Below are 114,016 nucleotides of genomic sequence, written 5' to 3'. Positions count from 1 at the left end.
GCCGAGTACATCGCGGCCTTCGCCTCCTCGGTGGGCTCGACCCGGATGTTGCGGTAGCGGGACAGGCCCGTACCGGCCGGGATGAGCTTACCGATGATGACGTTCTCCTTGAGGCCGATCAGGGAGTCCGACTTGGCGTTGATCGCCGCGTCGGTGAGCACCCGGGTCGTCTCCTGGAAGGACGCCGCCGACAGCCACGACTCGGTGGCGAGCGAGGCCTTGGTGATACCCATCAGCTGCGGACGGCCGGAGGCCGGGTGGCCGCCCTCCGTCACAACCCGACGGTTCTCGCCCTCGAAGCGCGAGCGCTCCACCAGCTCGCCCGGCAGCAGCTCCGCATCGCCGGACTCGATGATCGTCACCCGGCGGAGCATCTGCCGGATGATGATCTCGATGTGCTTGTCGTGGATCGACACACCCTGCGAGTTGTAGACCTTCTGGACCTCGCCGACCAGGTGCACCTGAACGGCGCGCTGGCCGAGGATGCGCAGCACGTCGTGCGGGTTGGTGGCACCCACCGTGAGCTTCTGGCCCACCTCGACGTGGTCGCCCTCGCCCACCAGCAGACGGGCTCGCTTGGAGATGCCGAAGGCGGTCTCGTCGGAGCCGTCGTCCGGGGTGACGACGATCTTCTTGGTCTTCTCGGTCTCCTCGATCCGGACCCGGCCGGCCGCCTCCGAGATCGGGGCGACACCCTTGGGCGTACGGGCCTCGAAGAGCTCGACGACACGGGGCAGACCCTGGGTGATGTCGTCACCGGCCACACCACCGGTGTGGAAGGTACGCATCGTCAGCTGGGTACCGGGCTCACCGATCGACTGGGCGGCGATGATGCCGACCGCCTCGCCGATGTCCACCAGCTTGCCGGTCGCCAGCGAGCGGCCGTAGCAGTAGGCACAGGTGCCGACCGCGGACTCGCAGGTGAGGACCGAGCGGGTCTTGACCGTCTCGACGCCATGGGCGACCAGCTGGTCGATGAGCACATCGCCGAGGTCGACATTGGCCGGGGCGATGACCTTGCCGTCGACGACCACGTCCTCGGCCAGCATCCGGGCGTAGACGCTGGTCTCGACGTCGTCGGCCTTGCGCAGCACGCCGTCCTCGCCCTTGGAGGCGATGCTCAGCTTGAGGCCGCGCTCGGTGCCGCAGTCCTCCTCGCGGATGATCACGTCCTGGGAGACGTCGACCAGACGACGGGTGAGGTAACCCGAGTCGGCGGTACGCAGGGCGGTGTCCGCGAGACCCTTACGGGCACCGTGGGTGGAGATGAAGTACTCCAGCACGGAGAGGCCCTCACGGAACGACGCCTTGATGGGCCGCGGGATGGTCTCGTTCTTCGCGTTCGACACCAGACCACGCATACCGGCGATCTGCCGCATCTGCATCATGTTTCCTCGGGCGCCCGAGTCAACCATCATGAAGATGGGGTTCGTCTTGGGGAAGTTCGCGTTCATCGCCTCGGCGACCTCGTTGGTCGCCTTGGTCCAGATCGCGATGAGCTCCTGGGTGCGCTCGTCCTTGGTGATCAGACCGCGCTCGTACTGCTTCTGGACCTTCTCGTCCTGCGCCTCGTAGCCCGCGACGATCGCCTTCTTGGCCTCGGGGACCACGACGTCGGAGATGGCCACGGTGACGCCGGAGCGGGTCGCCCAGTGGAAGCCGGCCGCCTTCAGGTTGTCGAGCGTCGCCGCCACGATGACCTTGGGGTAGCGCTCGGCGAGGTCGTTGACGATCTCGGAGAGCTGCTTCTTGCCCACCGAGTAGTCGACGAACGGGTAGTCCTCGGGCAGCAGCTCATTGAAGAGCGCGCGGCCCAGCGTGGTGCGCAGGCGGAACGAGTCGCCCGTCTGCCACTCCGGCTCCCCCTCCTCGGCGACCGGGGGAACCCAGCCGCGCGGCGGAACGGTGCCGATCGGGAAGCGGATGTCGACCTTCGCCTGGAGCGAGAGCTCCCGGGCGTCGAACGCCATGATCGCTTCGGCGACCGAGCCGAAGGACCGGCCCTCGCCGATGACCTTGCGCTCCTCCTCGTCGGTGGTGAGGAAGAACAGGCCGAGCACCATGTCCTGGGTCGGCATGGTGACCGGACGGCCGTCGGCCGGCTTGAGGATGTTGTTCGAGGACAGCATCAGGATGCGGGCCTCGGCCTGCGCCTCCGCGGAGAGCGGCAGGTGGACGGCCATCTGGTCACCGTCGAAGTCCGCGTTGAACGCGGTGCAGACGAGCGGGTGGATCTGGATGGCCTTGCCCTCGACCAGCTGCGGCTCGAAGGCCTGGATGCCGAGGCGGTGCAGGGTGGGCGCACGGTTCAGCAGCACCGGGTGCTCGGCGATGACCTCTTCGAGGACGTCGTACACCACGGTGCGGCCGCGCTCGACCATGCGCTTGGCGGACTTGATGTTCTGCGCGTGGTTCAGGTCGACCAGGCGCTTCATCACAAACGGCTTGAAGAGCTCCAGCGCCATGGCCTTGGGCAGACCGCACTGGTGCAGCTTGAGCTGCGGGCCGACGACGATGACCGAACGGGCCGAGTAGTCGACTCGCTTGCCGAGCAGGTTCTGGCGGAAGCGGCCCTGCTTGCCCTTGAGCATGTCGGACAGCGACTTCAGCGGACGGTTGCCGGGGCCCGTGACCGGGCGACCACGACGGCCGTTGTCGAAGAGCGCGTCCACGGCCTCCTGAAGCATGCGCTTCTCGTTGTTCACGATGATCTCGGGGGCACCGAGGTCAAGGAGTCGCTTGAGGCGGTTGTTGCGGTTGATGACGCGGCGGTACAGGTCGTTCAGGTCGGAGGTCGCGAAGCGGCCACCGTCCAGCTGCACCATCGGACGCAGGTCCGGCGGGATCACCGGGATGCAGTCCAGCACCATGCCGCTGGGGCTGTTACGGGTCTGCAGGAAGGCGGAGACGACCTTGAGGCGCTTGAGCGCACGGGTCTTCTTCTGGCCCTTGCCGGTCCGGATGATCTCGCGGAGGCGCTCGGCCTCCTCCTCCAGGTCGAAGGACTCCAGGCGCTTCTGCAGCGCGGCGGCGCCCATCGCACCCGAGAAGTAGGTGCCGAACCGGTCGCGCAGCTCGCGGTAGAGCAGCTCGTCGCCCTCGAGGTCCTGGACCTTGAGGTTCTTGAAGCGGTTCCAGACCTCGTCCAGGCGGTCGATCTCGCGCTGCGCGCGGTCGCGCAGCTGCTTCATCTCACGCTCGGCACCCTCGCGCACCTTGCGGCGCACATCGGCCTTGGCACCCTCGGCCTCGAGCTCGGCCAGGTCGGCCTCGAGCTTCTTGGCGCGGGCCTCCAGGTCGGCGTCGCGGCGCTGCTCGACCTGCTGGCGCTCGACGGAGACATGGGCCTCCAGCGAGGGCAGGTCGCGCGTGCGGCGCTCCTCGTCCACCCAGGTGATCATGTAGGCGGCGAAGTAGATGACCTTCTCGAGGTCCTTCGGGGCCAGGTCCAGCAGGTAGCCCAGGCGGGACGGAACGCCCTTGAAGTACCAGATGTGGGTGACGGGAGCGGCAAGCTCGATGTGGCCCATCCGCTCACGGCGCACCTTGGCGCGGGTGACCTCGACGCCACAGCGCTCACAGATGATGCCCTTGAAGCGGACACGCTTGTACTTGCCGCAGTAGCACTCCCAGTCCCGGGTGGGGCCGAAGATCTTCTCGCAGAAGAGCCCGTCCTTTTCCGGCTTCAGGGTGCGGTAGTTGATGGTCTCCGGCTTCTTGACCTCGCCGTGGGACCAGGTTCGGATGTCGTCCGCGGTCGCCAGGCCGATCCGCAGCTCGTCGAAGAAGTTGACGTCGAGCACTTGTCGTCAATCCCTCTTTCAGGGTTCGTGCCCTCTCGCGTGAGCGAGGTTATGGGCTCTACATCAGTGGTCTGAGGGTCCGGATGGGGGTCCCCCCATGCCCGTTCAGGGCTATGGGGGAGGTGGGGGGCTCTCTGGGGAAAGCCGCCCACCAGACCCGTCAGACCTCTTCGACGCTGCTCGGCTCGCGCCGGGACAGGTCGATACCGAGCTCCTCCGCCGCGCGGAAGACGTCCTCATCGGTGTCGCGCATCTCGATGGACATGCCGTCCGAGGACAGCACCTCCACGTTGAGGCACAGAGACTGCATCTCCTTGATGAGCACCTTGAAGGACTCGGGGATGCCGGGCTCGGGGATGTTCTCGCCCTTGACGATCGCCTCGTAGACCTTCACACGGCCGGTGACGTCGTCGGACTTGATGGTCAGCAGCTCCTGGAGGGCGTATGCGGCGCCATATGCCTCCAGCGCCCACACCTCCATCTCACCGAAGCGCTGGCCACCGAACTGAGCCTTACCACCCAGCGGCTGCTGGGTGATCATGGAGTACGGGCCGGTCGAGCGGGCGTGCAGCTTGTCGTCGACCAGGTGGTGCAGCTTGAGGATGTACATGTACCCGACCGAAATCGGGTCCGGGAACGGCTCGCCGGAGCGGCCGTCGAACATCCGGGCCTTGCCGGACGGGAGCACCATGCGCTCGCCGTCACGGTTGGGGATCGTGGACTCGAAGAGACCGGCGATCTCGTCCTCGCGGGCACCGTCGAAGACCGGGGTCGCGACATTGGTGCCCGGCGCGACCTCGTCGGCGCCGATCGCCTGCAGACGCTGCATCCACTCTTCGCTGCCCTCGACCTTCCAGCCACGGCTGGCCAGCCAGCCGAGGTGGATCTCGAGGACCTGGCCCGGGTTCATCCGGGACGGGACACCGAGCGGGTTGAGGATGATGTCGACCGGGGTGCCGTCCTCCAGGAACGGCATGTCCTCGACCGGCAGGATCTTGGAGATGACGCCCTTGTTGCCGTGCCGGCCGGCCAGCTTGTCACCGTCGGTGATCTTGCGCTTCTGGGCGACATAGACGCGGACCAGCTGGTTCACGCCCGGCGGCAGCTCGTCGCCCTCCTCGCGGTCGAACACGCGGACGCCGATGACCTTGCCGATCTCGCCGTGCGGGACCTTGAGCGAGGTGTCACGGACCTCACGGGCCTTCTCACCGAAGATCGCGCGGAGCAGGCGCTCCTCCGGGGTCAGCTCGGTCTCGCCCTTCGGGGTGACCTTGCCGACCAGGATGTCGCCGGCCACGACCTCGGCACCGATGCGGATGATGCCGCGCTCGTCGAGGTCGGCGAGGACCTCCTCGGAGACATTCGGGATGTCCCGGGTGATCTCCTCGGGGCCCAGCTTGGTGTCACGGGCGTCGACCTCGTGCTCCTCGATGTGGATCGAGGAGAGGACGTCGTCCTGGACGAGGCGCTGCGACAGGATGATCGCGTCCTCGTAGTTGTGGCCCTCCCACGGCATGAACGCCACGAGCAGGTTCTTGCCGAGCGCCATCTCGCCCTCGTCCGTGGACGGACCGTCGGCGAGCACCTGGCCGGTGACCACGCGGGCGCCCTCGTCCACGACGACCTTCTGGTTGAAGGAGGTGCCCTGGTTGGAGCGGGAGAACTTGGCGACCCGGTAGGTGTTGTACGTGCCGTCGTCGTTGGCGACGGTGACATAGTCCGCGGAGACCTCCTGGACCACACCGTCCTTCTCGGCCTTGATGACGTCACCGGCGTCGACCGCGCAGCGGTACTCCATGCCGGTGCCGACCAGCGGCGCCTCGGCCTTGATCAGCGGAACGGCCTGGCGCATCATGTTCGATCCCATGAGCGCGCGGTTGGCGTCGTCGTGCTCAAGGAACGGGATCATGGCGGTCGCGACCGACACCATCTGGCGCGGCGAGACGTCCATGTAGTCGACCTCGTCCGGGGCGACGTAGTCGATCTCGCCACCACGGCGGCGGACCAGCACCCGGGCCTCGGCGTACCGCAGGTCCTCGGTGAGCGGAGCGTTGGCCTGCGCGATGACGAAGCGGTCTTCCTCGTCGGCCGTCAGGTAGTTCACCTCGTCGGTGACCTGGCCGTCGACGACCTTGCGGTACGGGGTCTCGACGAAGCCGAAGGCGTTGACCCGGCCGTAGGAGGCGAGCGAGCCGATCAGACCGATGTTCGGGCCTTCCGGCGTCTCGATCGGGCACATGCGGCCGTAGTGCGACGGGTGAACGTCACGGACCTCGAAGCCGGCCCGCTCACGGGAGAGACCACCCGGGCCCAGCGCCGACAGCCGGCGCTTGTGGGTCAGACCCGACAGCGGGTTGGTCTGGTCCATGAACTGGGACAGCTGGCTGGTGCCGAAGAACTCCTTGATGGAGGCGACGACCGGCCGGATGTTGATCAGGGTCTGCGGCGTGATCGCCTCGACGTCCTGGGTGGTCATCCGCTCCCGGACGACGCGCTCCATACGGGCCAGACCGGTGCGGACCTGGTTCTGGATGAGCTCGCCGACATTGCGCAGACGACGGTTGCCGAAGTGGTCGATGTCATCGGTCTCGACGACGATCGAGGTGCCGTTCTCGCCGACCGTCTCGACCTCACCGGCGTGCAGCTTCACCAGGTACTTGATCGTCGCGATGACATCGTCGACGGTCAGCACACCGGCGTCGAGCGGGGCGTCCGCGCCCAGCTTCTTGTTGACCTTGTAGCGGCCGACCTTGGCCAGGTCGTAGCGCTTCGGGTTGAAGTAGAGGTTCTCCAACAGCGTCTGCGCGGCCTCACGGGTCGGCGGCTCGCCCGGACGCAGCTTGCGGTAGATGTCGAGCAGCGCGTCGTCCTGGCCCTGGGTGTGGTCCTTCTCCAGGGTGGCGCGCATCGACTCGTAGTCGCCGAACTCCTCGAGGATCTGCTCGGTCGTCCAACCGAGGGCCTTGAGCAGGACGGTCACGGACTGCTTGCGCTTGCGGTCGATGCGGACACCGACCATGTCGCGCTTGTCGACCTCCATCTCCAGCCAGGCACCCCGGGACGGGATGATCTTGGCGGTGAAGATGTCCTTGTCGGACGTCTTGTCGATGGAGGAATCGAAGTAGACACCGGGCGAGCGGACCAGCTGCGAGACCACGACACGCTCGGTGCCGTTGATGCAGAAGGTGCCCTTGGGCGTCATGAGCGGGAAGTCGCCCATGAAGACCGTCTGAGACTTGATCTCACCGGTCTCGTTGTTGGTGAACTCCGCGGTGACGAAGAGCGGAGCCGCGTATGTGAAGTCGCGCTCCTTGCACTCGTCGATGGAGTTCTTCGGCGGCTCGAAACGGTGGTCGCGGAAGGTCAGCGACATCGACCCGGAGAAGTCCTCGATCGGGGAGATCTCCTCGAAGATCTCCTCCAGACCGGACTTGGTGGGGACGTCCTGACCACTGTCCAGCGCAGCCTCGACGCGAGCCTTCCAGGCGGCATTGCCGAGCAGCCAGTCGAAGCTCTCGGTCTGCAGCGCAAGGAGGTTCGGAACCTCGAGGGGCTCCTTGATCTTCGCAAAAGAGATGCGCAGCGGGGCAGTGCTGGCGCCGTTGTTCGTATTGGCGGTCGAGGCGTTGCGCGAGGCGGCCAAGAGGGGGTCCTTCCGAGGGCTCGGACTCACTACGCGCGTACCGGCCCCACTCCGTGCGTACGGAGAGAAATCCCAGCTCAAGGGGGTTTCCATCAGTGTGCTCGGCAGTGGGCATGCCCCTGGTGACGGGCAGGGAGCAGCTAACAGGCAGCGCAAAGGGTCAGTGTAGCCACTTGGCCCACTGATGTCCAGAGCGGATTTCCCGAGACCGGTGCGATACCAATCTCTCCCTCCGGGATCCTGTTGTCCTCGCCGCCCAGCGCGCCCGGTGTCGTCCGGAAGCGCACGACGATACTTCCCTGTCTGTCGTCGATCCATGCCTCGGACGGTGGATCGAAGCGACTCCAGGAGTCACTGCGTCCTGAGAATTGCGCGCGGCGTGCCGTTCGTCAAGGCCCTCCGGCCGCCGGGCGGTGCCCGGAAGACCGTCTGGACCATCGCTGAACCCGCCGCTGGGGCGGGTGTGGCGGCCCGTCCGGACCACCCACCGCAGGGCAACGAAGATCACCATACTCGCCCCCGCCGACAGCGCCGCGCAGCCGTCCCGGGAACGCCCAAGGGCGACCACCCGCATGGGTGATCGCCCTTGAGTTGTCCGGCCGGGACCGCGGCGAACCGCGGCCCGGGCCGGCAGGTGTTACTTGACCTCGACGGAGGCGCCGGCGCCCTTGAGGGCCTCGGCGGCCTTCTCCGCGGCGTCCTTGGCGACCTTCTCGAGGACCGGCTTCGGGGTGCCGTCGACGAGGTCCTTGGCCTCCTTCAGACCCAGCGAGGTCAGCTCACGCACGACCTTGATGACCTGGATCTTCTTGTCACCGGCGGCGGTGAGGATGACGTCGAACTCGTCCTGCTCCTCGGCGGCCTCGGCGGCGGCGCCACCAGCGGCACCACCGGCGACGACGACCGGCGCGGCAGCGGCGGCGGTGACGTCGAACTTCTCCTCGAACTTCTTCACGAACTCGGAGAGCTCGATGAGGGTCATCTCTTCGAACTGCGCGAGCAGGTCATCCTGGCTGAGCTTCGCCATGATGGCGGTCCTTCCACTAAATCGGCTGGTGCCGGGTGTACATGTCGGCGGGCGTATGTTGGGCCCGCTGTGACCGGCGCCTCAGGCGGCGACGGTCAATGTGCGAGCCGAATTACTCGGCACCGCCCTGCTCGGCCTGCTTGGCGCGAAGCGCATCCACGGTGCGGACGAGCTTCGACGGCAGCGCCTGGAAGAGCGAGGCAGCCTGGGACTGCTTGCCCTTCATGGCACCGGCCAGCTTGCTGAGCAGAACCTCGCGGGACTCGAGGTCCGCAAGCTTCTTGATCTCATCGGCGGACAGCGCCTTGCCGTCAAGGACACCGCCCTTGATGATCAGGTTCGGGTTGTCCTTGGCGAAGTCGCGCAGACCCTTCGCCGACTCCACCGGGTCACCGGTGACGAAGGCGACCGCCGTCGGACCAGTGAACAGCTGGTCCTCGAGCGTGTCGATCCCGGCCTCACGAGCCGCGATCTTGGTCAGCGTGTTCTTCACCACGGCGTAGTCCGCGTTCTCACCGAGTGAACGGCGCAGCGTCTTGAGCTGCGCCACGGTGAGACCGCGGTACTCGGTCAGCACGGCGGCGTTGGAGCTGCGGAACTTGTCCGTCAGCTCGGCAACCGCGGCAGACTTGTCGGGCCTCGCCATGAGCCTCGGCCTCCTTCCGGGTGATTCGGACCGCTAGGGCGGAAGGGACCTGGGCAAAACGAAACGCCCCGGCGCGGGCGCTCGGGGCGTGACTCGACCTCATGGACTTGCCGTCCACCTGGGAGTTCAACCACAGTCACCTGCGCAGGTCGCCCGCAGCTAGCGGATCCTTCGGCCACCGCGCCTCCGAACGGAGACACGACAACGACCAGCGGTCTTTGGCTTCCCGGACACGATAGGCGAGCGACCTGCGGTCAGGCAAATCGGCCTCAGCCGGCCAGGCCGCTGTCGTCCGCTCCGGGGGTCTTCTTGTTCAGGCCCGCGCCCTTGAGCATCTTGAAGAGGTCCATGGTCTGGTCGGCAGGCGGGGCCTGCACATTGGCCTTGGCGCCGTAGTCGGTGTAGTCGACAGCCATCTTGAGCTTGCCCTTGGGGCTGTCAATACCCATGTTCATCTTCACCGGCAGGTCGTCGCTGTTGACCCAGAACTCGGTGTCATAGCCCTTGATGCCGCTCTTCTTGATGTTCTCGAGCAGCTTCTCGCGGTCCTTGGGGTCCATGACCTGGGCCGACTTATTGCCCTTGAGCATTTCGTCGACGGTCAGGGTGCCCTTGTAGTGCTGGGTCTGCACACCGTTGACCTTTTCCTCGCCCACCCGCTTGAGATTGGGCGAGTCCAGCAGCAGGGCCATCTGCTTGGCCGGGTCCTGGTTCATGTCGTCCATGCCCGGGGTCTTCATCTTCTGGAGCTCCGGATTACCGGATTCCTTGATGGCGGCCTGGGGGTCGAACTTCATCCACTTCTTGCCGCGCATCTCCTCGGGCATGTCCCCGGCGGACTTCTCCGGTATCTGCATATACACGATGCCGTCCACCATCAGCATGCGCGTCGCCCCGGGACCCCCCTTGCCGGAGAGCGCGGCGCCGCTCATCGTCAGATCCATGACCGACGGGCTCCAGCCCATGACGCCGTTCATCTCCATGTCGCCACCGGCCGCGGAGGCTTCGGCGGGCATGGACATCGTCATATGGACCTTGGCCGACTTCACATCGGCGGTCTTCTTGTAGGCGGCCTGAAGGGCCTGCGCCGGTGTGCGGTCGGCGGCGGCCTTGGAGTCGCTCTTGGACTCCTTCTTGTCGCCGCTGTCCGACGAACAGGCGGCGGCTCCCGCGAGAACCGCGACAGCCGAAAGTGCGATGCCGACGCGGCGGCTCGTGGACCTGGCCATGTCCCACCCCTTGGAGGTTTTCCGATATCGATCGTTCGCACGATAACCCAGAGGTCCGACAGTGACACCGGGGCACCCGGCAAGGGGAGCGTTAAAACGTTGAACACAGTCCGGCCCCGCACCCGGCAAGGGGTGCGGGGCCGGACTCACGCCCAGTGCGGGACCGGTCAGACGGCTGCCTGGTCTTCCTCGACCAGCAGGTTGCGGGTGCGGTTCGCGTCCAGCGCGATGCCGGGGCCCATCGTGGTGGTCAGGGTCGCCTTCTTGATGTAGCGGCCCTTCGCGGCGGACGGCTTGAGGCGGTTGATCTCCTCGAGCGCCGCGGCGTAGTTCTCCACCAGCTTGGTCTCGTCGAAGGAGACCTTGCCGATGATGAAGTGCAGGTTCGAGTGCTTGTCGACGCGGAACTCGATCTTGCCGCCCTTGATGTCCGTGACAGCCTTCGCCACGTCCGGGGTGACCGTGCCGGTCTTCGGGTTCGGCATCAGACCACGGGGACCGAGCACCCGGCCGAGGCGGCCGACCTTGCCCATGAGGTCCGGGGTGGCGACGACGGAGTCGAAGTCCAGACGGCCCTTGGCGACCTCGTCGATGAGCTCGTCGGCACCGACGATGTCGGCGCCCGCGGCACGCGCGGCCTCGGCACGGTCACCGGTCGCGAAGACCAGGACCCGGGCGGTCTTGCCGGTGCCGTGCGGAAGGTTCACGGTGCCACGGACCATCTGGTCGGCCTTGCGCGGGTCGACACCCAGGCGGAAGGCGACCTCGACGGTGCCGTCGAACTTGCTGGTGGAGGTCTCCTTGGCGAGACGGACGGCCTCGAGCGGCGCGTACAGCTTGTCCGCGACGATCTTGGCATCCGCAGCGCGGAGAGTCTTGCTGCGCTTCACTGCTGCTCCTCAGTAGCTATGGAGTCGTGGTGCGGGCCGGCGCCGGCCCTCCCACGGTGGTGCCTGACAGCGGGAACTCAGCCCGCCGCGTTGTCAGCCCTCGACCGTGATGCCCATGGAACGGGCGGTGCCAGCGATGATCTTGGACGCGGCGTCCAGGTCGTTGGCGTTCAGGTCGGGCATCTTGGTCGTGGCGATCTCGCGGACCTGCGCCTCGGTGATCTTGGCGACCTTGGTCTTGTGCGGCTCGCCGGAGCCCTTGTCCACACCGGCGGCCTTGAGGATCAGCTTCGCGGCCGGCGGGGTCTTGGTGACGAAGGTGAAGGAACGGTCCTCGTAGACCGTGATCTCCACCGGCACGACCATGCCACGCTGCGACTCGGTCGCGGCGTTGTAGGCCTTGCAGAACTCCATGATGTTGACGCCGTGCTGACCCAGCGCGGGGCCGACCGGCGGAGCCGGGTTGGCGGCACCGGCCTGGATCTGGAGCTTGATGAGCCCCGTGACCTTCTTCTTCTTGGGAGGCATTGCTCTCTCCGGGTCCTAGTGAGAGTTTTTTGCCCGCGACACACTGCGCGCAGGCATACCGCACCACGATAACGGGTAACGTGGCCGGGCCAAAAACCGAGAGGTCAGACCCGCCCATGGGGCGGATCTGACCTGGTCGGAAGCCGGGGGTCGTCCGGAAGATCAGTTCTTCTGGATCTGGTCGAAGCTCAGCTCGACCGGGGTCTCGCGACCGAAGATCTCGACGAGGCCCTTGACCTTCTTCGAGTCGGCGTTGATCTCGTTGATCGTGGCCTGCAGGGTGGCGAACGGGCCGTCGGTGACCGTGACCGAGTCGCCGACCTCGAAGTCCAGCACCTGGACCTCGACCTTGCGGCTGGGGGCGGGCTTGCCCTCGGCCTCGGCGGCCTCGCGGGCGGCCTTCTCCTCGGCCTCCGGGGCGAGCATCTTGACGATCTCGTCCAGGGTCAGCGGGTAGGGGTCGTAGGCGTTGCCGACGAAGCCGGTGACGCCCGGGGTGTTGCGGACGACGCCCCAGGACTCGTTCGTCAGGTCCATGCGCACCAGCACATAGCCGGGGAGCTTGTTCTGGCGGACGGTGCGGCGGTCGCCGTTCTTGATCTGGACGACCTCTTCCTGCGGCACCTCGGCCTGGAAGATGTAGTCCTCGACGTTCAGCGAGACGGCGCGCTGCTCGAGGTTGGTCTTCACACGGTTCTCGTAGCCCGCGTAGGTGTGGATGACGTACCACTCGCCGGGCAGCCCGCGCAGTTCCTCGCGGAGCGCCTCGACGGGATCGGCCGGCGCCTCGGCGGCAGCGGACTCCTCGGCCTCCGCCGCGGCGGCCTCCTCGTCGCTCTCGACGTGCAGTGCGGCCTCTTCGGCCGGCTCGCCGGCGGCGGCGTCCTCGGCATCGAGCTCATCGGCGCCGTCGGCGTTCTCGACGATCTCCTGCGAGGTGTCATCACCCTCGACCTCGGCCGAGGCAGCCGCGGCATCGACGTCGGCCGCCGCTGCCGACTCGACGGGCTCGGCGGCGTCGTTCAGGTTCGGGTCAGACACTGTGGCTGCTTCTTCCTGGCTTCAAGGGGTGGAACGTGCGAAAAAGACGGTCCTCCGGAAACCCTCCCGGGGGCGACCGCCTTGCTCGCGCGGGCGGGCTCAGCCGAAGACGTACTTGACGGCGTTGTTGAACCCATAGTCAATCACGGTCACCAGACCAATGACGATGACGACAAAAATGATCACCACGGTGGTGTACGTCGAGAGCTGGTTCCGAGTGGGCCAGACGACCTTGCGAAGCTCCGCGACAACCTGGCGGTAGAACAGCGCGAGACGGCCCAGCGGGCCCTTCTTGCCGCGCTTGCCACCGCGGCGGCCCTTCTTGACGGGCACCTCGTCCTCGGGACGACCGCTCTCAGGCGTCGCGGTGGAGCCAAGGGCTTCCGTCACTACGTCCTCACCTGAATCCGGGTCGTGGCCGTGCCGCGCCCGGTTGAGCCGCACGGCGGTGCATCAGTACGTACGCGCGCACGCACCCTGGTGATGATGCGTGTAGCAGGGCCGAAGGGACTTGAACCCCCAACCGCTGGTTTTGGAGACCAGTGCTCTACCAATTGAGCTACGACCCTTTGTGGTTCCCCCAACGTACCGCATCCGTCCGGACACATGTTGTGCTTGGAGCGGAGTCGCCTGTGAGGGGCCAACGACGCATGAGTGTACGTGCTTCGGAGCCCAGCGTCGAACAGACAAAGGCGCGGGCCCCCGCGAAGTCCCCGGAACCGGCTCCCGCTCAACTCGCGTGCCCCGTGCGTCCCGGGTCTGGGACCATGCCTGTATGACCGATGCCACTTCCCCCTTCCCCGCCGTCCAGGCTCCCACCGACCGCCGGGTCTCCGCCCGCATCGGGTCGATCTCCGAGTCCGCGACCCTCGCCGTGGATGCCAAGGCCAAGGCCCTCAAGGCCGCCGGGCGTCCGGTCATCGGCTTCGGCGCGGGTGAGCCGGACTTCCCCACCCCGGACTACATCGTCGAGGCCGCCGTCGACGCCTGCCGCGACCCCAGGAACCACCGCTACACCCCGGCCGGCGGCCTCCCCGAGCTCAAGGCCGCCATCGCCGCGAAGACGCTGCGCGACTCCGGCTACCAGGTCGAGGCCTCCCAGGTACTGGTCACCAACGGCGGCAAGCAGGCCATCTACGAGGCCTTCGCCGCGATCCTCGACCCGGGCGACGAGGTCATCGTCCCGGCCCCGTACTGGACCACCTACCCGGAGTCCATCCGCCTCGCCGGTGGCATCCCGGTGGAGGTCGTGGCGGACGAGACCACTGGCTACCGGGTCTCCGTCGAGCAGTTGGAGGCGGCCCGCACCGCGCGCACCAAGGTGCTGCTGTTCGTCTCGCCGTCCAACCCGACCGGCGCCGTCTATCCGCGCGCCCAGGTCGAGGAGATCGGCCGCTGGGCCGCCGAGCACGGGCTGTGGGTGCTGACGGACGAGATCTACGAGCATCTGGTGTACGGCGACGCACAGTTCAGCTCGATGCCGGTGGTGGTGCCGGAGCTGCGGGACCGGTGCATCGTGGTCAACGGCGTCGCCAAGACCTACGCCATGACCGGCTGGCGGGTGGGCTGGATCGTCGGCCCGCAGGACGTCGTCAAGGCCGCGACCAACCTCCAGTCGCACGCCACCTCCAACGTGAGCAACGTGGCCCAGCGCGCCGCGCTGGCCGCCGTCTCGGGTGATCTGAAGGCCGTCGAGGAGATGAAGGCCGCCTTCGACCGCCGCCGCCGCACGATCGTGCGCATGCTCAATGAGATCGACGGTGTGCTGTGTCCGGAGCCGGAGGGCGCGTTCTACGCCTACCCGTCCGTGAAGGCGCTCCTGGGCAAGGACATTCGCGGCAAGCGGCCCGCCTCCTCCGTGGAGCTGGCCGCGCTGATCCTGGAAGAGGTCGAGGTCGCGGTCGTCCCCGGGGAGGCGTTCGGCACGCCGGGCTATCTGCGGCTGTCCTATGCGCTGGGCGACGAGGACCTCGTCGAGGGCGTCTCCCGGATCCAGAAGCTGCTGGCCGAGGCGCGGGACTGATTCCCTGCCCGGTGGCGGGTCCCGGCCGTCGGCCGGGGCCCGTTTTTGCTTTCGGTCCACTCCCCGATCGTGGAAAGCGCCTTCCGCTTGTTACACCGGTGCGGCAGGATCTCGGGATGGAGAACGTTCGTGATGTCAGGGTCCTGCCGAAGGCTCATCTGCACCTGCACTTCACCGGGTCCATGCGCCCCTCGACCCTGCTCGAGCTGGCCGACAAGTACGGGGTGCACCTGCCCGAGGCCCTGAGCGGCGGTGAGCCGCCCCGGCTGCGGGCCACGGACGAGCGGGGCTGGTTCCGGTTCCAGCGGCTCTATGACATCGCGCGGTCGTGTCTGCGCTCTCCCGAGGACATCCAGCGGCTGGTGCGGGAAGCCGCCGAGGAGGACGTCCGGGACGGAGCCGGCTGGCTGGAGATCCAGGTCGACCCGACCTCGTACGCACCGCGGCTGGGCGGGCTGATTCCCGCGCTGGAGATCATCCTGGACGCGGTGGACCGCGCATCGCGGGACACCGGCCTCGGGATACGGGTGCTCGTCGCCGCCAACCGCATGAAGCATCCGCTGGACGCCCGCACCCTGGCCCGGCTCGCCGTGCGCTATGCCGACCGCGGGGTCATCGGCTTCGGGCTCTCCAACGACGAACGGCGCGGGCTCGCCCGCGACTTCGACCGCGCGTTCCAGATCGCGCGGGACGGGGGGCTGCTGGCCGCACCGCACGGTGGCGAGCTCGCGGGCCCGGGGAGCGTGCGGGACTGCCTGGACGACCTGCACGCCGGGCGGGTCGGGCATGGCGTACGGGCCGCCGAGGACCCGCGCCTGCTGCGCAAGCTCGCCGAGCGCGGGGTCGCCTGCGAGGTGTGCCCCGCGTCCAACGTGGCCCTCGGCGTCTACGAGAAGCCGGGCGACGTGCCGGTGCGGGTGCTGTACGAGGCCGGGGTGCCGATAGCGCTCGGTGCCGACGACCCGTTGCTCTTCGGCTCCCGCCTCGCCGCGCAGTACGAGCTGGTCCGCGAGCACCATGACTTCACGGACGGGGAGTTGGCGGAGCTGGCCAGGCAGTCGGTACGGGCGTCGCGGGCGCCGGAGGGGGTGCGGGGGCGGCTGCTGGCGGGCGTGGACGAGTGGCTCGCTACAGCGCCACGCCCACGGTGACCGGCTCGTTGACCAGGGTCACCCCGAAGGCCTCGCGCACCCCGTCGCGCACCTCGCGGGCGAGGGTGAGCAGGTCCTCGGTGGTGGCGCCGCCGCGGTTGGTGAGGGCGAGCGTGTGCTTGGTCGAGATGCGGGCCGCGCCGGGCCCGTAGCCCTTGGTGAAGCCCGCCTTGTCGATCAGCCAGGCGGCCGAGGTCTTCACCATGCCGTCGCCCGCGGGGAACGCGGGCGGCGTGACGTCCGGGCCGAGCCGGTCGGCCACCCGGGCCAGGAACGCGCCGTGCTCCGTCTTCGTGAGGACGGGGTTGGTGAAGAACGACCCGGCCGACCAGGTGTCGTGGTCCTCGGGGTCGAGGACCATGCCCTTGCCGGAACGCAGCTTGAGCACCGTCTCGCGGGCCGTCGCGGCCGGGACCCGGTCGCCCGCCTCGACGCCCAGGGCACGGGCCGTCTCCGGGTACTTGATGGGTGCGGAGAGGCCGCCGGCGTCCTCGAGGGCGAAGCGGACGCGCAGGACGACATGGCGGGTGGGGTCCTGCTTGAAGCGGCTGTGGCGGTAGGAGAAGGCGCAGTCGGCGTTGCGGATCGTCACGATCCGGTTGGTGCGACGGTCGTAGGCGACCACCTCGGTGATCGTCTGGGAGACGTCCTGGCCGTAGGCGCCGACGTTCTGGATCGGGGTGGCGCCGACGGAGCCGGGGATTCCGGCGAGGCACTCGATGCCGGCCAGTCCGGCCTCCGCCGTGCGGGCCACGGCGTCGGACCAGTTCTCGCCGGCGGCCAGTTCGAGGTGGGTGCCGGTCAGCTCGAAGCCGGTGGTGGCGATGCGCAGGGCGGTTCCCTCGAAGCCCTGGTCGGAGATGACCAGATTGCTGCCGCCGCCGATGATCAGCAGCGGAGTGCCGGCCGCGTCCGCTTCCCGTACGGCCGAGACCACCTCGTCGTCGGTGGTGGCCGTGATCAGGCGGGTTGCCGGGCCGCCGAGGCGGAAGGTGGTCAGGGGGGCGAGGGGGGCGTCGTGGAGTTCCTGCACGGGGCCCAGGGTACGGGGGGTGGTGAGCGGCCGTCGCGTTCGGTGGGTTTTCGACTCAGGCGATGGGGCCGGTGCGGTCCCAGCCCGGGGTGTGGACTTCCAGGGTCACCTCGGAGGCTTCGATCTCGCGGCCGCAGGTGCGGCAGCTCCAGGCGGCGGACAGCGGGTGGTCATCGCAGTGGTGGAAGGTGACGGGGGGCGTTTCCAGGAGCCACTTGTCACCCCAGACGACCAGGGCGCGGATGACCGGTGCCAGGTCCCGGCCGGCGTCGGTGAGGTGGTACTCGTGGCGTAGGGGGCGTTCGCTGTAGACACGGCGTTCCACCACGCCCGCCTCTTCCAGGGCGCGCAGGCGGGCGGTGAGGCGGTCCCGGGGGGCGCCGGTGTTGCGGGCGATGCGGTCGAAGCGGTGGTTGCCGTAGAAGAGCTCCCGCACGGCGAGCAGCGCCCATCTGTCGCCGACGACCTGCAGGGCGGCGGCGGCCGAACAGGGGCGACCGGGCAGTGGCTCCGGGGGGCGTGGCAGCGGTGTGGTCGAGGACACGGGGCCAGTTTCCCATAGAGGGTTGTGATTTCAAACTTACGGTCACTAGCCTCGCCGTTCGTGACCATAGTTGGAAAATCAAACCCTAGGGTGAGCAGTGGCAGCAAGGGCGTGCTGCCCGTTGTGTCCGCCGCGGTGTTCGTCTCCAATCTCGATCTCTTTATCGTCAATGTGGGCCTGCCCGCGATGAACCGGCACTTCCACGGCTCGACCCTGGCCTCGCTGTCCTGGGTCCTCAACGGGTACGCGATCGTCTTCGCGGCGCTGCTCGTGGTCGCCGGGCGGATCGCCGACCGCAGCGGGCACCGGCGGGTGTTCCTCCTCGGGCTCACCGTCTTCACGGTCGCCTCGGCCGGGTGCGCGATCGCGCCGGGGGTCGGTGTGCTGGTGGCGGCGCGCGCCGTGCAGGCGGTGGGGGCGGCGATGCTGATGCCGACCTCGCTGGCGCTGCTGCTCGCGGCGACACCGGCCGAGCGGCGGGGGAAGGCGGTGCGGGTATGGGCGTCCATCGGCGGCATCGCCGCCGGTCTGGGACCGGTGGTCGGCGGGCTGCTGGTGGAGGCGGACTGGCGGTGGATCTTCCTGGTCAATGTGCCGGTCGGGGTCGCGGGGGTGGCGGCCGGGCTGCGGATCCTGCCGCGGGTGCCCCGGAAGGAGACCGGGCCGCTGCCGGATCTGGTGGGCGCCGGCCTGCTGACGCTGGGCATAGCGGCGCTGGCCGTGGCGCTGGTGAAGGCCGATGCCTGGGGGTGGGGCTCGGTCCGGGTGATCGGTTTCCTGGTGGCGGCCGGGCTGCTGGTGGCGGGATTCCTCGTCCGGTCCGCCCGGCACCCGGCGCCGGTGGTCGAGCTCCCGCTGCTGCGGATCAGGACGTTCGCCGGGGCCAATGTGGCGGCGCTGCTCTTCACCGTCGGTTTCTCGGGCATGCTGCTGACGGCCGTGCTCTGGTGCCAGCAGGTCTGGCACTATTCGGCGCTGCGTACGGGGCTGGCGGTCGCGCCGGGCCCGCTGCTGGTGCCGCTGATCACCATGGGCAGCGGGCCGCTGGTGCGGCGGCTGGGAACCGGACGGCTGGCGGCTCTGGGCACCGTGGTGTTCGCCGCCGGGATCGCCTGGTGGCTCACGGCCGTTGACACCGCCCCCTCCTATGCGGCCGAGCTGCTGCCGGGCATGCTGCTCACCGGGGTCGGGGTGGGCCTGACCCTGCCGCCGCTGATCGGCGCCTCCGCCACCGCGCTGCCTCCCGAGCGCTTCGCGACCGGCTCGGCGGTCACCACGATGGCCCGGCAGGTCGGCGCGGTGCTGGGCGTCGCGGTGGTGGTGAGCGTGATGGGGACCCCGGGCAGCCCGCAGGCCACCCTGGACGCTTTCCGGCACACCTGGGGGGCAGTGATCGCCAGCACCCTGCTGACCACCCTCGCCACCGTCATGCTGCGGCGGCCCCGGCCCGTGGACGCTCCGCGCTGAGGTCCGCCACGGGCTCCTGGCGGACCGGGCGGCGGGGGATGAGCGCCGCGGCCACCGCGGCGGCGGCCACCGCGGCCGCGCCGATCCAGAGCGCGGGTGTTATTCCGTCCACGAAGGTCTTCGGTGAGCCGTATCCGCCCTGGGCCGAGAAGACCGAGCCGAGGATCGCCACGCCGAGGGAGCCGCCGACCTCGCGCAGTGCGCTGTTGGCGCCGGAGGCGATGCCCTGCTCGGCGGGGCGGACGCCGGCCATCACCAGGGCGGCGGCGGGCGCGAAGTAGAGCGCCATGCCGATGCCGCTGATGATCAGCGCGGGCAGTTGGGCCGGGTAGGAGACGTCCGGCGAGATCACCAGGGCATAGAGCGCCAGGCCGCAGGCCTGGAGGGTCAGGCCGGCGATCGCCACGACGCGGCCGCCGATCCGGTCGGAGAGATAGCCCGCGAGGGGGGCGACCAGCATCGGCATGCCCGTCCACGGGAGCATGCGCAGCCCCGCCTCGGTGGGCGAGTAGCCGAGGACCCACTGGAGGAACTGGCTGAGCAGGAAGATCGAGCCGAACATGCCGAGGAACATCAGGAGGCCGGCGGCATTGATGCCACTGAAGGCCCGGCTGCGGAAGAGCCTCATGGGGAGCATGGGGTTCTTGCCGCGGATGCCATGGTGGATGAAGCCGCCGATGAGGACGGCTCCGGCGATGAGGCCGGTGAGGACGCGGGCGCTGGTCCAGCCATGGGTGTTGACGTTCACCACGGCGAAGACGATGCCGAAGAGGCCGCCGCTGACCAGGAGGGTGCCGGGGACGTCCAGGCGGGCGCCGGGCATGGGGGCACCTCCCATGCCCTTAGGGCCATGGGGGAAGGACTCGGCCAGCCGGAAGCGGGCCAGCGGCAGCAGGAGCAGGCCGAGCGGGACGTTCAGCCAGAAGATCCAGTGCCAGGAGATGTGCTCGGTGAGGCTGCCGCCGATGAGCGGGCCGCTGGCGACGGCCAGGCCGTTGGCCGCGCCCCAGATGCCGAAGGCCATGCCGCGCCGGTGGGGCGGGGTGGCCGCGGTGAGCAGGGTGAGGCTCAGCGGTGTCATGATCGCGGCGCCCACGCCCTGGACGGCGCGGGCGGCGATGAGGCCGTCGATCCCGGTGGCCAGGGCAGCGGCGGCGGAGGATGCCGTGAAGATCGCGATGCCGATGGTGAAGAGCCTGCGGCGGCCGAAGCGGTCGCCCAGTGCGGCGCCGAACATCAGCAGGACGGCGAAGGTGAGGGTGTAGGCGCTGACGGTCCATTCGAGATCCTCGAGCGCTCCACCGAGGTCCTTGCGGATGGACGGACCGGCGGTGGTGACGACCAGGTTGTCGAGGGCCGCCATAAAGCCCGCGATGCTGCTGACTATCAGGGCCCAGACTGGCCTCTTGTGCACTGCTCCCCCTAGGTTTATTAGTTATTGATCACTAAGTTTGCTGGGCATGCGGAAGCCCGCTCACTTCGGCGGCTGGGACGATTCGTAGAAGCCGCCCCACACCCGGTGGTCGGCGGGAAAGCCCAGCGAGACAAGGGCGTTGACGAGCATCCCGTACGCCCAGAACTGCGTGCTCTCACCGGCGTCGGCGCCGAGCAGGAGGTGGGCCGAGTCCCATAGCTCCAGCCAGGTGGACCGGATCGCCCGGCCGAACTCCTGATCGCCCGAGGCCTCGGCCGACGCGACCGCGACAAAGATCTGCATCTGCATCATCAGCATGTCGCGGTCATCGGCGATCATCCGCTGGTACGCGGCCGCCATGGCATGCAGGGCCTCCTCGGGGGGTGCGTCCTGCGCGGCCCGCTCGAAGAGCCGTTGCACCTCCCGCATGCAGCGGTTGGCCGCCGCCAGGAAGATCGCCTGCTTGCCGGGGAAGAGCCGGAAGAGATACGGCTGTGAGACCCCCACCCGACGGGCGATCGCCTCGGTGGAGGTGCCGACGTAGCCACCCCGGGCGAACTCGGTGATCGCCGCCCGAATGACGCTCTCGCGCCGCTCCTCCGCACTCATCCTGACCATGGGAAGTAAGTTAGTGGTCGATTACTAACTTCGTCAAGGGAGAAAAGGGGCGCTATGCGCCCCCGGTCTCAGGCGAGCCCGACCACGGCCCGGGACATGCCGAGCACCTTCTGTCCCGCGCTCATGACCACCAGGTCGACCCGGACCTTACGGTCCTCCAGCTTGGCCGCGACCTTGGCGCTGACCTCGACGACCGCGCCACGGTCGTCATCGGGCACGACGACCGGTTTGGTGAAGCGCACCCCGTACTCGGTCACCGCCGCCGGGTCGCCGGCCCAGTCGGTCACCACGCGGATCGCCTCGGCCATGGTGAACATGCCGTGCGCGATCACGTCCGGCAGACCGACCTCCTTGGCGAACTTCTCGTTCCAGTGGATCGGATTGAAGTCGCCCGAGGCGCCCGCGTAGCGCACCAGGGTCGCGCGGGTCACCGGGAACGCCTGCGCGGGCAGCTCGGTGCCGACCTCGACGTCGTCGTACGAAACCCGGGCAGCCATCACGCCTCCTCGGCGGCGCGCGCCACCAGCATCGTATGGACGGTCACCACATGTCCGCCGTCCTGGTCGTGGACCTCGCCACGGACCGTCAGTACATCATTGCCCGCCATCGACCTGACCGTCTCGATGGTGGAGGTGACGGCCAGCCGGTCGCCGGCGCGGACCGGGCGGGTGTAGGCGAACTTCTGGTCGCCATGGACCACGCGGCTGTAGTCCAGCCCCAGCTGCGGGTCCTGGATCACCTGCCCGGCGGCCCGGTAGGTGATCGCGAACACAAAGGTCGGCGGAGCGATCACATCGGCGTGGCCGAGCGCCCGGGCGGCCTCGGGGTCGGTGTACGCCGGATTCATATCGCCGATGGCCTCGGCAAATTCGCGGATCTTCTCCCGGCCGACCTCATAGGCCGGGCCGGCCGGATACGTGCGTCCGACGAAGGACTGGTCGAGCCCCATCGGCACCTCCTGGAGGGGATACGCCATGAGGCCGCCCCCAGGAATTGGGGACGGCCTCATGAACGAGACGTGCGCTATCGCGTTTCGCGGTGCGCGGTGTGCGCGTTGCAACGCGGGCAGTGCTTCTTCATCTCAAGACGGTCCGGGTCATTGCGCCGGTTCTTCTTGGTGATGTAGTTCCGCTCCTTGCACTCCACGCAGGCCAGCGTGATCTTTGGGCGGACGTCGGTGGCAGCCACGTGAGTGCTCCTTGACGGATGGACGGATTAACGCAGAAAAGAGTAGCCGATCGGAGGACCGACCCCGCAATCGGCTACTGTGTGTAGCGGTGACCGGACTTGAACCGGTGACACAGCGATTATGAGCCGCTTGCTCTACCGACTGAGCTACACCGCTGTGATGCGGGAGAACTCCCCGCCCGAAGACGAGGAAACCTCTCACACCAGAGCCCCAAAACGGAATCGAACCGTTGACCTTCTCCTTACCATGGAGACGCTCTGCCGACTGAGCTATTGGGGCGAGCGAGGAAGACATTACACGCTCCGCGGCCGAAGGTGAAATCCGTATGGCCGCACCCCTCACCAGGGCTTCCTCGGCCGTCCCGAGGGCCACACCAGTACGACTATTCCCCGCTCGTCGTCGGCTTGCACGAACCCGCTCGGTGCTCGGCCTAGGCTCGGACCACGCTGCGTGAATGCCTGCCCCGGCCCCGTAGGGAGCGCAATGCCCGACAATCAGCCGCAGCCCGCGAGAAACCCCGATGGCGACGCCTCGTCCCCGGCCAGTGGCCCCTCCGGCGGCGGACCCGGCGAGAACCCCCTGCTGCTGTGCGGCGCCCACCTCGCGGACGGCCGCACGGTGGACGTACGGATCAGCGGCGGGCGCATCGAGGCCGTCGGCACCACCGGCAGCCTGGCCCCCGGGGTGCGCTGTGACCTCGCCGGCTATCTGCTGCTGCCCGCCCCCGCCGAACCGCACGCGCACTGCGACACCGCGCTGACCGCCGACCTCGGCGGGCCGGTCCCCTTCGGGCCGGAGGACGTGCTGCGCCGGACCACCGAGGCCGCCCTGCTGCAACTCGGCCATGGCGCAACCGCGTTGCGCTCCCATGTGCGGATCGGCGATGTACAGGGGCTGCGCTCGCTGGAGGCCGTGCTGCAGGCCCGCCGGGCGCTGCGCGAGCTCACCGACCTCACCGCGGTCGCGGTCCCCCGGCTGCTCACCGGGACCGCCGGGGCCGATGAACTGGCCATGCTGCGGGACGCGGTGAAGATGGGCGCGACGGCCGTCGGCGGCTGCCCGGACCTGGACCCCGACCCGACCGGCTATGCGGAGGCCGTCCTGGAGGTCGCCGCCGAGCACGGGTGCGCGGTCGACCTGCACACGGACGGCGACGACCCCGCCCGGCTGGCCCGGCTCGCCGCGATGGCCGGCGGGCTGCGCCCGGGCGTCACCCTGGGCCCCTGCGGCGGGCTGGGACGGCTGCCGCACGAGCTCGCGGTACGGGCCGCCGAACAGCTCGCGGCCGCCGGGGTGACGGTGGTGTGCCTGCCCCAGGGCGACTGCGGCGCCGGCCGGTACGGCGTCTCGCGCTGCGCGCCGGTGCGCCTGCTGCGGGCGGCTGGGGTGCGGGTGGCGGCGGGCAGCGGGGCGGTGCGCGATGCGGCCAACCCGGTGGGCCGCGGCGATCCGCTGGAGGCCGCCTTTCTGCTGGCCTCGCACGGCGAGCTCGGTCCGGAGCAGGCCTACGAGGCGGTGAGCGGGCGGGCGCGGGCGGCGATGGGGCTGGCCGAGGTGCGGATCGAGGCCGGGTTCCCGGCGGAGCTGCTGGCCGTGCGGGGCGGCGGGATCGCGGGGGCCCTGTCGCTCGGGTACAGCCGGCTGGTGGTGCACCGGGGACGGGTGGTGGCGCGTACCAGCGCGGTGCGCGAGTACCGCCAGGTGCCCGGCTCGGTGGCGCTGGACCTGCCCCGGCAGGCGCCGCGCGGCACCGACCCATCGGCCACGCCCTGACCTCCGGTTCGGCGTTACGGTCGGATCATGCGCATTGTCATCGCTGGTGGACATGGTCAGATCGCGCTGCGGCTGGAGCGGTTGCTCGCCGGGCGCGGTGACGAGGTGGCGGGTGTCATCCGCCGTCCCGAACAGGCGGGCGACCTGCTCGCGGCGGGCGCCGAACCGGTCGTGTGCGACCTGGAGTCGGCATCGGCCGGGGATCTGGCCCGGCATCTGGACGGCGCCGACGCCGCCGTGTTCGCGGCCGGGGCGGGCCCGGGCAGCGGCATCGAACGCAAGGACACCGTGGACCGCGGTGCGGCCGCGCTGTTCGCCGACGCGGTCGAGGCCGCCGGGGTGCGGCGCCTGATCGTGGTCTCGGCCATGGGGGCCGACCACGAGCCCCCGGCGGGCACGGATCCGGTCTTCGCGGCTTATCTCAAGGCGAAGGGCGCCGCGGACGCCGATGTACGCGCCCGGGCGGGCCTGGACTGGACGATCCTGCGGCCCGGCCGCCTCACCAACGACCCCGGCACCGGGCGGGTGCGGCTGGCAGAGTCCACCGGACGCGGCGCGGTGACCCGTGACGACGTGGCGGCGGTGCTGGTGGAACTGCTGGACGAACCGCGCTCGGCGGGCCGCACCCTGGAGCTGATCGGCGGTGCGACACCGGTGCCGGAGGCGGTGCGGGCGGCCGTCCACGCCTCGTCCTGATCTTGAGTCGGGCGGCCGCTGAGCGGTCTCGGGGAAGAGCCCAAGCCGGAGCCGGTGGATACTGTGAAGGTGGGCTCACGACCCGATCTCTCCGGCTCACGGTCCCGAACCGGGCCGCGGTCCGGCACGGAGCCCGGCAGCCGCGGACCCGATGTGGTTCGGAGGGGCCATGCGCCGAAGGCGTCGCAATCCGTCTGACACCGACACGTTGCTCGCCACACTTGGGCGATTGACCACCCAGGCCCTGGAGAAGACCGAGGTGCAGCGGGCCCGGGTGGAACTGGCCGAGGCTTTGCAACGGGGGCTGCTGCCGTCCACGCTGCCGACGGTGCCGGGGCTGCGGACCGCGGCCCGGTACGCACCCGCCCGCAACGGGCTCGACATCGGCGGGGACTGGTACGACGGATTCCGGATGGCCGACGGGACACTCGGCTTCTCCATCGGCGATGTCCAGGGCCACGATGTGGAGGCAGCGGCCCTCATGGGCCAGATCCGCATCGCCATGCGCGCGGTGGCCACCGCCACCGACGACCCCGGCGAGATGCTGAGCCGCGCCAACGACCTGCTGCTCTCCATGGACTGCGAGCTCTTCGCCACCTGCAGCTTTCTCCGGTTCAACCCCGCCACCCGGGAGCTGCTCCACGCCCGCGCCGGGCATGTCCCGGCGATCTGGGCGAAGGCCGACGGCCACGGGGGTATCGGCCAGGAGCCCGGCGGTCTGCCGCTCGGCGTGGCACCGGGTGCGGAGTATCCGGTGAGCAAGCGGCAACTGACCAGCCCCGAGGTGCTGGTGCTGCTCACCGACGGGGTGGTCGAAGGGCCGTCCTTCCCGATCGAGGCCGGTCTCGAGGAGGTGGCGCAGCTGGTGCGCGACGGCGTCCGCACCGAGCCCGACGAGCTTGCCGCCGAGGTGATCAAGGTGGCCGACCTCACCGGCCACACGGACGACGCCGCAGTCCTCGTCCTACGCCACGAGACGCCGACCGACCCGGCCGGATGAGCCGGATGAGCCGGATGACGGGATGTCCCCGGCACCGCGTGTCACAGCCGGCCCCGGAGCGGGAAAGTTGTCTGATGCTGCTGTGGCGCGCACCGACAAGCCCTGGCGTCTCACCACAGCGGGCACGCGGATCCTCCTTGTAGCCGCCGCCTACTACGCGGCCGGTCTGCTCGGCGGATTGGCACGGCTGGTGGCGGTGGGAGGCCTGGCGATCACACCCCTGTGGCCGGCCAGCGGCATCGCACTGTTCTCGCTGATCGCCCTGGGACCGGAGATCTGGCCGGGCATCACGCTGGGCTCATTCCTCTTCAACGTGTCGACCGCACCCTTCCACCCCTCCGCCATCGGGATCGCCGTCGGCAACACTCTCGCCCCGGTCTGCGCCTATCTGCTGCTGCGGCGGGTGGGCTTCCGGCCCGAGCTGGACCGGTTGAAAGACGGGCTGGCACTGGTCTTCTTCGCCCTCGCCGGGACGCTGATCAGCGCGACATTGGCGATCGGTTCGCTGGCCGCCTCCAGACTGCTGCCCGAGAGCAGCCTCCTGACCATCTGGTCGTTCTGGACGACCGGGGACGCCATGGGCGTACTCCTGGTCACCCCGGTGCTGCTGCTCCTCCGCCAGGCCCGGCTGCCCCGGGAGGCCTCCGCACTGCGCTGGCTGGAGGCGATCACCCTGCTGGCGGGCACCGCCGCCCTGACACTGACGATCACCAGAACCACCCTCCATCTGCTGTTCCTTGTCTTCCCGCTGCTGATCTGGGGTGCGCTGCGATTCCAGCTCGCAGGGGCGGCCCCCTGCGCCCTGCTGATCTCCGTGCTCACCACGCCCGCCGCCGTCCACCGCACCGGACCATTCGCCGGCCACGGCCTGCCCGCCATCATGTTTGTGCTTCAACTCTTCAATGGCACAACCGCGTTGACCGCCCTGCTGCTGGCCACGGTGATCACCGAACGGAACAACACCCACCACAAGCTCCAGGACGTGTGCAAGACCCTGACCGAGGTCGTGGCCCGCCTGAGCCCGGGAATGGGGCCCCGGTAGCTCAGGGGCTCCCACCCGGCGGTGCACGCCGATGCGGGAGCCGGCCGAACGGCCTCATGATCTTCACCACACGGCAGCCGCGGGCCGACTCGATCAGGGCCGTCACGCCCGCTCAGGCTTCACACAAGAAGCCCCTGAACTGCGTTTCCGCAGATCAGGGGCTTCTTCATGCGTGTGGCGGCGCCAGGATTCGAACCTGGGTAGGCTAAGCCGACGGATTTACAGACTCCTCGCGATCAGACAGGCACACCCCTGCCGACCTGGCCCTTTGCGTGAAGGGCGCACGGGTGGCGCATCTGTGGTCCGCGTATGGTCCTGATCTTGGGCCGAATGGCCAGCAGACGGCAGCGGAGTGCGCCGGCGGAGCCGTCATTTGTTAGCCATCGAAAGCCAATGCGCGACCCTGCGTACGGTCTCCTCATCAACCCCGGCAGCAAGCTGACCAACGGCGCGTGCGTCGTCGTCCTCCAGACCCGTAGACAGAGACCGCGCCAGTGCGACCTCCAAGACGCTGTGGCGCCGCTCCCGCAACCGTTCCTCACGCGCGCTGACAGTGGCTTGCTTCTGCGCTGTGAACGCTGGCCCTCGCATGCTGCCTGGAGGGGCAGCGATCGCCTCAAGGCGCTGCCAATCGGAGCCATCGCCGGACGGCCCCCATACCTCAGCAACGGGAGCCTCACCACGGGACTGCGCGGTCTGGATCATCGCCGCCACCGCGTAGTCAACCGGTTCCCGCGTAGTCGATTCAGCGGCGACTTTCCACCCCGTCCCGGGCTTGTAAATCGCCGCGACGTATCGCGGAGTGCCGGAGGGGGAGAACGGCTCCCTCGCGCCTGAGCTCATGGGCTCACACCTCCCTGTTGCAGGGGAACTTAATGCTCAGCGTACCCACCTTTTCTGACAGGGCGTCAGATTTGCTGGCTGGGCGGAAGCAGGAGGTCACGCTCGGGGTGCTGCTCACCTGTCACGTTGCCGCTGACTCCGAGATCTTTCCGGGCAGCATCATGAAAGACGTTGATCGCGCGGAACACCTCTCGGTTGAGTCCGCGCCAATCCTCCAAAGTGCCCGTGACTCTGCCGAGGGCGCGCCAGTCAACCTTGAGCGTCAGGGCGTTGAGTTCGTGGGCCGCTTCGATGACGTCGTCCCCGCCCAGCAACATGATCCGTTCGAAGGCCCGACCGCGTATCCGAGCGGCCTCCGCCATGTCCGCAGTGATCTGTGACTCGCTGCGCTGGCTCTCCCGGAGCCCTTTGCGAAGCTCGTAGAGCTCCACGGCGAGAAAGACGCCGGCCCTGATCCTGTCGACATAACCCGCGTACGCGTCAAGCTTCTTGTCGTCCCAGCGTGTCAGCAGCTCATGCTGCTTGCGGCTCCGCTCCGAGAGGGCGTTGGTCAGGTGCGTTGTGAGCCCACCGAGTATCACAGCAGAGATCGTTACCAGCTGTTCGGTTGCCCCCACCTGGTCCCCCCAGAGACTCACTCCTAAAGATGACTTGAGGAATGTTAGGAGTAAGCCGTAGTCGGCGGCGCCTCCGCTTTCGGACGTGTTCACGATGGTCGACACGATGCCGAGCATGCACCCCTGTGCCTCAACACCCAGTCTGCGTACGGTGTCACTTGGAGCAGCAACATGGGACGGAGGCGATGACAGTGAAGGGCGCATGCCCGCGCTGTGGTGCCGTACGGGATGACCCGTGGCATCCATGTCGGAAGTGCGGGCCGTGGTTTCTCCGCTTCGGCTGTGACGCGATGACGCCTGAGAGGTGATCGACCCGGTGAACAACCTCGCTGCGGAGGCCGCGGTGTCCGCTGGCCGCTGGTACGTGCGTCATGCCCCTGGCTCGCTCGGAAAGGCGCCGCTCGCTGCTGAGTATCTAAACGCTCACCTGCGGGACCATCCGCGCCGGCGAGTCGTCCGGTCTCGATCCGGGGCCAAGCTCCACGTTGATACATGGGACCTTATCCAGCGCTACATCTACATGTTCGGGGTGTGGGAGCCGCACATGACGCGCTGGCTTCGGAATCGACTCCGGCCCGGAGACACATTCGTTGATGTCGGAGCGAACATCGGATACTTCAGCGTGCTCGCATCACAACTCGTCGGCGACGGCGGCCGAGTGGTTGCGATCGAAGCGTCGCCGGTTTTTCACGAAAAGCTCTTGGAGCAGGTTCGACTAAACGACTGTGGAAACATCCGCGCGGTGAACACCGCGGTGTCGAGCGGGCGGGAGAAGCTGACGTTCGCCCTCGCCAGTTCCCACAACATGGGAGCCAACAGCATGGTCCCTTATGACGGGCTGGCAGAGTCGAGCTTCTCGATCGAGGCCCAACCGTTGTCGGAGCTGCTGAGCCCTGCAGAGGTCGCCAGCGTACGGGTTATCAAGGTTGACGTAGAAGGTGCAGAGGGAGCGGTCATACGAGGCATGGCATCCCTGCTCGACAAGCTCCGGCCGGATGCCGAAGTCACTGTGGAGGTGACGCCCGACCGAATGGCGAAACTAGGTGACTCGGTTGATGAGCTGTTGTCCGTGATGGGAGCGCATGGATTTCACACGTATCGACTCCTTAATGACTATTCAGCAGAGAGTTACCCGGCGGCGCTGCGCCACACCTCCTCCGCGCCGGAGCGCTTGCGTGGCCCGATCGCCTCAGAGAGTGATCTGGTTTTTTCTCGCATTGATGCCGAACGTCTTAGGTAGAGCATGTCGCAGATATCTGCTAATGGCCTTATGGTCAACAACAAAATGAGCCCCCTGGTCAACAACGGGAACACCGGATTTACGCTGCCTCGGGGGGCGACGGGCTTCTTCCGGCCGAAGGACGGCCCGCTCCCGCAGACTGACCTTCGGGCGTTCCGTGCCGCTCTGCATGCCGCTGCTCGCGTCGCCGGAGGCACAGCGGGTGAAGTGGAGGAACAGGTATACCCCCGGACGTTCCACACCGCAACGGTCATCGAACGCGCAGGTGAGAAGCTCGTTCTGTGCCACGCTCATCATCCCTGGATCGCCTTCACACCGAAACGTCAGCATTGGTACGGAGAGGAGTTCCTTGCTCCACCGGTCTGGGCTCGGACCTTCACCGAGGCGGGCTTCGTGGTCCTCAGCAGTGAGCAACTCGCCACACCGCTCTCCGACCTGAACACCTCAGCGCTCACCGAGGGCGAATGGCGTGAGGTCCGCTTCTACGGCATCACCACGTTGAGTGGAGTCCTATTCAACGCATGGGACTGACGAACAAGTAGAGCTGTTAAATGCCAAGGTTAGAGGTTTGGCAGACAAGAATACCCCCGGCTACGCTGCAAGTGGCCGTTGAACACGGCAGAGTTGCAGAGTGCCGGGGGTATATGGCAGGTGAGATTGACCTTATGAGTGTGCCTCGCGAAGGTGGCATCCCATGAGCTCTGTGCATTCGACAGCCATGTCGATTTTGCCCTGGTTGAACGCGTCTTTGTAGTCACCCTTGATACGGGTGCACTCGTCGCACCGTTCGGCGGCCTTGCGTACCTCGTCTGGCGTGGCCAGCCTGAGGTCTTCGGGTCGGCGGGACCATTCCGTGCCGCCGTTGATCGGGCGTAGATGCTGCAGCCCGGCCAACAGGTCCATGACCTGACCAACCCTTCCGGTAAGCAAATCCACGACGAAGGTGCCCGTCGGGTGCTCGAATGCTGTCATGATGCGTTCCACCTCCGTGGTGATGTCGATACCTCCGTGTTGGAGCTCCTCCCGTGCCGACAGAGTCAGGCGTGCACCGCGGCTGTGTGCGACGCGCAGCACGTCACGCAGTGATTCGACTACCCGCGCGAGAGCGAATCGGAGTTGGCCGCTTTCCGCACCGGAGTCGGCGAGCACGGCCTTGGCGCCCGTGAGTACTTCCACACCGTTGCGTGTTTGCGCTGCTTCGATCTCATCTGCGATGCGAGCCAATACTCCACCGCTGTTCCTCGCGCTTAGAAAGCACGGTTTACCTTCGGGTGACTCCCACGGCAGGATTCGCGCAATGAGTTTGTCGCTCATCGGTCCTCCTCAAAGTGCATGCTGTGAATGCGAGTTGTGAATACCGCCTCGGTGCGGTCACCGGCGAGAGTCAGCAAAGCGGCTTCCACGATGCGGCCCGTGGTGTCGGTCGAGATGCGCTCGACAGCCAATACCGGGGTATTCGTCCGCAGGATCTTGACTTCCTCACGGGTCGGTGGCCTGCTGGTGATGCGATCGACGGTGGACACCACATGCACTCCGGCTGCGGCAAGTAAGTGCCGGATGTCGTCGCCCCACGGGGAGAGCTCTTTTGCCCGATGAATTCTGCCTCTTGAGAGGAAATTCGTCAGAAGCTCGCTCTTTTGAGCCACGCTGTGGGGCACATATACACGAGCCAGGCTCACCGTGAAATACCCCTCGTCGCAGATGAAGCGCCACTCCGTCAAGGGACTGCCGGGCTCGACTCGTAGGAGCGAGGCAATAGCGGTGGTCGCCTCAACTTCTTTGTTGCTCACCCTGACGTTCAACATGACTCTCGTCGAGGCCTGTTGACCGGACCTGAGCCGGGCTTCGTGGTATCTCGCGCGTTCCCGGGATCGGCGAACGAAGGTCCCTTTGCCCTGGAACCGCTCGATCAGCCCCTCGGCCTGGAGCTGTTCCAGCGCCACCCTCATCGTGGGCACACTGACGCTGTATTGTTCTGCGAGTTTCGACTCCGCGGGTAGCTTGGCACCCGCCGCCCAAATACCCGATTCAATGCGCTGCCGAAGGTCGTCCGCGATGGTCTGGTAGTGCACCATAGTGGTTGATCAACCCTCCTTACGGTCGCAGTGATGATTGCTTCGATGGCATGGGCATTGGCACCGTTTGGGCTCTGTGCACGCGGAGTGCTCACCCAGGACACAGGGGAAAGACCGACTCGGCGCAGCGGTGTCAGGGCGCTGCGACATCAATGCACCCCTGTGACGGGCCAGGCGGATCATTGCGCTCCTGACCAGCCAGCACGTATGGCCGAACGAGCGCGATGTTCTCGTCGAAGTGGGGGTGTTCCGGGAACGGCAGAGCCGGCTTCCGCCGATAAGCGGGCGGTGGAGTCGGCCGGATAGCTACCTCGATGTCCAGGAGCCTCACGGGAGTGCACCGGCGGTGACGTCCCGGAGAGGGCATGAAGTGCCGCCCTGCCCACGCGGCAGCTCGGCGGATGAGGTGGAACAAGCTGATCAACTCCTCACGGCTGATGACCGTGGCCTCGGACAGCGTCGGCTGTCCCGGGGGGTTCTTTGTTGACGGCGGCCCATGCCAAGCGGCCGCTCCTGCTGCCGATGGAGATCCCCCACCAGTCCGCTGCGGCGAGAGCTGCTAAGAACTCGCGCCATGAGTCGGTGGGGACCTGGTCCGGAACCTCCGTCTCGATGCTCGTGTGGGTGTCGTGATCCGTCACCCGAGGGGTGAGGCCGATGGCGGCCAAGCGCGCGGCGATGTTGTTGACTCGTGCTTCGGGCGAGGACACAACGCGTTCCTCCGTCGCCGTGGGATCGCTGACTGACCATCGGCCACCTAGATCAAAAGTTAGGCGCCTAGCTCTAGTCTAGGCGCCCAGACTAGAGCTAGGGGCCTAGATTTTCCATATGCGTGAGCAGCCGCCACACCTTCGCTTCGCTGACCTGCTTCGGAAGCGCATTGAGAGCCAGGAATGGATGCCGGGCGACCGCCTGCCCTCCCGCGCGCAGCTGGCGCAGGAGTGCGGCGTGACCGAAGGGGTGGTCCGCCGGGCTCAGGAAGCGCTCATCGAGCAAGGCGTTCTGGCGGGCCGCGCCGGTTCGGGGACCTATGTCGCGGAGGCGCGGGAGCGCGTGCGCTTGTTGCGCTCGCCGGATCGGGAGCGCGCCGAGGGCTCACCGTTTCACGCAGACATGGCGGTGCTCGGAAGGCGGGCAACCTGGGAGAGCCGTACGGATGGGATGACACCTGCGCCACCGGAGATCGCCACGCGCCTCGGCATCTCTACGGGTGACTACTGTGTGCGGACTTCGTACGAGTTCTTGGCCGACGGTAAACCGGTGCAGCTGCTGACGAGTTGGGAGCCATACGGCATCACCGCCGGCTCTCTGGTGGTGCTGCCCGAAGCTGGCCCGTTGGCCGGTCAGGGGGTGGTCCGCCGCATGGCGGAGATCGGCATCACGGTCAGCCGGGCCGAGGAGAGGCCCGAAGCAGGGCATGCGAATGCCGAGGAGGCGAACCTCCTCGGCGTTCAGCGCGGCGCCTTGGTCGTCCGGATTCAGCGGACTTACTTCAGCGATGACGGGCGGCCGGTCGAGACGGCGGACATCGTCGTGCCGACCGGCCTTACCGAGATCGTTTACGAGGTGCCGATCAACCCGTAGTCGGGTAGCGCCAGCGGTAGTAGGCCAGCGCGCGCGCACGCGCCTCGACGACCGCCATGCGGGTATCCCGCTCCGCGGCGTCCGTGTGCGCGGCCTGGCTGGTCGCCTGGCCGGGCCACTTGCGGTAGAAGAGGCCCACCTCGCGAGTGAACCAACCCCGGCTGACGGCATTCAGTGCGAGCAGTAGCCCGGTGTCTTCCGAAGCCGGTAGGGCCATCCAGCCGCCGAGGGCCAGTAGCAGGTCACGGCGGACGCAAAGCGTTGCCGGGTGGACCTGGGCGCGGTAGTTGTGGGCCCGCCAGTGGTCGAGGACGGCTTCCCGCTCGATCGGGCCGTCCTCAGGGTCCTGGTCGAAGCCAATGGTGGACCCGTCCGGCATGAGGTCGAGTACGCGCGATGTCGTCCACCCGATGCTTGGGTCCTGTTCGAGTACGGCGATGTCGCGGGCGAGCACGCCGGGGGCGAGCTGATCGTCCGCATCGAGGATCTTGACGTAGTCGCCGTTGGCATGGGCAAGTGCCATGGTCCGGGCGACGCCGGCACCGCCCGATCGGCCCTGGCGGAAGGTCACCCTCTCATCGTCGGGGACGTGCGAAGCGACGTCATCGCTCTTCCCGTCTTCCTGTATGAGCCAGTGCCATTCCCAATTTTCGGGGAGTTCCTGATCGCAGATCGACTTGTAGGCGTCGTGCAGGTAGTGAGCGGACGGTCCGTGCACAGCGGTGATGATGATGATGCGCCGGCGCACGGCACTCACCACCTTTCCAAGGAAGTGGTGAAGAGCATTTCCGTGCGATCGCCGGGCAGCGTGACGTCGGAAAGCTCCACAACGCGGTCGTTGATGTCGTACGAGGTCTTCCGGAGCAGGACCACGGCAGTCCCAGGTGGCAGTTCGAGTTCGTCCGCCTCCTCGGGTGTCGGCGGGCGTGCTGTTACGCGCTCCTCGATCCGGTCCAGCTCGATGCCGAGGGTGTGCAGCTGGCTCTGGGTGCCCCCTGGCCACGGCTCCGTGGATTCGTCCAGGAGGTCAGGGTTTTGGGCGACCGTGGTGCGGACGAGGTAGGAGGTCACCAGGGCGAAGGGGGCTCGCTCGGCCGCGTAGCGCGTCCTGTACGTCCGCTCGACAAGAGGCTCGCCCTCTGGCACACCGAAGGCCTCGGCGAGTTCTTTGTTCGCCTTGATCTCGCGGTACTCGGCGTGGAAGACGAGATCATTTACCTGTAGGCCCGTGTCGTGCTCCGTGGCCCCGGTCTGTGCTCGCTGCTTCTCCGGCTGGCGAACCCGGTCCTTCTCCCACTGGTGCCGGAGGTTCGTGCGCAGCACCGATGTCCGGGGTTCACGGATAAAGGTTCCACGACCGTGCTGCTTCTCGATCAGCCCTTCGTCGCGCAGAAGGCGGAGCGCTTCGCGGATGGTCAGCACGCTTCGCCCGTACCGCTCGGCGAGCACTGTCTCCGCGGGGAGTCGATCACCAGGCTCTAGTTGGCCTGCGCGGATGGACTCTCGGATCTCGTCCGCGATCCGCTCGTAGACCTTCGCCATGGGGGCTCACCGTTCTGTTGCGTGACAGCGCCCAGCATACGACTCCTAAAGAGGACTTGACGAGTTGCATGGCTCACCCTCATAGTCTTGAGCAACTCCTAAAGAGGACTTGAGGACAAGACCTCTTTAGGAGGTTGAGTGCCTGGAACTTCCCGGCTGTGGGTCATCCGCCGTCGGCTCCTGCCTCTACTTCAATGGGGGGACCAATGAAGCTCGCTCTCGGTGATGTTGTTCTTGATCGCACCGACATGGCACTCGGCACGGTGGCCGGTCACGCCAGCCACGATGGTCAGAACCTCGTTGCGGTCCAGGTCCCCGGCCACGGCGTGCGGCTGGCGGAGCCGGGAGACCTGGTGGTCAAGGCCCGTTGCTCCCGGCCTTCGACGCCTCTTCGGACCGTGCTGACGTTGGCGGTTCTCATCGTCGCTCTGCTCATGGCCTTCATCGGTGCGCATTCCGCCAGGGACCTGGGCGCCGACTGGCTGTTGACGTCCCTCTCGGGCCTCGGCGGCTACACGGCAGTGGCGTGGCTGCACCAGGGGTGGCTGCACCTGACCGGCCCCCGACGCTTCCGCGTCTGAGCACTCCCGCAGCCAGCGGTGGTGATCGACGGGTCAAGACGGCTCACTGCCCTGGCTCTCCCATCCCATCCAGGACATAGGAGAGATCCCCATGCGCATGTATGTGGTTACTCAAGAGGCCATTGGCTCCCGTGCGTTAGAGGAACTGGCTGACGAATTCGAGGGGTTAGCCCCGGAGTTCGTTCGGTGCTTCCTCCTCAACCAGCCCGAAGAGAGCGACGAGCAGCGCGCGAGCCGCACGGCGGTGATCCGCGAGGTGTTCGCCGAGATCCGAAGGCGCGACCTGGCCGACGAGCTCACGTGGCTGGCCGCCTATCACGCGCTGCAGTTCAGCCTCACACGGCTGATGAAGGCCCAGGGCAACGCCAACACGGCACAGACCTTCCAGGTGAGGAAGGCCGCCTGATGATGCCGCCCCTTCCCTCATGGGGAGCCGACGCCCTCTACGCCGGTGCGGTCCTTCCGGTCGTCTGGCTGATGTGGCGTGGTCTACGCAAAACCCGACGTGGTGAGAGCCGTGGGACGTTGGCAGTTCGAGTCGCGGCGGTCGCCGCAACTGGCTGCACTGCCTACAGCGCCGACACGGACTGGGGATTCGCTGCTGACTATCTGAACATGGGCAGCGCTCTGGAACGAACGTCCATGTTCGGCGCTGCCGAACTCGCGTTGTTCGCCACAGCGCTCATGGCCCGGCAGAACCTCAATGGCCCGACTGCTGCTCCCGGCGTGCCGGGACTTCTGGTGTGGGTGATCACGGCGGTACAGATCATTCCGGCGTACGCCGAATCCGGGCCAATCGGCGGCACCGTCAGGGCCTTTGTCGGCCCATTCATGGCTGCGATGCTGTGGCACCTCGCCATGGGTATCGAGCTGCGTCATCGCAAGCCTGGTGCGGAGTCCAACAGCCTCGCCGCGGTGGTGGGCAGGGAACTGCGCGAACGTCTGCTCTCCCGCCTCGGAGTTGCCGAGCGCGACAGGGACGCCGCGCAGATCACCCGCGACCGTGCCACCGTGCGTGCATCTGCCCTGGCGGCCGGCCTCGCCGAGAAGACCCCTGAGCAGCGGGCCACATGGCGTGGACGGCGAACCGCTCGGCGGCTGGCGGAGGCTGTGGCGCGCTCCTCCGTAGGCGTGGATCGCGAACAGCGCCGCACGCTGCTGGGCCAACTCGCCGCACGGCGCCACGCGGTGGCTCTGGCCACGATCAGCTTGGCGTCACCGTGGGAAGAGGCCTCACCGGATCCTGCGGCATCCGCGCTGGCCGACCAGGTTCGTGAGCAGATGCGGCAGGCCACGGAGACCATTCGTCGGTACAGCCACCCGAGTCTGCTCTTCGCCGATCCCACTCCAGGTCGGGGGGTGAACAGGGCGGAGCGTTCACCTGAACACCCCGCCCCGCACCCTGAGTATCACGACGCTTCGCCGACCGATGTCGGGCAGGCCGTGAAATTGAGCGCGGCAGACGCGCAGACGGTCATCCAAGACGGTTGGGCTCGTGGACTGTCCGCCCGTGAAACCGCGAAGCGAGCCACCCGAGCACCCAGCTATGTGCATGGCGTGTTCGTGAAGCTCGACACGGAGCACGGATGTAGGCCGACTGCCGGTCAACTCGCTTTGGCGGAGGGCCAAGACCAAGACGAACTCTCCGCAGTACCGGCCCCTTAACAAGGGGATTTCGAGCGGTCGCACGTCAGCTGAACCACCTACCAATCAGGAGTGGCACCGTGACCGATCAAACCACTGTCTTCATGGGTGAACAGCAGGGCCCGATCAACGCGCTGGTCGCGCTCGCGACCGAGTTCCCCACCCTGCCCATCCGAGAAGTTGCCGTCCGCACCGTGCTCACGGCGCGGGGCACCGCGCGGGGCATCCTCATCGCCCTGCACACCAAGACCGCGTTCGCCGACTTCGAGACGTGGCGTGAGGCGCTGGGCATTGCCCCGGGCGACGTGTGCCACGAGCCGCTGGGCACCATCCAGACCCTGCGGGCGTACGCGGTCTACAAGGGCGTGGCCATTGAACTGATCGCCTACACGCCCCTCTACGCCATCGCGCGGCCCGAAGCCGCATAGCGCCTGCCAACACATGTACGGGGCTCGGTCACAACCGACCAAGACAGCGGCCGGGCCCCTGTCCCTCCAGTTGGAAGGAATCGCCAGTGAATCACGAGGAAGAGAACGAGCTGTTCAACCGGCTTGAAGCCGACATGACCTCAGGCGCTGATGTGGTCGACCTCGGCAAGGCGCGGTCGGCGCGCGTCGGCTCGGCCGACTCCACCACCAGCCCAGGCAGTGACACATCGACTGAAACGGCACCTGAACGGCCCAGTGTTGATGCGGACGATGACGGCTCCGATGGGCTTCGGCCCGTGGACGGTCCGCAGCCGAAGGATCCGGGGCTGATGGGCCAGGCGCGGGAGGCGGCACGGCGCGAGGTGCTGCCGCCGTGGCTGCGTTCATGGGCTGAGCTGCGGTCTGCGGCTGGCTGGCTGACGGGCTACTGGTGGCACATCACCGCGTTCCATGCGGTGCGTACACCGGTCTACGCGGGCAGGATGGCCGTCCGTACCCCGCGTGGCATCGCCCATGCCCTGCGTGGCTGGCAGCGATGGGCCTCCGACGCGGAGTCGGCGCCCCTGCGGCACGCCGAGGCGTTCCGGGAGCACACCAAGGAGTACCTGAGCCTCACGCGGCAGCGTGACCGGAGGGTGCGCTGGCGCGGAACCGTGAGTGTGGCCGCCTTCCCGCTCCTGCTGGTTGCTGCGGTGCTGCTGGTGTTCGTCGCACCGCTCTGGCTGCAACTACTGGTCCTGGCCGTGCTGGTGAGCATCTTCGGCGTGGTCGGCTCGCCGGCCGATGCGCCCATCTCCACCCGTGCCGTGGTCAAGGCCGAGGCTCCGAAGCTCACCTCCACGATCGTGCTGGCCGCGTTGGGGGCACTGGGCAACGACAAGCTCAACGCGGCCATCAAGTCCGGTGCGGGGATCCGCTTCACCTCCGAGATCCACCGTGACGGGCCTGGCTGGCGGGCGGACATCGAGCTGCCGCTCGGTGTGACACCCGAAGACATCATCGACAAGCGCAAGGCCCTTGCCTCAGGCCTGCGGCGCAAGCTGGGTTGCGTATGGCCGATGCCGAACCCGGACGACCATGAGGGAACCCTGATCCTGTGGGTGGGCGACCGGCCGATGAACGAGTCCAAGCGCCCCGCCTGGCCCCTGGCCAAGTCCGGCCAGGTGGACATGTTCGCACCGGTGCCGTTCGGCAACAACCAGCAAATGCGCTGGGTGAGCGTCACGTTGATGTTCGTCTCCATCGTCGTGGGCTCCGTCCCGCGGATGGGCAAGACCTACCTGATGCGGCTGTTCCTGCTTATCGCCGCACTCGACCCGCGCGCCTGGCTGTACATCTTCGACTTCAAGGGCGGTTCGGACTACCGGCCGCTGCAACCGGTTTCGCACCGCTGGCGCTCCGGTGAGGATGACGAGGACGTCAAGTACTGCCGGGACAGCCTGCTTGAGATTCAAGCCGAGCTGAGCCGCCGGGCCAAAGTCATCAAGTCACTGCCTTTGGCGCGCTGCCCGGAATCGAAAGTTACCCCGGAGCTGGCCAGCGACAAGAAGCTCGGCCTGCACCCGATCATCGTCTCCATGGACGAATGCCAAAAGGCATTCGGGCACGACACCTATGGCAAGGAGATCATCGAGATTGCCGAGGACATCGTCCGGCGTGGCCCGGCCTTCGGCATCATCGGCATGTTCGGCACACAGCGCCCGGACAAGGACTCCATCCCCAAGGGCATCAGTGCCAACGCCGTGTTGCGCTTCGCGCTGAAGGTCACCGGTCAGACTGAGAACGACATGATCCTCGGTACCTCCATGTACAAGGCCGGATACAAGGCCACCATGTTTTCGCGCAAGCGCGACAAGGGCGTTGCCTGGATGGCGGGCGAGGAAGACGAGCCCACCATCGTGTGCGGCACCGAGGTCAACGCTGTGGCGGCCGAGCGGATTGTTGCCCGGGCCCGCACACTGCGCGAGGCCAATGACAACGTCACCGGTTACGCCCTCGGCAAGGACCTCCAGGACGAGACGGCGGCCGGGCATGACCTGCTCGCTGACATCCTCGCCGTTACTCCCGCCGACGAGGCCAGACCCTGGAACGAAACCACTGTGGACCGCCTTTCCGAGCGGTGGCCCGACCGGTACGGCCAATGGGCCCACATGAAGCCGGAAGAGAAGACAGCCCAACTGACCGCCGTCCTCAAGCCATACGGCATCAAGACCGGCCAGGTCGGCCGCCGCATCGATGGCAATCCGGTCAACAAGAAGGGCTTTGAACGCGTCCAGGTCGCCAAGGCTGTCGCTGAACGTAGCCAAAAACGGGACGCAGGCTGAACGCCCGGGGCGCTAACGATAGCAGGACACGCCGCTAACGTTAGCGGCCCCGATAGCGGCCCGTACCTCATCTGATCAGGCCGTTAGCGGATAGCGGCCGACTTGCGGAAATCGTGAAATCCCGCCCTGGAGGCCCCTGATGACCCCTGCCCTGGTCGCTAACGCACTTCTCCTGCTCATCACTCTCGGTTACGCGGCACTGTGTGCGTCCAGCCCGTTCGGCAACTGCCGCAAGTGCCGCGGCCTCGGCTTCCAGATGCTCACAGACCGGAAGAGCCGCCCCAAGCGCGGCAAGCACTGCCGCCGCTGCGACGGCACAAGCAAGCGCATACGCGTCGGCCGTCATCTCTACAACATCGCCGCCCGCCTCCACCGCGACGGCACCCGCTGACCCAGAACGGAGCATCCAGTGAGTCTCACTTTCTCCGCCGTCTTCCTGCTGGGCCTGGCGACGTACTTCCTCCTTCGCTCTCGCGCCGTTGGTGGCGGTTCTGCCCTGGTGCTCTTTCTGCTCGGCTTCTTCACTGCGGGGACCGGCGCCTACGGCCCCATCCACAACCTGTGCCTCTCCGCAGCCACTGCCCTGGCCAACCTCCACCCCTGAAAGAGGACTTCACGATGCACGAGCAGACCACCACTCCACCGCGGATTTCGCTCATGGCCGCCGCCGAACTCCGCGACGTTCTCACCGCCCTTGAACGCGGCAAGGGGCCCGTTGCCATCGCCGCATTGATGGCCATAGACCCCGAGTCCTGGCAGGCAATCGAGCAGCGCCTTGCCGCGGTCGGCGGTGATCTCCGCAGCCTGCTCCAGGCCGCCAGCGAAGGCGACGTTGCCGAGCATGCCCTGCACTGACGACTCCCCGTACAGCCTCAACTCCCACCGTGGAGGTGAGGCCGTGCGGAGGGTCGGACAGCCCGACCTGCTCCCTCATGGAGGACCAATCCATGCCCCAACCTGCCGCTGCCTGGTTTCACGACCTGACCGCCAGCGTGTTTGCCCTCGGCACCGCGGCCCGGGAGTACCAGGCGGCCAACCAAACTGCCAGGAATGCCGCTTGGCACGCTGAGCCCATGCGCCTGGCCCTGGTGGACGGCACGCTGAACGTCCCTGGAGCGTTCGACTTCCGGCCCCACGATGATGCCGTATGCCGACTCGCCGAGGCATACGCGGAACTGGACAACTGCACCAGGGAGTTGTACGAGAACACCGCTCTCGCCTACGCGTACGGCACTGCTGCAGTGCTGCGAGGCCTCTCCATCGGCGAACGTCCACATCAGATCGAGTTGGACCGCCATGAAGGGCGGTACGTATGGCCCGACGCGCTGTTGCCGGATCTCCGCGAAGTCCTTGGGGACTGGACAGGAAACCGACGGCTCGCCGAACTCCGGCAGAAGGTGCTCACCCGCGAGTGTGCTCACGACATCGTCAATGACCTCAGCGAGGGCGAAGCGCTGACGGATTGCGAAGTCGGGGAGTTCTGCAGGGCTTCCGAATTTTCGTCGGGGCTTGCGGACGCTGCCTTTGCCTACGGCGAACAAGCCGAGAGCGCCCTCCACTGGTTGCTGCTCGCTGGGAAGCGGCGCCTCTGAATACGCCCGGGGCAGCGGTCGACGGGTCAAAGACGTCCGCCGCCCCGGTCCTCCCATCCCATCCAAGACACAGGAGGTGCCACCAGCATGCCATCCGGCCCCACCCCTGAGCACTACGGCATGGACACCGTGCCCCCACACGACGTGGATGCCGAACAGGCCGTCGTCGGCGCCATGATGCTCGCCCCGGACATCATCGCCGGAGTGAGCCAGGTCATGGACCCCGCCGACCACTACCGCCCGGCTCACGAGACGATTCATCGCACCATCCTCGACCTGCGCGCTTATGGTCGTCCCGTCGATCCGATCACCCTCGGCCACCACCTCGACCAGATCGGAAACCTCACCCGGGTTGGTGGCAGGGCTTATCTCCACACACTGGTGGCTGCTGTGCCCACCACGGCCAACGCCGTCTACTACGCAGAGATCGTGCACGGCCTGGCCCGCCGACGCCGAAGCATCGAAGCCGGTAACCGGATCATCCAGGCCGGTATGGCACCGGACTCCACCGAGGAAGACATCCGCGAAGCCCTCGCCGTGGGTGCCCGGACCCTGCCCGAGGCATGGGCACCGCCCGTACCGCTGGACCGCCCGCCCGCACCTCTGTCGTTTCCCACTCACGCCCTGCCCGCCTGGCTCGGCGACTTCACCGCCGCCTTGGCTGAGGAGACTCAGACCCCCACTGACCTCGCTGGAGTCCTGGCCTTGCCCGTGCTGGCGACAGCTGCCGGCGGCCGCGTCGTGGTCCACGTGCGGGGCCGCTGGCATGAGCCGACCAACCTGTTCGCAGTGGTGGCACTGCCCCCGGGCAACCGGAAGAGCGCGGTGTTCGCAGCCATGACCGCACCACTGCGCGACGCGGAAAGACTGCTGTCCGAGCAGGCGGCACCACGCATCGTCGAGGCGGGGCTCACCGCCAAGATGGCCAACGAAGCTGCCGATAAAGCCGCAGCCAAGGCCGCGAAAGCCGATGGCCCGGCCCGTGATGGGCTGATTGCCGAAGCCCTCTCCCTGGCCCAGGTCGCAGCCAGCTTGGAAACCCCGAACGAACCACGCTTGTTGGCGGATGACTCGACCCCGGAGACGGTCACCTCGCTCATGTGCGAGCAGGGCGGGCGGCTGGCCGTCATGTCCGCCGAGGGCGGCATCTTCGACATCATCGCCGGACGCTACTCCGGCACCCCCAACATGGAGGTCTTCCTCAAAGGCCACGCCGGGGACTGGCTACGCGTGGACCGGCGCACCCGCTCCGAGAACATCGAAAATCCCGCGCTCACCATGGGACTTGCCGTACAGCCCGACGTCCTCAAGGACATCGGCAAAAACCGCGGGTTCGACGGCCGCGGCCTGCTCGCCCGCTTCTTGTACTCGCTGCCCCCATCCCTGGTCGGCTACCGCGACATCAACCCCGACCCAGTACCCGAACCCCTCGGCGCACGCTACGAGCGCAACATCACCACCCTGACACTGAGTCTGGCCGACCAGATCAACCCCGCCGTCCTCCAGCTGACCCCCGAAGCCAACCAAGCCCTTATCGCCTACGAGCAGCACATCGAGCCCCAATTGCGCGCACGCGGCGGCAGGCTCGGACACATCGGCAAATGGGCCAGCAAACTCATTGGCGCCACCGCCCGCATCGCCGGACTCCTCCACCTGGCCGACCACCTTGAAGACGGCTACGGCAAGCCCATCAGCGAAACCACCATGGCCAACGCCATCGACCTGGGCGACTACTTCACCCACCACGCCTTGGCCGTCTTCGACCTCATGGGCGCTGACGCCACTCTCGCCCACGCCCGTTCCCTCCTGGACACCCTCCGGGCCAAAGCATGGGAAGACATCTCCCGCCGCGATCTGTTCGCCGCGCTCTCGCGCTCTGAGTTCCCCACCGTCGCCGCCTTGGAGCCCGCCGTCGCGCTCCTCGAGGAACACGGCTACCTCCGCAGCCAGACACCACCCCGTACCGGCAAACGCGGACGCCCACCCGCCCCGCGCTACCTCATCCACCCACAGGTGCGGGACGGAGAGGCGTGACCCGCTCACATGCCAAAGATCCGTTCCGCAGAATCCACAGAATCCGCGAAACCTCACTTCACTCCAGCTGACCAGCCACGACGCGCGGCCGAGGCGACTTCCGCAGAATTCACGGGAATCTCTGCAGAAACCAGCCCCGGCCTTGAACACAACCCACCGTCCTGCCCGGCGCCGATTTCTGCAGAGATTCCTGTGAATTCTGCGGAAGCCCGGCACGCACCCCAAACCTGCAGGCCAGACCCCCCGCCCCAGGTTTCCGCGGATTCTGTGGATTCTGCGGCGCGCCGTCATCACCCCCGACAGCCCGAGGCCACACCGCGAAGGAGAGGCAACATGCAGTCGTCACCCCGCCGGCGGCCCTCTTCCGCCGACGAATGGTTGCCGCTGACCGTCGTCCTCACCGAGATCGGCATCACCCGCGCCACCTGGTACCGCTGGCGCAATCGCGGCTACGGGCCGGAAGCCCGCCGCCTGCCGAACGGTCACCTCCGGGTCCGTCGGAGCGTCCTGAACGCCTTCCTCAACGACTTGGAGGTCGCGTGACCGAGTGGAGCTACACCGTACGGATCTGGGCGATCCGCAAGCGCGACAGACGCAAGCCATATCAACTCCGCTGGGAAGTCGACCACCGGCCCCACTCGGAGTCCTTCCTCACCATGGGGCTTGCGGACAGCAGGCGGGCCCAACTCGTCACAGCCGCCCGGGCCGGAGAACCGTTTGATGTGGAGAGCGGCCTGCCCAGGTCGATGGTCCGGAAAACGAAGGACATCTCCTGGTTCCAACACGCCAAGAATTACATCGAGATGAAGTGGGATCACTCCCCTGCCACCACCCGCAAGAACCTCGCCGAGGCGATGGCCACGGTTACCGCCGTCTTGGTGAAGGACAAGAAGGGCATGACCGACCCTCGGACCGTACGACGCGCCCTCTACAGCTGGGCTTTCAACGTGAAGACGTGGGAGATGGAACCCCCGCCCGAGGTCGGGGCAGTGCTGAGCTGGTTCGAGCGCAAATCCGTCCCGGTGTCGGCACTTGCGGAGAAGATGCTGGCCCGCAAGGCACTGGACGCGTGCACCAAGCGGCTGGACGGCAAGGTGTCAGCGGGGAGTGTCATAGCCAGGAAGCGGGCGATCTTCCACCAGTCGCTTGCGTACGCCGTCGAAGCCGAGCTGCTGGGCGAAAACCCACTGCATGGCCTCGGCTGGAAGGCTCCGGAGAAGGTCGAGGAGGAGATCGACCCGGAGTGTGTGCCCGACCCCAAGTTGGCCGAACGGCTCCTGCTCGGTGTTCGGGCTCAAGGGGACAGGGGCCGCCACCTGGAGGCGTTCTTCGGCTGCATCCTCTACGCCGGGGCCCGTCCGGGTGAAGTGGTCGGGCTGAAGCGCACTGATTTCCACCTGCCCCACCGGGGGTGGGGGAAGGTGCGGCTGCACGAGAGCCGTCCAAGAGCGGGGCGGCCCTGGACGGATTCGGGTGACGCTCACGACAAGAAGGGGCTCAAGCAACGGTCGCGGAAGACAGTGCGGCCTGTCCCCCTCCCTCCACAGTTCGTCGCCATGCTGCGATGGCACATCACCGTATTCGGGGTGGCCCCCGATGGCCGGCTGTTCCGCACGGCCCGGGGCGGCATGGTGCAGGAGAGCGGCTACGGGGAGGTCTGGGCTCGCGCCCGTGCGGAGGTGCTGACGCCGGAGGAACAGCGCACCAAGCTGGCCAAGCGTCCTTATGACCTTCGTCACACGGCTGTCTCGACCTGGCTCAGCGCGGGGGTGGAACCGCAACTAGTCGCCGCGCGGGCAGGGCATAGCACGGCGGTGCTGTTCCGGGTCTACGCCAAGTTCCTGAAGGGCGGAGACGACACCGCCAACGCGAAGATCGAAGCCCGGCTGAACGAGCACAAGGGAAGTCGCGCCCAAGGGTGACCCTGACCAGGTCACGGCGGCTCTGGAGCCAGGAATCCGGTCCACGCCTGGTCCACGGCTGCTGATAAAGAGCGTGATCGAACGAGGCCAAGCGAGACAGTTCAGCCTGCCGACGGCAACCACGCAAGAGGCCCCTGCCCTGCGTTTCCGCAGTTCAGGGGCTTCTTCATGCGTGTGGCGGCGCCAGGATTCGAACCTGGGTAGGCTAAGCCGACGGATTTACAGTCCGCTCCCATTGGCCACTCGGGCACACCGCCAAGGGTGGTGCTGCCTCGGATTCTCTTTCGAGCCGCTCCGTGGCAACGACGTAAACCATACCCGATGACCAGGGGTGCTTCGCCACTCGATTCGCAGCCCCTCGATCGGGCTCCGGATGACTAGGCTGGCGGGGCGGCCCGCCCCCGACCCCGCACTCGGGGGTCCCCCACGCCGTACCCCTGATGGATCTACGCACGAGGAGCCAACTCAATATGGCCGACTCCAGTTTCGACATCGTCTCGAAGGTCGAGCGGCAGGAGGTCGACAACGCCCTCAACCAGGCCTCGAAGGAAATCGCACAGCGCTATGACTTCAAGAACGTCGGCGCCTCGATCGCCTGGTCCGGCGAGAAGATCGAGATGCGCGCCAACTCCGAGGAGCGGGTCAAGGCGATTCTCGATGTCTTCCAGTCCAAGCTGGTCAAGCGCGGCATTTCGCTGAAGGCCCTGGACACGGGCGAGCCGCAGGCCTCCGGCAAGGAGTACAAGATCTTCGCCTCGATCGAGGAGGGGATCTCCCAGGAGAACGCAAAGAAGGTCGCCAAGATCATCCGCGATGAGGGCCCCAAGGGCGTCAAGGCGCAGGTGCAGGGCGACGAGCTGCGCGTCTCCTCCAAGAGCCGCGACGACCTGCAGGCCGTCCAGGCCCTGCTCAAGGGCAAGGACCTGGACTTCGCGATTCAGTTCGTGAACTACCGCTGAACAAGCGGTTGTCGACAAGGGCGCGCCGGGGGAACTGGCCCCTGCGCGCCCGTTGCCTTTTCCCGCGGACGGTCAGAACGCGAACGGTCAGAAGTCGACGGATGCGGGCTCGTCCGCCCTCAGTACCGACTCCTGGCCGAAGGCGCGCTTGTAGGCGGTGCGGATCGCCTCGATGTCCCGATCGCGCACTCTCGACTCGGACTTCGGGTAGAGGACCGTCAACTCGTAGGAGCGTTCCCGGATGACGACGCCCTTCTGGTTCTTCCACTGCCCCCGGGCGTTCTCGATGGTCAGCCCGTCCGGGAAGCGGGGGGTGATGGTCTTGTCGACGAAGGCGATGAACTGCTTGTCCGTGACGTCCGGTCCGCCGTTGTGGCCGCCGGTGCCGAAGTAGAGGTGGGTGCCGATGTACGGCTTGCCCCGGGTGGCGGCGGCCTGGGCGGACGGAGCGCTGTCGGTGCCGAGGGTGGCGTAGGCGGTGGGCGCCCCCACGGCGAGTACGGCGATCGCGGTCACGGCTGCGGCGCGCAGCCGGGGCTTGGTGCTGAGCACGGTGAACGGTTCCCTTCGGTCGGGCTGCCTGGCACTGCGATGCTGTGCAGGCCCCAACTCTGGCGCGCGTCCGGCCCTTTGGCAGTGATTGACGCAATCTTGACCGAAAGGAGTGAGCCGGAGTTACCAGCGGTACCCGGCGTAGGCGTCGTCCGTCGAGACGATCTCGCGGCCGAGCGGCATCAGCGAGATGGGGATCATCTTGAAGTTCGCGATGCCCAGCGGGATGCCGATGATCGTCAGGCACAGCGCGATGCCCGTGAAGATGTGCCCCAGCGCCAGCCACCAGCCGGCGAGCACGATCCAGATGACGTTCCCGATGCACGACCCCACCCCTGCGTCCCGCCGCTCCACGGTCGTGCGGCCGAACGGCCACAGGGCGTACGAGGCGATGCGGAAGCTGGCGATGCCAAAGGGAATGGTCACGATGAGGACGCAGCAGATGAGACCGGCGATGGCATAGCCGATGGCCATCCAGAGGCCGCAGAGAACCAGCCAGATTACGTTCAGGATCAGCCTCATGTCACTGCCTTTCTCACCACTGAGTGCTGCCCACCAAGACGTCATCACCGCACTTCGGGGTTGCGACGAGGGGCCGCTCTCCGTGGTTTCAGGGTATGAGCACGGCGAGGCGGGTGCCGACGATCCGGAAGCCGAGCCTTTCGTAGAGGCGGCGGGCGGGGTTGGCGTCGGTCACCGTGAGCCCGGCCCCGGTGTGTCCCTGGGCCGCCACGGCGGCGAGCACCCGGCGCAGGAGGCTGCCGCCGAGTCCGGCCCGGCCGGGGTCCGGACGGCGGAAGAGGTCCGCGATCCAGGGCAGGCCGTCGCGGTCGACGACCGTCACCACGGCGACGACCTGGTCGTGCTCGTCCACCGCCAGCGCACTGCAGGGCAGGACCGGGCCGAGGGCCGTGCCCGCCAGCAGGGGTTGCATGAGCTCGCGCAGCAACTCCTCGTCGCTGCCCGGGTAGTGGTCGGGGTGGTCCGGCGGGAAGGCGGCGCGCCAGACCGGGAGCAGTTCGCGGGCCTCGCGGTCGCCGGGGACCATGCGCAGCCCGTCGGGCAGGGGTGCCGAGGCCCACTCGGGCGGGGGCGGGGCGGCGGTCAGGTCCAGGTGCATGGTGTGGGCGTGCCGCATCATCCGGGCGCCGTGCCGGTGCAGTTGGCCGCCCAGCCCCGGAGGGACGGTGATCACCCAGCCGGACATCCCGGCGAGGATGGCCGCTATCGGGTCGGGGCCCACCGGTTCCACGTCACGCGCCCAGGGACGCCCCTGGAGGACGCCCTGGAGATAGGTCAGGACCGGAGTGCCGTCGGGGTCGGTCAGGGTCTGGCGCTGTGTGCCGCTCACCGTCATCCGGGCATTGTGCCCGCCCTCACCCGGTTGGCGTAATGCAGCGCGCCGCGCCCCGGGCCGCACGGCCATGGTGGGCGTGCGGCCACCGTGCGGACGACCCTGGGAGGACCCATGCGGATGGGCACAGCGATAGCGGCGGTCACCCTGACCGGCCTGAGCGCCTTCGGCACCGCCACCGCCCAGGCGGCCGTGCCGGTGGACACCGATGTCTTTGACTGCCTCGACGGCGGGGGGATACCCGACCATCCGGTGAGTGGCGGTGTGCTGACTCCCGTCGTGGGGGACGTCTGCAAGGGCGGCACACACGACGGTCAGGCGATCGGCTAGAGCACGCCTTGGCCCCGGCCGTGACCGGCCATCCGCTCCAGGCGGCCGATGCGTTCGGCCATGGGCGGGTGGGTGGAGAAGAGCTTGGACAGGCCCTCGCCCGGGCGGAACGGATTCGCGATCATCAGATGGCTCGCGGTTTCCAGGCGGGGCTCGGGCGGCAGCGGCAGTTGCCGGGTGCCGGCTTCCAGCTTGCGGAGGGCGGCGGCGAGGGCGAGGGGGTCGCCGGTGAGACGGGCGCCGGAGGCGTCGGCCTCGTACTCGCGGGAGCGGCTGACGGCGAGCTGGATCAGGGAGGCCGCGATGGGGCCCAGCAGCATGATCATGATCATGCCGACCAGGCCGGGGCCCTCGTCATCGTCGGAGCGGCCGAAGGGGATCAGCCAGGCGAAGTTCACCAGGAACATCACCACCGAGGCGAGCGCGCCCGCGACCGACGAGATGAGGATGTCGCGGTTGTAGACATGGCTGAGCTCATGGCCGATGACGCCGCGCAGCTCGCGCTCGTCGAGGAGGCGCAGGATGCCGTCGGTGCAGCAGACGGCGGCATTGCGCGGATTGCGGCCGGTGGCAAAGGCGTTGGGCGCCTCGGTCGGCGAGATGTACAACCGGGGCATCGGCTGGCGGGCGGCGGTGGAGAGCTCACGGACCATGCGGTAGAGCTGTGGGGCCTCGAACTCGCTGACCGGCCGGGCGCGCATCGCGCGCAGGGCGAGCTTGTCGCTGTTCCAGTACGCATAGGCGTTGGTGCCGAGCGCCACCAGGACGGCGACGATCAGGCCCGTACGGCCGAAGACGCTGCCGATGGCGATGATGAGCGCGGACAGCCCCCCGAGGAGCACGGCAGTCCTGAGCCCGTTGTGCCGGCGGTGCACGGTACGCCCTCCAGGTGGTGCGGCAGGGGAACCCTTGAACCAGTGGAACCTTTCGAACTGGTCAACGCCAGACGGGGTCCGCTAGTTCCCTTGTGCACGTGCGCCGGTGGTGCACCATTCGGGTGACCCGCTCTGGGGAAGCCCTACAACAGTGCCCCGGAGGCAAAGCGCAGCACCAGCTGCGGGGCGCCGGAGAGGGCCACACCGGTCGCCGCCGCCAGGCCGATCGCGGCGGCCAGCGGGGCCGGGACGCGCGGCTTCTCCGCCCGGGCTGCTGCTCCGGCTGCTCCGGCTTCCCCGGCCGTTTCTCCGGGCTCTCCGGGCTCTCCGGGCCGGAAGAGGATCGCCGTCCACTGCAGGTAGTAATAGAGCGCGATCGCGACATTGACCGCCATCACGGCCGCCAGCCAGCCCAGCCCCGCGTCGACCGCCGCCGAGAAGACCGTGACCTTGGCGAACAGCCCGATGACGCCCGGCGGCAGCCCGGCCAGGCAGAGCAGGAAGAAGCCCAGGGCGAGGGCGGCGAGCGGGCTGCGGGAGTGCAGGCCGCGGTAGTCGTCGAGGCGGTTGCCGGGGCTGGTGCGGGCGACGAGCGCGGCGACCGCGAAGGCGCCGAGGTTCACCGCGGCGTACATCAGGGCGTACGCCACGGTCGAGCCGATGGTGTGCGCGGGGTCGTCGGTGTACCCGGCGGCCGCGATCGGGACCAGCAGATAGCCCGCCTGGCCGACCGAGGACCAGGCCAGCAGGCGTACCGCGCCCTGCGCGCGGTCCGGGCGCTGGCGCAGCGCGGCGACATTGCCGGCGGTCATGGTGAGCGCGGCCAGCACGGCGAGGGCCGGTCCCCAGACGTCGGCGTACGAGGGGAAGGCAACGACGGTCACCAGGATGAGGCCGGTGAAGCCGACGGCCTTGCCGACGACCGACAGATAGGCGGCGATGGGCAGCGGCGCGCCCACATAGGCGTCGGGCACCCAGAAGTGGAAGGGGACGGCGGCCGTCTTGAAGGCGAAGCCGACGAGGGTGAGGATCACTCCGGTCCGGGCGAGGGCGGCCAGTTGGGGGTCGACGTGGTCGAGGGCCTGGGCCACGTCGGTGAGGTGCAGGGTGCCGGTGGCCGCGTAGACGAAGCTGACGCCGAGCAGGGTGACGGCGGTGGCGGTGACCGAGGAGAGGAAGAACTTGAGCGCCGCCTCGGCGGAGCGGCGTTCGCCGCGCCGCAGGCCGACCAGGGCGAAGGCGGGCAGCGAGGCGACCTCCAACGCCACGACCAGGGTGGCGAGATCGCGGGAGGCGGGCAGCAGGGCGGCGCCGGCGGCGGAGGACAGCAGCAGGAACCAGTATTCGCCGGCCGGGAGTTGGAGCTCCCGGACGGTGTGCAGGGAGAGCAGGCCGGTCAGCAGCGCGCCGCCCAGCACCAGGAACTGGATGACGAGCGCGAAGTGATCGGCGGAGTAGCTGCATGCCTGGGCGCCGGAGGTCAGGCAGAAGGTTTCCCGGTCGCCGCCGAGCAGCGGGAGCAGTGCCAGTCCGGCCAGTACCAGGCCGCCGATGGCGATGGCGCCGAGGAGTCGCTTCCGCTCCGGCGGGAGGAAGAGGTCGGCCACCAGGACGACCAGGGCCGCGAGGGCGGTGACGGTGGGCGGGGCGATGGCGAGCCAGTCGACGGGCTGGACGGCGCTGCCGGCGAGGAGAGCCATCAGTTGCCTCCTCCGAGGAGCTGCTGAACGGCCGGGTCGGTGAGCCCGAGGAGGGCCGCGGGCCAGAGTCCGGCGAGGACGGTGAGGGCGACGAGGGGGGTCCAGGCGGCGAACTCATAGCCGTGGACGTCCACCAGTACCGGTGTGGGCCGCGGCTGTTCCGCTCCATTGCCGCCCATGCAGACCCGGCGGACGACGATCAGCAGATAGGCGGCGGTGAGCAGGGTGCCGAGGCCCGCCAGGGCCATAAAGGTGAGGTAGGCGGGGCGGCTGAGGCCTTCCGCGGGGTGGAAGGAGGCGAACATCGCGAGCATCTCGCCCCAGAATCCGGCCAGTCCGGGCAGGCCCAGCGAGGCGACCGCGCCGAAGGCGAGGAGGCCGCCGAGGCGGGGTGCCCTGCCGTAGAGCGCGGCGCCGGACGGGGCGGCGAGCCGGTCGAGGTCGCTGGTGCCATAGCGGTCCTTGACGGCGCCGGTCAGGAAGAAGAGGAGGCCGGTGATCAGGCCGTGGGCGATGTTGGCGAAGAGCGCGCCATTGACCCCGGTGGGGGTGAGGGTGGCGATGCCCAGCAGGACGAAGCCCATGTGCCCGACGGAGGAGTAGGCGATCAGCCGCTTGAGGTCTCCCTTCGCTCCGGTGCGTGCGAGGGCGAGGCAGACCAGGGAGCCGTAGACGATGCCGACGGCGGCGAAGGCGGCCAGGTAGGGCGCGAAGGTGTGGGCGCCGTCGGGGGTGATGGGCAGCACGATGCGGACGAAGCCATAGGTGCCCATCTTCAGCAGGACGCCCGCCAGCAGCACCGAGCCGACCGTGGGGGCGGCGGTGTGGGCGTCCGGGAGCCAGCTGTGCAGGGGCCACATCGGGGTCTTGACGGCCAGTCCGATGCCGATGGCCAGAACCGCGATGAGCTGGGTGGTGTGGCTCAGTCCGGAGCCGTTGTCAGTGGCGAGTGCCACCATGTCGAAGGTGCCGCCCTTGATGCCGATGAGGAGGAGGCCGAGCAGCATGACGACGGAGCCGAGCACGGTGTAGAGGATGAAGCGCCAGGCGGCGCGCTCCCTGTCCGCGCCGCCCCAGCGGGCGATCAGGAAGTACATCGGGATGAGCACCATCTCGAACGCCAGGAAGAACAGCACCAGATCGAGGACGGCGAAGGTGGCGAGGGTGCCGGACTCGAGGAGCAGCAGCAGCGCCACAAATGCCTTGGGTGACGGGCCGTCGGGCGGTCGGTGGTAGCTGTACAGGGCGCAGAGGAAGGTGAGCAGCGCGGTCAGTACCAGCAGGGGCAGCGAGACGCCGTCCACGCCGAGGTGGATGCGGATGCCGAGGGCGGGGATCCAGCCGATGTCGGTGGTCGCCTGCATCTGTGCCGGGTGATGGTGGTCGAAGCCGGCGGCGAGGGCGATGGCGAGCGCGAGCACGGCGCCTGTGACGGTGACGCCGTGGCGCAGTACGGCCTGGTCGGGGCTGCGGCCCCGCAGGCCGGGCGGGGCCGGGAGCAGGGCGGCGACGGCTCCGAGCAGGGGGACGACGACGATCGCAGCGAGGAGGATCTGCATGACGGTATGACTCACGGTCAGGCTCCGGTGGCTACGAGGACGGCGGCGACGGCCAGGATCACGGAGCCCGCGAACAGGACGCTGAGGTAGGTCTGCACATTGCCGGTCTGGGCGCGGCGGACGGCCGCGCCGAGCAGGCGGGGTGCGGTGCCCGCGCCGCGCACATAGGCGTCGACGACCTCCCGGTCGAGGAAGCGCACCAGGCGGGCGGCGGCGCGCACCGGGCGGACGAACAGGGCGGAGTAGACGGCGTCGAGGTGGAAGCCGACGGCGGCGTGCCGGTGCAGGGGGCCGAGCAGCAGCCGGCCGGGGTCGGCGGGGTCCTGGGCGCCCGCCACGCTGCCGTAGGCGAGCGCATGGGTGACGATGGCCTCTTCCTCGGAGATGGCGGGGGCCAGGCCGGGGTCGGCGGCGACGGCGCCCATGGGGGTACGGGCGGCGAGCGCGCCGGTGCGCCGCCAGGCGGCGAGGACGACGAGCACACCGGCGAGGGCACAGCCGGTGGACAGCAGGGAGGTGGTGAGCCCGGGGGCGAGGGAGCGCCCGTCGAACCAGTGGGGGAGCTGCCAAGTGGCCAGGCCGAGCGCGGCGGTGGGGATGAGCAGCACCCAGAGCACGGCGGTCATGGCGGTGGGTTCCCGGCCGTGGTCGGCGGCCTCGGGGTCCTTGCCGTGGAAGACCATGACCCACAGCCGGGTGGCATAGCCGGCGGTGAGCAGGGCGGTGAGCAGCCCGGCGGCGAGGACGGTCCAGCCGGCCGCGCCGGGGATGCCGTGCGCCTCGCCGTGGGCCGCGTGCTCCGCCGCGCCGAGCACGGCCTCCTTGGAGAAGAAGCCGCTGAACGGCGGGATCGCGGCAAGGGCGAGGAGGGCGACGGTCATCGTCCAGTAGGCGTCGGGGACGCGCTTGGCGAACCCGCCCATCCTGGCCATCGCGGCCAGCGAGTTGGTGCCGGCGGCGTGGATGACCACGCCCGCCCCGAGGAACAGGAGGGCTTTGAACGCGCCATGGGTGATCAGGTGGAAGACGGCCGCACCGCGGTCGCCGACGGCCAGCGCGCCGGTCATATAGCCGAGCTGTCCGACGGTGGAGTAGGCGAGGACGCGCTTGATGTCGTCCTGGGCGAGCGCGGCGAGCGCCGAGCCCACCATGGTGATCGCGGCCATCGCGGCGAGCGCCAGCAGCGCCGTCCTGGAGGCGGCGAACACGGGCAGCAGCCGGGCGACGAAGTAGACACCGGCGGCGACCATGGTCGCGGCGTGGATCAGCGCGGAGACGGGGGTGGGGCCCGCCATCGCATCGGGCAGCCAGGTGTGCAGCGGGAACTGCGCGGACTTTCCGGCGACCCCGGCCAGCAGCAGCAGTGCGATCAGGGTGGGGTGCGCGAGGTCACCGGCGGCGACGGTGCCGAGGATGCCGGTGATGCGGAACGTACCGGTGTCGGCGGCCAGCGCGAAGATGCCGATCAGAAAGGGGACATCGCCCAGCTTGGTGACCAGGAAGGCCTTGAGGGAGGCGGCCCGCGCGGCCTCGGTCTCCCAGTAGTGGCCGACCAGGAAGTACGAGCAGATGCCCATGACCTCCCAGCCGACCAGCAGCACCATCAGGTCGCCGGAGTAGACCACCAGCAGCATCGCGGCGGTGAAGAGGGAGACCAGGGCCGCATAGGAGGGATAGCGGGGGTCGTCGCGCAGATAGGCGGTCGAGTAGAGCTGGACGCAGCCGGCCACGACGGTGACCAGCACCGCGACCAGCACCGCGAACCCGTCGAGGTGCAGGGCGAGGTCGATGGGCACGGACCCGGTCGGGGTGAGCCGGGTGGCGGCGTCCACCGCCTTGCCGCCGCCCTGCTGCCAGGCGACGACCACGGCCAGCACGGCGGCGGCCGCGGTCGGCAGCAGCGCGAGCGGGCGGACGAAACCGGGGGCCCGGCGGCCGGTCAGGATCCCGCCGAGGGCGCCGAGGAACGGCAGCAGCGGCACCAGGGCGGCGGTGGTCGTGGTCGTCATGCGGCGGCCTCCGCCTGCTCCTCGTGGTCGGCGGGTTCGGCCGCATCCTCGTGGAGGTCGCGCAGCCGGTCGATGTCGGCGGTGCCGCGGTTGCGGTGGACGAGCAGCACGATCGCCAGGCCGATGCCGATCTCGGCGGCGGCGATGGCGATGGTGAAGAGGGTGAGCGCCTGGCCGCCGTGCAGCTTGTCGCGCAGCCAGACGTCGAAGGCGACCAGGTTGAGGTTGACGGCGTTGAGCATCAGCTCGACGGACATCAGCACCAGGATCGCGTTGCGCCGCGCGAGGACTCCATACAGCCCGGTGCAGAAGAGGAGGGCGGCCAGGACCGCGGGATAGACGAGATGCATCAGTCCCGGCCTTCCTTCCCCCGCTTGCGGGACAGCACGATCGCCCCGACCAGCGCGGCGAGCAGCAGCACGGACAGCGCCTCGAACGGCAGCACCCAGTACCGGAAGAGCATCTCCCCGGACACCTCGGTGGAGCCCTGCACCGGGCCGCGGAGGTCGATCCAGGTCGTGCGGAAGGCGTCCGCCACGACCCAGACCAGCGCCACGGCCGCGGCACCGGCCACCGCCAGCGCGGGGTAGCGGTTGCCCGAATCCGCGTCCGGGGAGCGGCCGATGGGTGCCCTGGTGAGCATCAGCCCGAAGAGCAGCAGGACGACCACCGAGCCGACATAGATCAGCACCTGCACCCAGGCGATGAACTCGGCCGTCAGCAGCAGGTACTCGACGGCCAGTCCGCCGAGCGCCACCACCAGCCAGAGGGCGGCGTGCACCAGCTGCCTGGTGGTGACGGCCATGACCGCCGCCCCCAGGGTGACGACGCCGACCAGCAGGAAGGCGACCTCGACACCGGTCGGCGAGAGGAATCCATGGGTGGCCGTGGTCATGCCCCGCCCTCCTCGGCCCGCGTGGCTTCCCACTTCTCCGCCGTCTTGCGGGCCGCCGCGACCTCCTTGGGCTCCTCGGCCGCCGGGTCGAGCGCGGGCGGCTCGGGCACGGTCCACATCCACTCGCGCAGCCGGTCGCGCTCATGGGTCAGCTCAAGGATGTCGGTCTCGGCGTACTCGAACTCCGGCGACCAGAACAGCGCATCGAACGGACACACCTCGATACAGATCCCGCAGTACATGCACAGCGCGAAGTCAATGGCGAAGCGGTCCAGCACATTGCGGCTGCGCTCGCGCCCGCCGGGCGCGGCCGGGGGCATCGTCTCCTTGTGGGAGTCGATATAGATGCACCAGTCCGGGCACTCGCGCGCACACAGCATGCACACCGTGCAGTTCTCCTCGAACAGACCGATCACCCCGCGGGTGCGGGGCGCGAGTTCGGGCTGTACGTCCGGGTACTGAGCGGTCTGCGCACGGCGCGTCATCGTACGAAGGGTGACGGCCAGGCCCTTGGCCAGGCCGGAACCGGGGATGCTCACTGGATCACCACCTTGACGACTCCGGTCAGCGCGATCTGCGCGAGCGCGAGCGGAATGAGTACGGTCCAGGCCAGCTTCTGCAGCTGGTCCTCGCGCAGCCGGGGATAGCTGACCCGCAGCCAGATGACGACAAAGGCGAGCACCAGCGTCTTCAGCAGCGTCCACAGCCAGCCGAGCCCGTCGGCCCCGGACGGGCCGTGCCAGCCGCCGAGGAAGAGCACCGTGGTCAGACCGCAGAGCACCACGATGCCCGCGTACTCGGCCAGCAGGAACAGCGCGAACCGCAGGCCCGTGTACTCGGTGTACGCACCGAAGATGATCTCCGAGTCGGCCACCGGCATGTCGAACGGCGGCCGCTGCAGCTCGGCCAGGCCCGCGGTGAAGAACACCAGCCCGCCGACGATCTGCCAGGGCACCCACCACCAGTGGAAGGCGTCCACGATCCCCGGCAGCGAGACCGTACCGGCCGCCATCGCGACGGAGGCCGCCGCGAGCAGCATCGGCAGCTCGTACGCCATCAGCTGTGCGGCGGTCCGCAACCCGCCCAGCAGCGAGAACTTATTGGCCGAGGCCCAGCCCGCCATCAGCGAGCCCAGCACGCCCACGCCCAGCACGGCGAGGACGAAGAAGATGCCCGCGTCGACGGACCGGCCCACGGCATTGCCGGGCCCGACCGGGATGGCGATCAGCACCAGCAGATACGGCAGCAGCGCGACGGCCGGCGCGAGCTGGAAGATCCTCCGGTCCGCATCCGCCGGGACGACATCCTCCTTCTGCGCGAACTTCACACCGTCCGCGACCAGCTGCGCCCAGCCGTGGAACCCACCGGCGTACATGGGACCGAGGCGGCCCTGCATATGGGCCATCACCTTGTGCTCGGTCTGCCCGATGGCCAACGGCAGCACCAGGAACACGGCGAACACGGCCACCAGGCGCAGCACCACGTCGAGGGTGTCGCTGCTCATGCGGGGTCGCCTCCGGCGGGGGTGTCGTGGTCCTCGGGCTCCTGCTCGCCTCCGGCGGTACGGGGCCCTTCGGCTCCCTCCGCGCCCGGCTCCGCCGCATCCGCGGGGGCGTCCGGCTCCGCCGGCTCACCGGCGCCGCCGAAGGCGGGGCGGGCGTGATGCCAGGGGGCGTCACCCGCGCTCCGCGCGCCGTCCGGCGCCCCGGGGGCCGCGCCCTCCGCCCGCTGGCTCGCCGACCCTCCGCCCGCACTGCGCGCCCGGCGCGGCGCCGCCGCGGACTGCTGGCTCGCCGACCCCTCGCCCGCGCTCCGCGCCCGCCGTACCGGACGCTCGCCCCCGGCCGCGGCCCCCGCGGCCCCCGCCGGGCGCGCGCCGCGCGCCGGGCGGGCCGGGGCCGGGGGCAGCTGACCCTTGAGCGGCCCCCATTCGTTCGGGTCCGGGACGCCCGGCGGCAGCATCTGGCGCCGCCTGGGCCCGCCGTGCCCGGCTCCCGCCGCGGGTTCCCCCGGCTCCTTCGCGCCGGGCCACGCCTTCACCACCCGCGCCGCCAGGACGAAGTCCTTGCGCAGCGGGTGGCCCTCGAAGCCCTCGGGCAGCAGCAGCGGCACCAGGTGCGGGTGGCCGGTGAAGTCGATGCCGAACATCTCGTGCGTCTCGCGCTCATGCCATCCCGCCCCGGCGTAGACGCCGGTCGCGGTCGGCAGCGCGGGCGCGTCGTGCGGCACGGTGGTCCGTACCACCAGGCGCCGTACGGCACCCGGCGCCGGGGCGACGACATGGGCGCAGACCCGGAAGCCGGTACCGGGCTCGTCGACGGCGCTCAGCCAGTCGAAGTAGGTGCAGCCGAGGGTGTCGCGGGCCGTTTCGAGCGCGCTGAGCCAGCTGTCCGCGGGCACCTCGACGGTCAGCAGCCGGTACGCCTCCTCGGCGGTGGCGCCCTCGCCGAACAGCTCGGTCACCGGGGCGGGCAGCCAGCTCATCGGGGGCCCTCCCCGGGGGACGGCGGCGGTGTGACCAGGCCGCTGCGGAGCTCCGCGACGGACGGGCCCCCGGCGGAGCCGTACCGCTCCCCCAGCGACTCCTGGGCGATCTTCTCCTGGAGCTTGAGGATGCCCTGCAACAGCGCCTCGGGGCGGGGCGGACAGCCGGGTACGTACACATCCACCGGGATGATCTGGTCGACGCCCTTGGTCACCGAGTAGGAATCCCAGTAGGGGCCGCCGCAGTTTGAACAGGCGCCGAAGGAGATGACGTACTTCGGCTCGGGCATCTGCTCGTACAGCCGCTTGACGGCCGGGGCCATCTTGTCGGTCACCGTGCCCGAGACGATCATGAGGTCCGCCTGGCGGGGGCCGGGCGCGAAGGGGATGACGCCGAGGCGGATGAAATCGTGCCGGGCCATGGAGGCGGCGATGAATTCGATCGCACAGCAAGCGAGGCCGAAGTTGAAGACCCAGAGGCTGTAGCGGCGGCCCCAGTTGAGGATGACCTTCATCGGCTCGGGGGCGAGCCGGGCCAGCGGGCCCAGACTGCGTGTCACGTCCACTCCAGGACGCCCTTCTTCCATGCGTACAACAGGCCCACGGCGAGGAAGCCGAGGAAGACGAACATCTCGACGAGCGTGGCCGGGCCGAAGCCCGGCGCGGCGAAGACCGTGGCCCAGGGGAACAGGAAGACCGAGTCCACGGCAAAGATCACATACAGGAAGGCGTAGACGTAGTAGCGCACCTGGGTGTGTGCCCAGCCCTCGCCGACCGGGTCGACGCCGCACTCATAGGTCAGCAGCTTCTCGGGGGTCGGCACCACCGGCCGCAGCAGCCGCCCGGCGCCGAACGCCACGGCGACGAAGAGGACGCCGATGACGGCGAGCAGCCCCACGACGCCATAGCCGTCGAAATACACGGAGCTGTCCGCGATGCCCGCGGTTGCCTCCGGCACGTCCGGCCCCTCGCTCCCGGTGCGGCTTTTCGTCCGCATTTCGACATTCGACGATCTGTACGCACCGGAGTCTAGGCCCTGCCGCGCCTGGATTGAGCAGCGATGTTCGGCCGCAGGTGGGGTTGTCCCTACCCACCACCCCCGACGGCCCCCATGGTGCGACCCATACCGGGCCAGGCAGGCTGGAGGTATGAACGCCCGCACCATGACCACCCGCACCGCGACCGGCGGGGAGCCGCACGCCACGGCCCCGGACGGCGGCCGGCTGCCGCCCGCCCGGCTCGCCTACGACGCATGGACCTGGCGGGAGATCGCACATCTGCTCCTCAATCTGGTCGAGGGCCTGGCCGGGTTTGTCTTTGTGGTGCTGTGGCTGTTTCCGGGCCTGCTGCTGTCGCTGACCGTGGTGGGCCTGCCGCTGCTGGCGCTGGGGCTGACGGGCACCCGGGTGCTGGGCCGGCTGGCGCGGGCCCGGGCGCGGGCGCTGCTGGGCGTGGATGTGGACGAGCCGAGCCCGCTGTCCAGGAGCGCCCGAAAGCGGGGGTTCCTGGGCTGGCTGTGGGCGGCGCTCAGGGATCCGGTGGCGTGGCGCACCGCGCTGTATGCGGTCGTCCGGCTGCCCTGGGGGGTGCTGACCTTCGGTGTCACCCTGGCTTCCTGCTTCGTCGCCTGGCCGGTGCTGGGGTATCTGGCGCGCGGGCTGACCACGGTGGACCGGGTGATGGTGCGCAGCCTGCTGTGCCCGTCCAGCGAGCTCGAACAGCGGGTGGTCGAGCTGGAGCAGGACCGCGGGGTGGTGGTGGACACCGCCGCCGCCGACCTGCGCCGCATCGAACGCGACCTGCACGACGGCGCCCAAGCCCGCCTGGTCGCCCTCGCCATGGACCTCGGCCTGGCAAAGGAAAAGCTCGAAGAAGACCCCGAGGCGGCCGCGAAGATGGTGGACGAGGCACACGGCGAGGTCAAACTCGCCCTCCAGGAACTCCGCGACCTCGCCCGCGGCATCCACCCCGCCGTCCTCACCGACCGCGGACTCGACGCCGCCCTCTCCTCCCTCGCCGGACGCTGCACCGTCCCCGTCAACGTCCACGTCGACCTCGACACCCGCCCCGCACCCGCCATCGAAGGCATCGCCTACTTCACCGTCTCCGAACTCCTCCAGAACATCAGCAAACACAGCCAGGCCCGTAGGGCCGAGGTGGAGCTGTGGCGGGCCAGGAACCGGCTGCTGATCCAGGTACGGGACGACGGCAAAGGTGGCGCCTCCACCGATTCCGGCAGCGGACTGGCCGGGCTCGCCGAACGGCTGGGCTCGGTCGACGGCCTGTTCCAGGTGGATTCGCCGGCCGGCGGGCCGACGGTCATCACGGCCGAACTGCCCTGGCGGGACCGCCAACCGGAACAGCAGGGAACACAACAGCAGGGAACACAGCGGCAGGAAAAGCAGCAGCAGGCAACGCAGCAGTAGGGATAACCCCACCCCCAGGACACCCACCCACCGCATGGCCCCGTCCGGCGCCACACGGAAGGCTGGGGGTCACACGGCGATACCGGCTGGACGAAACGCAAGGACGAGAACATGGCCATTGGTTACGGTGCACATGACCGCCATCCATACCCGGAGGGGCGTCGAGCCCACCGGCTGCCCGTTCTGCTGCGCGCCCCCCTGGCCGGCCGCACTTGGCGCGAGTTCCTCCATCTCCAGCTCAACTTCCCCATTGCGCTGGCCGGTTTCATCTATCTGGCGGTGCTGGGCTCGGTCGGCCTGGGCCTGCTGATCTCCTTTGTGGGGGTGCCGCTGCTGGCCGCCGCCCTCTACGGGGCGCGGGCGCTGGGCGCGGCCGAGCGCTTCCGGGCGCGCATCCTGCTGGGCGTGGAGATGGCGTCGCCGCATCCGGTGCAGGCCGAGAACCGGCGCGGCGGGGCGATGGGCTGGACGATGGCGCTGTTCAAGAGCAGCGTGTCCTGGCGTCATGTGGCCTACGTCCTGCTGCTCTTCCCGTGGGCGCTGTGCACCTTTGTCATTTCGCTGTCGACCTGGCTGGTGGGCTGGGCGCTGTTCCTGTATCCGGCGTACCAGTGGATGTACCCGACGTGGTGGGGGCAGCCGGGGATGCACTTCTACAACAACCCCGGCCGGGACATCTATCTCGACAACCCCTTTGAAATAGGCGTCACTTCCGCCATCGGCCTGACCGTGGTCCTGGTCACCCCGTGGCTGATGCACGGCCTGGTGCAGGTGGACCGGCTGCTGGTGACCTCGCTGCTGGGGCCGTCCCGGCTGGCGGCCCGGGTGGTCGAGCTGGAGCAGGACCGCGGGGTGGTGGTGGACACCGCCGCCGCCGACCTGCGCCGCATCGAACGCGACCTGCACGACGGCGCCCAAGCCCGCCTGGTCGCCCTCGCCATGGACCTCGGCCTGGCAAAGGAAAAGCTCGAAGAAGACCCCGAGGCGGCCGCGAAGATGGTGGACGAGGCACACGGCGAGGTCAAACTCGCCCTCCAGGAACTCCGCGACCTCGCCCGCGGCATCCACCCCGCCGTCCTCACCGACCGCGGACTCGACGCCGCCCTCTCCTCCCTCGCCGGACGCTGCACCGTCCCCGTCAACGTCCACGTCGACCTCGACACCCGCCCCGCACCCGCCATCGAAGGCATCGCCTACTTCACCGTCTCCGAACTCCTCCAGAACATCAGCAAACACAGCCAGGCCCGCACCGCGCGCGCCGAGGTGTGGCGCTCCGGAAACCGCCTGATGCTCCAGGTCTGGGACGACGGCAAGGGTGGCGCCTCCACCGAATCCGGCAGCGGACTGGCCGGGCTCGCCGAACGGCTGGACTCGGTCGACGGCCTGCTGGTGGTCGACTCCCCGGCCGGCGGCCCGACCACGGTGACCGCGGAGCTGCCCTGGCGCGATCGCGGCTGAGAGCCACCTCCTGCCCCCCGGCTCACCGGGCCACCTCCTCGCTCCCCGATTCCTGCGATGCTTGGCACATCGATTGCCGACAGCGCAGCGCATCGCCTGCGCCGAACCAGGGGGCCGGAGTTTCGTGGAGGACAGGGTGCGGGTGGTCATCGCCGAGGATTCAGTGCTGCTCCGTGAGGGCCTGACCCGGTTGCTGACCGACCGCGGACACGAGGTCGTGGCCGGGGTGGGCGACGGGGAGGCGCTGCTGAAGGCGGTGCGGGAGCTCGCGGACGAGGGGGCGCTGCCGGATGTGGTGGTGGCGGACGTCCGGATGCCGCCCACCCACACCGACGAGGGGGTGCGGGCGGCGGTGCGGCTCCGCAAGGACCACCCCGACCTGGGGGTCCTGGTTCTTTCGCAGTATGTGGAGGAGCAGTACGCCACCGAGCTGCTGGCGGGCAGCAGCACCGGGGTCGGCTATCTGCTCAAGGACCGGGTGGCCGAGGTGCGCGAGTTCGTGGACGCCGTGGTCCGGGTGGCCCGGGGCGGCACCGCGCTGGACCCCGAGGTCGTCGCCCAGCTGCTGGGCCGCAGCCGCAAGCAGGACGTCCTGGCCGGGCTCACCCCGCGCGAGCGGGAGGTGCTGGGCCTGATGGCCGAGGGGCGGACCAACTCCGCCATCGCCCGGGAGCTGGTGGTGAGCGACGGGGCCGTGGAGAAGCACGTCAGCAACATCTTCCTGAAGCTGGGCCTGTCGCCCAGTGACGGGGATCACCGTCGGGTTCTCGCGGTGCTGACCTACCTCAGGTCTTGATCAACTGACGTTGTGTCAAATCAATGTCAGGCCCCCTGGTGGGGAGACCGGGCACACGGGGACCGAGGACCAAAGTCGCAGCGAAGCCGGGCCGGGCACCCCGGTTCACCCAAACCCCAAAACCCGGCATACCCGAACATAGAGCCACCAGGTGCGGCGGTCCCGCCACCGGCCCTCCCGGGGCACTCCGGCCCTTCCCCCGTACGATGGCCCAAGGGAACGCCGGTCGGCACCACCGTTGCGCTCCGCCGCCATGAGGGAGGTCCGAAGCAGTGACCAGCCAGGTCAGCCCGGCCGAACAGGCCGATGCAGCCGAACAGCCAGCCTTCTCCCCGCCGAAGGCCGGGGACGAGCCGTCACGCCTCGCCGAACAGCGCGGCCCCTCGTCGGGAAGCGGCTCCACCAAGGAGGTCCGCCGACTGGACCGGGTGATCATCCGCTTCGCGGGTGACTCCGGCGACGGCATGCAGCTCACCGGGGACCGCTTCACCTCGGAGACGGCCTCGTTCGGCAACGACCTGTCCACCCTGCCGAACTTCCCCGCCGAGATCCGCGCCCCCGCAGGCACCCTGCCGGGCGTCTCCTCGTTCCAGCTGCACTTCGCCGACCATGACATCCTCACCCCCGGCGACGCACCGAACGTCCTGGTCGCGATGAACCCCGCCGCCCTCAAGGCCAACCTCGCCGACGTACCGCGCGGCGCGGAGATCATCGTCAACACCGACGAGTTCACCAAGCGCCCCATGGCCAAGGTCGGCTATGACACCAGCCCGCTCGAGGACGGCACCCTGGACGCCTACCACGTCCACCCCGTCCCGCTGACCACGCTCACCATCGAAGCGCTCAAGGAGTTCGGGCTCTCCCGCAAGGAGGCCGAGCGCAGCAAGAACATGTTCGCACTGGGCCTGTTGTCGTGGATGTACCACCGGCCGACCGAGAACACCGAGAAGTTCCTGCGCCGCAAGTTCGCCAAGAAGCCCCAGATCGCGGAGGCCAACGTCGCCGCCTTCCGGGCCGGCTGGAACTTCGGCGAGACCACCGAGGACTTCGCGGTCTCCTATGAGGTCGCCCCCGCCACCACCGCCTTCCCGGCGGGCACCTACCGCAACATCTCCGGCAACCTGGCGCTGTCCTACGGTCTGATCGCCGCCTCCCAGCAGGCCGACCTGCCGCTGTACCTCGGCTCGTACCCGATCACCCCGGCCTCCGACATCCTTCATGAGCTGTCGAAGCACAAGAACTTCGGCGTGCGCACCTTCCAGGCCGAGGACGAGATCGCCGGCATCGGCGCGGCGCTGGGCGCGGCCTTCGGCGGCGCACTGGCGGTCACCACCACCTCCGGTCCCGGGGTGGCCCTCAAGTCCGAGACCATCGGACTGGCGGTCTCGCTCGAACTGCCGTTGCTGGTCGTGGACATCCAGCGCGGCGGCCCCTCCACCGGACTGCCGACCAAGACCGAACAGGCCGACCTGCTGCAGGCCATGTACGGGCGCAACGGCGAGGCCCCGGTGCCGATCGTGGCCCCCAGGACCCCCGCCGACTGCTTCGACGCCGCACTCGAGGCGGCCCGGATCGCGCTCACCTACCGCACCCCGGTGTTCCTGCTCTCCGACGGCTACCTCGCCAATGGCTCCGAGCCCTGGCACGTCCCGGACACCGGCGAACTGCCCGACCTGCGCGTACAGTTCGCCACCTCGCCCAACCACCGGCCGGCCGACGGCACCGAGGTCTTCTGGCCCTACAAGCGCGACCCCCGGACCCTGGCCCGCCCCTGGGCCGTGCCCGGCACCCCCGGCCTCGAGCACCGCATCGGCGGCATCGAGAAGCAGGACGGCACCGGCAACATCTCCTACGACCCGGCCAACCACGACCACATGGTCCGCACCCGCCAGGCCAAGATCGACGGCATCACCGTCCCCGACCTCGCGGTCGACGACCCCTCGGGCCAGGCCAAGACCCTTGTGCTGGGCTGGGGTTCCACCTACGGGCCGATCACCGCCGCGGTACGCCGGGTACGCGCCACCGGCGCGCACATCGCCCAGGCCCACCTGCGGCACCTGAACCCCTTCCCCGCCAACCTCGGTGAGGTCCTGGGCGGTTACCACACCGTGGTCGTGCCCGAGATGAACCTCGGCCAGCTCGCCACCCTGCTGCGCGCCAGGCATCTCGTCGACATCCGCTCCCACACCCAGGTCAGCGGCATGCCGTTCAAGGCCGAGCAGCTCGCCACCGTGCTCAAGGAGGCCATCCGTGCCTAATGCGAACCAGGCTCTCGCACTCGTGCCCAAGGCCGAAGCCCAGCAGACCATGAAGGACTTCAAGTCCGACCAGGAAGTGCGCTGGTGCCCCGGCTGCGGCGACTACGCCGTCCTGGCCGCCGTCCAGGGCTTTATGCCCGAACTCGGCCTGGCCAAGGAGAACATCGTCTTCGTCTCCGGCATCGGCTGTTCCTCCCGCTTCCCGTACTACATGAACACCTACGGGATGCACTCCATCCACGGCCGCGCCCCGGCCATCGCCACCGGCCTGGCCACTTCCCGCCGCGACCTGTCGGTCTGGGTCGTCACCGGCGACGGCGACGCCCTCTCCATCGGTGGCAACCACCTCATCCACGCGCTGCGCCGCAATGTCAACCTCAAGATCCTGCTGTTCAACAACCGGATCTACGGCCTCACCAAGGGCCAGTACAGCCCCACTTCCGAGCTCGGCAAGATCACCAAGTCCACGCCGATGGGCTCCCTGGACGCCCCCTTCAACCCGGTGTCCCTGGCCATCGGCGCCGAGGCCTCCTTTGTCGCCCGCACCGTCGACTCCGACCGCAAGCACCTCACCGAGGTGCTGCGCCAGGCGGCCGCCCACCCCGGCACCGCGCTGGTGGAGATCTACCAGAACTGCAACATCTTCAACGACGGCGCCTTCGAGGTGTTGAAAGACAGGCAGCAGGCGCAGGAGGCGGTCATCCGCCTTGAGCACGGGCAGCCCATCCGCTTCGGCGCGGAGCTCTCGAAGGGGGTCGTCCGCGACCCCGCCACGGGCGATCTGAAGGTCGTCGAGGTCACCCCGGAGAACGAGGCGCACATCCTCGTCCACGACGCGCACTCCGCCTCCCCCACCACCGCCTTCGCGCTCTCCCGCCTCGCCGACCCCGACACCCTGCACCAGACGCCCATCGGCGTCTTCCGCAGCGTGGACCGGCCGGTCTACGACACGCTCATGGCCGACCAGCTCGACGCCGCCGTCGAGCAGCACGGCAAGGGCGACCTCGCCACCCTGCTGGCGGGCAACGACACCTGGACAGTCGTCGGCTAGCGCGCGCGAACAGTCCACCGGCCGGGCACCGATCGGGTGTCCGGCCGGGGCGTCTATCCACCCGGACGCATGGGTACCCGCTCTGATATGGGCATGGCCACCAACGCCGAAATCCCCATCCGCGACCGGCTCCGCTACCGCCTCAAATGCCGACTCCTCGGCCCGCCGCTCGTCACCGAGCAGCTCGCCCACGAGAAGCTGTCCAACCCGATGGCGCTCGGCGTGCTCGCCTCCGACTGCATCTCCTCCACCGCATACGGCACCGAGGAGATGCTGCGCATCCTGGTCCCGGTCGCCGGCGTCGCGGCCTTCACCCTGCTGATGCCGGTCACCGGCGCGATCCTGCTGGTGCTGCTGCTCCTCACGCTCTCCTACCGCGACGTGGTCACCGTCTACACCCGCGCGGGCGGCTCCTATGTGGTCGCCCGGGAGAACTTCGGACCGCGCATCGCCCAGATCGCCGCCGTCGCCCTGCTGGTCGACTACATCGTCACGGTCGCCGTCCAGACCGCCGCCGGCACCGACGCCCTGATCTCCCTCGCCCACCTGGTCGGCCACCGTTACACCGGCATGGACCATCTCAAACTCCCCATCACCGTGGGCGTGGTGGTGGTGCTGATGTACGGGAATCTGCGCGGCATCCGCGAAGCGGGCCGGGCCTTCGCCACGCCCGCCTACCTCTTCATGGTCGCCGTCGCCCTGATACTGGTCGTCGGCCTGGTGCGCGCCCTGACCGGCGGCCTCCCGCACGCCAATGTGCACGCCCAGGGCGCGATCGACCTGGGCACCTCCGGCCATGGCTGGCTGTACGGCACCTCGCTCTTCATGGTGCTGCGCTCCTTCGCCAACGGCGGCTCCTCGCTCACCGGCCTGGAGGCGATCTCCAATGGCGTCTCGGCCTTCCGCAGCCCACAGGGGACCAACGCCCGCCGCACCCTCACCGCGATGAGCATCATCCTCGGCGTCATGGTGCTGGGCGTCTCCACCCTCGCCCACTTCACCCATGCCATCCCCTTCCAGGACGGCAACCCCACGGTGATCGCCCAGGAGGCGCACCTCATCTTCGGCAACAGCTGGGTGGGCACCACGGGCCTGGTCTATGTCCAGCTGGCCACCGCGCTCATCCTCTACACCGGCGCCAACACCCCCTTCACCGGCTTCCCCTTCCTGGCCAGCTTTGTCGCCGAGGACCGCTTCCTGCCCCGCCAGCTCACCCGGCGCGGCCACCGCCTCGCCTTCTCCAACGGCATCATCTGCCTCACCGTCGTCTCGCTCGCCCTGCTGTTCGTCACCGGCAGCAGCGTGGACAAGCTGGTCGCCCTCTACGCCATCGGCGTCTTCACCGGCTTCACCATGGCGGCGGCCGGGATGACGGCCCACCACTGGCGCCGCGACGAGCCGCACCGCCGGCTGAAGATCGGGGTGAACCTCGCCGCCGCCGTGGTCTCCGCCATGGTCGTGGTGATCTTCGCGATCACCAAGTTCACCGAGGGCGCCTGGCTGGTCGTGGTGATCTTCCCGATCGGGGTGTGGGCACTGATCCGCATAAACCGCCAGTACCGGCAGGAGGCCGAGGCCCTGGAGAACGTACCGGCCTTCACCACCGAACGCCCGCGCTGGCGGCGGCACTTGGTGTACGTCCTGGTCGACAACCTCGACCTGGCGGCCGTCAAGGCGCTGCGCTACGCCCATGAACTGCGGCCGGACGAGGTGCGGGCCCTGCACTTCGTGATCGACGAGACCCGCGCCCGGCGGCTGCTCGCCCGCTGGGAACAGACGCCCGGCACCAATGTGCCGCTGGAGCTGATCGACTGCCCGGACCGCAGATTCCGGCACGCCGTCGCCCAGCTCGCCGCCCGCAAGACCGCCGACGGCACCACCGCCCTGACCCTGCTGATCCCCCGCCGCACCTACTCCACCCCGCTGGGGCGGCTGCTGCACCGCGACACCGGCGAGCAGATGGCCAAGACCCTGGAACAACTGCCGAACGTCATCGTCACGGTCCTCCCCTTCGACGTCTCCAAGGCGGTGGAACGGCTCCGGGCCCAGCGGCCGGCCCACCCGGACCCCCTGTCATGACCGTCATGCGATACACGTATGACATACACCCCCGAAGGGCGCTACCTTCGCATGGCCACATCCCCATCGCACCGCCCCCCGGGAGGGAACCATGAATCCCGACGAGCCGACGCAGAGCGACATACGCACCGGCTTCCTGTACGGCGCCGCCGCCTACGGAATCTGGGGCCTCTTCCCCCTGTACTGGCCCCTGCTGGAGCCCACCGGAGCCTTTGAGATCCTCGCCCACCGCATGGCGTGGTCGCTCATCACCGTCGCGGCGGTGCTCGCCGTCACCCGCCGCTGGGCGTGGATACGCCCCCTGCTCCGGCAGCCCCGGCGACTGGCGATGATCGCGGTGGGCGCCATCGTCATCTCCGTGAACTGGGCGATCTACATCTGGGCCGTGAACGCCGGGCATGTCGTCGAGACCTCCCTGGGCTACTTCATCAACCCCCTGGTCGTCATCGCGCTCGGCGTCCTGGTGATGCGCGAGCGGCTGCGCCCCGCCCAGTGGGTGGCGGTGGGAGTGGGCGCCGCGGCCGTCGTGGTGCTGGCGGTCGGCTACGGCAAGCTGCCCTGGATCGCGCTGGGGCTGGCGGCCTCGTTCGGCACCTACAGCCTGGTGAAGAAGAAGGTCGGGCTGGGCGGCCTGGAGTCGCTGGCCGCCGAGACGGCCTTCCAGTTCCTGCCCGCGCTCGGCTTCCTGATCTTCCTCGGCGCCCGCGGCCAGAGCACCTTCGCGAGTGCGGGCACCGGGCACGCGCTGCTGCTGGCGGTGTCCGGGCTGATCACGGCGGTACCGCTGGTCTCCTTCGGGATGGCGGCCGTACGGCTGCCGCTGTCGGTGCTCGGGATGCTCCAGTACCTCGCCCCGGTGTTCCAGTTCGCGCTGGGCCTGTTCGTCTTCCACGAGGCCATGCCCGCCGAGCGCTGGGCGGGCTTCGGACTCGTCTGGCTGGCGCTGGCGCTGCTCACCTGGGACGCGCTGCGCACGGCCCGGGCCGCGCGGAGGGAACTGGAGGCGGCGCGGCACCCGGTGGCCGGCGGGCAGCTGTCCGATGGGCGGCACACCGTGACCGAAATCCGCTCTTGACCCACCCCGGATGGACCCCCAACATCATGTCCACGTCAAGTGGAGTTGGGAGCCCCCCATGTCTGTTCTCAACGGACCGACCCCGCCCCGGAGACGCCGCACCACCGCCGGCCTGCTGGCCGCCGGCGCGGCCCTGACCGCCGCACTGCTCGGCGTCTCCGCCACCCCCGCCACCGCCACCCCCGCCGCCACCGTCGCCGCACCCGAAATACCCGCCGCCAACGTCAAGGCGCATCTCAACCAGCTGCAGTCGATAGCCGACGCCAACAACGGCAACCGCGCGCACGGCCGCAGCGGCTACCGGGCGTCCGTCGACTATGTGAAGAGCAAGCTGGACGCCGCCGGATTCACCACCACCCTGCAGCAGTTCAGCACCAATGGCGCGACCGGCTACAACCTCATCGCCGACTGGCCGGGCGGCGACAGCGACCATGTGGTGTTCGCCGGTTCCCACCTGGACTCGGTCAACGCCGGCCCCGGCATCAACGACAACGGTTCCGGCTCGGCCGGTGTCCTCGAGGTCGCGCTGGCCGTCTCCCGCGAGGGCTACAAGCCCGCCAAGCACCTGCGGTTCGGCTGGTGGGGCGCGGAGGAGCTGGGCATGCGCGGCTCCAGCTACTACGTCAACCACCTGCCCGCCACGGACCGGTCAAAGATCGACGCGTATCTGAACTTCGACATGATCGGCTCGCCGAACCCGGGCTATTTCGTCTACGGCTATGACCAGAAGCTCGAATCGCTCTTCGAGAACTGGTTCACCGCCAAGAACATCGCCACCGAAGTCGACACCGAGGGCGACGGCCGCTCCGACCACGCCTCCTTCCAGCAGGCGGGCGTCCCGGTCGGCGGGCTGTTCAGCGGCGCCGACTACATCAAGTCCGATGACCAGGCCCAGAAATGGGGCGGCTCGGCCGGCCAGGCCTTCGACGCCTGCTACCACCAGTCCTGCGACACCTACGCCAACCTGGACGACACGGCCCTGGGCACCAACAGCACCGCCATCGCCAACGCGGTGTGGACGCTGAGCGCATAGCCCCCGCGCACGGGCCGGCGCGGCTCACCGCCGCATCGCAGGCCCGCCCTCCCCCGCCCGGTCGGCGCCGACCAAGCCGAGCAACTGGCGGCAGCAGCGCGCCGATTCCTGCACCCAGGCCAACGCGCACACCGGGTGCGGCAAGGCATCGGGCGGGGCATGGGCCGAGCGTCTGCGCACATAGTCGATTCCGACGCGTACGACGTCATCAAGGCCGCTCAACGCCTCCACCACCCGCAAGAGCAGCTGGGTATGCCTGGCGAGGTCCTGGATCAGACCGTTCAGCACGACAGCGTCGAGCAGGGCGCCCGCAGGCGGTTCGGCCAGGGCCCGCGCGATCGTCTCCCGGATCCGCGCGGCGTCGTCGGAAGCCATGGCCTCCGGTGTGGAGGCGTTCAACGGGCCTCCCCGGGAGCGTAGTCGGGGGCGGGGAGTGCGCGGGCCAAGGCGTAGTACGCCTCGGGTACGTCCGCCCGCCACGGGCGCCGACCCCCGGCGCCGGGGCCGGGGCCAGGGCCGCGAGTCGCGGCCGAAGGCAGCAGCGGGTGCCTCTCCTTGAGTCTCTGCTGAAGCGTCAAGCGCTCCGACGTGGGCGACGAGGGCATGGCGATACCAGGGAACTCGGGCATGGAAGGGCTCCAACGCGAGGCAGGGGTGTGGACGTTGACGGCGGGCCGCCGCATGGCGATCAGCGGGCGAGCGTGAACATGATGCGCGTCACCATGACCCCAGCCAGGATGCACTCGCGGACAACCTACTCGCAACATTGGAATCAAGATCCGCAAAGAAAAGACATACGTTCTATCGACGCCTACCCCCGCACCGCGGCACACTGCACCCGTACGACCACCAGGAGGACCTTAAAAGCCCTTCTACCGCCCCCTGTTGCTCCACCAGCCACCCGATGGGACGCAATACACACCCGCATGCGACCCAGCAGCCAGACGAAAGGCAAAACGGGAGAATGCCGACAGTGCAACTGGTCCCCACACTCCGTAGGCGTCGTCTCGGCGAAGCTCTCCGCAAGTTCCGCAGCGAAGCCAGCATGACCATCGACGAGACCACCGCGACCATGGGTTGGGACCGCAGCAAGCTCTCCAGAATCGAGAACGCCAAAGCCCACATCCGTCCCGCCGAAGCATCAAAGCTCCTCGGAATCTACGGTGTGGACGCACCGGACGTCCTCATGGCGATCGAAGCCCTGGCCAAGGACGCTGGCAAAAAAGGCTGGTGGCAGACCTACGGCAACGTCGTGGACCCTCTGACCAAGGACTACCTGTCGCTGGAGACCGACGCGGAGAGCACACGCGTCTGCTCTCCCAACGTGATCCCGGGGCTTTTCCAGACGGGAGCCTACGCCCGGGAGATCATCGCCGCAGGGTCTTTCCGGCGTACCCAAGATGAAGTGAATGCCTTCGCCGAAGTCCGCAAGGCTCGCCAAGCCGTGCTCACCACACACCGCGACGGAACAAGGCCACCACTGATTTTCTGGGCTGTCATCCACGAAGCCGTGCTCCACCAGCGTTTCGCCTCCCAGCCGTCGCTGATGCGCGACCAGCTCCGCCATCTGCTGGACATGGGCGAACTGCCGAACATCACCATCCAGGTGCTGCCCATGGCGATGGCCCCGAACCCCGCAATGATGGGTCTCTTCGAGGTCGTCCGATTCCAAGACCCATGGCCCACCATCGCCCTCGTGGAAACCCTTGTGGGCGGACAGTTCGTAGAGGGTACTGACGACGTGAACATCTTCGAGGCCGCCTTTGAGCGCACTGTCGCTGCCGCTCTTCCCGTGGACGACTCACGGGAGATCATTAAAAGAATCATGGAGAAGGACTAGAGCATGGATCGCAAGGAAGACCTTTACACCCTCGACCTGAGTGAGGCGAGCTGGCGTAAATCTCCCGACAGCAATGGCAGCCAAGCGTGCGTCGAGATCACCGACTTGCCTGACGGCGGCATCGCCGTCCGCGACTCCAAGAACCCCCACCGCCCGGACCTGCGCTACACCGCCGACGAATGGGCAGCCTTCCGCAAGGGCATAGTCAACAACTCGCTGTAAAAGCGAAGTCCAACGCCAACGGATGAACACGTCCCTCTCCCCGCCCAGAGAGAGGGACGCCCGTCACAAGTGGAGGGCGGCGCCGACCAGGTCGCCGAGCGGCTGCTCGCCGCGATCACCGCCAAGCTGGAGTCCGAGCCGACCGCCACGCTGGCGATGCTGCGATCCATGCTCACCCACCCGGAGGCGGCGGTCGGTGTCAGGGCGGCGATCGCGCGGCAACAGGCCCAGCTCAGTGCGGCCCTGGACACCCCCGACGCCGAGCTGCGCACGGCGGTGTTCGGAGCGATCAGCCTCGGCTTGGTCATGGGGCGGTACTTGCTGGAGCTCGACGGGCTGAAGGACGCCCCGCCGCAGGAGGTCGTCGAGGTGCTGCGTCCCTGCATCGAGGTGCTGGCCAATCAGCCGGTTTTCGAGCCCCGTTGCCAAACCGGCGACAGGTGACCTCGCCGGGTGCGGTGCGGTCGGACTGGGCACATCTCCGGAGTGGTCGCCCGACTCATCGAGCACATCCTGCGCAGGATCCCCCGAACTCCACATCGTGGGCGTGCATAGCGAGCCGCTGCGTAGCCACGTCGGCTGACGTATGAGCAACGCCTGGCTCCCCGTGCCGGGAGCCAGGCACCTGCTACCTGCACGGTCAGGTCGACGGCGGGCAGCATTTGCGCAGCATCGCGTCGCGGAAGGCGGGAAGCCACCCCTTCCGCCTGCGTCCGCGAGCCCGGCTCACCTCGTCGTCGGTGTGCACGGCGAATGCCCGCACCTGCGGCACCCCATCGGCCAAGTGCAGCCGCGCGACACCGCCCTTGCGGCCGCCGGGCGGGGCGGTCCTCGCGATTTCTTACATCGGAGGTAATCGACGGGGTTTACATCCCAGTAGCAGGATCGAGTCGTCAGGCGGTGCCCGTCTTATTCCGGGCCCGGCTGCCCATGACTCTCTGCACTGAGGAGAACGCGTGAGTGACATCGAAGCGAAGGTGGAAAAGTACGTCGCCACCTGGGCCGAACCGGACCCCGGGGTTCGGGGCAAGACAATCGCCGAACTGTGGGCGGAGGACGGTGTCTACAGCAATTCCGCGACCGTGTACCGGGGCCTTGAGGGCATCGAGTTGGCGGTGACGGAAGCGTATGACGCCTTTGTTCCCCAGGGCTTCACCTTCCGGGTCGCGAAAATCGACACCAACCACGAGGCCGTGCGCTACCAGTGGGAGGTCATCCCGCCCGGCGGCGGCGAGCCGACGATGAAGGGCACGCAGTTCGTCATCGTCGGCGAAGACGGCAGGTGGCTGCGCGACCACCAGTTCATCGACCTGGCTCCGGCCAACTGACCGGAGCCAACGGCAGACCACCGGCAAAGCCAGGTGCCTCATCCCTGGCTTGCCGGTCCCCTGCTGGACTGCGGCTTTCTTGCTGGTAATGGAAACGGCTGGCCGGATACCCCTGTGCCGATTTTCGGCGGATATCCCCGTGATTGCCGAAGGTTTCCCGACAGCGCCGCCGGTCTCAGACAGAAGACCTGACGATACATCAATCGGGAGTCGAGACAATGTCGGTTGACACAGATATCCGCCCCGCTCCGGCCGGAACGGCAGAGGCGGCAGAGGCGGCAGAGGCGGCAGAGGCGGATTCGGGCCGCGGCGGCCTGGTCCGGATGCTGATCGTAGTGTCCGGCATGTTCATGATTGCGTTGGACTTCTTCGTGGCCACCGTGGCCATCCCGTCCACCCGTGCGGACCTGCACGCCAGTGCCGCCGCGCTCGAGTTCTTCATCTCGGGGTTCAGCCTCGCCTATGTGGCGTGCATGCTCACCGCCGGCCGGCTGGGCGACCTCTACGGCAGGCGGCGGCTGTTCGCCATCGGCATGGTGCTGTTCACCCTGGCCTCGCTGGGCGCCGGCCTGGCCCCCAACTCGGGTGTGCTGATCGCCGCGCGGGTCGTCCAGGGCATGGGCGCGGCGGTGATGACCCCGCAGATGTTGGCCATCTTGAACACCTCCTTCTCCGGGCCCGCCCGGGTACGGGCCTTCACCGCCTTCGCCCTGTCCATGGGCATCGGCGCGACCTTCGGCCAGTTCATCGGCGGCCTGCTGATCCACCTGGACATCGCCGGGCTCGGCTGGCGCACCATCTTCCTCATCAACGTCCCCATCGGGCTGGCCTCTCTGGCCCTGATGCGCAAGTACATCCCCGAATCGCGCGGCGCCGGGCGCGAAGGCCTGGACCTGCTGGGCGCCCTGCTGGGCTCCGCCGGCCTGCTGGCCGTTGTGCTGCCCCTGGTGGAGGGCCGGGAGCAGGGCTGGCCGGCCTGGTCGTGGGTGTGCCTGGCCGCCTCGCTGCCCCTGTTCGCCGCGTTCGTGGCGCGTCAGCACCGCCTGGAACAGCGCGGCGGGGCGCCGCTGATCTCGCTCAAGCTGTTCCATGAGCGTGCCTTCTCCGTCGGCATCCTGATCATCCTGGGTTTCTTCGCCGCGATGGCCTCCTTCATGCTGGTGCTCGCCCTGTACCTGCAGGAGGGCCGTGGCCTGTCCGCGCTGGCGTCCGGCTCCATCTTCGCGGCCCTGGGCGTCGGTTACGTCCCGGCCGCCTTCGCCGCCCCCAGGCTGGCCGCCCGCATGGGCAAGCAGATCCTCACCCTGGGCGCTCTGGTGGTGGCGGCCGGCTACGGGCTGCTGATCCTGGCCGCGTCCTCGATCGGCACCAGCGGACCGGCCGCCTGGATCATGCCGGGGCTGTGTGTGGCCGGCATCGGCATGGCCCTGTTCGCCAACCCCGTCACGCCCACCGTGCTCTCCGGCGTCTCGCCCGACCATGCGGCCGCGGCCGGCGGCGTGCTGTCCACCGGCCAGGAGGGCGGCAACTCCCTGGGCGTATGCGCCATCGGCGTGATCTTCTTCGGAATCCTCGGCCACGGCAACTACACCCACGCCTTCGAGTGGAGCGTAGCCCTGCTTGCGGGCTTCACCATCATCGTCGCCGCGCTCGTCCAGCTTCTGCCCAAGCCGGCCCCCCAGAGCTGACGCCGGCGCGATGCGCACAACCCCCCTCGGACATGCAGTCGCGTCCGAAGCGTTGGCAGACAATGATCCTGTACGGCGGGCCGGTTGACTGCCTGCCCACAGGACGAGGTGAGGGCTACATGACGACGATGACGACGATGGCGACGACCCTGCGTCAGACCCAGTCCCTGGGTGACCTGCTGCGGCAGTGGCGCAAGCACCGCCTGCTCAGCCAGCTGGAGCTGGCGGCCAAGGCGGAGATATCCCCCCGTCATCTGAGCTTTATCGAGAACGGCCGCTCGGTGCCCAGCCGCGAGACCGTGCTGCGCCTGGCCACCGCCCTCGGCCTGGAGCTGCGCGAGCGCAACCCGCTGCTGCTGGCGGCCGGTTACGCTCCCGTCTACCACGAGACCAGCCTGGATGCGCCCCATATGTCGGCGGTGCGGGCCATGGTGCGCCAGTTGCTCGCCGCGCACGAGCCGTTTCCCGCCGTGGTGCTGGACCGCTACTGGAACCGCGTCGACGCCAACCAGCCCGCCCTGCTCTTCCGCGCCGACGTCGCCCCCGAACTCCTCGAAGAGCCGGTCAACCTGCTGCGGGTGAGCCTGCACCCGGAGGGATGTGCCCCGCGGATACTCAACCTCGGCGAATGGCGCGCCCACCTCTTCAGCCGGCTGCGCCAGCAGATCATGATGACCGCCGACCCCGAACTTGCCAAGCTCTACGAGGAGTTGGCCGGCTACCCCTGCGACCAGGCCGAGCCCAAGATCGAACTGCCCGGCCCCGGCCAGATCGCGGTCCCGCTGCGCATGGTCCACGAGGGCCAGGAGCTGGCCTTCTTCAGCACCATGGCCACCTTCGGCACACCGCTGGACATCACCGTCGCCGAGCTGGCCATCGAATCCTTCTACCCGGCCGACACCCGGACCACGGAATTCCTCAGCCGGATCCGGTGGTAGACGCGGGAGTCCTGGCCGCGGACGGCAGCCTGGCCCAGCGGCTCCGGCACGCCTGTCCCCGGTCAGGCCGTGATGTCCTTGGACGTGAACCGGGCCCAGGCCGCCGACCCGAACACCGCCGCATACAGCGCCTGAAGGCCCAGGTTGCGCCACACCTGGTCCCAAGTGACCGGATCCCGCAGCAAATCCGAGAAGCTCAGCCAGTAGTGCGGGAACAGATACGGCTGGATCGCGTGCAACTGCGGGAACTGGTCGAGGATCTGCACCGTGATCAACAGCCCCACCGTGGTGGCCATCGCCGCGATGCCGCTGCCGGTGAGCGTGGAGACGAACAGGCCCAGCGCGGCGATGCCCACCAGCGAGGCCGCCACGATCCCCGCGATCGCCACCGCCCGCAGCATGCCCTCCCCCAGGGACACGGTCGTCCCGCTGATCAACGTGAAATCGCCCAACGGGAACAGCAACGCCCCCACCGCGAGCGCGGACAGGGTCACCACCAGGGTGGCGGCCAGGCAGAAGGCCATGACGGAGACGAACTTGGCCAGCAGCAGCCGGGTCCGCCCCGCGGGGGCGACCAGCAGATAGCGCAGCGTCCCGGTGGACGCCTCGCCCGCGATGGCGTCCCCGGCCACCACCCCGATCGCCATCGGCAGGAAGAACGGCAGGGTCGCGGCCAGCGCGGCGAACACCAGGAACAGACCGTTGTTGGTGATCTGGCTGATGAACGCCGGGCCTTCACCACCCCGGTCGTCGAACGAGCCGCCGCCCCCGCCCGTTTCGATCTTCACCGCGATGCCGATCACCACCGGTACGGCACACAGCACCCCCAGCAGTGCCAGCGTCCGCCAGCGGCGGAACACCGTCACCACCTCGCTGCGGAACAGGGACAGCCGCCACAGCGGGTTCGGGGTCCGCGCGGCCGGCATGGCCGTATCAGCCTGCGACATCGAAGCCCTCCCCGGTGAGTGCGACAAAGGCGTCCTCCAGCGAGGCCCGTTCGGTGCCGAAGGCCCGCACCCGCACCTGGGCCCCGACCAGCGCGGCATTGAGATCCGCGAGGTCGGCGGCCGGTTCGCCGGTGGGGAGTTCGCCGGTGACGCGGTCGTCCCGGACCACGAGATCGTTCACACCATGCTCCTTGAGGACGCGGACCGCGTCCGCGGTGTCGGGGGTGGTGACGGCCAGCCGGCCACGGGTGGAGGAGGCCAGCTCCCCCACCGTCCCCTGAGTCAGCAGCCGCCCCTGCGCCATCACCGCGGCATGCGTACACACCTGCTCGATCTCATCGAGGAGATGGGAGGAGAGGAAGACGGTGGTGCCCTCCGCCGCCAGCGACCGCACCAGCGACCGGATCTCCCGCATGCCCTGCGGGTCGAGCCCATTGGTCGGCTCGTCCAGCACCAGCAGCTCGCGCGGCTGGAGCAGCGCGGCGGCCAGACCGAGGCGCTGCTTCATGCCGAGGGAGTACGCACGGGCCTTCTTGCCCGCCGCCCCAGTGAGGCCCACCCGGTCCAGGGCCTCGGCGACCCGGGCCGAGCGGGTGCCCGGATCGGCGGTGGGGTCGGCCGCGTCATACCGGACGAGATTGTCCCGGCCGGAGAGAAAGCCATAGAGCGCCGGTCCCTCAATGAGCGCCCCCACCCTGGGGAGCACCCGCCCTCCGGCCCGCGGCATCGGCTCACCGAGCACCCGGGCCATTCCCGAAGTGGGTTCTATCAGGCCCATGAGCATGCGAATGGTGGTGGTCTTGCCGGAGCCATTGGGGCCGAGGAAGCCGAACACGCTGCCGCGCGGCACCAGTAGATCCAGCCCGGCGACGGCGAGCTGCCCCCCGCGATAACGCTTGGTGAGCCCCCTCGTCTCGATCACCGCCGACGGTGCGGAGCGGTCCTCCACGGCTTTCCCTTCGTCTGTCCCCACCGCGGATGGCCCCGGGCCGGCGGCCGGGGCCATGCGTACGGCGGACGGCCGGCTACTTGCCGCCCGCGGCCTTCAACAGCGCGTCCTTGGTGACCGCACCGGCATACACCTTGCCGTCATCCGTCAACAGCACATTGACCAGCCGGGTGCTCACCAGACGGCCGGAGCCAAAGGGACCGGACACCTTGGTGCCAAAGCTGTCCAGCAGTGCGGAGGCACCGCCCCCCTGCTTCGCCTTGTCCGCCCCCTGGCGCGCCCCGGGCAGCGCGCCCTTGTCCATGGCCTTGCCCCCGGTGATCTCCACAACCGAGGTCCAGCCCTTGCCGATGACCTTGGGCCCGGCCTGCTGCTGCTCCCGCCCGTGCTCCGCCGCACCCGGCCGGCCCGGCTTGCCCTCGGTGACCTTGGCGCCCTTGGGCGGGGTGAAGGTGAAGGCGGACGCACCGGGCTTGCCGAAGGAGACCTTGGTGAAGGCCGCGTCGACGGCCGCCTTGCCACCGCCCTTGGGCGTGAGGGTGAACTTCAGCGGCACACCGTTCTTCGCGTCGACGGCGATGCGCACGGCCCCGACGGTCGTCTCGCTCTGCTTGGGCTTGATCGTCAGCTGATAGGCATCCCGGCCGGCCACCTTGGCCGTGCCGTCGACTGCCACCGAGGTGGTGTCGTCCACGGCGGCGAGCATCTTCTTGGCCAGCTCCTGCGGCGTGGCACCGGCCAGGTCCTTGGGGGCCTGGTGCTTCGGGGCGCCCTGCTCCCCCGGCGCCGTCGAGTGATAGGCGGTGTTGCTGCCGCTGTCGTACGCCCAGACCTGGTCGCCGTTGTGGATGAGGCTGTACTCGGCGGTGCGCTCCACGATCGACACCCGCTGCTTCTGCGGGCCGTCGGCGGCCACCCGCAGCGTGTGCGTACCAGCGGCCAGCTCGGTGAGTTTGGTGTCCGGCGCGGCGGCCGAGCCCTTGTCGCCCTTGTCGCCCTTGCCGTGCCGCTCGCCGCCCAGACCGCCCTGGCCGAGCGACATGCCCGAGGGCAGCGCCGGAATGCCCAGATCCGAGGTGATGCGCACCGAGCCGGACAGCTGCTGCACATCCGACGCCGCCATCTTGGCTATCAGGTCCTGTGCGCTGATCTTCGGCAGCTCGGGGTCGCCCGCACTGGCGAGGGCCGAGCCGATCCCGATGGTGGCCGCGGCGACTCCGGCCACCGCCACCGGCACCGCGTAACGGACGGCCTTGCGGCGGTTCTTGCTCTCGGGGAGGGCGGGGTCGGCGGCATCGTCGCCCGCGCCCGGTGTCGGTTGGATCCGTGCCATGTGCTCTACCTCCGTCGTCGGCGGCGGTCATCGGCTTGCTGCACTCGCCCACACCCAGAGCCATTGTGGCCCCGACCGCCCGGTGATGGCGCTGGAGTCCGGAGGATTGCCCCCGGCCGCCACCGTCCATTCCACCAACAACGCCCGGCCCGGTCATCAGCCGACGGCATCAACTCCCCGTACCTCTCGGGTATGACACCCCCCGGAGACGGACCCGCCCAGCGGCGGAGCAAGGGCGCATCCGGGTGCCGGACGGTCAGCCCGCCCGGTGCACCACCGCGTCACAGAGCTCTTCCAGCGCGGTCTTGGCACAGCAGTCGGGCAGCGGCGCCAGCGTGGCCCGCGCCTGGTGGGCGTAGCGGACCGTGTCCCGCCGGGCCTGCTCGAGAGCCGGATGGGCGCGCAGCCGGACCAGCACCTCGGCATGCCGGCCGTCGTCGGTGAGATCGCCCTCGAGCAATTCGCAGAGCTCCAGATCGCCCGGCGCACGGGTGGCCGCCGCCTGGGCGCGCAGGTGCAGTACGGGCAGGGTGGGGATGCCCTCGCGCAGATCGGTGCCGGGGGTCTTGCCGGACTCATGGGAGTCGCTGGCGATGTCGAGCACATCGTCGGCGAGCTGGAAGGCGGTGCCGAGCCGCTCTCCGAAGTGGCTGAGGATCTCCACCACATGCTCGTCCGCGCCGGACATCATCGCCCCGTACCGCCCGGCGACGGCGATCAGCGAGCCGGTCTTGCCCGCGATGACATCGAGGTAGTGCTCGATGGGGTCGCGCCCGTCGCGCGGGCCCGCCGTCTCCAGGATCTGGCCGGTGACCAGGCGCTCGAACGCCTCGGCCTGGATCCGGACGGCCTCCGGGCCGAGGTCCGCGAGGATCCTCGAGGCGCGGGAGAAGAGGAAGTCGCCGGTGAGGACGGCCACGGAGTTGCCCCAGCGGGCGTTGGCGCTCGGCACGCCGCGGCGCACATCGGCCTCGTCCATCACATCGTCGTGGTACAGCGTCGCCAGGTGGGTGAGCTCGACGACCACCGCCGAGGGCACCACACCGGGGGCGTACGGGTCACCGAACTGCGCGGCGAGCGTCACCAGCAGCGGCCGGAACCGCTTGCCGCCGGCCCGCACCAGGTGCTGAGCGGCCTCGGTGATGAAGGGCACATCGCTCTTGCAGGCCGCCAGGAGGCCCTCCTCGACAGCGGCCAACCCGGCCTGGACATCGGCTTCAAGAGCCTGGTCCCGCACGCTCAGCCCGAAGGGCCCGACGACGGTCACGAGGGGTACTCCTGTCTGCCTGCGAACACGGGGATTGTCGATGTGTCGCTGTCTTCACCAAAAGTCAGCGTATCCGGTCGGCTGTCGATCATCGTGGCCGCCTGCCGCTTCGATCGCTCCGCCGGTACCCATCCCGCCCCTGCCCACAGCCGACGACGAGGACGCACCCCCCAGGCCGCTCAGCCTCCCGCCACTGCCCGCGCAACGCGCGGTGACGCATACTCCGTCCCACAGACAAATCGCATCACCGGCCCAAAACTCGCCGCCGCCGGCAACCCGGTGAAGTACAGCCCCGGCACCGACGACCGGTACCCCGCCCCCAGCCGCGGCCCGCCCGCGCCCACCGCCAGCCGGGTGCGCAGCCCGGCGCCGAGGAAGTCCAGCGCCGCCAGATCCACCCGGTACCCGGTGGCCGCGATCACATGGTCGGCGGCAAGCTCACCCTCCACGCCCCCGGCGTCCGCCAGCGTCAGCACCGGCCGCCCCTCGACGACCCGCGCCCGCACCAGCCGCTTGCCCTCGGTGACCTGCACCCGCCCCACGAAGCGATCGCGCAGCCACCACGCGCCGAGCGGCCCCAGCACCCGCCGTACCAGGTACTCCCGGGTCCGCGGCGGCAGCCGCCGGAAGCCGTCCGCGTGATACGAGAAGGCGTACAGCGACCAGGCCCGGCCGAAGGGCGTATCCGGCTTGAGCATCGACTGGCCGTCCGGCGCGGCACCGAACCGCACCGCGCCCCGCCGCCGCGCGACCACCCGCACCGACGCCGCCCCCGCGTCGGCCAGCAGCACCGCCGTCTCCAGCGCCGACTGCCCGGCCCCGACGACCACCACCTGCTGCCCGGCGAAGCCCGACAGATCGTTGTGGTGCGAGCTGTGCGAGATGGGCCCGCTCGCGGAGGGGCCGTCCGGCACGGCCGCCGCCAGCTCGGCGGGCACCCGGGCGAGCCCGCTCAGCCCGGTGGCCACCACCACCGCCCGGGCGGCGAACTGCTCCCCGGAGTCCAGCTTCAGCTCGAAACCGGGCCCGGTGTCCCGGCGTTCCACGGACACCACCCGCACCTGCTCCAGGTCCGGGACCAGCCGCCGCTGGAACCACTGCCCGTACCGCGCGAACGTCTCCACCGGGATGGTGTCCCAGTCCGACTCGTACCGCTGCTCCCCCGTGTCCAGACAGAAGTCGGACAGCCTGTGCCCCGGCTGCGGGGCATCGATGTCCGAGGCCACCGGAGTGGACTTCAGCAGCATTCCCGCGGGCATGTGTTCGCGCCAGCTCACCATCGGTGAACCGAAGACGCGCGTCGAAATGGAGCGCGCCCGCAGATGAGCCGCGGTCGAGAGGCCGTATGGACCGGCCCCGATGACTGCTACCGGAAGTGTCACGTGTCCCCTCCAGGGCATTGCTCGGCCTGTCGGCCAACTCGACTGGACCACTGGATCGTTCTGGCGGCTGGATCGTTCTGGCGGTGTGGGATCAGTTCGGCGTGGGATCAGTGCCGCGTGGCCACCTGGGCCGCGCGCCGCCGCGAGCGCCACATCTGCCACAGGTGTTGCGCGCCCGGCCGGATGAACCGGGCGAGCATGGTGAAGAACGGCTTCATGTCGTCGCGGGCCACCCAGGCCAGCTCGGTGCCGCTGGCGCGGGGCGGGGCATGGGGAGTGGTGTAGCCGCTGCGGCGGTAGGCGGCGAGCGCGGGCAGGTCGATGTTCTCCACGATGAAGCGGCGGCCCGCGAGCTGCTCCCCCTCGGGCACCTTGCGCCCGGTGAGGTCCAGGTGCTGGGCGCGCACCACATCGATGCCCGCCTCGTTCTCGAAGAGGCGGAACTGGGCGCCCATCCGGGGGTTGAAATCCAGCAGCTTGTACTGGCCGTCCCGCCGGTCGAACCGCCAGTCCAGGTCGATGATGCCGCAGAACCCGATCTGCTTGATGAACTGGGCGGCCATGGCGGCCAGTTCGGGGTTGTCGACGATATAGGCGTTGGCCGTCATGCCCGCGTGCGGCGGCCAGGAGCGCACCTTGACCCCGGTGAACAGGGCCAGCGGGGAGCTGTCCCGGTCGAAGTAGGCATGGACGATCCAGTCCTCGGCCTCCTCGCGCGGCAGGTACTCCTGGAGGATCACCCCGGGTGACGGCCCCCAGTCCCGCGCCAGGTCCAGCAGTTCGCGGGGGCCGGCGATGCGCGTGGTGCCGGGCACCGCGGGGTGCCGGCGCCGCTCGAAGGCCTCGCGGTTCTTGGCCACCAGCGGGAAGTTCGCCACCCCCGCGTACTTCTCGATCTCCTCGTACGAGACCGGGAACAGCGCGGCGGGCGAGGGCACACCATGCTCGACGCACAGCTCGTGCAGCCCCTGTTTGCTCGCGAGTCTGCGCGGCAGCTCCGGCTCCACCGGCGGGAAGAGAAATGGACCGGCCAGCTCCGCGGCGTGCTCCGCGATCAGCACCGCCGCCTCCTCGTCGGTGGGCAGCAGCACGGCGGGACGGCCGATCCGCTCGCCGATCCTCAGCAGCCCCTCGACTAGTTCCCCGGCCCGCTCCGTACCCTTCGTCGGCCAGACGAAGCCCGCGGTCAGATAGCGGGAGAGGGCGGCGGGAGTCCAGCGGTCCTCGGTGATGGCGTACATGGGCACGCCGAGTCTGCCGAGGCTGCGGATGGCTCCGACGCCGCCATGATGTAGTGGATAGTCGCCGAACTTGACAATCAACCCGGGAACGGATCGGTCCGCCGCGGGCGCACTCCTGTTCGCCACCAGCACCCCCATGGCCACCCAGCCTCAGCGGCCCCCCACTGTGTGTGACCCGACTAAGGACGCTACTTCGGAATCGACGCTTCCAGCAAGGAGTTACCGGACATTGCCCTGCCTTTTCCCGCCTATGGGGCAGCGCCCGAACATCTCTTGCCCGTCGGCCGTCAACCCGTAATGTGTGGCCCGAGTGGAACCCGTCCACCGGCCGCGAGCATCCAGGAGAAGGCGAGGCAGCGACCCCCATGCCCGAGCACATCCCGCAGCTGCCCGAAGGCGACCCCTTCGGCGCGGACACCCTTCCGTACGGCGTCTTCACCACCCCCGACGCCCCGGACCACCCCCGCATCGGCGTCCGCTACGGCGGACATGTGCTGGACGCGGCGGCGGCCGCGGCCGAGCATGGCTCCGCCTACGCCGATCTGCTGGACCAGCCGGTGCTCAACCCCCTGATGGCGGCGGGCCGTCCGGTCTGGCAGGCGGTCCGCGAGCAGATCCGCGGCTGGCTGGCCGACGGGGCCTTCCACCCCCTCGACGAGGTGACGCTCCACCTGCCCTTCGAGGTCGCCGACTATGTCGACTTCTATGCGAGCGAGCACCACGCGGGCAATGTCGGCCGCATCTTCCGCCCCAACGGTGATCCGCTGACTCCCAACTGGAAGCATCTGCCCATCGGTTACCACGGGCGCGCGGGTACGGTCGTGGTCTCCGGTACCGAGGTCGTGCGCCCCCAGGGCCAGCGCAAGGCCCCCACCGATGAGCTCCCCTCGTTCGGCCCCTCGGTCCGGCTGGACATCGAGGCCGAGGTCGGGTTCGTGGTCGGCACCCCGGCGCCGGCCAACACCCCCGTGCCGCTGGACGACTTCCGCGCGCATGTCTTCGGCGTCTGCCTGGTCAACGACTGGTCGGCGCGCGACATCCAGCAGTGGGAGTACGTACCGCTCGGGCCGTTCCTCGGCAAGTCCTTCGCGACCTCCGTCTCCGCCTGGATCACCCCGCTGGACGCCTTTGACGCCGCCCGTACGGCACCGCCGGAGCGCACCCACCCGCTGCAGCCCTATCTGGACGACGCCGACTCCGAGCCCGGCGGCCTCGACCTGCGCCTCGAGGTGGCCATCAACGGCAAGACGGTGACCCGGCCGCCCTTCGCCACCATGTACTGGACGGCGGCCCAGCAGCTGGCCCATATGACCGTCAACGGCGCCTCCTTGCGCACCGGCGACTTCTTCGCCTCCGGCACGGTCAGCGGCCCGGAGGAGGATCAGGTCGGCTGCCTGCTGGAGCTCACCAGGGGCAAGGGCCCCTACCTCGCGGACGGCGACGAGGTCACGATCACGGCCTGGGCACCGGGCCGGGATGGCGCCCGGATCGGCCTGGGCGAGGTCGTGGGACGCGTGGCACCGGCCGCGACCGGCTGAGCACTCAAAAACGCCGGACGGGTCGAACTCAGCCCGTCCGGCGTTTGAGGACAGCGCGCGCAGCGTGCTGCGGGGTTTGGGGCGTAGCCCCAAGAAACGGTGAAAGGGCGGGACCGGGGCATCCCTCCCGCCCGAACCTCACCGCACGAACACCCCGGCCTGCCCCGCCAGATCAAGGAAATACTGCGGCGCCACGCCCAGCACCAGCGTCACTGCGACCCCCACCCCGATCGCCACCGAGGTCAGCGGACTCGGCACCGCGACCGACGGACCGTCCGCCTTCGGCTCGCTGAAGAACATCAGCACAATCACCCGCACATAGAAGAACGCGGCAATCGCCGAGGACACCACACCCACGATCACCAGCGGCACCGCCCCGCCCTGCGCCGCCGCCTTGAACACCGCGAACTTCCCCGCGAACCCACTCGTCAGCGGAATGCCCGCGAAGGCCAGCAGAAACACCGCGAACACCGCCGCGACCAGCGGCGAACGCCGCCCTAGCCCGGCCCACTTGGACAGGTGGGTCGCCTCGCCACCGGCATCCCGCACCAGGGTCACCACCGCGAACGCCCCCAGCGTCACAAAGGAGTACGCGCCCAGATAGAACAGCACCGAGGAGACGCCATCCGGGCTGACGGCCAGCACACCGGCGAGGATGAAGCCCGCATGGGCGATGGACGAATAGGCGAGCAGCCGCTTCACATCGGTCTGTGTCACGGCGACCACCGCACCGACGACCATCGTCACGATTGCCACCCCCCACATCACAGGCCGCCAGTCCCACCGCAGCCCTGGCAGCACCACATACAGCAGCCGCAGGAGCGCGCCAAACGCGGCGACCTTGGTCGCGGCGGCCATAAAGCCGGTCACCGGCGTCGGCGCACCCTGGTAGACATCCGGGGTCCACATATGGAACGGCACCGCACCGACCTTGAAGAGCAGCCCCATCAGCACCATCGCCCCGCCGATCAGCAGCAGTGCGTCATTGCCCATGGTCGAGGCGAGCGCCGGATTCACCGTCTGCACCGTCCCGTTGACCACATCGGCGATGCCGGAGTACGTCACGGTGCCCGCATAGCCGTACAGCAAGGCGATGCCAAAGAGCAGGAACGCCGAGGAAAAGGCGCCCAGCAGGAAGTACTTGACCGCCGCCTCCTGGGACAGCAGCCGCTTCCGGCGGGCCAGCGCGCACAGCACATACAGCGGCAGCGAGAAGACCTCCAGCGCGACAAACAGCGTCAACAGGTCGTCGGCGGCGGGGAAGACCAGCATTCCGGCGGTGGCGAAGAGCATCAGCGGGAAGGCCTCGGTGGTCGTCCAGCCCGCCCTCACCGCCTCTCGCTCGCCCTCGCCGCCCGGCACCGCGGCGGGCTGTGCGGCAAAGGAGTCGACGCGGCGGCCGTGCGCCGCCGGGTCCAGCCGGCGCTCGGCGAAGATGAACGCGGAGACCAGGGCGACCAGCAGCACGGTGCCCTGGAGGAACAGTGCCGGGCCGTCCACCGCGACGGCGCCCATGGCCGCGGCGTGCGCCTTGTCGGTGCCATAGCCGTCGGCGGCCAGCGCGACGACGGCGGCAAAGGCGGCGGCCAGGCCGACCACGCTCACCAGCAGCTGGGCGTGGTAGCGGGTGCGGCGCGGCAGGAACGCCTCGACCAGGATGCCCAGGACGGCGGCGCCGAGGACGATCAGTGTCGGTGACAACTGGGCGTACTCGATATGCGGTCCGGGGATCTTCTTGGGGGCATCGCGAAGCGCCGGATGCGCCGACGCCATTGTCCACAGGCTGTGGACAGTTGCTGTGTGACTCACTTCGCGCCCTCCGCAGTGCTCACGCGAACATCGGGTGTCGGATCGGTCTTGTGCACCTGCGACATCGTCTGCTCGACGGCCGGGGCGACGATCCGGGTCAGGGGCTTGGGGTAGACGCCGAGCAGGAGCAGCAGCGCGATCAGCGGTGCCACCACGGCCAGTTCACGCACCCGCAGGTCCGGCATGGAGCGCACCGGCTCCTTCACCGGGCCGGTCATGGTGCGCTGATAGAGCACCAGCACATAGAGCGCCGCCAGCACGATGCCCAGGGTGGCGATGGCGCCGACCGCCGGATAACGGGTGAACGTGCCCACCAGGACCAGGAATTCGGAGACAAAGGGCCCCAGGCCCGGCAGCGACAGCGTGGCCAGACCACCGACCAGGAAGGTGCCGGCCAGGACGGGGGCCACCTTCTGCACCCCGCCGTAGTCGGCGATCAGCCGGGAGCCGCGGCGGGAGATCAGGAAGCCCGCGACCAGCATCAGAGCGGCCGTGGAGATCCCGTGGTTGACCATATAGAGCGTGGCCCCGCCCTGACCCTGGGTGGTCATCGCGAAGATGCCCAGGATGATGAAGCCGAAGTGGGAGATCGAGGCATAGGCGATCAGCCGCTTGATGTCCCGCTGGCCGACGGCGAGCAGCGCCCCGTACAGAATGCTGACCAGCGTCAGCGCGATGATCACCGGGGTGGCCCACTTGGACGCCTCCGGGAAGAGCTGGAGGCAGAAGCGGAGCATGGCGAAGGTGCCCACCTTGTCGACCACCGCGGTGATCAGCACGGCGACCGGGGAGGTGGACTCGCCCATGGCATTGGGCAGCCAGGTGTGCAGGGGCCACAGCGGCGCCTTGATCGCGAAGGCGAAGAAGAAGCCGAGGAACAGGGCCCGCTCGGTGACGGTGGCGAACTGCAGCTTGCCTGCGGCCCGCGCCTGGACGATCTCCTGGAGCGAGAAGGTGCCCTGGCCCAGCTGGTGGGCGGTCACGGCATACAGCCCGATCACGGCGGCCAGCATGATCAGGCCGCCGGCCAGGTTGTAGAGGAGGAACTTCACCGCGGCGTAGGAGCGTTGGGTCGCCGACTCCTCCTCGGTGCGCGGCCCCGCCCGGTCGCCGAAGCCCCCGATGAGGAAGTACATCGGGATGAGCATGGCTTCGAAGAAGATGTAGAAGAGGAAGACATCGGTGGCCTCGAAGGCGATGACCACCATCGCCTCGACCATCAGGATCAGCGCGAAGAACCCCTGGGTGGGCCGCCAGCGCCGGTTGGGGGAGGTGCCCGCGGCGGAGCCGCTATCAGACACCGCCAGCGGATCGGCGTCATGCCAGCCGGCCAGCAGGATAAAGGGGATGAGCAGTGCGGTCAGGGCGATGAGCACCACCGCGATGCCGTCCACGCCCAGTTCATAGCGGACCCCGAAGTCCGCGATCCAGGAGTGCGACTCGGTGAGCTGATAGACACTCCGGGCATCGGGGTCAAAACGGATCAGCTGGACCGCCGCCAGCGCCAGGGTGGCCAAGGAGACGGCCAGGGCCAGCCACTTGGCGGCCTCGCGGCGCACGGCGGGCACCGCGGCGGTGGCGACCGCACCCAGCGCGGGGACCGCCGCGGTGACCGTGAGCAAGGGAAATGACATCGTTTAAACCGCCCTCATCAGCAGGGTCGCGGCGATCAGCACCGCCGCGCCGCCGAACATCGAGACCGCGTACGACCGCGCAAAGCCGTTCTGCAGCCGGCGCATCCGGCCCGAGAGGCCGCCGACCGAGGCGGCGGTGCCATTGACGACGCCATCGACCAGCTTGTGGTCGACATAGACGAGACTGCGGGTGAGATGCTCCCCGCCGCGCACCAGCACCAGGTGGTTGAAGTCGTCCTGGAGCAGATCGCGCCGGGCCGCCCGGGTGAGCAGCGAGCCGCGCGGGGCGGTGCCGGGCACCGGCCCCCGGCCGTACTGCGCCCAGGCGAGGGCGACGCCCACCACCAGGACGGCCATGGTGGCCCCGGTGACGGTGAGGGCACTGACCGGCGAGTTGCCCTCCTGGTGCCCGGTCACCGGCTCCAGCCAGTTGAGGAAAGCGTCATTGATGCTGAACAGCCCGCCGGCGAAGACGGAACCTGCGGCAAGCAGCACCATCGGAACGATCATGGTCTTGGGTGGATCGTGGGGATGCGGCATCTCACCGCCGGGCCGACCGCCGGACGCGGCACCGGACCCGTCGTGCGCGGCGGAGCTCGCGCCCCCCGCGCCCTCGGCCGCGCCAGCGGCCCAGCGCTGCTCGCCGAAGAACGTCAGCACCATCACCCGGGTCATGTAGTAGGCGGTGATGGCCGCGCCCAGCAGGGCCGCGCCGCCGAGGATCCAGCCCTCGGTGCCGCCCTTGGCGAAGGCCGCCTCGATGATCTTGTCCTTGGAGAAGAAGCCGGACAGTCCGGGGAAGCCGATGATGGCCAGATAGCCCAGGCCGAAGGTGACAAAGGTGACCGGCATGTACTTCCGCAGGCCGCCGTAACGCCGCATGTCCACCTCGTCGTTCATGCCGTGCATCACGGAGCCCGCACCGAGGAAGAGACCCGCCTTGAAGAAGCCATGGGTCACCAGGTGCATGATCGCGAAGACATAGCCGATCGGCCCCAGCCCGGCGGCCAGGACCATATAGCCGATCTGGGACATGGTCGAGCCCGCCAGGGCCTTCTTGATGTCGTCCTTGGCGCAACCGACGATCGCACCGAAGAGCAGCGTGACCGCGCCGACCGTGACCACCGCGGTCTGGGCGTCCGGCGCTCCCTCGAAGATCGCCCCGGAGCGGGTGATGAGGTAGACGCCCGCCGTCACCATGGTGGCCGCGTGGATGAGGGCCGAGACGGGGGTCGGGCCCTCCATGGCGTCTCCGAGCCAGCTCTGCAGCGGCACTTGGGCCGACTTGCCGCACGCCGCGAGCAGCAGCATCAGGCCGATCGCGGTGAGCTTGCCCTCGCCCGCCCGGCCCGCGTCGGCGAGCACCGAATCGAAGGCGAAGGTGCCAAAGGTGGCGAACATGATCATGATCGCGATCGACAGCCCCATGTCGCCGACCCGGTTGACGATGAACGCCTTCTTCGCCGCGGTCGCCGCGCTCGGCTTGTGCTGCCAGAAGCCGATCAGCAGATACGAGGCCAGGCCCACGCCCTCCCACCCGACATACAGCAGCAGGTAGTTGTCGGCGAGGACCAGCAGCAGCATCGCGGCGAGGAAGAGGTTGAGGTAGCCAAAGAAGCGCCGCTTGCGCTCGTCGTGCGCCATATAGCCGACCGAGTAGAGGTGGATCAGCGTGCCCACCCCGGTGATCAGCAGCACAAAGGTCATGGACAGCTGATCGAGCTGGAAGCCGACATCCGCCCGGAAGCCGCCGACCGGCACCCACTGGAACACCGTCACCTTCAGCGTGCGACCGGCACCGCTCTTGCCCAGCATGTCGGCGAACAGCACCACGCCCAGGGCAAAGGACACGGCCGCGAGCGCCGTGCCCACCCAGGGCCCGCCGCGGTCCAGTCTGCGCCCGCCGCACAACAGCGCCGCCGCGCCCAACAGCGGCACCAGGACGAGCAGTCCGATGAGGTTCTCCACGTCAGCGTCCCCTTACAGCTTCAGCAGGCTGGCGTCGTCGACCGAGGCCGAGTGACGGGCGCGGAAGACCGACACGATGATCGCGAGGCCGATCACGACCTCGGCGGCGGCCACCACCATGGTGAAGAACGCGAAGATCTGGCCGTCCAGATTGCCGTGCAGCCGGGAGAAGGTGACAAACGCCAGATTGCAGGCGTTCAGCATCAGCTCGACACACATGAAGACGACGATCGCGTTCCGCCGGATGAGCACCCCGACGGCCCCGATGGTGAACAACAAGGCGGAAAGATAGAGGTAGTTGACCGGATTCACTTGGCGGCCCCCTTCGGGTCCTCGCTGCGGTCGCGCTCCAGCCACTGCTGCGACCGCTGCTCGAGCGCCGCCAGCTCCTCCAGCGCCTCGCCCGAGACATCACGGATCTGACCCCGGGCCCGCAGCGTCTCGCTGACGCTGAGCTCGGACGGGCTGCCGTCCGGCAACAGGGCCGGGATGTCCACCGCGTTGTGCCGGGCATAGGTGCCGGGGGCGGGCAGCGGTGTCACCTGCTCACCCGCCCGCACCCGCCGCTCGGCCAACTGGCGCTGGGTGGCGGCCCGCTCGGTGCGCTCCCGGTGGGTGAGCACCATCGCCCCGACGGCCGCGGTGATCAGCAGGGCGCCGGTGATCTCGAAGGCGAACACATACTTGGTGAAGATCAGGGCGGCCAGCCCCTCCACATTGCCCCCGGAGTTGGCCTGGCCCAGCCCGTTGAAGTGGTGCAGCGAGGCATTGCCGATCCCGGCGAACAGCAGCACGGCGAAGCCCAGCCCGCACAGGGCGGCCAGCCACCGCTGGCCCCTGATGGTCTCCTTGAGCGAGTCGGCCGCAGTGACACCGACCAGCATCACCACAAAGAGGAAGAGCATCATGACCGCGCCGGTGTAGACGACGATCTGCACGACCCCCAGGAAATACGCGCCATTGGCGAGGTAGAACACCGCCAGCACAATCATGGTGCCGGCCAGCGAGAGGGCGCTGTGCACCGCCTTCTTCATCAGCACCGTGGCCAGCGCGCCCAGCACGGCGACCACGGCCAGCACCCAGAACTGCACCGCCTCGCCCGTCGAAGTGGTGGAAGCCGCGGCGATGTTCATGCCTCCGCCCCCTCTTCCGCGGGCTTCTCCCCTTGGGAAACGGCCACTTGGCGCACCGTGCCCGGCGCCCGCTCGGTCACCAGACCGCGGTAGTAGTCCTGCTCGGTCATCCCCGGATAGATCGCATGCGGGGTGTCGACCATGCCCTCCTCCAGGCCCGCGAGCAGCTCTTCCTTGGTGTAGATGAGCGACTCCCGGCTGCGGTCGGCCAGTTCGTACTCGTTGGTCATGGTCAGTGCCCGGGTGGGGCAGGCCTCCACGCACAGGCCGCACAGGATGCAGCGCAGGTAGTTGATCTGGTAGACCCGGCCGTAGCGCTCGCCCGGCGAGTAACGCTCCTCGTCGGTGTTGTCCGCGCCCTCCACATAGATGGCGTCCGCCGGGCAGGCCCAGGCGCACAGCTCACAGCCGATGCACTTCTCCAGGCCGTCCGGGTGCCGGTTGAGCTGATGGCGGCCGTGGAAGCGCGGCGCGGTGGGCTTCTTGTACTCCGGATATTGCTCGGTGAGGCGCTTCTTGAAGACGTCCTTGAACGTCACACCGAAGCCGGCCACCGGGTTTTTGCGAGAAGAACCGGTCTCGCGAGAAGAGCCGGCCCTGCGGGAAGACTCAGCTGACACCGTCACCCTCCTTTCCGTCACGCACAGTATCGACTCCGCCACTGACAATGAGCTCTCGCTGCTGCCTGGAGGGCCGGCGCGGCACCGGCGGCGGCGTCTGACCCGGCAGCGGCGGCACCGGGAACCCGCCCGCCATCGGATCGAATCCGCCCCCCGGGCCGGGCTCCGCGGGCTCCCGCCCCTCGTGCTCCCGGAAGATGTCGACGACGAACGAGAGCAGCACGATGGCGATGACCGCGCCCGCGATGTACAGCACGATCGACTGGAAGTCGTAGTTCTCGTTGCGCAGCGCCCGCACCGTCGCCACCAGCATCAGCCAGACCATCGAGACCGGGATGAGGACCTTCCACCCCAGCTTCATGAACTGGTCGTAGCGCAGCCGGGGCAGCGTCGCCCGCAGCCAGATGAAGAAGAAGAGCAGCAGCTGAAGCTTGATGACGAACCAGAGCAGCGGCCACCAGCCGTGGTTGGCGCCGTCCCAGAACGCCGAGACGGGGTACGGAGCCCGCCAGCCGCCCAGGAACAGGGTCACCGCGACCGCCGAGACCGTGACCATGTTGACGTACTCGGCCAGCATGAACATCGCGAACTTGATCGAGGAATACTCGGTGTTGAAGCCGCCGACCAGGTCGCCCTCGGACTCGGGAAGGTCGAACGGCGCCCGGTTGGTCTCGCCGACCATCGCCACGATGTAGATGATGAACGACACCGGCAGCAGCAGGACGTACCAGCGGTTGTGCTGGGCCTCGACGATCGACGAGGTCGACATCGACCCCGAGTAGAGGAAGACGGCCGCGAAGGAGACACCCATCGCGATCTCGTAGGAGATCATCTGGGCGCAGGACCGGAGCCCGCCGAGCAGCGGATAGGTCGAGCCGGAGGACCAACCTCCCAGCACGATCCCGTAGATGCCCACCGAGGCGGTGGCCAGGATGTAGAGCACCCCGATCGGCAGGTCCGTGAGCTGCATGGTGGTGCGGTGGCCGAAGATGGAGATCTCGTTGCCCGCCGGGCCGAAGGGGATCACCGCGATGGCCATGAAGGCCGGGATGGCCGCGACGATGGGCGCGAGGATGTACACCACCTTGTCCGCGCGCTTGACGACCAGGTCCTCCTTGAGCATCAGCTTCACGCCGTCCGCGAGGGACTGCAGCATGCCCCAGGGGCCGTGCCGGTTGGGGCCGATGCGCAGCTGCATCCACCCGATGATCTTGCGCTCCATGACGATCGCCACCAGCACGGTCAGCATCACGAACGCAAAGCAGAAGACCGCCTTCAGGAGCACCAGCCACCAGGGGTCCCGGCCGAACATCGACAGGTCCTCGGCGGCCAGTTGATGCAGGGAGCCGGGCTCCCACCCCGCAACCGCGATCACGACCGCACCTCCGGTGCCTCGGCTTCGGTGTCCTCGCCCGGATCGGTGTCGGGGCCGATCCGTACGGGCTCTCCGGGGCGCGCCCCGGTGTCGGAGGCGACACCGCCTCCGGTGGAGTTCAGCGGGAGCCAGACCACCCGGTCCGGCATGGCGGTGATGCGCAGCGGCAGCCGGACCGTCCCGGCCGGGCCGTGCACGGCCAGCGTCTCGCCGTCGCGCACGCCCGCCTCGGCGGCGGTGGTGGCCGAGAGCCGGGCGAGCGCGGCGTGCCGGGTGCCGGCCAGCGCGTCATCGCCGTCCTGCAGCCGGCCCTGGTCGAGCAGCAGCCGATGACCGGCCGGCAGCGCCTCGCCCTCGGCGGGCTCGGACCACGGCCGGGCGGGCTCCTGGGGTCCGGCGGCATATCCGCCGTGCCAGCGGCCGAGCCGGGCCAACTCGGCCCGTACGGCCCGCAGATCGGGCAGGGCCAGCCGCGCGTCCATCGCATCGGCCAGCATGTGCAGCACCCTGGCGTCCGCCATGACGTGCCGCCGGGTCATCTGGTCGGGCTTGAGCGCCGCCTCGAACGGGCGAGCTCTTCCTTCCCAGTTGACGAAGGTGCCCGCCTTCTCGGCCACGGCGGCCACCGGGAACACCACATCGGCCCGGTCGGTCACCTCGCTCGGCCGCTGCTCCAGGCTGACCAGGAAGCCGATGGCGTCCAGTGCCGCGCGGGCCCGGGCGGGGTCCGGCAGGTCCGCGACCTCGACGCCGGCCACCACCAGGGCGCCCAGCTCGCCGACGGCCGCGGCCTCGACGATCTGGCCGGTGTCCCGGCCGGGGCTGCGCGGCAGTTCGCCGATGCCCCAGGCGGCCGCCGTCTCCTCCCGGGCGCGCGGATCGGTGGCCGGGCGTCCGCCGGGCAGCAGTCCGGGCAGGGCACCCGCCTCGAGGGCGCCGCGCTCACCGGCCCGGCGCGGCATCCACACCAGCGCCGCCCCGGTGGCGGTCGCCGCCGCCATGGCGGCGGTCAGCGCACCGGGCACCCCGGCCAGCCGCTCGCCGACCACGATCACCGCGCCGTCCGCGCGCAGCGCGTCGGCGGCGGCCCGGCCGTCGGCGTCCAGCCCCGGGGCCCCGTCGGCCGATGCCGCCAGCGCACTCAGCCACTCGGTCTCGGTGCCGGGCGCGGCGGGCAGCAGGGTGCCGCCCACCTTGGTCAGCCCGCGGGTGGCATGGGTGGCGAGCGAGAAGGTGCGCTGGCCGTGCTTGCGCCAGGCCTTGCGCAGCCGGAGGAAGACCCCGGGCGCCTCCTCCTCCGCCTCCAGCCCCGCCAGCAGCACGGCCGGGGCCTTCTCCAGCGCCGTGTATGTCACCCCGGAGCCGTCGAGGTCCCTGCCCCGCCCGGCCACGCACGCCGCGAGGAAGTCGGCCTCCTCACCGCTGTGCACCCGCGCCCGGAAGTCGATGTCATGGGTGTCCAGCGCCACCCGGGCGAACTTGGCGTAGGCGTAGGCGTCTTCGAGGGTCAGCCGGCCGCCCGTCAGCACCCCGGCCCGGCCGCGTGCGGCGGCCAGGCCGCGGGCCGCCGCCGCCAGCGCCTCCGGCCAGCCGGCCGGTTCCAGCACGCCCTGGGCGTTGCGCACCAGCGGGGTCTCCAGCCGCTCCGGCCGCTGGGCGTAGCGGAAGGCGAAGCGGCCCTTGTCGCACAGCCACTCCTCGTTGACCTCGGGGTCGTCGGCGGCCAGCCGCCGCAGTACCTTGCCGCGCCGGTGGTCGGTGCGGGTGGCGCAGCCGCCCGCGCAGTGCTCGCACACCGACGGCGAGGACACCAGGTCGAAGGGCCGGGCCCGGAACCGGTAGGCCGCCGAGGTCAGCGCCCCCACCGGGCAGATCTGGATGGTGTTGCCGGAGAAGTACGACTCAAAGGGGTCGCCCTCGCCGATGCCCACCTGCTCCAGCGCGCCGCGTTCCAGCAGCTCGATCATCGGGTCGCCGGCGATCTCGCTGGAGAAGCGGGTGCAGCGGGCGCACAGCACACAGCGCTCGCGGTCCAGCAGGATCTGCGTGGAGACGGGGATCGGCTTCGCATAGGTGCGCTTGCGGCCCTCGAAGCGGGTGTCGGCCTGTCCGGCGGTCATCGCCTGGTTCTGCAGCGGGCATTCACCGCCCTTGTCGCACACCGGGCAGTCCAGCGGGTGGTTGATGAGCAGCAGCTCCATCACTCCGCGCTGGGCCTTCTCGGCCACCGGCGAGGTCAGTTGGGTCTTGACGACCATCCCGTCGGTGCAGGTGATGGTGCAGGAGGCCATCGGCTTGCGCTGGCCCTCGATCTCGACGATGCACTGCCGGCAGGCGCCCACCGGGTCCAGCAGCGGGTGGTCGCAGAAGCGCGGGATCCCGATGCCGAGCAGCTCCGCCGCGCGGATCACCAGGGTGCCCTTGGGGACCGAGATCGCGATGCCGTCGATGGTGACGGAGACCAGGTCGTCCGGTGGTACGGCCGCGTTCCCCCCGCCGGAGGGGGCTGACGTGGTGACTGTCATGCACGCACCTCCGAGTGCGAGTCGGGCCCGTCCGCCCACACCGTGGACCTGGCCGGGTCGAAGGGGCAGCCCTTGCCCCTGATGTGCTGTTCGTACTCCTCGCGGAAGTACTTCAGCGAGGAGAAGATGGGGCTGGCGGCACCGTCGCCGAGGGCGCAGAACGACTTGCCGTTGATGTTGTCGGCGATGTCGTTGAGCTTGTCGAGGTCGGCCATCCGGCCCTTGCCCGCCTCGATGTCTCGCAGCAACTGGACGAGCCAGTAGGTGCCTTCGCGGCAGGGGGTGCACTTGCCACAGGACTCATGGGCGTAGAACTCGGTCCAGCGGGTGACCGCCCGCACCACGCAGGTGGTTTCGTCGAAGCACTGCAGGGCCTTGGTGCCGAGCATCGATCCGGCGGCGCCCACGGCCTCGTAGTCCAGCGGTACGTCCAGGTGCTCCTCGGTCAGCAGCGGGGTCGAAGAGCCGCCCGGGGTCCAGAACTTGAGCCGGTGGCCGGGGCGCATGCCGCCGCTCATGCCCAGCAGCTGGCGCAGGGTGATGCCGAGCGGTGCCTCGTACTGGCCGGGGCTCGCGACATGGCCGCTGAGGGAGTAGAGCGTGAAGCCCGGGGACTTCTCGCTGCCCATCGAACGGAACCATTCCTTGCCCTTGTTGAGGATCGCGGGAACCGAGGCGATGGATTCGACGTTGTTCACCACAGTGGGGCACGCATAGAGCCCCGCGACCGCGGGGAAGGGGGGTCGGAGCCGGGGCTGGCCGCGGCGTCCTTCGAGCGAGTCGAGGAGGGCCGTCTCCTCGCCGCAGATATAGGCGCCTGCTCCCGCGTGCACGGTGATGTGGAGGTCGAGTCCGCTGCCCAGGATGTTCCGGCCGAGATAGCCCGCCGCGTATGCCTCGCGTACGGCCTCGTGCAACCGCCGTAGCACGGGGATGGTTTCACCGCGCAGATAGATGAAGGCGTGGTCCGAGCGGATCGCGTAGCAGGCGATGATCATTCCCTCGATGAGGGAGTGCGGGTTGGCGAAGAGGAGGGGGATGTCCTTGCAGGTGCCCGGTTCGGATTCGTCCGCGTTGACGACGAGGTAGTGCGGTTTGCCGTCGCCCTGCGGGATGAACTGCCACTTCATCCCGGTCGGGAAGCCCGCGCCACCGCGGCCGCGCAGCCCGGAGTCCTTCACATAGGCGATGACCTCGTCGGGGGTCATGGCGAGGGCCTTGCGCAGCCCCGCATAGCCCTCGTGGCGCACATAGGTTTCCAGCGTCCATGAGCGGGGCTGGTCCCAGAAGGCGCTCAACACGGGTGCGAGCAGCTTCTCGGGGCTGGTTTCACTGATCTCCGGTGCCACGGTCATCCCTCCCCCTCCTCGGATGGGTGCTGCGGCCGGTGGGGCGGTGCGGTGCGTGGGGGTCCGACGCGGGGGCCGCCCTCGCCCTGGGCCAGCCGCAGTCCGGCCAGCGAGGCCGGTCCGGCCCCGCCGCTCGCCTCGACGGCGCCCGGCCGTTCATCGGGGAAGCCGGCCAGCACGCGGGAGGTCTCGCGGTAGGTGCACAGGGGTGCGCCACGGGTGGGCTCGACGGTGTGCCCGGCACGCAGTTCGTCGACCAGCCGTTTGGCGCTGTCCACGGTCTGGTTGTCGAAGAACTCCCAGTTGACCATCACCACGGGGGCGTAGTCGCAGGCCGCGTTGCACTCGATGTGCTCAAGAGTGACCTTGCCGTCGGCGGTGGTCTCGCCGTTGCCCACCCCCAGGTGGCGGCGCAGGGCGTCGAAGATGGCGTCGCCGCCCAGCACCGCGCACAGGGTGTTGGTGCACACCCCGACCTGGAAGTCGCCGCTGGGCTTGCGCCGGTACATGGTGTAGAAGGTCGAGACCGCCGTCACCTCGGCGGTGGTGAGGCCGAGCAGTTCGGCGCAGAAGCGGATGCCGGTGCGGGTGACATACCCCTCCTCGGCCTGCACCAGGTGCAGCAGCGGCAGCAGCGCGCTGCGGCTGTCGGGGTAGCGGGCGATCACCTCACGCGCATCGCTCTCCAGCCGCGCCCGCACCTCGGCCGGATAGCCGGGCGCAGGCAACTCCGGCATCCCCAGACTGACTTCACTCACCGTGCCCCTCCGTTCGCTTCTCCGCCCGCGCGGCGCAGAGGTGCGGCCATCGCTGTCATCTGCGGCCCGGCGGCCGCGCGTGCGACGCACCCCTCCACCCCGTTCGCTTCTCCGCCCGCGCGGCGCAGAGGTGCGGCCATCGCTGTCGTCTGCGGCCCGGCGGCCGCGCGTGCGACGCTCACCGGTCGACGCCTCCCATCACCGGGTCAATGGACGCCACCGCGACGATGACGTCGGCCACCTGGCCGCCCTCGCACATCGCCGCCATGGACTGGAGGTTGGTGAAGGACGGGTCGCGGAAGTGCACCCGGTACGGCCGGGTGCCGCCGTCGCTCACCACATGCACGCCCAGCTCGCCCCTGGGCGACTCCACGGCCGCGTACACCTGTCCCGGCGGCACCCGGAATCCCTCGGTCACCAGCTTGAAGTGGTGGATCAGGGCCTCCATCGAGGTGCCCATGATCTTCTTGATGTGGTCCAGGGAGTTGCCGAGTCCGTCTGGCCCCAGCGCCAGCTGCGCGGGCCAGGCGATCTTCTTGTCCTCGACCATCACGGCACCCGGCTGGAGCCGGTCCAGGCACTGCTCGACGATGCGCAGCGATTGCCGCATCTCCTCCAGCCGGATCAGGAAGCGCCCATAGGCATCACAGGTGTCGCCGGTCGGCACCTCGAAGTCATAGGTCTCATAGCCGCAGTAGGGCTGTGACTTGCGCAGGTCGTGCGGGAGCCCGGCGGCCCGCAGTATCGGGCCGGTCACGCCGAGCGCCATGCAGCCGGTGAGGTCGAGGTGACCGACGTTCTGCAGGCGGGCCTTGAAGGCCGGGTTGCCGGTGGCGAGCTTGTCGTACTCCAGGAGGTTCTTGCGCATCTTCTTGACGAACTCGCGCACCTGGTCCACCGCGCCCGGCGGCAGGTCCTGGGCCAGCCCGCCGGGGCGCACATAGGCGTGGTTCATGCGGAGGCCGGTGATCAGCTCGAAGATGTCGAGCACCATCTCGCGGTCGCGGAAGCCGAAGATCGCGATGGTGGTGGCACCGAGCTCCATGCCGCCGGTGGCGATGTACACCAGGTGCGAGGAGATTCGGTTCAGCTCCATCAGCAGCACCCGGATCACCGTGGCCCGGGACGGGACCTGCTCCTCGATGCCGAGCAGCCTCTCGACTCCCAGGCAGTACGCCGTCTCATTGTGGAGCGGCATCAGATAGTCCATGCGCGTGACGAAGGTGGTGCCCTGCGTCCAGTTGCGGTACTCGAGGTTCTTCTCGATGCCGGTGTGCAGATAGCCGATGCCGGCCCGGGCCTCGGTGACCGTCTCTCCGTCGATCTCCAGGATGAGTCGGAGCACTCCATGGGTGGAGGGGTGCTGGGGGCCCATGTTGACGACGATGCGTTCGTCATCGGCCCGTTGGGCGGCGGTGGTGATCTCGTCCCAGTCGCCGCCGGTGACGGTGTAGACCGTGCCCTCGGTGGTTTCGCGGGAGCTTGACGGGTGCTGTGTCCCGAAGGGACTCGATGAGGGGTGGTGGTCGGGTGACGGGTGGGCGGGTGTGGACATCAGCTGTACGACCTCCGCTGGTCCGGAGCCGGGATCTGGGCGCCCTTGTACTCGACGGGAATGCCGCCGAGGGGGTAGTCCTTGCGCTGCGGGAAGCCCTGCCAGTCGTCCGGCATCATGATCCGTGTCAGTGCCGGATGGCCGTCGAAGATCAGCCCGAAGAAGTCATAGGTCTCGCGCTCGTGCCAGTCGTTGGTCGGGTAGACATCGACGATGGACGGCACATGCGGGTCGTCGTCGGGGGCACCGACCTCCAGCCGGATCAGCCGGTTGTGGGTGATCGAGCGCAGGTGGTAGACGGCGTGCAGCTCGCGGCCCTTGTCGCCGGGGTAGTGCACCCCGCTGACTCCGGTGCAGAGTTCAAAGCGCAGCGCGGGGTCGTCGCGCAGGGTCCGGGCGACCCGCGGCAGATGCTCGCGGGCGATGTGGAAGGTGAGTTCCCCCCGGTCGACGACGGTCTTCTCGATGGCGTTCGCCGGGACGAGCCCCTGCTCCTCCAGCGCGCCCTCCAGCTCGTCCGCCACCTCGTCGAACCAACTGCCGTACGGCCGGGTGGCCTCGCCGGGCAGCCGTACGGTCCGCACCAGGCGCCCGTATCCGCTGGTATCGCCCCCGTTGTTGGCGCCGAACATGCCATGCCGGACCCCGATGGCCTCGCCGCCGTCCGCTCGCTGGGCGGGGACCTGCTCCTCGGGGGTCCGGGGGGTTCGCTCCTGCTCGCTCACTGCGGCAGCCCTTTCTTTCCAGTAGAGAGGGGCATGTCCAGCAGGGGCAGGGCCTTGAGCGCCGCCTCCTCCGCCTGGCGGTCCGCTTCCCTGCGATGGGGTCCGAGCTTCTCGCCCTGGATCTTTTTGTGCAGCTTCAGAATCGCGTCCATCAGCATCTCGGGACGTGGTGGACAGCCGGGCAGATAGATGTCGACGGGCACGATGTGGTCCACGCCCTGCACGATCGCGTAGTTGTTGAACATGCCTCCGCTGGAGGCGCAGACCCCCATGGAGATGACCCATTTGGGGCTGGGCATCTGGTCGTAGACCTGCCGCAGCACCGGCGCCATCTTCTGGCTGACCCGCCCGGCCACGATCATCAGGTCCGCCTGGCGCGGGGAGCCGCGGAAGACCTCCATGCCGAAGCGGGCGAGGTCGTACCGCCCGGCGCCGGTCGTCATCATCTCGATGGCGCAGCAGGCCAGGCCGAAGGTGGCCGGGAAGACGGACGCCTTGCGGACCCACCCCGCCGCCTGTTCGACGGTGGTCAGCATGAACCCACTGGGCAGCTTCTCTTCGAGTCCCATGTGCGGTGTGGCCCCCTAGTCCCATTCCAGGCCGCCGCGCCGCCATACATAGGCGTAGGCGACGAAGACGGTGAGTACGAAGAGCAGCATCTCGACGAGCCCGAACAGCCCCAGGGCGTCAAAGCTGACGGCCCAGGGGTAGAGGAAGACGATCTCGATGTCGAAGACGATGAAGAGCATCGCCGTCAGGTAGTACTTGATCGGGAAGCGCCCGCCGCCGGCCGGATGCGGGGTCGGCTCGATGCCGCACTCATACGCCTCGAGCTTGGCGCGGTTGTACCTCTTGGGCCCGATGAGCGATGCCATGACCACGGAGAAGATCGCGAAGCCCGCACCGAGGGCTCCCAGTACGAGGATGGGCGCATAGGCGTTCACCGCTCCCCGCTCCTTCCAGTCGACGCTGACTGCTGCTGGCTGGCCGGACCCGGCAGGCGCTCCGCCCGCGCGGACCGCGGATCCCGCCGAACACAAAGCGAATTCACCGTGAAGATCCTCTCCATGTGAGGCAGTTCACAAGCCCGGGTCGAGGGCATCTTATGCCTGGCAGTCTGTGATCTGCGACACGGCGTACGCCACCGCGTTTGTGATCTCCACCACCTGACGAACGATCATCAAGTCGGATGAGCGGTGATCTTCATACGCGAAGCTTCTGAGTGATCACCAGTGGTGATATTTCAGCGCTTACGCACTGGTGGAAGCGGTGCGGCCCTATCAAGACATGGGCCCTACATGCAAATTGGCAAACCCTGCCGTCAACTGATAGAGGAATGCCACCCGCCGGGGCGACCACGGTCACCCCACCCCTTGAGGGCGGCTCGCGCTTCTCTTCACGAGCGCGCATCCGGGAGGGACGGGGCGTGAACTCCACCACGCCGCCAGGCATCCGGCGACCGCCTCCGGGAAGACGCCTCGACGGCCGAGACCGAAACGTGATATGCCGTCCGGCCGATCTCCGACGGTGCCCAAATGCCATGCACAGGCGCATGATCACGATTTCCGGCAGGTATAGGTGGAGGCTGTCTCCGGGGCCCGGATGTCGAATTTCGGCCCCCTGCAAGCCAATTGTGACCTACGCCACTCGTATTGAACTCAACCTGCGCTGACTGGTAAGCCCTTGTCCCATGTCCCCCAACGCGCACATAACCAGCCACCGGAAGCCCCGTCGCCCGGTGACCCAGTCCTGGGTCGTTCGTACGGGTGTTGCCGGTGGCGTCCTCAGCACCCTGGCTGTCACCGCGGCTGCCCAGGCCAACGCCGCCGAGAAGCCGGTCGAGTCGACGATGGAGATGCCGGCGCTGAACGCCGCGCTCGCCACCTCGATCGCGCAGAGCGCGGACGCCACGCAGCAGACCGCCGTGGAGTACCAGGTCAGAGCGCAGGTGGACAAGGCGGCCGAGCACGCCCGGGCCGAGGCCAAGAAGGCCAAGCAGGAGGCCGACCGCAAGGCCGAGGCCGAGCGCAAGGCCGCCGAGGCCAAGCAGAAGCGCGAGGCCGAGGCGGAGGCCCGTGCCTCCCGCGACGCCCAGCGCGCCTCCCTCAGCACCAAGAGCAAGGCCGCGTCGTCCGACTCCTCGGACTCTTCGGACTCCTCCGACTCGTCGTCCTCCTCTTCTTCCTCTTCCTCCTCCGCCTCGAAGTCGAGCTCGCACGCGACCGGCAGTACCGCGACGCTGCTCTCCTTCCTCCAGGCCCAGGTCGGCAAGGCCTATGTGTCCGGCGCCACCGGCCCGTCCTCCTACGACTGCTCCGGCCTGGTCATGACCGCCTACCAGCAGATCGGCATCGACCTGCCGCGCGTCTCGCAGGACCAGTCGGCCGCCGGCACCCAGGTGGGCCTCAGCAACCTCCAGCCCGGCGACATCCTCTACTGGGGCTCCTCGGGCAGCGCCTACCACGTCGCCGTCTACATCGGCGGCGGCAAGTTCATCGGCGCGCAGAACCCCAGCAGCGGCGTTGTCGAGCGCGACCTGAGCTACGACCCGCCCACCGGCGCGGTCCGCGTCATGTGACGAGCTCCGGCACATCCGGCGTGAATGCATGAACACGTGAATGCATGAACAAGGGCCGCCGTCCCCCCACGGGACGGCGGCCCTTGGGCGTTCCCGGCCGCCTTCCCCCGTGCCCTCCCGGGCCAACGCGACAGCCGGGCTCACGCCCTACCGGAATCGGGCCGATGTTCAGGCGACCCGGTTCCGGATTCTGCGACAGGTGCGTCCGTGCGTACAAAGCCCTTCGGATACAGGCGAATTCGGACATTCGGCAGCACTGACGTCAGGAGTGGTACCGGGGGAACTCGGAGGTGTCGACGGTCCACGGCCCGACCGGGACGGTGTCGCCGAAGACGTAGTTGTGGCGTGCCTGATAGCAACGGTGCCCGTCACCATCCAGGCCCCGGGGGTCGGACATGACCGCCACGGTCCCCTTGCGCGGGTCGATCAGCAGATACCAGGGGATGCCCAGGGCCGGATAGTCACGCATCTTCTGTGCGTAGTCATTCGCGTGGTTGGACGGCGAGACGACCTCGGCGGCCAGCTCCAGGTCTCGCGGGTGAAAGGGGCCGAGCGTGTCCATCGCGGCTTCCGGAAGGACGACCAGATCCGGGCGGCGCAGAATCCCGAGCGACGGATCCTCGACGTCTCCGCCGGTGTGCGCCACCAGTTCATCCGGAAGCTGCCTGTCCAGCTGGCGGCGCAGCCGCATGGCCACCAACTCATGAGTGCCCGATGGACTCATCATCATGACGATGCTGCCGTCGGAGATCTCGACTTTGCCGGCACCGGGCAGTGCGGACAGTTCCTCGGCGATGGCGCGCATACGTGCGTAGTCCATGGCATCGCTCCTGCTGAGTGCGGGACGTAGGTCCTCATCGTGCCACCCACCTCTGACAACGCCCGGTACCCGCGAGCGGTCATGGCACCGACCGTCCCCGCAAGGGAGGGATCGATGTGATGCGCGCCATATGACGCACCCGTGCCTGGCCCAAGGGCCGCCGTCCCGTCCCCGCTCGGGACGGCGGCCCCTCGGCATTCCCCGGTGCCCTTCCCCCGTTGCCCCACATCCCCCGTGGGTCAACAGGGCACCCGGGCCCACGCCGTACCGGCCGGCGTCCGGGTCGCCGTCCGGACGGCGACCCGACCCGGATTCTGCGGGGTGACCACCCCCGCACACAAAGCCCTTCGGTCCTGCCCGAAACCGGACGTACCGGCTCGGCTTACCATAATTGGAAGGACGTGTTCCTTTACCCCCTGTGCGCCATCCCCCCCACACACACCGCCAGGAACACCCATGACGCTGCGCCTGCACTTCGCCCCCGAGGACCTCGGCCGGGTGAGGATCACCGCCACACCCGACCCGCTGGCGGAAGCGACCTTCAGCCTGCCCCTGCTGCAGAACCCCTGGCAGGGCGCCCCCGCCCTGGACGGCTGGCGGCAGCGCACCCTGCGAGAGCTGGGCCCGACGGTCCGCCCCCTGCTGGAGCTCGCTCCGGCCGGGCTGGACGAGTACGTACCGGAAGCGTTCATCCGGGTACGCGACTCCATCTCCCTGGACCACAGCCTCCAGGCCACCTGGAGCATGCCGCGCCGCATCTGGACGGCCGACCTGTCGATAGCCGAGGAGTGGCGGCCGTCCGTACCGCAGTGGATAGGCCGGCTGCACACCGGCGACCGCGAGGCCGCCCTGCTGGTGGACCGGGCCTTCCGCAACTACTACGACGCCGCCATCGCGCCCTACTGGCCCCAGCTCGCCGCCTGCGCCCACGCCGACCGCGCCCACCGGGCCCGGGTCCTCGCCGACCATGGAGTGGAGTACCTGCTCAGCACGCTCCACCCGGCGCTGCGCTGGGAGTTCCCCGTGCTGCACGCGCCCTGCACCATGGACGTCGACCTCCAGCTGGCGGGGCGCGGAGTGCTGCTCACCCCGACCTTCTTCCTCACCGCCCCGGTGTTCCGCCTGGACAGCGCCGACCCCGACGCACCGCTGGAGGTGCGCTACCCGGTCGCCCGCGAACTGGGCACCTACCAGTCGGTGCTGGCCCCCGCCATCACCGGCCAGAGCCAACTCACCCAGCTCACCGCCCTGTTGGGCCGCACCCGGGCCCGAGTGCTGGACGCCGCCGCGACCGGCGGCAGCACCGCCCAACTCGCCCGGCGCGCAAGCGTCTCCCCCGCCTCGGCCAGCGAGCACGCGACCGTACTGCGGGCATCCGGCCTGATCACCACGCAGCGCATGGGGTCGTCGGTGCATCACTCCCTGACACCGCTGGGACGGGCGTTGCTGGAGGGGTAGTCCATGGGCCAGCCCGCGACCGGCCGGCGGGCCTGGTGCCCGGCCTCACCGGCCCGGTGCCCGCGCCCACAGTCAGGCTGTACGGCGCGGGAACAGCGGCGCGTTTCACTGCATCCGCTCAGGCCGGGAGGGAGAAACCCTCGGGCGGCGCGCCCTCGACGAACAGCATCCCCACTCGGACCTTGCCCTCTCGTATCTCCCTTGCACGCCGGTACTCCGGGGAGTCGTACCACTCCCGGAGCCGGCCCATATCGGGAAACTCGATGACCACGACCCGAGAGGACTCCCAGGTACCTTCGACAGGCTCGGGCGTGGGGCTCGCAACCAGGTAGCGGCCGCCGTGGCCGAGGATGGACTCCTGGGCCACGGACGCATAGGCCAAACCGGCCTCCTCATCGAGCACATCGACGTTGATGATGGCGTAAGCGGGCATGGGGGTGTCCATCCTTTACACAAGGCGCGTCCTGATCTCATGGCAGAGACTATTGGGGAGACGAGCCAGGAGATCAGGGGGCCCCACACCGGCCGGTGTGGGGCGCGCAGAGGCCGTAGCGGCCCAGGGCACACGAAGGCGCGGAGAATTCCATGGCGTCCTATCCTGGCGGAAGGGGGCAGGTCCGAAGGGGCGGAGCCCCTGCCCGGGAGGTGCCATGGGTATCACCAGATGGTTCTTCGAACCCGGCCACACCGGCGCCGAATTCCGCGCCCGGCACATGATGGTCGCCTATGTGCGCGGGCAGTTGAAGAACGTGCGCGGCTCACTGGAGGTCGACCCGGACGATCCGGAGAAAGCCCGTGTGGAGGCGGTGATCGACGCGGCCCAGGTGTACACGGGCCAGGAACAGCGCGACGCCCACCTCCGCAGCGCGGATTTCTTCGACTGCGCGGCCCATCCGGAATGGACCTTCAGCGGGACGGGCGTCCATCAGGCGAGCGCGACCGAATTCGAGGTCACCGGGGATCTCACCATCCGGGGCACGACCCGTCCCGTGACGTTCGATGTCACCTACCTGGGGCAGTGGGACACCCCCTGGTGGGAAGACGGCCGCGACGCCGGGCCCAGGCGCAGGGCCGGTTTCACCGCCACGACCCGTCTCAACCGCCAGGACTTCGGGGTGAGCTGGAACGACGTGGTCGACCGGGGCGGGGTAGTCGTCAGTGACATGGTCGACGTCACTGTTGACGTGGAGGCCGTCCTGGAGGGCGGCGGCACCACCGCCAGGGCCGACGCCGCCGCATAGGGCCGACGCCACCGCGCCGAGGGAGCCCGGGCCGGGGCCATCCCTCCAGCAGCGGCCGGATGGCACGACAACCGGTTTCCCACGGCGGCTCCATGACCACCAGCCGGCACCGGTACATCCGCTGATGGCGGGCTGAGTACGCGTACTCAGGCGGCGGGACCCCCCTCCCGAGACGCTGAGGGCATGACTCCGCTTCCCGCCGCCCCACCGGTGCGCCCTTCCGACCTGCCGCCGCGCGGCCGTGATCACGACCGCGGCAAGGGCGTGCCCTGGTACACCGATCTGCTGATCGCCCTTGGCCTGCTGCTGTTGGAGTGCGTCGCGGTGGCCGGTCTTGGCTTTGTCCTGGTCATGATGGGGCGGTCCTACGGGGAGGAGTACTCCAGGACGCACGGCGCACCGTCGCTGCCCGACCTGATCGGTCTCGCCCAGGTCTGCCTGATCATCATCGCCGCGGTCTGCTCGGCGATCGCCATCGGGCTGTACTCGGCCCGGGCCTGGATCAGTGCCACTCTGCAGGTGACGGTGGCACTTGCCCTCGCTCTGGTGTCGCTGGAGATAAAGACGATACTGGCGTTGCTGGTGATGCAGGTGTACTCATGATGGCGGCGGCCAAGCTCTGCGCGCTTCTCCATGGTGTCAAGTCCGGCGCCTTCAGAACATGAGTACCCGTGGCCGCAGCCGGGTTCAGGCCACGGACAACCGCCCCACCGGCTCATACATATAAGGCGTGGTGACACTCAACGCCGCGAACCCCAGCCGCTGCAGGATCGGGCGGCTCTGGTCGGAGGCGTCGACCTGGAGGTACTCGTATCCGCGCTCGGCCGCGAGGCGGGTGCGGTGGGCGATCAGGGCGCGGTAGATGCCCTTGCCCCGCCATGCCTCCACCGTGCCGCCGCCCCAGAGACCCGCGAAGCCGGTGCCGGGGTAGAGCTCCATCCGGGCCGAGCTCACCGGGGTGTCACCGGCCATGGCGAGGTAGCCGAAGACCGTGTCGGGCTGCCCGGCCAGCTGGGCCAGCAGCTGCCGCTTGATGCGGCTGCCATCGGTGCCGAATGCCTGGTCGTGGACGTCCATCACCAGATCGACATCGGCCGGGGTGGTGACCGGGCGCAAGTGGACGCCCGCGGGGAGAGGGACGTCGACGGGCAGGTCGTGGATCCGGGCCACCATCAGGGTCTCCGGCTCCTCGGGAACGAAGCCCGCCGCGCGCAACCGGTCGCCGAGGTCGGCCGGTTGGTCGTGGGAGTAGAGCTTCCACTCGACGTCCTGGCCGAGCGAGGTGAAGTACCGCACCTGTTCGGCGATGGCCGCGTCCGCGGTGCGTTCGTCCAGGCCGGACCAGAGGATGTAGTTTCCGCTGCCATCGGGAGTGGTCTGGCGCACCACCTCGCCCACCCGCTCAATGCGGGCGGTGGGGCCGTCGGGCACGCCGTTCCGCCGCATTCGGTCGTCGAATTCGCCGAGTACCTTCGCTTTGTCCATCCGTGCATTCCAGCAGCGCGCGACGGGCGCGGCAAAGGGGTTTCCTTCCGGGAGAGGAATGGTTCTGCCCGCGGCGGCCTGAGTGCTCATACTCGGGCGGCGGGCCGCGGCGCCCGGAGCACTGACGGCATGCGCCTTGCCAGTGCCGCGGAGTTGGCGTCAGACCGGCACCGCCGTCAGCCAGGCGTGGCGGTGGGTGAACCACAGCTCCCCGTCGACGGTGAGCGGGCGCAGTCCGGTCGCCGGGCCGCCGGCCAGCTCGGCCCTCAGCTCCCGCTCGATCCGCCGGGCGTCCTCGTCCGGGGTGCGGGCCTGCTCCAGCCACGGGCCCAACGGCCGTTCCACGTCCGTCACCTGGGCGGGGGCCACCTCGGCGCCCGCCGAGGACAGCAGCTCCGCGATCCGCTCGGCGGTCAGCGTGGTGCCGTGCGAGGGGTCCCGCAGCCGCTCCAGCCGGTCCGGGTCCCCGCCCCACTCCGGGCGCACCACCATGTCGGCCACCACCACCCGCCCATCCGGCCGGCAGACCCGCAGCAGCTCCCGCACCACGGTCTGCGGGGAGGCCATGTGGTGCAGCGAGAAGCGGGTGATGACCAGGGAGAACGAGTCGTCCAGGAAGGGCAGCCGACCGGCGTCGCCCTGCTGGAAGACGACGTTCCGGGCGCCTTCGGCATCGGCCTGCAGCTTGCCCGCGGCCAGCATCTCCGGGGTCGCGTCGAGCGCCGTCACATGGCGGGTGCGCCGGGCGAGCGCGCGCGCCACCAGGCCCGTACCGCAGGCGACTTCCAGGCAGACGTCATGCGGACGGGGGTCGGCGAAGTCGCCCAGTTCCCGCAGCCGACCGGTGAAGGCGCCGTTCAGCCGGGAGTCCTCGAATGTGACGGCCTGCCGGGCGAACTCCCGGCGTGTTCGGGAGAGTTGGTCCTCTTCGTGGCTGTGGAGTGACATGACGGAAGGCCCTTCCCAGCGAAAACAGCAGACACTTGTGTTTCATGCGTTTCAGCAGGCACTTGGGACAGTACCCCACGGGGACCAGGGTGGGTCATGCCTTGGGCGCCACCTTGCTCAGTCCATTGATGATGCGGTCCATGGCATCGCCGCCGGTGGGGTCGGTCAGGTTGGCGAGCATCTTGAGGGTGAACCTCATCAGCAGCGGGTGGGTCAGGCCGCGCTCCGTCGCCAGCTTCATGACCTTGGGGTTGCCGATGAGCTTCACAAAGGCGCGGCCGAGCGTGTAGTAGCCGCCATAGGTGTCCTTGAGGACCTTGGAGTAGCGCTGCAGGGCCAGCTCGCGCTGGGCGTGGGAGGCGCGGGCCTGGGCCTGGACGATGACCTCGGCGGCGATCTGGCCCGACTCCATGGCATAGGCGATGCCCTCGCCGTTGAAGGGGTTGACCAGGCCGCCCGCATCGCCGACCAGCAACAGGCCGCGGGTGTAGTGCGGTTGGCGGTTGAAGGCCATCGGGAGGGCGGCACCACGGATGGGGCCGGTCATGTTCTCGGGGGTGTAGCCCCAGTCCTCGGGCATGGAGGCGCACCAGGCCTTGAGGATCTCGCGCCAGTCCAACTCCCGGAAGGAATTCGAGGTGTTGAGCACCCCGAGCCCGACATTGCTGGTGCCGTCGCCCATGCCGAAGATCCAGCCGTAGCCGGGCAGCAGCCGGTCCTGCGGACCGCGGCGGTCCCACAGCTCCAGCCAGGACTCGAGGTAGTCGTCGTCGTGGCGCGGGGAGGTGAAGTAGGTGCGGACGGCCACGCCCATCGGGCGGTCCTCGCGCCGGTGCAGGCCCATGCCCAGCGAGAGCCGGGAGGAGTTGCCATCGGCGGCGACCACCAGGGGGGCACGGAAGGTGACGGGAGTCTTCTCCTCCCCCAGCTTGGCCTCGACGCCGATGATGCGGCCCGTACGGTCGTCGGTGACGGGGGCGCCGACATTGCAGCGCTCATACAGCCGGGCGCCCGCCTTGACGGCCTGCCGGGCCAGCTGCTCGTCGAAGTCGTCCCGCTTGCGGACCAGTCCGTAGTCGGGGTACGAGGCGAGCTCGGGCCAGTCGAGCTGGAGGCGGACACCGCCGCCGATGATGCGCAGGCCCTTGTTGCGCAGCCAGCCCGCCTCCTCGGAGATGTCGATGCCCATCGCGACCAGTTGCTTGGTGGCGCGCGGGGTGAGGCCGTCGCCGCACACCTTCTCGCGGGGGAAGGCCGTCTTCTCCAGGAGGAGCACCTCAAGCCCGGCCTTGGCCAGGTGGTACGCCGTGGCGGAGCCGGCGGGCCCGGCCCCGACCACGATCACATCGGCGGTGTGTCCGGCAGGGAACTCGGTCACGTCGGCTCTCCCGTTCAGCCAAGGGGTGGGTCTGCGCCGAGTCTATGAGCCGGGCGGCCGGCGGCGGGCGGCGGACCGGCCGTCGGCCGCCCGGATCACCGCGTCACCGGCTCGGCGGTCCGGCCGACCAGAAGTCCAGGGCCGCCTGGAAGGTCCGGTCGCGGGTGGCGGAGGGGAAGTCCCGGCCCTGGAAGAGAATGGCATATTCGGTGCCCGAATCATCCACATACGCCTGGTCGTTGGCGCGCATGGTCCGGCCGTGGTCGGTCCAGGTCCACTCCCACAGCGCGCCCGGCCTGCCCTGGAAGGTGTTCCGCGTCAGCTGGACGCGCCGATAGCCCTCCTGCCGGGCGACCACCTTCTCCATCTCCAGGAAGTGGTCGTAGACGGACTGCTTGGCATCCTTGAGGATGCCGACGCGCAGGTGCTCGGGGCCGGTGGGACCGTGGTAGTCGGTCTGGCCGCTGCCCTTCTCCTCCCGGGTCCAGCCCTTGACCACGGCGAGCGAGAAGCCTTGCGGGTCCGTCACCCGCTCATAGCCCGCGGGCGGGTCGCCCTGGGGCCGGGTGGCCTGGGCGTCGGGGGTGGGAGTGTCCGCCGTGGACGGGCTTGCGGACGGGGACTCGCTCGCCGAGGGGGACACGCCCGCCGGCGGGGACGCGCCCGCGGACGGCTGCCCGCCGGGCAGGGCGACCACGGGTGGCTTCGGCTTGGCCCGCTCGCCCTTGCCGTCGTCCTTCAGCAGCAGCACACCCCCGGCGACCGCACCGCCCACCACAAAGGCGGCCGCGCCGACGGCCGCCCAGCGCAGGGCACGCCCGCGCCGGTGCGCAGTGGACCACGGCGGGCCGGACGACGCCCCGCGGTCGATGACCGTGGGCAGCCGGCCGGGGGGCGGGGGCGGCGCATACCCCGGCATCGGCGGATGCGGTGGGGGCCCATACGGGCCCGGTCGCACCCCGCCGGCGCCCCGCGAGCTCTGGATCAGCATCGCCAGCAGCACGGCACCCACCGTCCACGCCAGCCCGAAGAGCAGGAACTCGCCCGCGTTGATGCCGAATTCGGTGCTGCCGACGCGCGGGCCGTAGGCGCGGGGGCGGTTGGCCGTCGCCTTGGCCGAGAATCCGGAGACCAGGGACAGCAGCCACACCGCGGCCAGGAAGAACACCCCGGACAGCACCGCCTCCTGGCGGCCCGCCGTCGCCCGGCGCACTACCAGCAGGGTCAGCGTCAGCGCACAGAGCACGCCCGCCGCCACCACGCCCGTCTGGGCCCAGCCGCCCCACTGGTCACCGACCTGGGAGAGTCCGGCACCGCCGTGCCAATGACGTCCGGGCCCAATGGAGTCGAGATCGCCATAGCCGGTGTCGCCGCCACCGGAGTACTCGGCGTCGGCGCCCCAGGACACCCCGAAGGACAGCATCGCGAAGTTGCCCAGTGCCACCAGCAGATAGGGGATGTCCCAGCCGTCGTCCAGCTGGTCCTGGTGCCAGAGGATGATCACGAAGTCGATCAGGGCCCATAGCGCCACCGACAGGGCGAGGGCGCGCAGTGCGGTGCCCCACGCCCGCATCGCCAGCAGCGCACCGGCGCTCGCCCGCCGGGCCAGCGCCTCGCGGCACAGCACCGCCGCGCTCAGCACCGCGGTCAGGCCGAAGGTGAGCAGGGCGGCGAGCACCGGGGTGGTGGAGACCGAGACGCTCTCGAAGTCCGGCTGCCCGTAGAGGCCGAGCGCCAGCACCGCGAGCGCGGCCAGCAGGGCGATCCGGATCGCCGCCGCCAGGCCGTCCCCGGCGGACCCGGCCGGATGGGAGCGGCGGCGCAGCAGACGGGCACCGATGATCGTGGCGGCGATCCACAGGGCGGTCATGGAGAGCACCCAGAGGGACACCGAGATGCCTGCGCCGTTGTCCCGCTCGATGTCGGCGGTGGCGCCGAGGCCCTGCAGCAGCACGGCGAGGGCGGTCTGGAAGCGGGTGGACCAGCTGCCGAACTCTCCCGAGCCGGACCGCGCCGAGAAGACCATCGCGACGATCACCAGCACCGCCACCGGCCACAGCGCGGCCTGGGCGGAGCTCGCCCAGTCGCCGGTGAAGACACGGCGCGCGAACAGGGCGCCGGGGGACGGCTGTTGACCGTACGGGGCCTGGGGAAGGTGGGCCGGGGGCGGGGGCGGCGCATACCCCGGCATCGGCGGCCCGGCCGGGGGCGGCGGCTGGAACGGTGGCGGAGGCGCGGACGGGCCCCCGGCCGCGGTCCCGCCCGGCCCCGTCAACTCCGGCCGCTCCTTCCCGCATTTCATACAGAAACGGGCATCAGATCCAAAGGGCGAACCGCAGGCAGGACAGTACAACGGCATAAGCGCTCCGAAGATGGGGCGAATGTGGGCCGTGGGGGAGGCGCCGCGGGGGGTTACCGGACGATTTTACCGAACGGCTCATCCCTGCCTAGGGATTCTTCACGCCTCGGTGCAATGCGACGACCCCACCGGTCAGATCGCGCCAGGCGACCTTCGACCAGCCGGCCCGCTGCAGCCGGGCGGCGAGCGCGGACTGGTCGGGCCAGGCGCGGATGGACTCGGCGAGGTAGACATAGGCGTCCGGGTTGCTGCTCACCGCGCGGGCGGCCGGCGGCAGGGCACGCATCAGGTACTCGGTGTAGACGGTGCGGAACGGCGCCCAGCTGGGGTGGCTGAACTCGCAGATCACCACCCGCCCGCCCGGCTTGGTCACCCGCAGCAGCTCGCCCAGCGCGGCATCGGTGTCCTGCACATTGCGCAGCCCGAAGGAGATGGTGACGGCGTCGAACACATTCGACGCGAAGGGCAGCCGGGTCGCGTCACCGGCGGTCAGCGGCAGCCAGGGGTTGCGCTTCTTGCCCTCGCGCAGCATGCCCAGCGAGAAGTCGCAGGGGACCACATAGGCGCCATCGGCGGCGAAGGGCAGCGATGAGGTGCCCGTACCGGCCGCCAGGTCCAGCACCTTCTCCCCGGGACGGGCGGCGACCGCCTTCGCCACGGCCTTGCGCCACAGCCGGGCCTGGCCGAGCGAGAGCACATCATTGGTCAGGTCGTACTTGGCCGCCACGTCGTCGAACATGGCGGCGACTTCATACGGCTGCTTGTCCAGGGAGGCTCGGGTCACTCCCCCATTGTTCACCCCGCGCTCTGGACGCGGACGACCGCCCCGGAAGGTGACGCCTCACGGCACGGACTGCGCATCCCTGTGGGCCCCCGCGCCCCCAGGACCACCGGGCCCCCTGCCTCGTCGCCCCCCTCGGCGACCCGGCTGCTCTCCCGGTGGTGCGCGTCTTTGTGGTCCGCCGGTTTCCACCGGTCGTCCGGACCCTCCAGCTCGCACCGCGAGACGGCCGGAGCGGCCGTCCCCGCGTGGATCATCCTGGAGGGTGGAAGGGGTGGGGAGGGTTCCTCTTGGCGCGGTCCTGATGGGCGGGGCGGTGGTCCTTACGGATCACTGACGGGGGGCGGTCACAACTCGACCAGACCGGCCAGGTCGATGGCGATGGGGAAGGGGTGGTCGGTCTCCAGCTTGCCGGTGTGAACCGGGTGCTCGGGGCACGGGATGTACTCGCCCCGGTCACGGTGCAGCCAGTACTCGTGTACCTCGGGGAGGTTGCCCGCAGCCCGCTCCACCCGCCAGTAGTACGGGACACCCGCCGCCGCGTACAGAGCCGGCTTGCGGACGCGATCGTCCTGGCGCGAGCCCGGGGATACCACCTCGACCATCAGGACGGCCTTCTCCACGGGGATGTGTTTCTCCTCGAAGAGATCGAGACCCGTCTTGTCGAAGACGACGATGTCAGGAACCGGAGGGTTGTACTTGTCGTTGACATCCTCCCCCTCGTAAACGAGGGGGATTCCTACGGCTCGCGCCGTGGGGTTTTCTGCT

106 protein-coding genes, 4 tRNA genes and 1 pseudogene (1 of these 111 cut by a window edge) are annotated in these 114,016 nt (G+C 69.0%); 43 read left to right on the top strand and 68 right to left on the bottom strand.

The genetic code is table 11. The features are described 5' to 3' along the window. From ABCR83_RS09415 to ABCR83_RS09370, 10 genes are all read right to left on the bottom strand, one after another. Window positions 1-3,803: the 5' portion of a DNA-directed RNA polymerase subunit beta' gene (locus ABCR83_RS09415; protein WP_462694407.1), read on the bottom strand. 97 nt of this gene lie to the left of the window's left edge; only the first 3,803 of its 3,900 coding nucleotides appear in the window; the start codon lies at window positions 3,801-3,803; its stop codon lies off the left edge, out of view. 160 nt (window positions 3,804-3,963) lie between these two features. Beyond that, a complete protein-coding gene (gene rpoB, locus ABCR83_RS09410) occupies window positions 3,964-7,446 on the bottom strand; it encodes a DNA-directed RNA polymerase subunit beta (RefSeq protein ID WP_462694406.1) in 3,483 nt (1,160 codons plus the stop codon). 637 nt (window positions 7,447-8,083) lie between these two features. Next, window positions 8,084-8,473, bottom strand: coding sequence for a 50S ribosomal protein L7/L12 (gene rplL / locus ABCR83_RS09405; protein WP_462694405.1), 390 nt, complete (start codon window positions 8,471-8,473; stop codon window positions 8,084-8,086). A 112-nt stretch (window positions 8,474-8,585) separates the two neighbouring features. Continuing rightward, the gene (gene rplJ / locus ABCR83_RS09400; protein WP_462694404.1) at window positions 8,586-9,119 is read right to left on the bottom strand and encodes a 50S ribosomal protein L10; all 534 of its coding nucleotides are present in this window, start codon (window positions 9,117-9,119) and stop codon (window positions 8,586-8,588) included. Between the two features lie 269 nt (window positions 9,120-9,388). Beyond that, complete coding sequence (locus tag ABCR83_RS09395; RefSeq protein ID WP_462694403.1) at window positions 9,389-10,348, bottom strand: SCO4651 family lipoprotein; 960 nt, start codon at window positions 10,346-10,348, stop codon at window positions 9,389-9,391. A gap of 167 nt (window positions 10,349-10,515) precedes the next feature. Further along, window positions 10,516-11,238 (bottom strand): 50S ribosomal protein L1, encoded by a 723-nt coding sequence (gene rplA / locus ABCR83_RS09390; RefSeq protein ID WP_462694402.1) that lies wholly within the window; start codon window positions 11,236-11,238, stop codon window positions 10,516-10,518. A gap of 93 nt (window positions 11,239-11,331) precedes the next feature. Continuing rightward, entirely contained in the window at window positions 11,332-11,766 is a 435-nt protein-coding gene (rplK, locus tag ABCR83_RS09385; protein WP_436753372.1) for a 50S ribosomal protein L11, read from the bottom strand. Window positions 11,767-11,928: 162 nt separating this feature from the next. Further along, window positions 11,929-12,807, bottom strand: a complete 879-nt coding sequence (nusG, locus tag ABCR83_RS09380; RefSeq protein ID WP_462694401.1) for a transcription termination/antitermination protein NusG — start codon at window positions 12,805-12,807, stop codon at window positions 11,929-11,931. 99 nt (window positions 12,808-12,906) lie between these two features. Then, window positions 12,907-13,197 carry a preprotein translocase subunit SecE gene (secE, locus tag ABCR83_RS09375; protein ID WP_462694400.1) on the bottom strand — a complete coding sequence of 97 codons (291 nt, stop codon included), beginning with the start codon at window positions 13,195-13,197 and terminating at the stop codon, window positions 12,907-12,909. 106 nt (window positions 13,198-13,303) lie between these two features. After that, window positions 13,304-13,376: transfer RNA gene (locus ABCR83_RS09370), tRNA-Trp, on the bottom strand. Window positions 13,377-13,582: 206 nt separating this feature from the next. Between ABCR83_RS09370 and ABCR83_RS09365 the strand changes: the two genes are divergently transcribed. Then, window positions 13,583-14,830, top strand: coding sequence for a pyridoxal phosphate-dependent aminotransferase (locus ABCR83_RS09365; RefSeq protein WP_462694399.1), 1,248 nt, complete (start codon window positions 13,583-13,585; stop codon window positions 14,828-14,830). Between the two features lie 116 nt (window positions 14,831-14,946). Then, window positions 14,947-15,981 carry an adenosine deaminase gene (locus ABCR83_RS09360; RefSeq protein WP_462694398.1) on the top strand — a complete coding sequence of 345 codons (1,035 nt, stop codon included), beginning with the start codon at window positions 14,947-14,949 and terminating at the stop codon, window positions 15,979-15,981. On the opposite strand, the gene ABCR83_RS09355 is transcribed toward ABCR83_RS09360, so the two are convergent. Next, complete coding sequence (locus ABCR83_RS09355) at window positions 15,959-17,014, bottom strand: UDP-N-acetylmuramate dehydrogenase (protein WP_462694397.1); 1,056 nt, start codon at window positions 17,012-17,014, stop codon at window positions 15,959-15,961. The genes ABCR83_RS09360 and ABCR83_RS09355 overlap by 23 nt on opposite strands. A 55-nt stretch (window positions 17,015-17,069) precedes the next feature. Next, the gene (locus tag ABCR83_RS09350) at window positions 17,070-17,558 is read right to left on the bottom strand and encodes a winged helix-turn-helix transcriptional regulator (protein WP_462694396.1); all 489 of its coding nucleotides are present in this window, start codon (window positions 17,556-17,558) and stop codon (window positions 17,070-17,072) included. A 90-nt stretch (window positions 17,559-17,648) separates the two neighbouring features. Here ABCR83_RS09350 and ABCR83_RS09345 point away from each other — a divergent pair, with 90 nt between their 5' ends. After that, entirely contained in the window at window positions 17,649-19,025 is a 1,377-nt protein-coding gene (locus ABCR83_RS09345) for an MFS transporter (protein ID WP_462694395.1), read from the top strand. Here ABCR83_RS09345 and ABCR83_RS09340 read toward each other — a convergent pair. The 7 genes from ABCR83_RS09340 to ABCR83_RS09310 form a co-directional block, all read right to left on the bottom strand. Beyond that, entirely contained in the window at window positions 18,985-20,439 is a 1,455-nt protein-coding gene (locus tag ABCR83_RS09340) for an MFS transporter (RefSeq protein WP_462694393.1), read from the bottom strand. The two genes, ABCR83_RS09345 and ABCR83_RS09340, sit on opposite strands and share 41 nt — an antisense overlap. A 60-nt stretch (window positions 20,440-20,499) precedes the next feature. Next, a complete protein-coding gene (locus ABCR83_RS09335) occupies window positions 20,500-21,057 on the bottom strand; it encodes a TetR/AcrR family transcriptional regulator (RefSeq protein WP_462694392.1) in 558 nt (185 codons plus the stop codon). A 68-nt stretch (window positions 21,058-21,125) separates the two neighbouring features. Beyond that, window positions 21,126-21,554, bottom strand: coding sequence for a MaoC family dehydratase (locus ABCR83_RS09330; RefSeq protein ID WP_462694391.1), 429 nt, complete (start codon window positions 21,552-21,554; stop codon window positions 21,126-21,128). Beyond that, window positions 21,554-22,006 carry an FAS1-like dehydratase domain-containing protein gene (locus tag ABCR83_RS09325; RefSeq protein WP_462694420.1) on the bottom strand — a complete coding sequence of 151 codons (453 nt, stop codon included), beginning with the start codon at window positions 22,004-22,006 and terminating at the stop codon, window positions 21,554-21,556. The genes ABCR83_RS09330 and ABCR83_RS09325 overlap by 1 nt, the downstream gene beginning before the upstream one ends. 74 nt (window positions 22,007-22,080) lie before the next feature. Beyond that, entirely contained in the window at window positions 22,081-22,245 is a 165-nt protein-coding gene (gene rpmG, locus ABCR83_RS09320) for a 50S ribosomal protein L33 (RefSeq protein WP_004571794.1), read from the bottom strand. 84 nt (window positions 22,246-22,329) lie between these two features. Then, window positions 22,330-22,402, bottom strand: a tRNA-Met gene (locus tag ABCR83_RS09315). Window positions 22,403-22,452: 50 nt separating this feature from the next. Further along, window positions 22,453-22,525: transfer RNA gene (locus ABCR83_RS09310), tRNA-Thr, on the bottom strand. A gap of 204 nt (window positions 22,526-22,729) precedes the next feature. Here ABCR83_RS09310 and ABCR83_RS09305 point away from each other — a divergent pair. The 4 genes from ABCR83_RS09305 (at window position 22,730) to ABCR83_RS09290 (ending at window position 26,757) form a co-directional block, all read left to right on the top strand. Further along, the gene (locus tag ABCR83_RS09305) at window positions 22,730-24,019 is read left to right on the top strand and encodes an amidohydrolase family protein (protein WP_462694390.1); all 1,290 of its coding nucleotides are present in this window, start codon (window positions 22,730-22,732) and stop codon (window positions 24,017-24,019) included. 27 nt (window positions 24,020-24,046) lie between these two features. Beyond that, window positions 24,047-24,715 (top strand): NAD(P)H-binding protein, encoded by a 669-nt coding sequence (locus tag ABCR83_RS09300; RefSeq protein WP_462694389.1) that lies wholly within the window; start codon window positions 24,047-24,049, stop codon window positions 24,713-24,715. A gap of 169 nt (window positions 24,716-24,884) precedes the next feature. Then, window positions 24,885-25,715 (top strand): PP2C family protein-serine/threonine phosphatase, encoded by an 831-nt coding sequence (locus ABCR83_RS09295; protein WP_462694388.1) that lies wholly within the window; start codon window positions 24,885-24,887, stop codon window positions 25,713-25,715. A 67-nt stretch (window positions 25,716-25,782) separates the two neighbouring features. After that, window positions 25,783-26,757, top strand: coding sequence for an MASE1 domain-containing protein (locus ABCR83_RS09290; protein WP_462694387.1), 975 nt, complete (start codon window positions 25,783-25,785; stop codon window positions 26,755-26,757). A 908-nt stretch (window positions 26,758-27,665) separates the two neighbouring features. Here the strand turns inward: ABCR83_RS09290 and ABCR83_RS09285 are convergent. Next, window positions 27,666-28,322, bottom strand: a complete 657-nt coding sequence (locus ABCR83_RS09285; protein ID WP_462694386.1) for a hypothetical protein — start codon at window positions 28,320-28,322, stop codon at window positions 27,666-27,668. Window positions 28,323-28,533: 211 nt separating this feature from the next. On the opposite strand from ABCR83_RS09285, the gene ABCR83_RS09280 reads away from it, so the two are divergent. After that, window positions 28,534-29,457, top strand: coding sequence for an FkbM family methyltransferase (locus tag ABCR83_RS09280; protein WP_462694385.1), 924 nt, complete (start codon window positions 28,534-28,536; stop codon window positions 29,455-29,457). Between the two features lie 30 nt (window positions 29,458-29,487). Then, a complete protein-coding gene (locus ABCR83_RS09275; protein WP_462694384.1) occupies window positions 29,488-29,988 on the top strand; it encodes a hypothetical protein in 501 nt (166 codons plus the stop codon). Window positions 29,989-30,120: 132 nt separating this feature from the next. On the opposite strand, the gene ABCR83_RS09270 is transcribed toward ABCR83_RS09275, so the two are convergent. Beyond that, window positions 30,121-30,771, bottom strand: coding sequence for a hypothetical protein (locus tag ABCR83_RS09270; RefSeq protein ID WP_462694383.1), 651 nt, complete (start codon window positions 30,769-30,771; stop codon window positions 30,121-30,123). Further along, a complete protein-coding gene (locus tag ABCR83_RS09265) occupies window positions 30,768-31,532 on the bottom strand; it encodes a GntR family transcriptional regulator (RefSeq protein WP_462694382.1) in 765 nt (254 codons plus the stop codon). The genes ABCR83_RS09270 and ABCR83_RS09265 overlap by 4 nt, the downstream gene beginning before the upstream one ends. 828 nt (window positions 31,533-32,360) lie before the next feature. On the opposite strand from ABCR83_RS09265, the gene ABCR83_RS09260 reads away from it, so the two are divergent. Next, the gene (locus tag ABCR83_RS09260) at window positions 32,361-33,116 is read left to right on the top strand and encodes a GntR family transcriptional regulator (RefSeq protein ID WP_462694381.1); all 756 of its coding nucleotides are present in this window, start codon (window positions 32,361-32,363) and stop codon (window positions 33,114-33,116) included. Here ABCR83_RS09260 and ABCR83_RS09255 read toward each other — a convergent pair. Continuing rightward, on the bottom strand, window positions 33,106-33,864 hold the full coding sequence (locus ABCR83_RS09255) for a glycosyltransferase family 2 protein (RefSeq protein WP_462694380.1): 759 nt from the start codon (window positions 33,862-33,864) through the stop codon (window positions 33,106-33,108). The genes ABCR83_RS09260 and ABCR83_RS09255 overlap by 11 nt on opposite strands. A gap of 5 nt (window positions 33,865-33,869) precedes the next feature. Then, window positions 33,870-34,658, bottom strand: coding sequence for a GntR family transcriptional regulator (locus ABCR83_RS09250; RefSeq protein WP_462694379.1), 789 nt, complete (start codon window positions 34,656-34,658; stop codon window positions 33,870-33,872). 206 nt (window positions 34,659-34,864) lie between these two features. Between ABCR83_RS09250 and ABCR83_RS09245 the strand changes: the two genes are divergently transcribed. The 12 genes from ABCR83_RS09245 to ABCR83_RS09190 all read left to right on the top strand — a co-directional run bounded on the left by ABCR83_RS09245 (window position 34,865) and on the right by ABCR83_RS09190 (window position 45,183). After that, window positions 34,865-35,239 (top strand): hypothetical protein, encoded by a 375-nt coding sequence (locus ABCR83_RS09245; RefSeq protein ID WP_462694378.1) that lies wholly within the window; start codon window positions 34,865-34,867, stop codon window positions 35,237-35,239. Between the two features lie 91 nt (window positions 35,240-35,330). After that, window positions 35,331-35,645, top strand: coding sequence for a hypothetical protein (locus tag ABCR83_RS09240; RefSeq protein ID WP_462694377.1), 315 nt, complete (start codon window positions 35,331-35,333; stop codon window positions 35,643-35,645). Between the two features lie 209 nt (window positions 35,646-35,854). After that, entirely contained in the window at window positions 35,855-36,904 is a 1,050-nt protein-coding gene (locus tag ABCR83_RS09235; protein ID WP_462694376.1) for a hypothetical protein, read from the top strand. A gap of 59 nt (window positions 36,905-36,963) precedes the next feature. Then, a complete protein-coding gene (locus tag ABCR83_RS09230; RefSeq protein ID WP_462694375.1) occupies window positions 36,964-37,311 on the top strand; it encodes a hypothetical protein in 348 nt (115 codons plus the stop codon). A gap of 86 nt (window positions 37,312-37,397) precedes the next feature. After that, the gene (locus ABCR83_RS09225) at window positions 37,398-39,635 is read left to right on the top strand and encodes a cell division protein FtsK (RefSeq protein WP_462694374.1); all 2,238 of its coding nucleotides are present in this window, start codon (window positions 37,398-37,400) and stop codon (window positions 39,633-39,635) included. Window positions 39,636-39,774: 139 nt separating this feature from the next. After that, window positions 39,775-40,026, top strand: a complete 252-nt coding sequence (locus ABCR83_RS09220; protein WP_462694373.1) for a hypothetical protein — start codon at window positions 39,775-39,777, stop codon at window positions 40,024-40,026. A gap of 18 nt (window positions 40,027-40,044) precedes the next feature. Then, window positions 40,045-40,239 (top strand): hypothetical protein, encoded by a 195-nt coding sequence (locus tag ABCR83_RS09215; RefSeq protein WP_462694372.1) that lies wholly within the window; start codon window positions 40,045-40,047, stop codon window positions 40,237-40,239. A 14-nt stretch (window positions 40,240-40,253) separates the two neighbouring features. Continuing rightward, window positions 40,254-40,490 (top strand): hypothetical protein, encoded by a 237-nt coding sequence (locus tag ABCR83_RS09210; protein WP_462694371.1) that lies wholly within the window; start codon window positions 40,254-40,256, stop codon window positions 40,488-40,490. A gap of 92 nt (window positions 40,491-40,582) precedes the next feature. Next, entirely contained in the window at window positions 40,583-41,227 is a 645-nt protein-coding gene (locus ABCR83_RS09205; RefSeq protein ID WP_462694370.1) for a hypothetical protein, read from the top strand. Between the two features lie 87 nt (window positions 41,228-41,314). Beyond that, a complete protein-coding gene (locus tag ABCR83_RS09200; protein WP_462694369.1) occupies window positions 41,315-43,261 on the top strand; it encodes a YfjI family protein in 1,947 nt (648 codons plus the stop codon). 333 nt (window positions 43,262-43,594) lie between these two features. After that, a complete protein-coding gene (locus ABCR83_RS09195) occupies window positions 43,595-43,804 on the top strand; it encodes a helix-turn-helix transcriptional regulator (protein ID WP_462694368.1) in 210 nt (69 codons plus the stop codon). After that, window positions 43,801-45,183: a tyrosine-type recombinase/integrase gene (locus ABCR83_RS09190; RefSeq protein ID WP_462694367.1), complete on the top strand. Its 1,383-nt coding sequence runs from the start codon at window positions 43,801-43,803 to the stop codon at window positions 45,181-45,183. The genes ABCR83_RS09195 and ABCR83_RS09190 overlap by 4 nt, the downstream gene beginning before the upstream one ends. Before the next feature lie 175 nt (window positions 45,184-45,358). Here the strand turns inward: ABCR83_RS09190 and ABCR83_RS09185 are convergent. After that, window positions 45,359-45,440 (bottom strand) — tRNA-Tyr (locus tag ABCR83_RS09185). A 213-nt stretch (window positions 45,441-45,653) separates the two neighbouring features. Here ABCR83_RS09185 and ABCR83_RS09180 point away from each other — a divergent pair. Continuing rightward, a complete protein-coding gene (locus ABCR83_RS09180) occupies window positions 45,654-46,142 on the top strand; it encodes a YajQ family cyclic di-GMP-binding protein (RefSeq protein ID WP_462694366.1) in 489 nt (162 codons plus the stop codon). Window positions 46,143-46,229: 87 nt separating this feature from the next. Here ABCR83_RS09180 and ABCR83_RS09175 read toward each other — a convergent pair whose 3' ends face one another. From ABCR83_RS09175 to ABCR83_RS09165, 3 genes are all read right to left on the bottom strand, one after another. Continuing rightward, window positions 46,230-46,694 (bottom strand): DUF3574 domain-containing protein, encoded by a 465-nt coding sequence (locus ABCR83_RS09175; protein WP_462694365.1) that lies wholly within the window; start codon window positions 46,692-46,694, stop codon window positions 46,230-46,232. 123 nt (window positions 46,695-46,817) lie between these two features. Further along, window positions 46,818-47,216: a YccF domain-containing protein gene (locus ABCR83_RS09170; RefSeq protein ID WP_462694364.1), complete on the bottom strand. Its 399-nt coding sequence runs from the start codon at window positions 47,214-47,216 to the stop codon at window positions 46,818-46,820. A gap of 88 nt (window positions 47,217-47,304) precedes the next feature. Continuing rightward, the gene (locus ABCR83_RS09165) at window positions 47,305-48,051 is read right to left on the bottom strand and encodes a GNAT family N-acetyltransferase (protein ID WP_462694363.1); all 747 of its coding nucleotides are present in this window, start codon (window positions 48,049-48,051) and stop codon (window positions 47,305-47,307) included. 117 nt (window positions 48,052-48,168) lie between these two features. Between ABCR83_RS09165 and ABCR83_RS09160 the strand changes: the two genes are divergently transcribed. Next, the gene (locus ABCR83_RS09160; RefSeq protein ID WP_462694362.1) at window positions 48,169-48,378 is read left to right on the top strand and encodes a hypothetical protein; all 210 of its coding nucleotides are present in this window, start codon (window positions 48,169-48,171) and stop codon (window positions 48,376-48,378) included. Here ABCR83_RS09160 and htpX read toward each other — a convergent pair. The 11 genes from htpX to ABCR83_RS09105 all read right to left on the bottom strand — a co-directional run bounded on the left by htpX (window position 48,375) and on the right by ABCR83_RS09105 (window position 58,858). Next, complete coding sequence (gene htpX / locus ABCR83_RS09155) at window positions 48,375-49,253, bottom strand: zinc metalloprotease HtpX (protein WP_462694361.1); 879 nt, start codon at window positions 49,251-49,253, stop codon at window positions 48,375-48,377. The two genes, ABCR83_RS09160 and htpX, sit on opposite strands and share 4 nt — an antisense overlap. Before the next feature lie 143 nt (window positions 49,254-49,396). Then, window positions 49,397-50,953: an NADH-quinone oxidoreductase subunit N gene (locus tag ABCR83_RS09150; protein ID WP_462694360.1), complete on the bottom strand. Its 1,557-nt coding sequence runs from the start codon at window positions 50,951-50,953 to the stop codon at window positions 49,397-49,399. After that, entirely contained in the window at window positions 50,953-52,512 is a 1,560-nt protein-coding gene (locus tag ABCR83_RS09145; protein ID WP_462694419.1) for a complex I subunit 4 family protein, read from the bottom strand. Before ABCR83_RS09145 ends, ABCR83_RS09150 begins: the two co-directional genes overlap by 1 nt. A 17-nt stretch (window positions 52,513-52,529) precedes the next feature. After that, entirely contained in the window at window positions 52,530-54,521 is a 1,992-nt protein-coding gene (locus tag ABCR83_RS09140) for an NADH-quinone oxidoreductase subunit 5 family protein (RefSeq protein ID WP_462694359.1), read from the bottom strand. Further along, window positions 54,518-54,871, bottom strand: a complete 354-nt coding sequence (nuoK, locus tag ABCR83_RS09135; protein WP_462694358.1) for an NADH-quinone oxidoreductase subunit NuoK — start codon at window positions 54,869-54,871, stop codon at window positions 54,518-54,520. Before nuoK (ABCR83_RS09135) ends, ABCR83_RS09140 begins: the two co-directional genes overlap by 4 nt. After that, on the bottom strand, window positions 54,871-55,416 hold the full coding sequence (locus ABCR83_RS09130) for an NADH-quinone oxidoreductase subunit J family protein (RefSeq protein ID WP_462694357.1): 546 nt from the start codon (window positions 55,414-55,416) through the stop codon (window positions 54,871-54,873). The genes nuoK (ABCR83_RS09135) and ABCR83_RS09130 overlap by 1 nt, the downstream gene beginning before the upstream one ends. Beyond that, on the bottom strand, window positions 55,413-55,901 hold the full coding sequence (locus ABCR83_RS09125) for a 4Fe-4S binding protein (protein WP_462694418.1): 489 nt from the start codon (window positions 55,899-55,901) through the stop codon (window positions 55,413-55,415). The genes ABCR83_RS09130 and ABCR83_RS09125 overlap by 4 nt, the downstream gene beginning before the upstream one ends. A 50-nt stretch (window positions 55,902-55,951) precedes the next feature. After that, window positions 55,952-56,920, bottom strand: coding sequence for a complex I subunit 1/NuoH family protein (locus tag ABCR83_RS09120; protein WP_462694356.1), 969 nt, complete (start codon window positions 56,918-56,920; stop codon window positions 55,952-55,954). Beyond that, entirely contained in the window at window positions 56,917-57,900 is a 984-nt protein-coding gene (locus tag ABCR83_RS09115; RefSeq protein WP_462694355.1) for an NADH-quinone oxidoreductase subunit C, read from the bottom strand. Before ABCR83_RS09115 ends, ABCR83_RS09120 begins: the two co-directional genes overlap by 4 nt. Next, on the bottom strand, window positions 57,897-58,487 hold the full coding sequence (locus ABCR83_RS09110) for an NADH-quinone oxidoreductase subunit B (protein WP_462694354.1): 591 nt from the start codon (window positions 58,485-58,487) through the stop codon (window positions 57,897-57,899). The genes ABCR83_RS09115 and ABCR83_RS09110 overlap by 4 nt, the downstream gene beginning before the upstream one ends. Beyond that, window positions 58,457-58,858, bottom strand: a complete 402-nt coding sequence (locus ABCR83_RS09105; protein WP_462694353.1) for an NADH-quinone oxidoreductase subunit A — start codon at window positions 58,856-58,858, stop codon at window positions 58,457-58,459. Before ABCR83_RS09105 ends, ABCR83_RS09110 begins: the two co-directional genes overlap by 31 nt. A 205-nt stretch (window positions 58,859-59,063) precedes the next feature. On the opposite strand from ABCR83_RS09105, the gene ABCR83_RS09100 reads away from it, so the two are divergent. The 8 genes from ABCR83_RS09100 (at window position 59,064) to ABCR83_RS09065 (ending at window position 70,076) form a co-directional block, all read left to right on the top strand. Continuing rightward, a complete protein-coding gene (locus ABCR83_RS09100) occupies window positions 59,064-60,326 on the top strand; it encodes a sensor histidine kinase (protein ID WP_462694417.1) in 1,263 nt (420 codons plus the stop codon). A 111-nt stretch (window positions 60,327-60,437) separates the two neighbouring features. Next, window positions 60,438-61,784 (top strand): sensor histidine kinase, encoded by a 1,347-nt coding sequence (locus ABCR83_RS09095; protein WP_462694352.1) that lies wholly within the window; start codon window positions 60,438-60,440, stop codon window positions 61,782-61,784. A gap of 136 nt (window positions 61,785-61,920) precedes the next feature. Continuing rightward, window positions 61,921-62,580, top strand: a complete 660-nt coding sequence (locus ABCR83_RS09090) for a response regulator (RefSeq protein ID WP_462694416.1) — start codon at window positions 61,921-61,923, stop codon at window positions 62,578-62,580. A 272-nt stretch (window positions 62,581-62,852) separates the two neighbouring features. Further along, window positions 62,853-64,838, top strand: coding sequence for a 2-oxoacid:acceptor oxidoreductase subunit alpha (locus ABCR83_RS09085; RefSeq protein WP_462694351.1), 1,986 nt, complete (start codon window positions 62,853-62,855; stop codon window positions 64,836-64,838). A 49-nt stretch (window positions 64,839-64,887) separates the two neighbouring features. Continuing rightward, window positions 64,888-65,889: a 2-oxoacid:ferredoxin oxidoreductase subunit beta gene (locus ABCR83_RS09080; protein ID WP_462694415.1), complete on the top strand. Its 1,002-nt coding sequence runs from the start codon at window positions 64,888-64,890 to the stop codon at window positions 65,887-65,889. 93 nt (window positions 65,890-65,982) lie between these two features. Further along, entirely contained in the window at window positions 65,983-67,968 is a 1,986-nt protein-coding gene (locus ABCR83_RS09075) for an APC family permease (protein ID WP_462694350.1), read from the top strand. Window positions 67,969-68,059: 91 nt separating this feature from the next. Beyond that, window positions 68,060-69,043, top strand: a complete 984-nt coding sequence (rarD, locus tag ABCR83_RS09070) for an EamA family transporter RarD (protein ID WP_462694349.1) — start codon at window positions 68,060-68,062, stop codon at window positions 69,041-69,043. Between the two features lie 58 nt (window positions 69,044-69,101). Beyond that, window positions 69,102-70,076, top strand: a complete 975-nt coding sequence (locus ABCR83_RS09065) for a M28 family metallopeptidase (RefSeq protein WP_462694348.1) — start codon at window positions 69,102-69,104, stop codon at window positions 70,074-70,076. Window positions 70,077-70,100: 24 nt separating this feature from the next. On the opposite strand, the gene ABCR83_RS09060 is transcribed toward ABCR83_RS09065, so the two are convergent. Then, window positions 70,101-70,475 (bottom strand): DUF6415 family natural product biosynthesis protein, encoded by a 375-nt coding sequence (locus ABCR83_RS09060; protein WP_462694347.1) that lies wholly within the window; start codon window positions 70,473-70,475, stop codon window positions 70,101-70,103. 505 nt (window positions 70,476-70,980) lie between these two features. Here ABCR83_RS09060 and ABCR83_RS09055 point away from each other — a divergent pair. From ABCR83_RS09055 to ABCR83_RS09030, 6 genes are all read left to right on the top strand, one after another. Continuing rightward, the gene (locus tag ABCR83_RS09055) at window positions 70,981-71,916 is read left to right on the top strand and encodes a helix-turn-helix domain-containing protein (protein WP_462694346.1); all 936 of its coding nucleotides are present in this window, start codon (window positions 70,981-70,983) and stop codon (window positions 71,914-71,916) included. Between the two features lie 3 nt (window positions 71,917-71,919). Beyond that, a complete protein-coding gene (locus ABCR83_RS09050) occupies window positions 71,920-72,138 on the top strand; it encodes a DUF397 domain-containing protein (protein WP_462694345.1) in 219 nt (72 codons plus the stop codon). A 69-nt stretch (window positions 72,139-72,207) separates the two neighbouring features. Continuing rightward, complete coding sequence (locus tag ABCR83_RS09045) at window positions 72,208-72,582, top strand: TetR/AcrR family transcriptional regulator (RefSeq protein ID WP_462694344.1); 375 nt, start codon at window positions 72,208-72,210, stop codon at window positions 72,580-72,582. Window positions 72,583-73,094: 512 nt separating this feature from the next. Beyond that, complete coding sequence (locus ABCR83_RS09040; RefSeq protein ID WP_462694343.1) at window positions 73,095-73,466, top strand: nuclear transport factor 2 family protein; 372 nt, start codon at window positions 73,095-73,097, stop codon at window positions 73,464-73,466. 218 nt (window positions 73,467-73,684) lie between these two features. Then, entirely contained in the window at window positions 73,685-75,154 is a 1,470-nt protein-coding gene (locus ABCR83_RS09035; RefSeq protein WP_462694342.1) for an MFS transporter, read from the top strand. A 119-nt stretch (window positions 75,155-75,273) separates the two neighbouring features. Next, window positions 75,274-76,092, top strand: coding sequence for a helix-turn-helix domain-containing protein (locus ABCR83_RS09030; RefSeq protein ID WP_462694341.1), 819 nt, complete (start codon window positions 75,274-75,276; stop codon window positions 76,090-76,092). A gap of 62 nt (window positions 76,093-76,154) precedes the next feature. On the opposite strand, the gene ABCR83_RS09025 is transcribed toward ABCR83_RS09030, so the two are convergent. The 6 genes from ABCR83_RS09025 to ABCR83_RS09000 all read right to left on the bottom strand — a co-directional run bounded on the left by ABCR83_RS09025 (window position 76,155) and on the right by ABCR83_RS09000 (window position 83,349). After that, the gene (locus tag ABCR83_RS09025) at window positions 76,155-77,039 is read right to left on the bottom strand and encodes an ABC transporter permease (RefSeq protein ID WP_462694340.1); all 885 of its coding nucleotides are present in this window, start codon (window positions 77,037-77,039) and stop codon (window positions 76,155-76,157) included. Then, window positions 77,026-78,045 (bottom strand): ABC transporter ATP-binding protein, encoded by a 1,020-nt coding sequence (locus ABCR83_RS09020; protein ID WP_462694339.1) that lies wholly within the window; start codon window positions 78,043-78,045, stop codon window positions 77,026-77,028. The genes ABCR83_RS09025 and ABCR83_RS09020 overlap by 14 nt, the downstream gene beginning before the upstream one ends. A 19-nt stretch (window positions 78,046-78,064) precedes the next feature. Continuing rightward, window positions 78,065-79,321: a LolA family protein gene (locus ABCR83_RS09015; RefSeq protein ID WP_462694338.1), complete on the bottom strand. Its 1,257-nt coding sequence runs from the start codon at window positions 79,319-79,321 to the stop codon at window positions 78,065-78,067. Window positions 79,322-79,577: 256 nt separating this feature from the next. Next, the gene (locus ABCR83_RS09010) at window positions 79,578-80,588 is read right to left on the bottom strand and encodes a polyprenyl synthetase family protein (protein WP_462694337.1); all 1,011 of its coding nucleotides are present in this window, start codon (window positions 80,586-80,588) and stop codon (window positions 79,578-79,580) included. Window positions 80,589-80,767: 179 nt separating this feature from the next. Beyond that, complete coding sequence (locus tag ABCR83_RS09005; protein ID WP_462694336.1) at window positions 80,768-81,970, bottom strand: FAD-dependent oxidoreductase; 1,203 nt, start codon at window positions 81,968-81,970, stop codon at window positions 80,768-80,770. A 107-nt stretch (window positions 81,971-82,077) separates the two neighbouring features. Beyond that, entirely contained in the window at window positions 82,078-83,349 is a 1,272-nt protein-coding gene (locus ABCR83_RS09000; RefSeq protein ID WP_462694335.1) for a carboxylate--amine ligase, read from the bottom strand. A gap of 227 nt (window positions 83,350-83,576) precedes the next feature. On the opposite strand from ABCR83_RS09000, the gene fahA reads away from it, so the two are divergent. Then, window positions 83,577-84,749, top strand: a complete 1,173-nt coding sequence (gene fahA / locus ABCR83_RS08995) for a fumarylacetoacetase (protein WP_462694334.1) — start codon at window positions 83,577-83,579, stop codon at window positions 84,747-84,749. 138 nt (window positions 84,750-84,887) lie between these two features. Here the strand turns inward: fahA and nuoN are convergent, their stop codons facing one another. The 14 genes and pseudogenes from nuoN to ABCR83_RS08925 all read right to left on the bottom strand — a co-directional run bounded on the left by nuoN (window position 84,888) and on the right by ABCR83_RS08925 (window position 101,144). Next, the gene (gene nuoN / locus ABCR83_RS08990) at window positions 84,888-86,558 is read right to left on the bottom strand and encodes an NADH-quinone oxidoreductase subunit NuoN (protein ID WP_462694333.1); all 1,671 of its coding nucleotides are present in this window, start codon (window positions 86,556-86,558) and stop codon (window positions 84,888-84,890) included. Beyond that, window positions 86,555-88,192 carry an NADH-quinone oxidoreductase subunit M gene (locus ABCR83_RS08985; RefSeq protein ID WP_462694332.1) on the bottom strand — a complete coding sequence of 546 codons (1,638 nt, stop codon included), beginning with the start codon at window positions 88,190-88,192 and terminating at the stop codon, window positions 86,555-86,557. The genes nuoN and ABCR83_RS08985 overlap by 4 nt, the downstream gene beginning before the upstream one ends. 3 nt (window positions 88,193-88,195) lie before the next feature. Beyond that, window positions 88,196-90,160 carry an NADH-quinone oxidoreductase subunit L gene (gene nuoL, locus ABCR83_RS08980; protein WP_462694331.1) on the bottom strand — a complete coding sequence of 655 codons (1,965 nt, stop codon included), beginning with the start codon at window positions 90,158-90,160 and terminating at the stop codon, window positions 88,196-88,198. A gap of 12 nt (window positions 90,161-90,172) precedes the next feature. Further along, window positions 90,173-90,472 carry an NADH-quinone oxidoreductase subunit NuoK gene (nuoK, locus tag ABCR83_RS08975; RefSeq protein WP_462694330.1) on the bottom strand — a complete coding sequence of 100 codons (300 nt, stop codon included), beginning with the start codon at window positions 90,470-90,472 and terminating at the stop codon, window positions 90,173-90,175. After that, window positions 90,469-91,293: an NADH-quinone oxidoreductase subunit J gene (locus tag ABCR83_RS08970; RefSeq protein ID WP_462694329.1), complete on the bottom strand. Its 825-nt coding sequence runs from the start codon at window positions 91,291-91,293 to the stop codon at window positions 90,469-90,471. The genes nuoK (ABCR83_RS08975) and ABCR83_RS08970 overlap by 4 nt, the downstream gene beginning before the upstream one ends. Beyond that, window positions 91,290-91,913, bottom strand: a complete 624-nt coding sequence (gene nuoI / locus ABCR83_RS08965) for an NADH-quinone oxidoreductase subunit NuoI (RefSeq protein WP_462694328.1) — start codon at window positions 91,911-91,913, stop codon at window positions 91,290-91,292. Before nuoI ends, ABCR83_RS08970 begins: the two co-directional genes overlap by 4 nt. Next, window positions 91,903-93,225: an NADH-quinone oxidoreductase subunit NuoH gene (gene nuoH, locus ABCR83_RS08960; RefSeq protein ID WP_462694414.1), complete on the bottom strand. Its 1,323-nt coding sequence runs from the start codon at window positions 93,223-93,225 to the stop codon at window positions 91,903-91,905. Before nuoH ends, nuoI begins: the two co-directional genes overlap by 11 nt. A 59-nt stretch (window positions 93,226-93,284) precedes the next feature. Next, window positions 93,285-95,813: an NADH-quinone oxidoreductase subunit G gene (locus ABCR83_RS08955; RefSeq protein ID WP_462694327.1), complete on the bottom strand. Its 2,529-nt coding sequence runs from the start codon at window positions 95,811-95,813 to the stop codon at window positions 93,285-93,287. Beyond that, window positions 95,810-97,168 (bottom strand): NADH-quinone oxidoreductase subunit NuoF, encoded by a 1,359-nt coding sequence (gene nuoF, locus ABCR83_RS08950; RefSeq protein ID WP_462694326.1) that lies wholly within the window; start codon window positions 97,166-97,168, stop codon window positions 95,810-95,812. Before nuoF ends, ABCR83_RS08955 begins: the two co-directional genes overlap by 4 nt. Beyond that, window positions 97,165-97,899, bottom strand: coding sequence for an NADH-quinone oxidoreductase subunit NuoE (gene nuoE / locus ABCR83_RS08945; RefSeq protein WP_462694413.1), 735 nt, complete (start codon window positions 97,897-97,899; stop codon window positions 97,165-97,167). The genes nuoF and nuoE overlap by 4 nt, the downstream gene beginning before the upstream one ends. A gap of 199 nt (window positions 97,900-98,098) precedes the next feature. Next, complete coding sequence (locus ABCR83_RS08940; RefSeq protein ID WP_462694325.1) at window positions 98,099-99,475, bottom strand: NADH-quinone oxidoreductase subunit D; 1,377 nt, start codon at window positions 99,473-99,475, stop codon at window positions 98,099-98,101. After that, window positions 99,475-100,305: pseudogene (locus ABCR83_RS08935) on the bottom strand (NADH-quinone oxidoreductase subunit C); the annotation flags it as partial. The pseudogene ABCR83_RS08935 and the gene ABCR83_RS08940, both read right to left, overlap by 1 nt. After that, the gene (locus ABCR83_RS08930) at window positions 100,197-100,769 is read right to left on the bottom strand and encodes a NuoB/complex I 20 kDa subunit family protein (protein ID WP_462694324.1); all 573 of its coding nucleotides are present in this window, start codon (window positions 100,767-100,769) and stop codon (window positions 100,197-100,199) included. The pseudogene ABCR83_RS08935 and the gene ABCR83_RS08930, both read right to left, overlap by 109 nt. Before the next feature lie 15 nt (window positions 100,770-100,784). Further along, window positions 100,785-101,144 carry an NADH-quinone oxidoreductase subunit A gene (locus ABCR83_RS08925; protein ID WP_462694323.1) on the bottom strand — a complete coding sequence of 120 codons (360 nt, stop codon included), beginning with the start codon at window positions 101,142-101,144 and terminating at the stop codon, window positions 100,785-100,787. Window positions 101,145-101,890: 746 nt separating this feature from the next. Between ABCR83_RS08925 and ABCR83_RS08920 the strand changes: the two genes are divergently transcribed. Next, complete coding sequence (locus ABCR83_RS08920; protein ID WP_462694322.1) at window positions 101,891-102,778, top strand: C40 family peptidase; 888 nt, start codon at window positions 101,891-101,893, stop codon at window positions 102,776-102,778. Between the two features lie 262 nt (window positions 102,779-103,040). On the opposite strand, the gene ABCR83_RS08915 is transcribed toward ABCR83_RS08920, so the two are convergent. Beyond that, window positions 103,041-103,598 (bottom strand): Uma2 family endonuclease, encoded by a 558-nt coding sequence (locus ABCR83_RS08915; protein WP_462694321.1) that lies wholly within the window; start codon window positions 103,596-103,598, stop codon window positions 103,041-103,043. A 456-nt stretch (window positions 103,599-104,054) separates the two neighbouring features. Between ABCR83_RS08915 and ABCR83_RS08910 the strand changes: the two genes are divergently transcribed. Then, window positions 104,055-105,056 (top strand): winged helix-turn-helix domain-containing protein, encoded by a 1,002-nt coding sequence (locus ABCR83_RS08910; protein ID WP_462694320.1) that lies wholly within the window; start codon window positions 104,055-104,057, stop codon window positions 105,054-105,056. 118 nt (window positions 105,057-105,174) lie between these two features. Here the strand turns inward: ABCR83_RS08910 and ABCR83_RS08905 are convergent, their stop codons facing one another. Beyond that, window positions 105,175-105,489, bottom strand: a complete 315-nt coding sequence (locus tag ABCR83_RS08905; RefSeq protein WP_462694319.1) for a DUF1330 domain-containing protein — start codon at window positions 105,487-105,489, stop codon at window positions 105,175-105,177. A gap of 217 nt (window positions 105,490-105,706) precedes the next feature. Here ABCR83_RS08905 and ABCR83_RS08900 point away from each other — a divergent pair, with 217 nt between their 5' ends. Together ABCR83_RS08900 and ABCR83_RS08895 are read left to right on the top strand one after the other, a co-directional pair. Further along, window positions 105,707-106,297: a YceI family protein gene (locus ABCR83_RS08900; protein ID WP_462694318.1), complete on the top strand. Its 591-nt coding sequence runs from the start codon at window positions 105,707-105,709 to the stop codon at window positions 106,295-106,297. A 183-nt stretch (window positions 106,298-106,480) separates the two neighbouring features. Then, entirely contained in the window at window positions 106,481-106,900 is a 420-nt protein-coding gene (locus ABCR83_RS08895; RefSeq protein WP_462694317.1) for a hypothetical protein, read from the top strand. Window positions 106,901-106,984: 84 nt separating this feature from the next. Here the strand turns inward: ABCR83_RS08895 and ABCR83_RS08890 are convergent, their stop codons facing one another. The 6 genes from ABCR83_RS08890 to ABCR83_RS08865 all read right to left on the bottom strand — a co-directional run. Beyond that, entirely contained in the window at window positions 106,985-107,782 is a 798-nt protein-coding gene (locus ABCR83_RS08890; RefSeq protein WP_462694316.1) for a GNAT family N-acetyltransferase, read from the bottom strand. A gap of 159 nt (window positions 107,783-107,941) precedes the next feature. Beyond that, window positions 107,942-108,730 carry a class I SAM-dependent methyltransferase gene (locus ABCR83_RS08885; protein WP_462694315.1) on the bottom strand — a complete coding sequence of 263 codons (789 nt, stop codon included), beginning with the start codon at window positions 108,728-108,730 and terminating at the stop codon, window positions 107,942-107,944. Between the two features lie 94 nt (window positions 108,731-108,824). Continuing rightward, entirely contained in the window at window positions 108,825-110,108 is a 1,284-nt protein-coding gene (locus ABCR83_RS08880; RefSeq protein WP_462694314.1) for a geranylgeranyl reductase family protein, read from the bottom strand. Window positions 110,109-110,211: 103 nt separating this feature from the next. Continuing rightward, complete coding sequence (locus ABCR83_RS08875; RefSeq protein ID WP_462694313.1) at window positions 110,212-112,383, bottom strand: hypothetical protein; 2,172 nt, start codon at window positions 112,381-112,383, stop codon at window positions 110,212-110,214. A 172-nt stretch (window positions 112,384-112,555) separates the two neighbouring features. Beyond that, complete coding sequence (locus ABCR83_RS08870; RefSeq protein ID WP_462694312.1) at window positions 112,556-113,251, bottom strand: demethylmenaquinone methyltransferase; 696 nt, start codon at window positions 113,249-113,251, stop codon at window positions 112,556-112,558. Window positions 113,252-113,595: 344 nt separating this feature from the next. Next, window positions 113,596-114,016 (bottom strand): Uma2 family endonuclease (locus ABCR83_RS08865; protein ID WP_462694311.1); only part of this gene is annotated, 421 nt, incomplete at its 5' end.

It is taken from the genome of Streptomyces xingningensis (assembly GCF_054957865.1).
This window is presented reverse-complemented; position numbering and strand designations above follow the sequence as displayed.

What these genes read in the sequence shown, in the direction of transcription:
- rplL (WP_462694405.1), bottom strand. Translation starts at nt 8,473, where the DNA reads ATGGCGAAGCTCAGCCAGGATGACCTGCTCGCGCAGTTCGAAGAGATG.
- rplJ (WP_462694404.1), bottom strand. Translation starts at nt 9,119, where the DNA reads ATGGCGAGGCCCGACAAGTCTGCCGCGGTTGCCGAGCTGACGGACAAG.
- ABCR83_RS09395 (WP_462694403.1), bottom strand. Translation starts at nt 10,348, where the DNA reads ATGGCCAGGTCCACGAGCCGCCGCGTCGGCATCGCACTTTCGGCTGTC.
- rplK (WP_436753372.1), bottom strand. Translation starts at nt 11,766, where the DNA reads ATGCCTCCCAAGAAGAAGAAGGTCACGGGGCTCATCAAGCTCCAGATC.
- ABCR83_RS09365 (WP_462694399.1), top strand. Translation starts at nt 13,583, where the DNA reads ATGACCGATGCCACTTCCCCCTTCCCCGCCGTCCAGGCTCCCACCGAC.
- ABCR83_RS09360 (WP_462694398.1), top strand. Translation starts at nt 14,947, where the DNA reads ATGGAGAACGTTCGTGATGTCAGGGTCCTGCCGAAGGCTCATCTGCAC.
- ABCR83_RS09335 (WP_462694392.1), bottom strand. Translation starts at nt 21,057, where the DNA reads ATGGTCAGGATGAGTGCGGAGGAGCGGCGCGAGAGCGTCATTCGGGCG.
- ABCR83_RS09330 (WP_462694391.1), bottom strand. Translation starts at nt 21,554, where the DNA reads ATGGCTGCCCGGGTTTCGTACGACGACGTCGAGGTCGGCACCGAGCTG.
- ABCR83_RS09325 (WP_462694420.1), bottom strand. Translation starts at nt 22,006, where the DNA reads ATGGGGCTCGACCAGTCCTTCGTCGGACGCACGTATCCGGCCGGCCCG.
- ABCR83_RS09305 (WP_462694390.1), top strand. Translation starts at nt 22,730, where the DNA reads ATGCCCGACAATCAGCCGCAGCCCGCGAGAAACCCCGATGGCGACGCC.
- ABCR83_RS09300 (WP_462694389.1), top strand. Translation starts at nt 24,047, where the DNA reads ATGCGCATTGTCATCGCTGGTGGACATGGTCAGATCGCGCTGCGGCTG.
- ABCR83_RS09295 (WP_462694388.1), top strand. Translation starts at nt 24,885, where the DNA reads ATGCGCCGAAGGCGTCGCAATCCGTCTGACACCGACACGTTGCTCGCC.
- ABCR83_RS09275 (WP_462694384.1), top strand. Translation starts at nt 29,488, where the DNA reads ATGGTCAACAACAAAATGAGCCCCCTGGTCAACAACGGGAACACCGGA.
- ABCR83_RS09270 (WP_462694383.1), bottom strand. Translation starts at nt 30,771, where the DNA reads ATGAGCGACAAACTCATTGCGCGAATCCTGCCGTGGGAGTCACCCGAA.
- ABCR83_RS09265 (WP_462694382.1), bottom strand. Translation starts at nt 31,532, where the DNA reads ATGGTGCACTACCAGACCATCGCGGACGACCTTCGGCAGCGCATTGAA.
- ABCR83_RS09260 (WP_462694381.1), top strand. Translation starts at nt 32,361, where the DNA reads ATGCGTGAGCAGCCGCCACACCTTCGCTTCGCTGACCTGCTTCGGAAG.
- ABCR83_RS09250 (WP_462694379.1), bottom strand. Translation starts at nt 34,658, where the DNA reads ATGGCGAAGGTCTACGAGCGGATCGCGGACGAGATCCGAGAGTCCATC.
- ABCR83_RS09245 (WP_462694378.1), top strand. Translation starts at nt 34,865, where the DNA reads ATGAAGCTCGCTCTCGGTGATGTTGTTCTTGATCGCACCGACATGGCA.
- ABCR83_RS09240 (WP_462694377.1), top strand. Translation starts at nt 35,331, where the DNA reads ATGCGCATGTATGTGGTTACTCAAGAGGCCATTGGCTCCCGTGCGTTA.
- ABCR83_RS09235 (WP_462694376.1), top strand. Translation starts at nt 35,855, where the DNA reads ATGGGCAGCGCTCTGGAACGAACGTCCATGTTCGGCGCTGCCGAACTC.
- ABCR83_RS09220 (WP_462694373.1), top strand. Translation starts at nt 39,775, where the DNA reads ATGACCCCTGCCCTGGTCGCTAACGCACTTCTCCTGCTCATCACTCTC.
- ABCR83_RS09210 (WP_462694371.1), top strand. Translation starts at nt 40,254, where the DNA reads ATGCACGAGCAGACCACCACTCCACCGCGGATTTCGCTCATGGCCGCC.
- ABCR83_RS09205 (WP_462694370.1), top strand. Translation starts at nt 40,583, where the DNA reads ATGCCCCAACCTGCCGCTGCCTGGTTTCACGACCTGACCGCCAGCGTG.
- ABCR83_RS09200 (WP_462694369.1), top strand. Translation starts at nt 41,315, where the DNA reads ATGCCATCCGGCCCCACCCCTGAGCACTACGGCATGGACACCGTGCCC.
- ABCR83_RS09195 (WP_462694368.1), top strand. Translation starts at nt 43,595, where the DNA reads ATGCAGTCGTCACCCCGCCGGCGGCCCTCTTCCGCCGACGAATGGTTG.
- ABCR83_RS09180 (WP_462694366.1), top strand. Translation starts at nt 45,654, where the DNA reads ATGGCCGACTCCAGTTTCGACATCGTCTCGAAGGTCGAGCGGCAGGAG.
- ABCR83_RS09170 (WP_462694364.1), bottom strand. Translation starts at nt 47,216, where the DNA reads ATGAGGCTGATCCTGAACGTAATCTGGCTGGTTCTCTGCGGCCTCTGG.
- ABCR83_RS09165 (WP_462694363.1), bottom strand. Translation starts at nt 48,051, where the DNA reads ATGACGGTGAGCGGCACACAGCGCCAGACCCTGACCGACCCCGACGGC.
- ABCR83_RS09160 (WP_462694362.1), top strand. Translation starts at nt 48,169, where the DNA reads ATGGGCACAGCGATAGCGGCGGTCACCCTGACCGGCCTGAGCGCCTTC.
- ABCR83_RS09150 (WP_462694360.1), bottom strand. Translation starts at nt 50,953, where the DNA reads ATGGCTCTCCTCGCCGGCAGCGCCGTCCAGCCCGTCGACTGGCTCGCC.
- ABCR83_RS09145 (WP_462694419.1), bottom strand. Translation starts at nt 52,512, where the DNA reads ATGCAGATCCTCCTCGCTGCGATCGTCGTCGTCCCCCTGCTCGGAGCC.
- ABCR83_RS09140 (WP_462694359.1), bottom strand. Translation starts at nt 54,521, where the DNA reads ATGACGACCACGACCACCGCCGCCCTGGTGCCGCTGCTGCCGTTCCTC.
- nuoK (WP_462694358.1), bottom strand. Translation starts at nt 54,871, where the DNA reads ATGCATCTCGTCTATCCCGCGGTCCTGGCCGCCCTCCTCTTCTGCACC.
- ABCR83_RS09130 (WP_462694357.1), bottom strand. Translation starts at nt 55,416, where the DNA reads ATGACCACGGCCACCCATGGATTCCTCTCGCCGACCGGTGTCGAGGTC.
- ABCR83_RS09125 (WP_462694418.1), bottom strand. Translation starts at nt 55,901, where the DNA reads ATGACGCGCCGTGCGCAGACCGCTCAGTACCCGGACGTACAGCCCGAA.
- ABCR83_RS09120 (WP_462694356.1), bottom strand. Translation starts at nt 56,920, where the DNA reads ATGAGCAGCGACACCCTCGACGTGGTGCTGCGCCTGGTGGCCGTGTTC.
- ABCR83_RS09115 (WP_462694355.1), bottom strand. Translation starts at nt 57,900, where the DNA reads ATGAGCTGGCTGCCCGCCCCGGTGACCGAGCTGTTCGGCGAGGGCGCC.
- ABCR83_RS09110 (WP_462694354.1), bottom strand. Translation starts at nt 58,487, where the DNA reads ATGGAAGAAGGGCGTCCTGGAGTGGACGTGACACGCAGTCTGGGCCCG.
- ABCR83_RS09100 (WP_462694417.1), top strand. Translation starts at nt 59,064, where the DNA reads ATGACCACCCGCACCGCGACCGGCGGGGAGCCGCACGCCACGGCCCCG.
- ABCR83_RS09095 (WP_462694352.1), top strand. Translation starts at nt 60,438, where the DNA reads ATGGCCATTGGTTACGGTGCACATGACCGCCATCCATACCCGGAGGGG.
- ABCR83_RS09080 (WP_462694415.1), top strand. Translation starts at nt 64,888, where the DNA reads ATGAAGGACTTCAAGTCCGACCAGGAAGTGCGCTGGTGCCCCGGCTGC.
- ABCR83_RS09075 (WP_462694350.1), top strand. Translation starts at nt 65,983, where the DNA reads ATGGCCACCAACGCCGAAATCCCCATCCGCGACCGGCTCCGCTACCGC.
- rarD (WP_462694349.1), top strand. Translation starts at nt 68,060, where the DNA reads ATGAATCCCGACGAGCCGACGCAGAGCGACATACGCACCGGCTTCCTG.
- ABCR83_RS09065 (WP_462694348.1), top strand. Translation starts at nt 69,102, where the DNA reads ATGTCTGTTCTCAACGGACCGACCCCGCCCCGGAGACGCCGCACCACC.
- ABCR83_RS09055 (WP_462694346.1), top strand. Translation starts at nt 70,981, where the DNA reads ATGGGACGCAATACACACCCGCATGCGACCCAGCAGCCAGACGAAAGG.
- ABCR83_RS09050 (WP_462694345.1), top strand. Translation starts at nt 71,920, where the DNA reads ATGGATCGCAAGGAAGACCTTTACACCCTCGACCTGAGTGAGGCGAGC.
- ABCR83_RS09035 (WP_462694342.1), top strand. Translation starts at nt 73,685, where the DNA reads ATGTCGGTTGACACAGATATCCGCCCCGCTCCGGCCGGAACGGCAGAG.
- ABCR83_RS09030 (WP_462694341.1), top strand. Translation starts at nt 75,274, where the DNA reads ATGACGACGATGACGACGATGGCGACGACCCTGCGTCAGACCCAGTCC.
- ABCR83_RS09025 (WP_462694340.1), bottom strand. Translation starts at nt 77,039, where the DNA reads ATGTCGCAGGCTGATACGGCCATGCCGGCCGCGCGGACCCCGAACCCG.
- ABCR83_RS09020 (WP_462694339.1), bottom strand. Translation starts at nt 78,045, where the DNA reads ATGGCCCCGGCCGCCGGCCCGGGGCCATCCGCGGTGGGGACAGACGAA.
- ABCR83_RS09015 (WP_462694338.1), bottom strand. Translation starts at nt 79,321, where the DNA reads ATGGCACGGATCCAACCGACACCGGGCGCGGGCGACGATGCCGCCGAC.
- ABCR83_RS09000 (WP_462694335.1), bottom strand. Translation starts at nt 83,349, where the DNA reads ATGGGGGTGCTGGTGGCGAACAGGAGTGCGCCCGCGGCGGACCGATCC.
- fahA (WP_462694334.1), top strand. Translation starts at nt 83,577, where the DNA reads ATGCCCGAGCACATCCCGCAGCTGCCCGAAGGCGACCCCTTCGGCGCG.
- ABCR83_RS08985 (WP_462694332.1), bottom strand. Translation starts at nt 88,192, where the DNA reads ATGTCATTTCCCTTGCTCACGGTCACCGCGGCGGTCCCCGCGCTGGGT.
- ABCR83_RS08970 (WP_462694329.1), bottom strand. Translation starts at nt 91,293, where the DNA reads ATGAACATCGCCGCGGCTTCCACCACTTCGACGGGCGAGGCGGTGCAG.
- nuoH (WP_462694414.1), bottom strand. Translation starts at nt 93,225, where the DNA reads ATGTTCGGCCGGGACCCCTGGTGGCTGGTGCTCCTGAAGGCGGTCTTC.
- ABCR83_RS08955 (WP_462694327.1), bottom strand. Translation starts at nt 95,813, where the DNA reads ATGACAGTCACCACGTCAGCCCCCTCCGGCGGGGGGAACGCGGCCGTA.
- nuoF (WP_462694326.1), bottom strand. Translation starts at nt 97,168, where the DNA reads ATGACCGTGGCACCGGAGATCAGTGAAACCAGCCCCGAGAAGCTGCTC.
- nuoE (WP_462694413.1), bottom strand. Translation starts at nt 97,899, where the DNA reads ATGCCGGAGTTGCCTGCGCCCGGCTATCCGGCCGAGGTGCGGGCGCGG.
- ABCR83_RS08940 (WP_462694325.1), bottom strand. Translation starts at nt 99,475, where the DNA reads ATGTCCACACCCGCCCACCCGTCACCCGACCACCACCCCTCATCGAGT.
- ABCR83_RS08930 (WP_462694324.1), bottom strand. Translation starts at nt 100,769, where the DNA reads ATGGGACTCGAAGAGAAGCTGCCCAGTGGGTTCATGCTGACCACCGTC.
- ABCR83_RS08920 (WP_462694322.1), top strand. Translation starts at nt 101,891, where the DNA reads ATGTCCCCCAACGCGCACATAACCAGCCACCGGAAGCCCCGTCGCCCG.
- ABCR83_RS08915 (WP_462694321.1), bottom strand. Translation starts at nt 103,598, where the DNA reads ATGGACTACGCACGTATGCGCGCCATCGCCGAGGAACTGTCCGCACTG.
- ABCR83_RS08910 (WP_462694320.1), top strand. Translation starts at nt 104,055, where the DNA reads ATGACGCTGCGCCTGCACTTCGCCCCCGAGGACCTCGGCCGGGTGAGG.
- ABCR83_RS08905 (WP_462694319.1), bottom strand. Translation starts at nt 105,489, where the DNA reads ATGCCCGCTTACGCCATCATCAACGTCGATGTGCTCGATGAGGAGGCC.
- ABCR83_RS08900 (WP_462694318.1), top strand. Translation starts at nt 105,707, where the DNA reads ATGGGTATCACCAGATGGTTCTTCGAACCCGGCCACACCGGCGCCGAA.
- ABCR83_RS08895 (WP_462694317.1), top strand. Translation starts at nt 106,481, where the DNA reads ATGACTCCGCTTCCCGCCGCCCCACCGGTGCGCCCTTCCGACCTGCCG.
- ABCR83_RS08890 (WP_462694316.1), bottom strand. Translation starts at nt 107,782, where the DNA reads ATGGACAAAGCGAAGGTACTCGGCGAATTCGACGACCGAATGCGGCGG.
- ABCR83_RS08885 (WP_462694315.1), bottom strand. Translation starts at nt 108,730, where the DNA reads ATGTCACTCCACAGCCACGAAGAGGACCAACTCTCCCGAACACGCCGG.